Raw genomic sequence first — 101,273 nt, forward strand, 5'->3', positions numbered from 1 at the left:
CCCGGCCCCCCCCCGCCCGCCCCCTCCCCCCCCCGCGGGGCGCGTCTTTTTACTTTGGCGGGGGGGGGGCCGCCTCATCCCCCCCACCCCCCCCCCCCCGCCCGCGCGCGCAGCACCATGCTGTATGTGCTGTGGTCAGACCCCGATGACGAGCCCCCAGAGGAGCTCCGCGAAACGCAGGCGATGCTGCGGCGCGCGGGCTTTGTGCTGGCCCTGGCCATGGTCGTCATGTTCCTGATGCTGGGGACCGCGTGAGGCGGCCGGGGAATGCCCGGCGCCACCCTGGATAACCTGAGCCGCATGACTGCTCCACGCCGCCTGATCCTGGCCTCCCAGTCCCCCGCCCGCCTCGGCCTGCTGCGGCAGGCCGGGTTCGCCCCCGAGGTGATCGTCAGCGGGGTCGACGAGGACGCCGTGACGGCCCCGACGCCCGCCGAACTCGCCCTCGCGCTCGCCGAGGCCAAGTCCTCCGTGGTCGCGGCGCGGCCGGAGGCGCACGGCGCCGTCGTCATCGGCTGCGACTCCGTGCTCGACCTCGACGGCGAGGCGCTCGGCAAGCCGGCCGACGCCGAGGAGGCCACGGCCCGCTGGAAGTCGATGCGCGGCCGCGCGGGCACGCTGCAGACGGGCCACTGCGTGTACGACACGGCGAGCGGCCGGTACGCCTCGGGCACCGCCTCCACCGTCGTCCGCTTCGGCGAGCCGAGCGACGCGGAGATCGCCGCGTACGTGGCGACGGGCGAACCCCTCTACGTCGCGGGCGCGTTCACCCTGGACGGTCGCTCGGCCCCGTTCATCGACGGCATCGACGGCGACCACGGCAACGTGATCGGACTCTCGCTGCCGCTGGTGCGCCGCCTCCTCGCCGAACTGGGCATCGGCATCACGGAGTTGTGGGCGCCGGCGGAGTAGCGGGCCCGTTCTGCGCGGGGCTGTCCCCCGGCGTCTCCCGCTCCCCCTGCTCGTGCCGGTCGTACGCCACCAGCGTGAGCACGAGCAGGGCGAGCACGACCATCATGAACACGAAGCTGAACCAGCCCACCAGGCTGATCGAGAAGGCGCCGAGCAGGCCGTGCACGACGGCGACGCTGATCAGCAGGATCCGCGCGATCCCGGCCGGCGCCCGGTCGACGATCGCGGTGCGCGCGAGCACGATCCCGCACAGCACCAGGTAGAGCCCGAACAGGCCGCCCGCGATCCACGCGCCCACCGACATCGCCCGCGGGTCGAGCCCGGCGAGGGACATGTCCTGGTTGTCGACCACGAGCCCGAGGAACCAGTTCAGGAGCACGATCCCGAACGCCTCCGCGAACAACACGATCGCGGCAACCCACGCCACCGGCCTGCGAGCCACCGGCCCCCACCCACTTCCACTGACTGTTACCGCTAGTACGGCCAAGACATCCCGAACGCTACTAACGGGTAAACCTCCGTACAAGGGTTCTGCAGAAGGCAAAGAATCGTTGGGCCATTCGTAGGGACTCCACAAAGAATGCCGACGGGCCGCAGCGCGGTCTCACAGAGACCTTGGCCACAGAGGCGGGCTAGGGTTGCGGTGAGGGATCGCGCGTATCCAGGCGCGACAAGGGATTTCACCTACCAGGTGACCCCCGGGTGACAGTGCGTGTGGGCAAGCTCACGCCCGGGGACGCCTCGTGGGTCCGTGTCGGCAGTCCCTAAACTCAGCTTGTTTCAGTGAGTCAAGCTTCACGGTGACCCGCCGACCGCCCCGGCTCGGGCGACCACGGCCGGGGGTCCGGGGGATGCCCCCGGGAAGACACAGCAAGGAGGGAGCCATCGTGCGCAAGGTGCTCATCGCCAACCGTGGCGAAATCGCTGTCCGCGTGGCCCGGGCGTGCCGGGACACGGGGATCGCGAGCGTTGCCGTCTACGCCGAGCCGGACCGGGACGCTCTGCACGTCCGTGCGGCCGACGAGGCGTTCGCCCTTGGCGGGGACACCCCGGCCACCAGCTACCTGGACATCGCCAAGGTGCTCCAGGCGGCGAAGGACTCCGGCGCGGACGCCATCCACCCCGGCTACGGATTCCTGTCGGAGAACGCCGAGTTCGCCCAGGCCGTCCTCGACGCCGGGCTGATCTGGATCGGCCCGCCCCCGCACGCCATCCGCGACCTCGGTGACAAGGTCGCGGCGAGGCACATCGCGCAGCGCGCGGGCGCCCCGCTCGTCGCCGGTACGCCGGACCCGGTCGAGGGCGCCGACGAGGTCGTCGCGTTCGCCGAGGAGCACGGCCTGCCGATCGCGATCAAGGCCGCCTTCGGTGGCGGCGGCCGCGGCCTGAAGGTCGCCCGCACCCTCGAAGAGGTGCCCGAGCTGTACGAGTCCGCGGTGCGCGAGGCGGTCGCCGCCTTCGGTCGCGGCGAGTGCTTCGTGGAGCGCTACCTCGACAAGCCGCGCCACGTCGAGACGCAGTGCCTGGCCGACCAGCACGGCAACGTCGTGGTCGTCTCCACCCGTGACTGCTCGCTGCAGCGCCGCCACCAGAAGCTGGTGGAGGAGGCCCCGGCCCCGTTCCTCTCGGACGCCCAGCTGGAGCAGCTCTACTCGTCGTCGAAGGCGATCCTCAAGGAGGCCGGCTACGTCGGCGCCGGCACGGTCGAGTTCCTCGTCGGCGCGGACGGCACGATCTCCTTCCTGGAGGTCAACACCCGTCTCCAGGTCGAGCACCCGGTCACCGAGGAGGTCGCCGGCATCGACCTCGTGCGCGAGATGTTCCGCATCGCCGACGGCGAGGAGCTCGGCTACGGCGACCCCGAACTGCGCGGCCACTCCTTCGAGTTCCGCATCAACGGCGAGGACCCGGGACGGAACTTCCTGCCGGCCCCCGGCACCGTCACCAAGTTCGACCCGCCGGCCGGCCCCGGTGTCCGTCTGGACGCGGGCGTCGAGTCCGGCTCGGTCATCGGCCCGGCCTGGGACTCCCTGCTCGCGAAGCTGATCGTCACGGGCCGCACCCGCAAGGAGGCCCTGCAGCGGGCCTCGCGCGCGCTCGCCGAGTTCGAGGTCGAGGGCATGGCCACCGCCATCCCCTTCCACCGCAAGGTGGTCACCGACCCGGCGTTCGCCCCCGAACTGACCGGCAGCGAGGACCCGTTCACGGTCTTCACCCGCTGGATCGAGACCGAGTTCGTCAACGACATCGAGCCGTTCGCCGCCCCGGCGCCCGGTGACGAGGAGGACGAGGCGGGCCGCGAGAACATCGTCGTCGAGGTCGGCGGCAAGCGTCTCGAGGTCTCCCTCCCGGCGGGCATGGGCATGTCCCTGGCCCGCACCGGCCTGAACGCGGGCGCCAAGCCGAAGCGCCGCGCCGCCAAGAAGTCCGGCTCCGCCGCCTCCGGCGACACCCTCGCCTCCCCGATGCAGGGCACGATCGTCAAGGTCGCGGTCGAGGAGGGCCAAGAGGTCAAGGAGGGCGACCTCGTCGTCGTCCTGGAGGCCATGAAGATGGAACAGCCCCTGAACGCCCACAAGTCGGGCACCGTCAAGGGCCTCTCCGCCGAGATCGGCGCGTCCCTCACCTCGGGCGCCGCCATCTGCGAGATCAAGGACTGACACCGCATACGGCGTACGCCGAGGGCCCGTCAACCGGCACACCGGTCGACGGGCCCTCGGCCGTTCACTCCTGCTCAGCGGCGAACGCGTGCATCCGCTGCCACTCGGTGGAGTCGCCGCGGCCTCCGGACCGGCGGTATCGGCCTGCGGTGGCGATCCCTCCGCACCGCCGCGGTCCCGCCATCGGGCATCCTTGAAGTCCTGCGTCCGCGCACGCCCAGGGAGGCCCGATGACGACAGCCGAGCACGATCGCTCGCGCCGCATGCGCGCCGACGCGCGCCGCAATTACGAGCGGCTGCTCGCGCAGGCCCGGATCGCCTTCGCCGAGCACGGCACGGGCGCCTCCCTGGAGGAGGTGGCCCGCGGGGCCGGGGTCGGCATCGGCACGCTGTACCGGCACTTCCCCAACCGGCACGCGCTGATGAGCGCCGTCTTCGAGGAGGCGGTGAGCGAACTGCTCGCCCGCTCCCGGGCGCTGCTCGACGCTCCGCAGCCCTGTACGGCGCTCGTGACCTGGCTGCGCGAGATCATCACGCACGCGAGCGAGTACCGGGGGCTGTCCCGCGCCCTCATGTCGGCCTCGCAGGACGCGAGTTCGGCGCTGGCCCGGTGCAGCGATCCGATGCGGGAGGCCGGCCAGGCGCTGCTCTCGCGGGCGCAGCGGGCGGGGGCGGTGCGGGAGGACGTCTCCATGACGGACCTCCTTCAGCTCACGAACGCGATCGCCCTCGCGGCGGAGGAGACTCCGTCGGACCCGGCGCTGGCGGATCGGCTGCTGCGCCTCACGCTCCGCGGCATCACCGATTGACCGGCACCATGGTTGCGCTCCTGGGGCTCCGCCCCAGACCCCGCTGCTCAATCGCCGCAGGGGCTTGATTGGCACAGCCGCTCGGCAGGCCCGCGCCGGGTGGTCCTTTTAAGCCCCTCCGGCGATTGAGGAGCGGGGTCCGGGGCGGAGCCCCGTGGGCGCAACGCCGGGTGGGCGGAACATCACCGGCGGCGAAGATCGGCCACCCGGGCCGAGCGCTCGGGCGGGGCGTCCAGGGAGGCTGAGCGCAACGGGTGCCCCCCGGAGGGAATCCGCCGCTGCCCCGGCAAGGGCACATCCCGGCGTGCCTGGCGCGCCGGGACGGATTCACCGCCCCCGGTAGGGTCCTCCGCCCCGGCTCCCGCGACAGCGACCTGCACGCCCTGATCGGCCAGCGCCTGAAGCTCCGTCGCCGCCCGGTCGTCGTGCGCCGGCGGTTCGTCCGTCACGAGCCGCGTGATCACATCGGTCGGCACGGTCTGGAACATGGTGTCCGTACCGAGCTTGGAGTGGTCCGCGAGGACGACGACCTCGGACGCGGCCTGGACGAGCGCCCGGTCGACGGACGCCGACAGCATGTTGGACGTGGACAGGCCGCGCTCGGCGGTCAGGCCACTGCCGGACAGGAAGGCGCGCGAGACTCTCAGGCCCTGCAGGGACTGCTCCGCCCCGCTGCCCACCAGCGCGTAGTTGGAACCCCGCAGCGTGCCACCTGTCATGACGACCTCGACCCTGTTGGCATGGGCGAGCGCCTGTGCCACCAGGAGGGAGTTGGTGACGACGGTCAGGCCCGGCACACGCGCGAGCCGGCGGGCCAGCTCCTGCGTGGTCGTCCCCGCGCCCACCACGATGGCCTCGCCCTCTTCGACGAGACCCGCGGCGAGATCGGCGATGGCCGTCTTCTCTGCGGTCGCGAGATGTGACTTCTGCGGAAAGCCGGACTCCCGCGTGAATCCGCCCGGCAATACCGCACCGCCGTGCCGGCGGTCGAGGAGTCCTTCTGCCTCCAGTGCGCGCACGTCCCGCCGTACGGTCACTTCAGAGGTCTGGACGACGCGGGCGAGCTCACGGAGCGAAACCGCTCCGTTGGCTCGCACCATTTCGAGGATCAATTGACGACGTTCTGCAGCGAACACGAAACTGACAGTAACCCCAACGACCGTCTGCTTTCAGCAGTTTGCGCCGAATTACAGATTCTGTTCGCACAGGAACCGTGGAAGTGGTATAGGCGCGAACCAATGCCTACCCGTCCCGCCTATGCCCCCCGCATGGGCCGCAACTCACCGTGACCTGCGGCCCGTTGCCGGAAATCAGCTCTCTTCGGCGATCTTCCGCGTGTGCAGCTGGCGGGCCACCTCGGCGATCGAGCCCGACAGCGAGGGGTACACGGTGAACGTGTTCGCGATCTGCTCGACCGTCAGATTGTTGTCGACCGCGATCGAGATGGGATGGATCAGTTCCGAAGCGCGCGGCGCGACGACCACTCCGCCGACCACGATGCCCGTGCCCGGACGGCAGAAGATCTTGACGAAGCCGTCCCTGATGCCCTGCATCTTCGCGCGCGGGTTGCGCAGCAGCGGCAGCTTGACGACGCGGGCGTCGATCTTGCCCGAGTCGACGTCGGCCTGCGTGTAGCCGACGGTCGCGATCTCCGGGTCGGTGAAGACGTTCGACGAGACCGTCTTGAGGTTCAGCGGCGTCACCGCGTCGCCCAGGAAGTGGTACATCGCGATGCGGCCCTGCATGGCGGCGACGGACGCGAGGGCGAACACGCCGGTCACGTCGCCGGCCGCGTACACGCCGGGAGCGGTCGTGCGGCTGACCTTGTCGGTCCAGATGTGGCCCGACTCCTTGACCTTGACGCCCGCTTCCTCCAGGCCGAGCCCCTCGCTGTTGGGGACGGCGCCGACCGCCATCAGGCAGTGCGTGCCGGAGATGACCCGGCCGTCGGAGAGCGTGACCTCGACCCGGTCGCCGACGCGCTTGGCGGAGGCGGCGCGCGAGCGGGCCATGACGTTCATGCCGCGGCGCCGGAACACGTCCTCCAGGACGGCCGCGGCGTCCGGGTCCTCGCCCGGGAGCACGCGGTCGCGGGAGGAGACGAGGGTGACCTTGGAGCCGAGCGCCTTGTAGGCACCGGCGAACTCGGCGCCGGTGACACCGGAACCGACCACGATGAGCTCCTCGGGGAGCTCGTCCAGGTCGTACACCTGCGTCCAGTTGAGGATCCGCTCGCCGTCGGGCTGCGCGTCGGCCAGCTCGCGCGGATGCCCGCCGGTGCACAGCAGCACGGCGTCGGCGACGAGGGTCTCCTCGCTGCCGTCGGCCGCGGTGACGACCACCTTGCGGGAGCCGTCGAGCGCCTGCTGGCCGTCGAGGCGGCCCTTGCCGCGCAGCACGCGCGCGCCCGCGCGGGTGACGGAAGCGGTGATGTCGTGGGACTGGGCGAGCGCGAGGCGCTTCACACGGCGGTTGACCTTGCCGAGGTCCACGCCGACGACGCGGGCCGGGCTGTCCGGGTCGGGGGTGTCGTCCTCGACGATGATGCCGAGCTCTTCATAAGAAGAGTCGAAGGTGGTCATCACCTCGGCCGTGGCGATCAGAGTCTTCGACGGCACGCAGTCGGTGAGCACCGACGCCCCGCCGAGGCCGTCGCAGTCGACGACGGTCACCTCCGCGCCGAGGGACGCGGCCACCAACGCCGCCTCGTATCCGCCAGGTCCGCCACCGATGATCACGATCCGAGTCACATGCCCCATTGTCCCGCACGCTTCAAGCCCGCACCGAGCCGGGGCCCCCGTCCGGGCCACTCGCGCGCGCGGGCTGCGCGTATCTCCTCTTAAGAGGGGTGCTTCCGTTACTCACGAGACACCTGGGTCCACTGACGTACGCTCGGTCCCATGTCGCTCTACGCCGCGTACGCCGGCAATCTCGACGCGCGGCTCATGACGCGCCGCGCCCCGCACTCGCCGCTGCGCGCGACCGGCTGGCTGAACGGCTGGCGGCTCACGTTCGGGGGCGAGCACATGGGCTGGGAGGGCGCACTCGCCACGATCGTCGAGGCGCCGCGTTCACAGGTCTTCGTCGCGCTGTACGACATCGCTCCGATGGACGAGGAGTCGATGGACCGCTGGGAGGGTGTCGGACTCGACATCTACCGGCGGATGCGGGTCCGCGTGGACACCCTGGAGGGCGAGGAGCCCGCGTGGCTCTACGTACTGAACGGGTACGAGGGCGGTCTCCCCTCGGCGCGGTACCTGGGCGAGATCGCCGACGCGGCCGAGTCGGCGGGCGCGCCGCACGACTACGCGATGGAGCTGCGCAAGCGCCCCTGCTGACGGCGCACGGAAGCGCTTCCCGCGCCCTCGTTCGTCGGAAACGACAAAGCAACGATCACAAGGACGTGACCTCCGACATCTACGCGCGTAGGCAACGACAGGCTACCCTCGTCGGCGTGAACGCTTCTCTTACTCCGGACAACGTCCTGGCCGACCCGTACGCAGCCGCCGACGCCGCCGCCGCGCGGCTGCGCGAGCTGACGGGCGCCGAGACCCACGACGTCGCCCTCGTGATGGGCTCGGGCTGGGCACCCGCCGCCGAGGCACTGGGCGAGCCCGCCGCCGAGTTCCCCTTCACCGAGCTGCCCGGTTTCACCGGCGCCGCGGTGGCGGGCCACGGCGGCACGGTCCGCTCGTACCAGGTCGGCGAGAAGCGCGCCCTGGTCTACCTGGGCCGTACGCACTACTACGAGGGCCGTGGCGTCGCCGCGGTCGCGCACGGCGTGCGCACCGCCGCCGCCGCGGGCTGCAAGACCATCGTGCTCACCAACGGCTGCGGTGGCCTGCGCCAGGGCATGCGCCCCGGCCAGCCGGTGCTCATCTCCGACCACATCAACCTGACGGCGGCCTCCCCGATCGTCGGCGCCAACTTCGTCGACCTCACCGACCTGTACTCGCCGCGGCTGCGCGCGCTGTGCCAGGAGATCGACCCGAGCCTGGAAGAGGGCGTCTACGCCCAGTTCCCCGGCCCGCACTACGAGACCCCCGCCGAGGTCCGGATGGCCGGCATCCTCGGCGCCGACCTGGTCGGCATGTCCACCACCCTGGAGGCCATCGCGGCCCGTGAGGCGGGCGCCGAGGTCCTCGGCATCTCCCTGGTGACGAACCTGGCGGCGGGCCTGTCCGGCGAGCCCCTCAACCACGAAGAGGTCCTCCAGGCGGGCCGCGACTCCGCCACCGCCATGGGCGACCTGCTGACCAAGGTCCTCGCGAAGATCTGATCCCCGGCCCGGCTCCTGGTGGATCACCCTCGTACCCGTACGTCTGAAGGAATGCGAACCGTGACCGTATCTGGCAGCGAACTGCTCGACCGGGCGAAGACCTGGCTGGCGGAGGACCCGGACCCGGAGACCCGCGAGGAGCTGGCCAAGCTCATCGAGGCGGACGATCTGGAAGCGATCGGCGAGCGCTTCGCGGGCACGCTCCAGTTCGGCACCGCAGGGCTCCGCGGCGAGCTGGGCGCGGGCCCGATGCGGATGAACCGCGCGGTGGTCATCCGCGCGGCCGCAGGCCTCGCCGCGTATCTGAAGGCCAAGGGGCAGACGGACGGGCCGGTCGTCATCGGCTACGACGCGCGGTACAAGTCGGCGGACTTCGCACGCGACACGGCGGCGGTGATGGTGGGGGCCGGGCTGCGCGCCGCGGTCCTCCCCCGCCCGCTGCCCACCCCCGTGCTCGCCTTCGCCATACGGCACCTGGGCGCGGTCGCGGGCGTCGAGGTCACGGCCTCGCACAACCCGCCGCGCGACAACGGCTACAAGGTGTACCTCGGCGACGGCTCGCAGATCGTGCCGCCCGCCGACGCGGAGATCGCCGCCGAGATCGCCGCGGTGGCGTCGCTGCACGACGTGCCGCGCGCGGAGTCCGGCTGGCAGACGCTGGGCGAGGACGTCCTGGAGGCGTATCTCGCCCGTACGGACGCGGTCCTCGCGCCCGGCTCGGCCCGCGGCGCCCGCACCGTCTACACGGCGATGCACGGCGTCGGTAAGGACACCCTCCTCGCCGCCTTCGCCCGCGCGGGCTTCCCCGAGCCGGTGCTCGTGCCGGAACAGGCCGAGCCCGACCCGGACTTCCCCACGGTCGCGTTCCCGAACCCGGAGGAGCCCGGGGCGATGGACCTGTCCTTCGCCACGGCCCGCGCGCAGGGCGAGACCCCGGACCTGATCATCGCCAACGACCCGGACGCGGACCGCTGCGCCGTCGCCGTGCCGGACGGCGGCGACTGGCGGATGCTGCGCGGCGACGAGGTGGGCGCGCTCCTCGCGGCGCACCTGGTGAAGCGGGGCGTGAGCGGCGTACTCGCCGAGTCGATCGTGTCGTCCTCGCTGCTCGGCCGGATCGCCGAGGCGGCCGGACTGCCGTACGAGGAGACGCTGACCGGCTTCAAGTGGATCGCCCGCGTCGAGGGCCTGCGCTACGGCTACGAGGAGGCGCTCGGCTACTGCGTCGACCCCGAGGGCGTGCGCGACAAGGACGGCATCACGGCGGCGCTGCTCGTGACCGAGCTGGCGAGCGAGCTGAAGGCCCAGGGCCGTACGCTCCTCGACGCGCTCGACGACCTGGCGCTCGCGCACGGGCTGCACGCCACGGACCAGTTGAGCGTGCGGGTCGAGGACCTGTCGGTGATCGCGGACGCGATGAGCCGTCTGCGGGAGGCTCCGCCGGTGGAGCTGGCCGGGCTCGCGGTGACCCGCGCGGACGACCTCTCCGAGGGGGAGGGCGGGCTGCCGCCCACGGACGGTCTCCGGTACACCCTCGACGGGGCGCGGGTCGTGGTGCGGCCGTCGGGGACGGAGCCGAAGTTGAAGTGCTACCTGGAGGTCGTGGTGGCGGTCGCCGACCGGGCGGCGCTGCCGGCTGCGCGGGCCACTGCCGTGGAGCGGTTGGCGTCCCTGAAGCGGGACCTCTCCGTTGCGGCCGGGATCTAGTTCGGCGTAGTCCGTGGTTGCGGTCTCGGGGCTCTGCCCCGGACCCCGCGCCTCAAACGCCGGCGGGGCTTGATCGGCCCGCCCGTGTGGCTAGCCCAGTGCGATGAGGACCACAAGGAGTACGGCGCCCGCGAACGCCGGGGCGATGATTTCGTAGGCCCAGCGGGTGGTGGGCGTGCCCTGGGAGGTTTCGGCCTCTGCGCGGGTGCCGTGGAGTTCGCGGAGTTCGTCCATGATCTGGTCGCCGGGCGAGCGCGGCTCGGTCACCGGGAGGCCGCTGGCCCCCGTGGGCGTACGGCCGCCCTTGGTCGCGCGCAGCTGCTGGCGCTGCGCCTTGCGCCGGCCGCGCAGCGACACCGGGATGGACCAGAGCTGGTACTTGGTGCCCGCCTCGTCGAAGACCTCGTTCGAGTACCCGGACCTGAAGCCCGAGACCGCGGCCCACGGCAGCGTGATGTCACGGAACGGGTTGCGCACGCGCAGCCGGTCCTCGTTCCCGAAGACGGCCGGCCGGATCGTGAACGCGACGACGATCGGCACCACGAACAGCAGCACGGCGAGCACCGTCCAGGGCGTCCGCCCCTCCCCGTTGACCACCGCGTCGCCGCCCAGCCAGGCGCCCATCAGGATCAGCGCGACACCACCGGCGATACCGGCGGGAGACCGATAGATCCGGTCAGGTGCCTGCGGGGGCGTGGTCTGGCTGCTCGTCATGGCTCGATTGTGCACGACCCGTCAAGACCCGTAGCAATCAGCGGGGCCAGGTAGGCCCCGCACGGTGCCGCGAACCGTAAACCCCGACCTGTACAAGCCGCTACGCGCGTAGATATGCTCCCCTCGTGACCATGCCCAGTTCTGCACCCGCACCCGCTCTCAGCGACGTCACCGCGTCCGACAGCACGCTGCGCCGCTTCCTGCACGGGTTGCCCGGCGTCGACGCGGTCGGCCTGGAGGCGCGCGCCGCTTCGCTCGGGACCCGTTCCATCAAGACCACGGCGAAGGCGTACGCCATCGACCTGGCCATCTCGATGATCGACCTGACGACCCTGGAAGGCGCCGACACCCCGGGCAAGGTCCGGGCCCTCGGCGCGAAGGCGGTCAACCCTGACCCCACGGACCGCAGCGCGCCGCGCACGGCGGCGGTCTGCGTCTATCCCGACATGGTGGCCACCGCGAAGGCCGCCGTCGCCGGTACGGACGTGAAGGTCGCCTCGGTCGCGACCGCCTTCCCGGCCGGCCGCGCCGCCCTCGAGGTCAAGCTCGGGGACGTACGGGAGGCCGTGGCCGCGGGGGCGGACGAGATCGACATGGTCATCGATCGCGGCGCCTTCCTCGCGGGCGACTACATGAAGGTCCACGACGAGATCCGCGCGGTGAAGGAGGCCTCCGGCGCCGCCCGGCTCAAGGTCATCTTCGAGACCGGCGAGCTCTCGACGTACGACAACATCCGGCGCGCGAGCTGGATCGGCATGCTGGCAGGCGCCGACTTCATCAAGACCTCGACGGGCAAGGTCGGCGTCAACGCCACCCCCGCGAACACCCTCCTCATGCTCGAAGCCGTCCGCGACTTCCGCGCCGCGACCAGGGTACAGGTCGGTGTGAAGCCCGCGGGCGGCATCCGCACCTCCAAGGACGCCGTCAAGTTCCTGGTCATCGTGAACGAGACCGCGGGCGAGGACTGGCTCGACAACCACTGGTTCCGCTTCGGCGCCTCCAGCCTCCTGAACGACCTGCTGATGCAGCGTCAGAAGCTGGCCACAGGACGCTACTCCGGTCCCGACTACGTGACGGTGGACTGATCACCATGACCAAGGCATCTGTATTCGAGTACGCGCCCGCGCCCGAGTCGCGGTCCGTCGTCGACATCGCGCCCTCCTACGGCCTCTTCATCGACGGCGAGTTCACCGAGGCCGCCGACGGCAAGGTCTTCAAGACCGTCTCCCCCGCCACCGAAGAGGTCCTCTCCGAGGTCGCGCAGGCCGGTGAGGCCGATGTCGAGCGTGCCGTGAAGGCGGCCCGCAAGGCGTTCGAGAAGTGGTCCGCGCTGCCGGGCGCCGAGCGCGGCAAGTACCTCTTCCGCATCGCCCGCATCATCCAGGAGCGCAGCCGTGAGCTGGCCGTCCTGGAGACGCTGGACAACGGCAAGCCGATCAAGGAGACCCGCGACGCGGACCTCCCCCTGGTCGCCGCGCACTTCTTCTACTACGCGGGCTGGGCCGACAAGCTCGACCACGCCGGTTTCGGCCCGAACCCGGCGCCGCTCGGCGTCGCGGGCCAGGTCATCCCGTGGAACTTCCCGCTGCTGATGCTGGCGTGGAAGATCGCCCCGGCGCTCGCGACCGGCAACACGGTCGTGCTGAAGCCCGCCGAGACGACGCCGCTGTCCGCGCTGTTCTTCGCGGACATCTGCCGTCAGGCGGGCCTGCCGAAGGGCGTCGTCAACATCCTTCCCGGATACGGCGACGCGGGCGCGGCGCTCACCGCCCATCCCGACGTGAACAAGGTCGCCTTCACCGGCTCCACGGCCGTCGGCAAGGAGATCGCCCGCACCGTCGCCGGCACCGACAAGAAGCTGACGCTCGAACTCGGCGGCAAGGGCGCGAACATCGTCTTCGACGACGCCCCGCTCGACCAGGCCGTCGAGGGCATCGTCACCGGCATCTTCTTCAACCAGGGCCAGGTCTGCTGCGCGGGCTCCCGCCTCCTCGTCCAGGAGTCGATCCAGGACGAGTTGCTCGACAGCCTGAAGCGCCGCCTGTCGACGCTCCGCCTCGGCGACCCGCTCGACAAGAACACCGACATCGGCGCCATCAACTCGGCCGAGCAGCTCGCGCGCATCACCGCGCTCACCGAGCAGGGCGAGGCCGAGGGCGCCGAGCGCTGGTCCGCGCCCTGCGAACTCCCGTCCTCCGGCTACTGGTTCGCGCCGACGCTCTTCACGAACGTCACGCAGGCGCACACCGTCGCCCGCGACGAGATCTTCGGCCCGGTCCTGTCCGTGCTCACCTTCCGCACGCCGGACGAGGCCGTCGCCAAGGCCAACAACACGCAGTACGGCCTCTCGGCGGGCATCTGGACGGAGAAGGGCTCGCGCATCCTCGCGGTCGCGAACAAGCTCCGTGCCGGGGTCGTCTGGGCCAACACGTTCAACAAGTTCGACCCGACGTCGCCGTTCGGCGGGTACAAGGAGTCGGGCTTCGGCCGCGAGGGCGGCCGCCACGGTCTGGAGGCCTACCTCGCCCCGTCGAACGAAGTGAGCGAAAAATGAGCACAGTTGAGCGTCTTTCGGTCTTCAAGACCTACAAGCTGTACGTCGGCGGGAAGTTCCCGCGTTCCGAGAGCGGCCGGGTGTACGAAGTGACCGATGGCAAGAGCGGCGAGTGGCTGGCCAACGCACCGCTGTCCTCCCGCAAGGACGCCCGTGACGCCGTGGTCGCCGCCCGCAAGGCGTTCGGCGGCTGGCAGGGCGCGACGGCGTACAACCGCGGGCAGGTGCTGTACCGCGTCGCCGAGATGCTGGAGGGCCGCCGCGAGCAGTTCGCTCGTGAGGTCGCCGAGGCGGAGGGGCTGAGCAAGTCGAAGGCCGCGGCCGTCGTGGACGCCGCGATCGACCGCTGGGTCTGGTACGCGGGCTGGACCGACAAGATCGGCCAGGTCGTCGGCGGGGCGAACCCGGTGGCGGGGCCTTATCTCAACCTGTCCACGCCCGAGCCGACGGGTGTCGTCGCCATCGTGGCGCCGCAGCTGTCGTCGTTCCTCGGCCTGGTCTCGGTGATCGCCCCGGTCATCGCGTCCGGCAACACGGCCGTCGTGATCACCAGCGAGAAGTCCCCGCTCCCCGCGCTCTCCCTCGGCGAGGTGCTCGCGACCTCGGACGTGCCCGGCGGCGTCGTGAACATCCTGTCCGGCAAGGCGGCGGAGATCGCCCCGTCGCTCGCCGCGCACCAGGACGTGAACGGCATCGACCTGACCGGCGCCGACACGGATCTGGCCAAGGAGCTGGAGATCGCCGCCGCGGACAACCTGAAGCGCGTGCGTCGTCCACAGCCTGTGGAGGACTTCGCGGCGGACCCGGGCACGGACCGTCTGACGCACTTCCTGGAGACCAAGACGGTCTGGCACCCGACGGGTTCGCTGGGCGCGTCCGGCTCCGCGTACTAGCACTCGCACGAGGGCCGACAGCGACCCCGGCTCCTCCGCCGTCCAGGAGGAGCCGGGGCCGCTGTCATGCCGGATCAGCCCGGCAGCACGCTCGTCGCGGGGCCCACCACGGGCAGTTCCTCCAGTGACGCCCCGGAGGCGATGGGCCCGGTCACCGCGGCCGTGCTGACCGGCACGAAGTCCGCGACCTGCGTGCCGATCGAGTTGTCCAGCGGGTCGACGCCCGTATTGGCCAGCGGGTCGATGGGCAGCTTCTTCAGCGTGCCGAGGCCGTTCGCGGTCGCCGAGTTGAGCGCCGTCGAGACGCCACCGACCGCCGCGTCGACGTTCTCGTCGCCGGTCTGCGTCTGCGGCAGCGGAATCGGCGCCGCGCTCGCGGAGGCGCCCCCCGCGGCGACGACCGCGCCCGCCGCGCTCACGGTGAGCCCGACGCGCATCAGGGTGCGCCGCACGGAGGAAGTGGCTTTGTGGTCTGCGTGTCGTGCCATGGTGTTCCGCCCGAAACCTTTCGCCTGTGTAATCATGTGCGTACACAGGGTAGTTGGCGTGGTGCGTGCCACAACGGCACCACGCGGGGCGGCGCCGGGGTCGCCATGCCTCACACTGGTGTCTCGTGAGTTCGCATCCTCCGATACCGACGCGGGTCGTCCTGCTCTGTGGCCCCTCGGGCTCCGGCAAGTCGTCGTTCGCCGCCCGCTCAGGGCTGCCCGTCCTGTGCCTCGACGACTTCTACAAGGAGGCGGGGGACCCCACGCTGCCGCTGGTGGAGGGCACTTCGGACATCGACTGGGACTCTCCGCTGTCCTGGGACGCCGAGGTCGCGGTCGCCGCGATCGTGGCGCTGTGCGCGAAGGGCCGCACGAGCGTTCCCGTCTACGACATCTCCGTCAGCGCGCGGGTGGGCGAGGAGACGCTGGACATCGAGCGCACGCCGCTGTTCGTCGCGGAGGGCATCTTCGCCGCGGACATCGTGGAGCGCTGCCGGGAGTTGGGCGTGCTCGCCGACGCGCTGTGCCTGCGCGGCCGCCCGTCGACGACGTTCCGCCGCCGGCTGCTGCGCGACCTCAAGGAGGGCCGCAAGTCGGTGCCGTTCCTGCTGCGGCGCGGCTGGCGCCTGATGCGCACGGAGCGGTCCATCGTGGCCCGGCAGGTGGCCCTCGGCGCGCACGCGTGCGGCAAGGAGGAGGCGCTCGGCCGGGTGGCGGCGGCCGCGGCGGGGCGTTGCGTGAAGGCTCGCGCCACGTAACCGGGCGCCTTGGGCGTGAGAGCCCGGGGCATACGGAACGGGACCGGAAAGACCCCCCGGCCTTCCGGTCCCGCCCACTCCCCCTACTGCTCCCCCGTACTTCCCCCGTGCTGAACCCCGCTCCCCCGAACAGGGCCCCGTTCCCCCCTGCCTTCAGGCGACGAGCTCGCCGAAGGACTCCTCCTGGTCACGGCCGAAGCTCAGCACCTCGTCCTCGCGCAGTCGCCGCAGCGAGCGCCAGATGCTGGACTTCACCGTGCCCACGCTGATGTCGAGGATCTCCGCGATCTCCGGGTCCGTGCGGCCCTCGTAGTAACGAAGGACCAGCATGGTGCGCTGGAGTTCGGGCAGCCGGGCCAGCGCCTGCCACAGGACCGCGCGCAGCTCGGTGCCGCGCATCGCGTCCGTGTCGCCGGCCGTCTCCGGCAGCTCCTCGGTCGGGTACTCGTTCAGCTTGCGGCGGCGCCACGCGCTGATGTGCAGGTTCGTCATGGTGCGGCGGAGGTAGCCCCCGACCGCGGCCTTGTCACTGATCCGGTCCCAGGCCCGGTACGTCGAGAACAGCGCGCTCTGCAGCAGGTCCTCGGCCTCAAAGCGGTCCCCGGTCAGGTGGTAGGCGGTGGCGTACAGGGAGGCGCGGCGCTCCTGGACGTAAGCCGTGAACTCGGCCTCCGACAAGGACGTCCGGCGCTGCTCCCCCGAGTCCTCCCTGTACGCGGCTCCCCCGTGGCCCCCCTCGGTGATCGTTTCCCGTGCGTCAACCACCGTCATGAGCCCGGTGTGCTGACGCCCGGTGCCGCGAGCGCACCCCCGCCCGCTCACGGCACCGGACTTCTCGTGACGCTCGGAAACCACTCGGCCCATGTCGTGCAGACGCGTGACAACCGCGCTTGAGGTGGTGCTGTGCAGCGTGTTCATCTCGCGCCCCCCGTCGTGGAGTACCGAATACTTCTGCGTCGTCGTCGCGGTGCTTCTTCGCGATGACCAAAAGCTTGCCGGGCCGAGTTCATGACGGTGTCCGTCGACTGTCACAGGCCTGTCACAGCGGCTCCCGCAATAGGGAGCGGAGGTGGAGGAAGCGCCCCGGCCGGGCCTTGTCCGGGCCGCTTCCCCGCACCTGACGCGCACACTCGGTCGAACTGAAGGCCTCTGATGGGCCAGAATGGCGCTTGTGCCTTCCCTGTTGCTGATCGAGGACGACGACGCCATCCGTACGGCCCTGGAGCTGTCACTTACGCGCCAGGGCCACCGGGTCGCCACCGCTGCCACCGGAGAGGACGGTCTGAAGTCGCTGCGCGAGCAGCGGCCCGATCTGATCGTCCTCGATGTGATGCTGCCCGGCATCGACGGTTTCGAGGTGTGCCGGCGCATCCGGCGCACCGACCAACTGCCGATCATCCTGCTGACCGCGCGCAGCGACGACATCGACGTCGTGGTGGGTCTCGAGTCCGGTGCCGACGACTATGTCGTGAAGCCGGTGCAGGGGCGCGTGCTCGACGCGCGGATCCGGGCCGTGCTGCGGCGCGGCGAGCGGGAGGCCAACGACGCCGCGACGTTCGGCTCGCTGGTGATCGACCGTGCCGCAATGACGGTGACGAAGAACGGCGAGGACCTGCAACTGACGCCGACCGAGCTGCGGCTGCTGCTCGAACTGAGCCGGCGGCCCGGACAGGCGCTGTCCCGGCAGCAGTTGCTGCGCCTGGTGTGGGAGCACGACTACCTCGGTGACTCGCGGCTGGTCGACGCGTGCGTGCAGCGGCTGCGCGCGAAGGTCGAGGACGTGCCGTCGTCGCCGACCCTGATCCGTACGGTGCGCGGGGTGGGCTACCGGCTGGACACGCCTCAGTGACCAAGCCGCACGACAAGCTCCGGGGCGCCGCCGCGGCCAAGAAGACCCTCCTCGCCGGCCTGCGCTTCACGAGCCTGCGGCTGCGCCTGGTCGTCGTGTTCGCGCTCGTGGCCCTGACGGCCGCGGTGTCCGCGTCGGGGATCGCGTACTGGCTCAATCGCGAGGCCGTGCTGACGCGCACGCAGGACTCGGCGCTCAGCGACTTCAAGCAGGAGATGCAGAACCGGGCGGCGGCGCTTCCCGAGCAGCCCACGCAGGGCGAGTTGCAGCACGCGGCGAACCTGATGGCGGGCAGCAGCCAGCACTTCAGCGTGATGCTCATGGCGAAGGACGAGAACGGCCGCCGGGTCGTGGGCAATTCCGACCTGGACGCCTTCACCGTCGCCGACGTGCCGAAGTCGCTGCAGGACGCGGTCACCGAGAAGCAGCCGATCAACGGCGGCAACAAGCACGCGTACCACCTGTACTGGCAGCGCATCACGCAGGACGACACCCCGTACCTGGTCGGCGGCGCCACCGTGGACGACGGGCCGACCGGTTACATGCTCAAGTCCCTGGAGCCGGAGGCCAAGGACCTCGGCTCGCTCGCCTGGTCGCTCGGCATCGCCACCGCGCTCGCCCTCATCGGCTCCGCGCTGCTCGCGCAGGCCGCCGCGACGACGGTGCTCAAGCCCGTGCACCGGCTCGGCGTCGCCGCGCGCCGCCTCGGCGAGGGCAAGCTCGACACGCGGCTGCGCGTCTCCGGCACGGACGAACTCGCGGAGCTGTCCCGTACGTTCAACAAGACGGCGGAGAACCTGGAGAAGAAGGTCGCGGACATGAGCTCCCGCGACGAGTCCTCGCGCCGCTTCGTCGCCGACATGTCGCACGAGCTGCGCACGCCGCTGACCGCGATCACCGCGGTGACGGAGGTCCTGGAGGAGGAGCTCGACGCCGAGACCGGCTCCGTCGACCCCATGATCGAACCGGCCGTACGGCTCGTGGTCAGCGAGACCCGGCGCCTGAACGACCTCGTCGAGAACCTCATGGAGGTCACCCGCTTCGACGCGGGCAGCGCCAAGCTCGTCATCGACGACGTCGACCTCGCCGACCAGATCACCGCCTGCATCGACGCCCGCGCCTGGCTGGACGCCGTCGAGCTCGACGCCGAGCGCGGCATCCACGCCCGCCTCGACCCGCGCCGCCTCGACGTGATCCTCGCGAACCTGATCGGCAACGCGCTCAAGCACGGCGGGTCCCCCGTGCGCGTCTCGGTGCGGGTGGAGGGCGAGGACGTCGTCATCTCCGTGCGCGACCACGGTCCGGGCATCCCCGAGGACGTCCTGCCGCACGTCTTCGACCGCTTCTACAAGGCGAGCGCCTCCCGGCCCCGCTCGGAGGGCAGCGGCCTCGGCCTCTCCATCGCCATGGAGAACGCCCGGATCCACGGCGGCCGGATCGGCGCCGCCAACTCCCCCGAGGGCGGAGCCGTGTTCACGCTGCACCTGCCGCGGGACGCGGCGCCCCTCGCCTCCGCCACGGAGGAGGACGCCAAGGACGCGCGGGAAGGCGGTGCCGCGAAGTGACGCGACGGGTACGCCCCTTGGCGCTCATCGGCCTCGCCTCGCTGCTGCTCGCGGGCTGCGGAATCCGTCCCACGGAGGTGCCGACCGACTTCGGCGCCGCTCCCACGCGCGTGGGCTGCTCCCTGTCGGGCTCGGACAAGGTGGAGGCGCAGGCGGGCGGCGAGTTCCCGGTGCAGGTCTATCTGGTCTGTACGTCGCAGCTCGTCACGGTCGACCGGACGATCACGCTGGAGCGCGGCCAGTCCTCCGACCGGGTCGTGGTGGCCCGTGAGCTCCTGGCGCAGCTGGCGTCGGCCCCGTCCGCCGCGGAGAAGTCGGCGGGCTACACGACGGACGTCCGCTCCGCCCTGAAGGTCTCGGGCCCCCGCGAGGACGACCCCGCGGACGCGCTGCGCCTGAACGCGCCGCCGGACGACCTGTCGCCCTACGCCCTGGCCCAGGTCATCTGCACGTTCGCCAACAGCGAGGTCACGGCGGAGGACGACGAGCACGTGATCCTCGGCGGCCCTGACGCCGAGCCGCCCCGCGAGTACACCTGCTCGGAGGCCCTGAAGGCCCGCCCGGGCCTGATCCCGGCCCCGACGAAGACCGTGAACTGACGGACGCCCCGGGAGCCCGGAGCGAAACGGCGCGGCCTCGGTCCGACCTCGGTCCGACCTCGGTCCGACCTCGGCGGAACCGATCCTCCCGCGCCGGGCGTCTAGGGGTGCGTGCAGCGCCATCGCTCGGGCGGCCACAGGGCCGCCGTCCGTCTCCGTGCGGCAGGGATCGTCCTGCTCGCCGCGCATCTCGTCTTCGTTGCCTGGTTCACGCTGCGCCCCCTGGATGTGCCCTGGGTCAGCGCGGCGAACCTGCATCCCCTGGCGGGCATCCGCTCCGACCTCGCGCTCGGCTGGCGCGAGGCGGCGCTGCGGATCGGCGAGGGCCTGGCGCTGCTGGCCCCGCTCGGCGTGCTCCTGCCGGTCGCGGGCGGCCGCCTGTACGTGTCGTTGTGGGGTTCGCTTGTGCGCACGGTCGCCGTGGCCGCACTGATCTCGCTCGGCATCGAACTGCTGCAGACCGGGGTGCCGGGGCAGGTCGTGGACGTCGACTCGCTGCTCCTGAACACGGTGGGCGTCGCGCTCGCCCATCTCCTCGTGGTGCCCGTGCTGCGCTCCCGGCTCCGCCGCAGGGCCGACGTCGAACCCCTCCCCCCGCAGGAGCCCGCTCAGGGTCCGACCCCGACGATTCCCAGGGTCGGCATCGCCCCGTGAGCTGACGTTTTACCCGGGCTGTCGCCGGTACCTTCGAAGACGTAAGCACCACACACCGAAGACATACGGTTCGCGAAGGAGCCCACCATGACCGCCCTTGCCCGCCCCACCAACGGACGGATGATCGGCGGAGTGTGCGCAGCGCTGGCACGGCGCTTCGGCACCTCCGCGAGCACGATGCGCGTGATCTTCGTGGTCTCGTGTCTGCTGCCGGGCCCGCAGTTCCTGCTCTACATCGCGCTGTGGATCCTGTTCCCGAATGAGAACAAGGTCCGCCAGGCCTGGTGACGTGCACCGGCACCCACGCCGAAGGGGCGCGCCCGCGTGATCGCGGGTGCGCCCCTTCGGCGTGTGCGGTGGACCGGGGTCAGCTGAGGCCGCCGACCGGCAGGCCGCCGAGCAGCCCGGAGACCGGGTCGCCGTCGACCGGCAGGGCGCCCTGCGTGGCCTGGTCGACGACCGGGGCGGCGGTCTTCAGGCCGTTGTCGACCGCGGTCTGGGCGCCGCCCAGGGACTCGGCGGCGGGCAGCGTCGAGGCCACGTCCTGGATCGGGAGGGCGGAGGTCACGGATCCGACGGTGTCGGTGGCGTCGGGGGCGGCCGGGGCAGCGTTCGCGGCACCGGCGCCGGCGGCGGCGAAGGCGGCTCCGAGAGCGGCGACACCGAGGGTCTTGGCAGCAGACTGCTTCATTGTGAAATGCGTCCTCTTGAACGATGACGGGGGAATGAGCGGTCCACGACCGTAAACATTCCTTCGCTGCGCCCGCAAACAGCGAACCGCCGGGAAAAACGGCCGGGAACAAACGTTCCCGGCCGCTTCGACGCCCCCTCGAAAAGCCCTATTCGACGACAGAATCGCTGGTCGAAGCGGTCTGACGGAACAGCCATTCGGATTTCAGCTCGGCATACCCGGGCTTCACGACGTCATTGATCATCGCCAGTCGTTCATCGAAAGGAATGAATGCTGACTTCATCGCATTGACAGAAAACCACTGCATGTCGTCGAGCGTGTAACCGAATGCGTCGACCAGGTGCTCGAACTCGCGGCTCATTGAGGTCCCGGACATGAGCCGGTTGTCGGTGTTGACCGTGGCCCTGAAGTGCAGCTTTCGCAGCAGACCGATGGGGTGCTCCCCGTAGGAGCTCGCGGCGCCGGTCTGCAGGTTCGACGAGGGGCACAGCTCCAGCGGGATCCGCTTGTCGCGCACGTACGAGGCGAGGCGGCCCAGCTGTACGCCGCCGTCCGCCTCCACCTTGATGTCGTCGATGATGCGCACGCCGTGCCCGAGCCGGTCCGCGCCGCACCACTGGAGGGCCTGCCAGATGGACGGCAGGCCGAAGGCCTCGCCCGCGTGGATCGTGAAGTGGTTGTTCTCCCGCTTGAGGTACTCGAAGGCGTCGAGGTGGCGGGTGGGCGGGAAGCCGGCCTCGGCGCCCGCGATGTCGAAGCCGACGACTCCCAGGTCCCGGTAGGAGTTGGCCAGTTCGGCGATCTCCAGGGCGCGGGCCGCGTGCCGCATCGCGGTGAGCAGGGCGCCGACCCGGATGCGGTGCCCGTTCTCCTTCGCGCGCCGCTCGCCCTCCCGGAAGCCCTCGTTGACCGCCTCGACGACCTCTTCGAGGGTGAGCCCCTGTTCCAGGTGCTGCTCGGGGGCGTAGCGGATCTCGGCGTAGACGACGCCGTCCTCGGCGAGGTCCTCCGCGCACTCGGCGGCGACCCGGAACAGCGCCTCGCGCGTCTGCATGACGGCGCAGGTGTGGCTGAACGTCTCCAAGTACCGCTCCAGCGAACCGGAGTCGGCCGCTTCGCGGAACCAGACGCCGAGCTTGTCGGGGTCGGCCTCCGGCAGGTTCTCGTACCCCTGCTCGCGCGCCAGGTCGACGATCGTGCCGGGCCTGAGGCCGCCGTCGAGGTGGTCGTGCAGGAGCACCTTGGGCGCGCGGCGGATCTGCTCGGCGGTCGGCACCCGGGGGCTGTTGGGGTTCGCGGTGATCGGGCTCGTCATTTCCGCACTCTAACTCCTACGCGCGTAGATCGCTGCGGTTCGTTGTCGGTTCGTTGCACGCGGTGAACCCGGTGCGCGGGCATGATCCGTCGATACGCAACAGTGACCCGTCCACCGGCGTCGTGCGCCGGGCTTCTGGCACTGTGCTGTCATGCAGCAGCGAGCGACGCAGGGCCGCGAGGCGCGGCTTGCCAGGGCGGCCGGGCCGGTGCCGGGGGCGGTGGGCGGCGTGGTGCTGCTGCTCCCCGCGGGCGAGGAGACGTCGACCCGCAGACCCTCGCCCATGGACCGGGCGGCGCTTCGTCCGCTCGCACGCCGCCTCACGCGCGCGGGGCGCGACGAGGGCCTGGTCGCGCACATCGTGCAGTACCGGTGCCGCGGCTGGAACGAGACGCAGGCCGAACTCGCGCGCGACGCCCGGTGGGCAGCCGACGAGGTCGTGCGCCGCTACGGGGACGTACCGGTCTGTCTCGCCGGCATCGACATGGGCGGCCGGGCGGCGCTGCACGCGGCCGACCACGAGGCCGTCAACTCCGTCCTGGCGCTCGCCCCTTGGCTGCCCGAGGACGATGTGGCGGCGCCCCTGGAACCGGTCAGGCAGCTCGCGGGCCGCCGGGTCCTCATCGTGCACGGCACGGACGACAGGCGCACGGACCCGGAGTTGTCCTTCCGGCTCGCGGGCCGCGCGAAGAAGACGAACCGCGACGTGTGCCGGTTCGAGGTGCACTCGGACGGGCACGGGCTGGCGCAGCATCGTTTCGAAGTCGGTTCGCTGGCCGTGGACTTCGCGATGGGAGTGTTGTTCGGGCGGCCGTTCTCGCGGCCGCTTCGGGACGCGTTCGCGGCGCCGCCGCCGTTGGGGTTGCGGATGCCGTTGGCCTCCGGCTTCGGGCGGACGCTCTAGTGTGCGCCGGGTCTGAGTGTTGCGCCGGAACGGGGGTGCGGTCGCGGGGCTCTGCCCCGGGCCCCGCTGCTCAATCGCCGCAGGGGCTCAAAATGCGCGCCTCAATTGCCGGCGGGGCTTGAATCAGTCGCCTCCTCGGCGCCCGAAGTGGTGTGCTCCGGCAGGAGTTTGCCCCTGCGGGACAGCAGGAACTTCTTGAAGGCCGCTACGGGGGGTGTGTCCGGGTGGCCGTCCAGCCATGCGACGCCGATCTCGCGCACCGCCCGCTGGCCCGTCACCGCCAGTTCCACGACTCCCGGGCGCGGCACCGTCGGCGGTGGCAGGAGCGCGACCCCGAGCCCGGCCGCGACGAAGCCGCGCAGCGTCTCCGCCTCCTCGCCCTCGAACGCGATCCGCGGCGTGAACCCGGCCTCCGCGCACAGGTCGTCGCAGATGCGGCGCAGTCCGTAGCCCGGTTCGAGGGTGACGAAGGTTTCCTCCGCCGCCTCCGCCAGGCGGATGCGCTTGCGGGCCGCGAGGCGGTGGTGGTCGGGGACGACGAGGCGCAGGCGCTGCTCGTCGAGGCGGCGGGCGACCAGGCCCGGCGCGTCCGGGACGGGCGAGGTCAGGCACAGGTCGAGCTCGCCCGCGCGCAGCCGCTCCAGCATCGCCTCCCCGTAGTTCTGCACGAGGCTGAAGCGGATGCGGGGGTGCTCGGCGCGGAAGGCGCGGATCAGGCCGGGCACCGTCTCCGTACCCATGGTGTGCAGGAAGCCGAAGGCGACCTTGCCGGACTCGGGGTCGGCGTCGGCGCGCACCGACTCGACCGCCTTCTCGATCTCGCCGAGCGCGCGCTCCACCGAGCCGAGGAACGTACGGCCTGCCGGCGTCAGCGACACCGTGCGGCCGCGCCGGGCGAACAGGTCGACGCCCAGGTCGCGTTCGAGGCGGACCAGGGCGCGGGAGAGCGTGGACTGCGGCACGTTCATCTCCTGCGCCGCGCGCGTGACGTGCTCGGTGCGGGCGACCCCGGCGAAGTGGGCGAGGCGCGGGGCGAGGAGCGTGACGATGTCTTCCGTGTCACCAATGGGTGACAGGCGCTGCTCCGACCTCTGCTCATGCTGCATGGGAACGATTATGGCCTCTTCATGCATTGGACGCATGAATGCAGGTGAGCCTACGTTCGGGGCATGTCACCTGCCAGTAGCCAGGCGGCCGCCTCCACCGACGCGGTCGCCCGCTCCCAGCCCACCGCTGATCCCAGGCCCGCGGCCGACACCCGGCTGACGCCCGGCGGCCCCGGCTACCGCCGTATGAGCTTCGCCCTGTTCCTCGCCGGAGTCGCCACCTTCGCGCTCCTCTACTCGACGCAGGCCCTGCTCCCCCTCATCTCCGACGACTACGGCGCGAGCGCGAGCGCGGCGGCCTGGACGGTCTCCGCGTCGACCTTCGCGCTCGCGGTGTGCGTGCTGCCTCTGAGCGCGCTGTCCGAGCGGTTCGGGCGGCGCACGGTGATGACCGTCTCGCTGACGGTGGCGGTCGCGGTGGGGCTCCTGGTCCCGTTCGCGCCCTCGCTCGGCGCGCTGATCACGCTGCGCGCGCTCCAGGGCGCCGCCCTCGCGGGCCTGCCCGCGTCGGCGATGGCGTACCTCGCGGAGGAGGTACGGCCGAAGGCGCTGGTCGCGGCCATCGGACTGTTCGTCGCCGGCAACTCCATCGGCGGCATGAGCGGCCGGATCATCGGCGGCTGGCTCGCGCAGGTCTGGGGCTGGCGGGTGGCCGTCGGCGTGATCGGGCTGATCGCGGTGGCGTGCGCCGTCGCGTTCCGGATGCTGCTGCCGGCGCCGCGCCACTTCACGCCGGGCTCGCTGCGTCCGCGCGCCCTCGCCGCCACGGTCGGCAGCCACCTCGCGAACCCGCTGCTGCGCCGCCTGTACCTGATCGGCGCGCTGTTCATGATGGTGTTCGGCGGGGTCTACACGGTGATCGGCTACCGGCTGTCCGCGGCGCCCTTCTCCCTCCCCCAGGGTGTCGTCGGCTCGATCTTCATCGTCTACCTGGTGGGGACCGCCTCCTCGGCCGCGGCGGGTCGCCTGGTCACCCGGCTCGGGCGGCGCGGCACGCTGTACCTGGCGGCGGGCACGACGATGGCGGGGCTGCTCCTCGCCCTCGTGCCGAACATCGTGTCCGTGCTGCTCGGCCTGGTGCTGATCACGGCGGGCTTCTTCGCGGGCCACGCGACGGCCTCGTCCTCCGTCAGCCACACCGCCACGCACGGGCGGGCGCAGGCCTCGGCGCTCTACCAGACCATGTACTACGTCGGGTCCAGCGTCGGCTCGGCCGTCGGCGCGGTCGCCTTCCACGCCGGGGGCTGGGCGGGGACGGTGGGCCTCGGCTTCCTCGCGGTGCTCGGCGTCGTGGCGATCACGGTGTGGGGCACGTACGCGGCCCGCTCCGCGCGGCACCGTACCGGTGGCGGCCCCGTCGCGGCGCACTGACGCCTCCCCGTGGCGGCCCGCACACGCGCGGCGATCGGAACAAGCGCCTCTGGCGTTCCGGATACGGCCTCTTGACCTGGGCATTTCCCAGGTCGGGGGGCCGTTGTCAGTGGGCTGCGGTAGCTTTCGTCGTGCTGGAACTCACAGCGGCGATGGGGGCGTCAACCATGGTTGGGGGCAGGGGCGATGAGTGACACCGCGACAAAGGCAGGTCTCGACGACCTGGAGAAGCACCGGGTCGAGCTGACCGGGTACTGCTACCGGATGCTGGGCTCGGCGTTCGAGGCCGAGGACGCCGTGCAGGACACGATGGTGCGGGCCTGGCGCAGCTTCGACAAGTTCGAGGGCCGCTCATCGCTGCGCTCGTGGCTGTACCGCATCGCGACGAACGTGTGCCTGGACTCGCTGAACGCGGGGAACAAGCGGGCCCGCCCGATGGACCTGACGGCGGCGGCCCCGCTCGCCCAGGCCGCGCTGAACCCGCGCCCCGACAATGTGTGGCTGGAGCCGATCCCGGACGCGCGGGTGCTGCCGACGGTGCACGACCCGGCGGAGGCGGCCGTGGCGCGGGAGTCGGTGCGGCTGGCGTTCGTCGCCGCGCTGCAGCAGCTGCCGCCGAAGCAGCGGGCGGTGCTGATCCTGCGCGAGGTCCTGGCGTGGAAGGCCCAGGAGGTCGCGGACCTGCTGGACACGTCGGTGGCGTCGGTGAACAGCGCGCTGCAGCGGGCGCGGGCGACGCTGGCGGAGGCGCCGCCCGCCGACTCCGCGACGGCGAATCCGCTCGACGAGGAGCAGCAGAAGCTCCTGGAGCGCTACATCGCGGCGTTCGAGGGCTACGACATGAAGGCCCTCACCGAGCTGCTCGCCGAGGACGCCATCATGACGATGCCGCCGTTCGACCTGTGGCTGCGCGGCCCCGAGGACATCACGGGCTTCATGACGACGATCGGCGCGTCCTGCGCGGGCTCCCGCCTGCTGCCGGTGGTGTCGAACGGGACGCCGGCGTTCGCCCACTACAAGCCGGACCCGGACAAGGGAGGCTTCACGCCCTGGGCGATCCAGGTCATCGAGTTCTCAGCGGGGCGGATCGCGGGGTATCACTGCTTCCTCGACACGCAGCGCTGGTTCCCGCTGTTCGGCGTCCCGGACCATCTCGACGCCTGACGCACCGGCGGCGGAGGCTCCCAGCACCTCGGCCATCCCGGCGAGTTCGAGGAGCACGGCGAGTCCCGCGGGCGGGTCGCGGAGCACCATCCGTGACCCGGCGCGGCGGGCGGCGAGCTGCATCCGGGCCAGCGCGTCGAGCGTCGCGAGGTCGGCGGTGGTCACGCCGGAGACGTCGCAGGTCACCGCCGGTGCGCCGGGCAGTGCGGCGCGCAGGCGTTCGCACAGCCGGGGCGCGTCGCCGGAGCGGATGGGCCCGGCGAGCACCACGACGGGCGAGGGGTCGGGAGGGAGCGAGGAATCGGCCACGTACGAATGACCGTGCGTCGGTGCGGAATTCATCGGTCCCGTCCGGATGCGGGTACGTGGCCCGGGTCACGTTGATTCGGATAGTGGATCAACGTTGACCGGCGATCCGTCCGCGGCGGAGTCTTGACGGGTGCAGGGGGTACTCAACGGTTTCGCGGTCATCGCGATCGTCATCGCGGTCGGCTACGTCATCGGTCGGCGCGGCTATCTGGGTGCGAACGGCCGGGAGGTGCTCAACAAGCTGGCGTTCCATGTGGCGTCGCCCGCGCTGCTGTTCACCATGCTGGCCAAAGCGGACCTGGCGGTGATCCTGTCGCCGAGCCTGCTGGTCACGGCGCTCTCCACGGCGGCGATGGCCGGAATCTTCATCACGGTGGGCGTGCTGCGCCGCTGGGGAACGGGCCGCACCACGATCGGCGCGCTGTGCTCGTCGCTGGTGAACTCCGGGAACCTGGGCATCCCGATCGCGGTGTACGTCCTCGGGGACGCCTCGCTCGTCGCCCCGGTCCTCCTCTTCCAGCAGCTCGTCGTGACTCCGGTGGCGCTGACGGTGCTCGACCTGACGGAGGCGGCGTCCGGTGCGGCACGGCTGACGTGGGGGCAGCGGCTGCTCACACCGTTCCGGAATCCGGTGGCGATCGGTTCGCTGTCGGGGGTGCTGGTGTCGGCCACGGGGATCACGGTGCCCGCGCCGATCTTCGACCCGCTGGAACTCATCGCGAACATGTCCGTCCCGGCGATCCTCATCGCGTTCGGGATATCGCTGTGCGGGAGTTCGTGGCCCGGCGGCCGGGGCGCGGACCGGGTGCCGGTGCTGCTGTCGACGGTGCTGAAGGCGGTGGGCCAGCCGGTGGTGGCGTGGGCGCTCGCCTCGTTCGTCTTCGGTCTGCACGGGGCGCGGCTGCTCGACGTCGTGGTCACCTCGGCGCTTCCGGCGGCCCAGAACATCTTCACGTACGCGAGCCACTACCGGGTGGGCGAGCGGCTGGCGCGGGAGTCGATCCTGCTGTCGACGATGGCGTCGGTGCCGGCGCTGGTCGTGGTGGCGGCGCTGCTGGGGTGACCTCAGGGGGTGGGGAACTCGCCCGTGTCGATGGTCAGGTCGAAGGGTGCCGGGAGAGTGAGCGGGTCTCCGAACTTGACGACGCTCAGGGGGCGGTACACGTCCTTCTTCGGCTCGCCGTAGAGGGTCGTGGTCGGGCCTTCGGGGGCCCAGCGGTCGACGAGCAAATAGAACGGGATGCCCGCCGCCGCGTACGCCGCGCACTTGCTGATGCGGTCGTTCGAGGCGTTGGACTTCGAGGTGATCTCAACGACGAGTTCGGCGAGGGCTGCGGGGATGTGGGAGTCCGACTCCACGTCCGCGTCGCCCGGCGCCACGAGGATGTCCGGGATGAGCATCCCCATGCGGGACGGTACGGCGATGGCCAGCGTCTGAAAGACCTCCCATTCCTCGGGGATCACGAGGTTGAGGCGCCGCTGAATACGCGCGGCGATCACGTTGTGCTGGTAGGCAGGTGAAGGTGACACGGTGATGGTCCCGTCGATGATCTCCACCTTGCTGCCCTCAGGCCTCTCCATCTCCTCCCAGAACCGGACCAGTCGGTCCCAGCCCTGCTCGGGGTCATGGCGGACGGTGAGTGCGCTCATGGCGGTCTCCTATCAGTGCGTCACCGACTACAGCATGCCGAACGGGACCGGTGCCGGTCCACCGGTCCCGTTCGTCCAAAGGAGGAAACCGCAGGTCAGGCGATACGTTCCAGCAGAATGGGGCGCGCCGTGAAGTCCGTGCCTGCGGGGGCGATGTCGTACGCGCCCTCCAGTGCTTCGAGCGCGTACGAGAAGCGGTCGGGGGTGTCCGTGTGCAGCGTCATGAGCACCTGCCCGGCGAAGACGGAGTCGCCCGGCTTGGCGTGCAGTTCGACGCCCGCCGCCGCCTGCACCGGGTCCTCCTTGCGGGAGCGGCCCGCGCCGAGGCGCCAGGCGGCGAGGCCCACGCCCATCGCGTCGAGGCGGGTGAGGACGCCGGACTCCGCCGCGGTGACCGTGTGGGTCTCGCGGGCCGTCGGCAGCGCCGCGTCCGGGTCGCCGCCCTGGGCCGCGATCATCCGCCGCCAGGCGTCCATCGCGCGGCCGTCGGCGAGGGCCTTCGCCGGGTCGACGTCCTTCAGGCCCGCCGCGTCGAGCATCTCGCGGGCGAGGGCGAGGGTGAGTTCCACGACGTCGGCGGGGCCGCCGCCCGCCAACACCTCGACGGATTCCCGGACTTCGAGCGCGTTGCCCGCGGTGAGGCCGAGCGGGGTGTTCATGTCCGTCAGCAGGGCGACCGTCGGCAGGGCGTGGTCCGTGCCCAACCCGACCATCGTGCGGGCGAGTTCGCGGGCGGCGTCCAGTTCCTTCATGAAGGCGCCCGAGCCGACCTTCACGTCGAGGACCAGCGAGCCCGTGCCCTCCGCGATCTTCTTCGACATGATCGAGGAGGCGATCAGCGGGATGCACTCCACGGTCGCCGTGACATCGCGCAGCGCGTACAGCTTCTTGTCGGCCGGGGCGAGGCCGCTGCCCGGCGCGCAGACGACCGCGCCGACGTCCTCCAGGGTGCGCATCATCTCGTCGTTGGTGATGTCCGCGCGCCAGCCGGGGATCGCCTCCAGCTTGTCGAGCGTGCCGCCGGTGTGACCGAGGCCGCGCCCCGACAGCTGCGGCACGGCCGCGCCGCAGGCCGCGACGAGGGGCGCGAGCGGCAGCGTGATCTTGTCGCCGACGCCGCCGGTGGAGTGCTTGTCGGCGGTGGGGCGGGACAGCGCCGAGAAGTCCATCCGGTCACCCGAGTCGATCATCGCGGCGGTCCACCGGGCGATCTCCGCGCGGTCCATCCCGTTCAGGAAGATCGCCATGGCCAGGGCCGACATCTGCTCGTCCGCGACCTCGCCGCGCGTGTAGGCGTCGACGACCCAGTCGATCTGGGCGTCCGTGAGGCGTCCGCGATCCCGCTTCGTACGGATGACGGAGATGACGTCCATGGCAAATCCTCCAACGTTTCGGCACAGCGCGGCGCACCCCGCCACGCTCCCACGGCACGGCGACTCTACGCGCATAGACGCTCCGCGTGAAGGGTGCCGCCGGCCTCTGTGCGCCGTACCGTGTAGGCCGTGCAAACCCCGTGACGAACAGGAGACCGCCGTGCCCGAGACCGAGGCGCCCGCCACGACGGTGCGCGCACTGCTCGACGAGCTGGCCGGGCTCGAGGACCCGAGGGCCCGCGCCGTCAACGAGCGGCACGGCGACGACCACGGCGTGAACCTGGGCAAGCTGCGGGCGATCGCGAAGCGCCTCAAGACGCGGCAGGACCTCGCGGTCGAGCTGTGGGCCACCGACGACACGGCCGCGCGGCTCCTCGCGCTCCTCGTCTGCCGGCCGAAGGCCTTCGGGGAGGGCGAGCTGGACGCCATGCTGCGCCAGGCGCGGGCGCCGAAGGTGCAGGACTGGCTGATCAATTACGTGGTGAAGAAGAGTGCGTACGCCGAGGCGTTGCGGGTGGCCTGGATGGGCGACGAGGACCCGGTCGTCGCGGCCGCCGGGTGGGCGCTCACGGCGGACCGGGTGGTGAAGAAGCCGGAGGGGCTCGATCTGTCGGGGCTGCTCGATGTCGTCGAGGCGGAGATGGCGGGGGCGCCGGAGCGGTTGCAGTGGTCGATGAACACGTGCCTCGCGCAGATCGGCATCGCGCATGCGGAGCACCGTGCCCGGGCGGTTGCCGTCGGCGAGCGGCTCGGTGTGCTCAAGGATTATCCGGTGTCGGCGGGGTGTACGTCTCCGTATGCGCCGGTGTGGATCGGGGAGATGGTGCGGCGGGCCGGTCGGGATTGATCCGCCGCGCCGGTCCTACGTCTCGGGGCTCTGCCCCGGACCCCGCTGCTCAATCGCCGCAGGGGCTTGAATTGCTCACCCGGGCGCGGGGCTTGAAATGCCCACACGGCGCCGGGGCATGAAATGGTCAGCCGACGCCGGGGCGCGAAGTGCCCACCCCGCACCGGAGCCCGAATCGCCCACGCGGGCCGGGGCTTGAAATGCCCACACCCCGCGCCGGAGCCCGAATCTCCCGCCCCGGGCCGGGGCGCGAATTGCCCACCCCGCGCCAGAGCCTGAATCGCCCACGCGGGCCAGGGCTTGAAGTGTCAGCGGCATGGATGGTCTACCTCCCCAATTGCGCCTCCTCGTCGATCCGGGTCAGCTTGGACGGGTTGCGGATCACGTAGATGTGGGTGATGCGGCCTTCCGCCACCGCCACGCTCAGCGCCGACGGTTCGCCGTCGAATTCGATGCGGGCCGCGGGGGCCGCGTTGAACCAGGTCGGGGTCGCCGCCAGGGTCGACACCCTGGCCTGCGCCGTCGCGAGCAGTTTCGCCACCACGTCGGCGCCGTGCAGCGGGACCTTCGCCGCGGCCACCCGTCCGCCGCCGTCGGCGATCATCACCACGTCGGGGGCCATGACCTCCATCAGGGCTTGCAGGTTTCCCGTGCGCATGGCCGCCAGGAACCGTTCCACCACGGCCTGTTGCTCGGTGCGCGCCACCTTCACGCGTGGTCGGCGTGCCGCCACATGGTCGCGGGCGCGGCGGGCGATCTGGCGCACGGTGGCCGGGGACCTGCCGACGGCCTCGGCGATCTCCCCGTACGGGACGTCGAAGACCTCGCGGAGGACGAAGACCGCGCGTTCCGTGGGGCCGAGGGTCTCCAGGACCGTGAGGAGGGCGATCGAGACGCTCTCCGCGAGTTCGACGTCCTCCGCCACGTCGGGGCTGGTCAGGAGGGGTTCCGGGAGCCATTGGCCGACGTAGTCCTCGCGGCGGCGGGAGAGCGTGCGCAGGCGGTTGAGGGACTGGCGGGTGACGGTCCGGACGAGGTACGCGCGGGGGTCGCGCACCTCGGTCCGGTCCGCGGCGGCCCACCGCAGCCAGGACTCCTGCAGCACGTCCTCCGCGTCGGCCGCCGAGCCGAGCATCTCGTAGGCGACCGTGAAGAGCAGGCTGCGGTGGGTGACGAAGGGATCGTCCGGCGGGTTCCGCATCAAGAACGCTTCTCCAGCGGGATCTCGCACGCCTCCGAGAAGCCCTGCGAGCTGATGCCGTGGGCCGTGTTGCCGCGTGTCGAGAAGTTCACGAAGGCGATGTACGTGGTGAGTTCGACCATCGCCGCCGGGCCGAGGGCGTCCAGCAGGCCCGCGTACAGCTCGTCGGTGACCGTGGGCGGAGTGTTGGTCATGGCCTCGGCGTACTCCATGACGTCCCGCTCCAGCGGCGTGAAGACGTCGGAGGTGCGCCAGCGCGGGACCTGGCTGGCCTTCTTCAGGTCCAGCTGCTCGTTCTGGGCCTGGAAGTAGCCGACGTCGAGGCACCAGCTGCACCCGACCTGCGCCGAGACCGCCATGTGCGCGAACGACTTGAGGGTCTCGTCCGCCGCGTCCCACTGCGCGACCCGGCGGCCGAGAGCGAGACCGTCCTGGGCGACCTTCGGGTTGTGCCAGAGCACTTCGGCGGGCTCCATGACCGCGCCGAGCTGGTCGACCATGCCCTGCTTGAGTTCCTCGGGGAGTGCTGCCTTCTGGATGCGGAGTGCCATCGTGTCCACCTTCGACGCCTCTGCGGTCGGGCTGTTCCCGGCCGTTCGACATGAAGACACCGAAGGGCCCACGGGTGTGACATCCCCGCGGGCCCTTCCGTCAGTTCAGGTTCTCCGGGCCGAACGCCTCCGGGAGCATCTCCCCCAGCGTCCGCACCCCCGCCGCCGTCTCCAGCAGGAGGTCCGCGCCCCCGAACTCGTACAGGAGCTGGCGGCAGCGGCCGCACGGCATCAGCAGTTCGCCCTTGCCGTCCACGCACGTGAAGTGGGTGAGGCGGCCGCCGCCCGTGGCCACCAGCTGGGAGACGAGGCCGCACTCCGCGCACAGGCCGAGGCCGTACGAGGCGTTCTCGACGTTGCAGCCGGAGACCGTGCGGCCGTCGTCCACCAGGGCCGCCGCGCCGACCGGGAATCCCGAGTACGGGGCGTACGCGCGGGACATGGCCTCGCGCGCCGCCGCTCTCAGGTGGTCCCAGTCGACGGTCTCCGATGTCACGTGCCCTGCCCCTTCCGGTACGGCTTGCCGTTCGCCTTCGGCATCCGCAGGCGCTGTGCCGAGAGTGCCAGGACGAGCATCGTCAGGACGTACGGCATGGCCGTGGCGACCTGGCTCGGTACCGAATCGGTGGAGGAGTACCAGAAGAAGAGGAGGATGGAGACGGCCAGGGTGACGACCGCGCCCACGTACTTCTTCTTCCAGATCAGCCAGGCCACCGCGAGGAGCGCCAGGATGGCGATCAGCAGGAGCAGCGCGTGCGTGTTCTCCGTGCCGCCGCGCACCTTGAGGGTGTCGCTGTAGCCGAACAGGCCGGCGCCGAGGGCGAGTCCGCCCGGCATCCAGTTGCCGAAGATCATCGCGGCGAGGCCGATGTAGCCGCGGCCGCCGGTCTGGCCCTCCAGGTAGTAGTTGGAGGACACCATCGACAGGAACGCGCCGCCGAGGCCCGCGAGGGCGCCGGAGATGATCACGGCCACGTACTTGTACTTGATGACGTTGACGCCGAGGGACTCCGCCGCGACCGGGTTCTCGCCGCAGGACCGCAGCCGCAGGCCGAACGAGGTGCGCCACAGGATCCACCAGGACGCGGGGACCAGGAGCACCGCGATCAGCGTCAGCCAGGACACGCCCGTCATGACGCCGCCGAGCAGGCCCGCGACGTCGGATATCAGGAACCAGCCCTGCTTGTTGAGGTCGGCGAGGGCGTCCGCGAGGCCGGGGACGGTGAACTCGCCGAGCGAGGGCACGGCGGGCGACTGGCGGGACGTGGCGCCCTCCATGCCGTCGTACATGAGGACGGACAGGTAGCGGGTGGCGCCGAGGGCGAGGATGTTGATGGCCACACCGGAGACGATGTGGTTGACGTTGAACGTGACGGTGGCGAGGGCGTGCACCAGGCCGCCGAGCGCCCCGCCGATGAGCGCGGCGCACACGCCGACCCACGGGCCCCACTGGTAACCGGCCCAGGCGCCGAACCAGGTGCCGAGGATCAGCATGCCTTCGAGGCCGATGTTGACGACGCCCGCGCGCTCGGCCCACAGTCCGCCGAGGCCCGCCATGCCGATGGGTACGGCGAGTTGGAGCGCGGTCGACATCTGGCTGACGGAGGTCAGGCCGTTGGCGTCGGTGATCAGGCGGACCGCGGAGACCAGGCAGAGCAGGCCCGCGATGATCAGGAGCAGGACCGGGAGGCTGAGTTTGCGCCGCGCCGCGGGGGCGGCCGGCTTGTCGAGAACGGGAGCCGTACTCATCGGGCGGCCACCTCCGGCTTCTTGTCGTTGTTGTCGGAGGCGGTGAGGACGTGGCCCGCCGCGAGTTCGGCGCCGACGCGCTGCTGCTGGCGGCGGGTGCCCCAGACGCGGACGGCCTCGTAGGAGACGACGACGGCGATCACGATGAGGCCCTGCATGATCGTGGCGATCTCGGAGCTGTAGCCCTGCAGGTCGAGCGGGTCGGCCGCGTTGAACAGCCAGGACAGGAGGAGGGACGCGAGGGCCATGCCGACCGGGCTGTTGCGGCCGAGCAGCGCCACCGTGATCGCGTTGAAGCCGAGGGCAGCCGGGAACGAGTCGGAGAAGGTGTGCGTCGAGCCGAGCAGCGTCGGCAGACCGGCCAGGCCCGCGACGGCGCCCGACAGGAGCATCGCGGTGAGGACCATCTTCTTCGCGGAGACGCCGGAGGCGGCGGCCGCGGTGTCGGAGGCGCCGGAGGCCCGCAGGTCGAAGCCGAAGCGGGTGCGGTTCAGCATCACCCAGTAGACGATGCCGAGCGCGATCGCGACGAAGACGAAGCCGTAGATGGTGCCGACGGCGTCGCCCATGTTGATGCCGGGGAACCAGCCGGCCTTGTCCATCTCGCCGGTCGTGCGGTTGTTGCCGACGGCGACGCCGAAGGCGTCCTCCAGGGTGAGGTACGCGATGACCGAGGCCGCGATCGAGTTCAGCATGATCGTGGAGACGACCTCGCTGACGCCGCGGGTCACCTTGAGGATGCCCGCGATGCCCGACCAGATCGCGCCGGTCAGGGCCGCCGACAGGATCAGCAGCGGGATCTGGAGGAAGGCCGGGAACGCGATGTGCGCGCCGACGATGGCGGCGACACAGGCGGCGAGCCGGTACTGGCCCTCGACGCCGATGTTGAAGAGGTTCATCCGGAAGCCGATGGCCACGGCGAGCGCGCCGACGTAGAGCCCGGCGGCGTCATTGATGATGAGCACCTGGACGTCGGAGAACGTCGCCTGCTCGAACATGATCGAGAACGGCTCGATCGGGTTCTCGCCGGACGCCGCGAGCACGATCGCGGTCAGGGCGAACGCCACGACCAGCGCGATGACCGGTCCGGCCACCGCGAGCAGGATCCGCTCGGAATCCCAGCGCTTGCTGATGTTCATGGTCAGGCACCGTCTTCCGTGTGCTCCAGGTGGCCCGAGGCCGCACCGGTCATGGCGGATCCCAGCTCCTCCGGGGTGATGGCGGCCGGGTCGGCGTCGGCGACGAGGCGGCCGTCGTAGATGACCCGGAGGGTGTCGGAGAGGCCGATCAGCTCGTCGAGGTCGGCCGAGATGAGCAGCACGGCGAGCCCCTCGTGGCGGGCCGCCCGGATCTGGTCCCAGATCTGCGCCTGCGCGCCGACGTCCACACCGCGGGTGGGGTGGGCGGCGATCAGGAACTTGGGGTTGTGGCTCATCTCCCGGCCGACGATCAGCTTCTGCTGGTTGCCGCCGGACAGCGAGTCCGCGGTGACGTCGATGCCGGGGGTGCGGACGTCGTACTCCTTGACGATCCGCTCGGTGTCGGCCTGCGCGCCCTTCGGGTCGAGCCAGAAGCCCTTGCTGTTGGGCCGCTCCGTGACGTGGCCGAGCATCCGGTTCTCCCAGAGCGGGGCGCTCAGGACGAGGCCGTGGCGGTGCCGGTCCTCGGGGATGTAGCCGATGCCGGACTCGCGGCGCCTGCGGGTGGCCCAGGAGGTGATCTCCTCGCCGAGCAGCTTGATGGTGCCGCTGTCCGCGTGCTCCAGGCCGATGAGCGCCTCGATCAGCTCGGTCTGCCCGTTGCCCTCGACGCCCGCGAGGCCGAGCACTTCACCGGCGTGGATGGTGAACGTGATGCCGTCGAGGAGCGGCTTGCCGCCGTGCGGGGCCGCGAGGCGCAGCTCGTCGACCTCGACGACGGGGCGGTCGGTGACGGTGGACTCCGCCGTCTCCGGGGTGGGCAGTTCGCTGCCGACCATCAGCTCGGCGAGCTGCTTCGACGTGGTCTCGGCGGGGACGGCGGTGCCGACCGTCGTTCCGCGCCGGATGACGGTGATCTCGTCGGCCACGGAGAGGACTTCGCCGAGCTTGTGCGAGATGAAGATGACGGACAGGCCCTCGGCCTTGAGCCCGCGCAGGTTGTCGAAGAGCGCGTCGACCTCCTGCGGGACGAGCACGGCGGTCGGCTCGTCGAGGATCAGGGTGGTGGCGCCGCGGTAGAGGACCTTGAGGATCTCCACGCGCTGCCGGTCGGCGACGCCGAGGTCCTCGACGAGGACGTCGGGGCGCACCCCGAGCCCGTAGCGCTCGGATATCTCCAGGATCTTGCGGCGGGCCTTGCCGCCGATCCCGTACAGCTTCTCGCTGCCGAGGACGACGTTCTCCAGGACGGTGAGGTTGTCCGCGAGCATGAAGTGCTGGTGGACCATGCCGATGCCGCGGGCGATGGCGTCGGCGGGCGAGGAGTAGCTGACCTCCTCACCGGCGATGGTGATGGTGCCCTCGTCCGGCTTCTGCATGCCGTAGAGGATCTTCATCAGGGTCGACTTGCCCGCCCCGTTCTCCCCCACCAGGGCGTGCACGGTGCCCTTGTGGACGGTGAGGCGGATGTCGTGGTTGGCGACCACACCGGGGAACCGCTTGGTGATGCCCTCGAGTTCTACGGCGACGGTGGTGGGAGGGGAGCTTGACGTGGCGATGGCGCACTCTCCTGGGGAAGGGGGTCGCCTACACGCGTAGCGCCCCAACAGCGGTGTGCGAGAAGTGAGTTCGAGCAGGATCGCAGATGAAGGGCGCGGGGAAGAAGGCTCCTCCCGGAGGGTTCCCGCAGGAATCCCGAAGGAGGGCCGCTCGCCCCGCGCCCTGTTTTCCCTCGTGTTACTTCTGGGGCTTCTCCGGCACCTTGACGGAGCCGTCGACGATGCCCTGCTCGGCCTTCTTCAGGGCCGCCTGGAGCTTGGAGTCGCTCTTGAACTCGGGGTTGGAGTCGGCGAGCGAGACCTCGCCGGACTTCAGGTCGCCGGTGACGACACCGGTCTCCGGCTTGCCGTCCTGCACCGACTGCGCCAGGTTGAAGATCGCCTTGGCGACGTCCTTGGTGGCGGAGGTGATGATGTACTTCTTGTACTTCTTCAGCGGGGCCTGCGCGTACTGGTCGGAGTCGACGCCGATCGCGTACGCCTTCTCCGCGGCGGCCGCCTCGATGACGCCCTGACCGGACAGGCCGGCCGCGTGGTAGACGACGTCGGCGCCGTCCTCCAGCTGCTTCTCGGCGGCGGCCTTGCCGAGGTCCGGCGAGGCGAAGCCCTTGGCGGGGTCCTCGTCGAGATACTGGACCTCGACCTTGACGCCCTTCTTGGTGTCCTCGACGCCCTTCTCGAAGCCCGCCTGGAACTTGTTGATCAGCGCGTTGTCGACGCCGCCGACGAAGCCGACCGTGTTCGACTTCGTCTTCAGGGCGGCCGTGACACCGGCGAGGTAGGACACCTCGTTCTCCTGGAAGACCAGGTCGGCGATGTTGTCGCCCTTGGCGGTCGCGTCGTCGACGATGCCGAAGGTGGTCTTCGGGTACTTCGCCGCGGCCTCCTTGACGGCGGGGGCGTACGCGTAGCCGATGCCGACGACCGGGTTGTAGCCCATCTTCGCCAGCTGCACGAGGCGCTGGGTCTTGTCGTCGTCGGACTCGCCGTCCTTCGGCTCCTGGTCGGCGACCTGGTAGCCGAACTCCTTCTTGGCCTGCTGGAGGCCGTCGTAGGCGGCGTCGTTGAACGACTGGTCGCCCTTGCCGCCGACGTCGTAGGCGATGGCGAGGCCCTTGTCCTTGTCCCCGCCGGAGGCCGACTGGGCGTCCGACGAGGTGCCGCCGCAGGCGGAGAGGGCGAGGGCGAGCGAGGCGGTCGCGGTGCCTGCGACCGCTATACGGGAAACCCGGCGCATGAGAAGTGCTCCTTCGTACAAGCGCCGGAACAGCAGGGGGCCGACGCTGAGTTCGCCGCAGAGTAACGCGCGTAGACCTGACAGAGAACCCTGGTTGTCCAGACTGTTATCGACGGGGAACGAGGCGGATACGGGGGCGGATACCGGACCGCCCACCGGGCCGTATACGAAGGGGTGCGCGGCGCCGCCGGTGGGACTCACCGGAGGCGCCGCGCGGCACGGGGCCGGCGGGCCGGGGTCAGCCCTTCTTCGGCTTCGTCTGCACCTTGATGGAGCCGCCGACGATGCCCTCCTTGGCCTTGGCGACCGCGTCGGCCAGGCCGGCGATCTCCTTGAACTTCGGGTTGGCCTCCGAGGCGCCCACGCCGTCGACCTTGAGGTCGAAGGTCTGCACTCCGCTCAGCGGCTTCTTGTCCTCGACGGACTTGGCCAGCGAGTAGACGGACCCGCCGACCTCCTTGAGCGCCGAGGTGAGGATGTACTCCTTGTACTTGGCGAGGGTCTTCTGCTCGTACTGGTCGGAGTCGACGCCGATGACCCACTTCTTCTGCTCGGCGGCCGCCTTGATGACGCCCTGCCCTGACAGGCCCGCCGCGTGGTAGATCACGTCGGCGCCGTCCTCCAGCTGCTTGTTGGCCGCGGCCTCGCCGAGGTCGGGGCTGGCGAAGCCCTTGGCGGGGTCCTCGTCGAGGTACTGGACCTCGATGTCGACGCCCTTCTTGGTGTCGTTGACGCCCTGCTCGAAGCCGGCCTCGAACTTGTTGATCAGTTCGTTGTCGACGCCGCCGACGAAGCCGACGTGGTCGGACTTGGTGGCCTTGGCCGCGGCGACGCCCGCCAGGTAGGAGGACTCGTTCTCGGCGAAGACGAGGGAGGCGACGTTCTTGCCCTCGACGACCGAGTCGACGATGCCGAAGGTCGTCTTCGGGTACTTCTTCGAGGCTTCCTTCATCGCCGGGCCGTAGGCGTAGCCGATGCCGACGACCGGGTTGTAGCCGGCCTTCGCGAGGTTCGCGAGCCGCTGCACCTTGTCGTCGTCGGACTCGCCGTCCTTCGGCTCCTGGTCGGCGGTCTTGTAGCCGAACTCCTTCTTGGCCTTGAGCATGCCCTCGTAGGCGGAGTCGTTGAACGACTGGTCGCCCTTGCCGCCGACGTCGTACGCGATGGCGAGGCCGAGCTTCTCGCCGCTCTCGTCGCCGCCTCCGCCCTTCTCGCTGCTGGTGCCGCCACAGGCGGTCGCGGCGAGCGCCAGCCCTGTGATGCCTACGGCCATCTTTGTGAGCCGCGGTATTCGACGCATCAGGAGTCCCCATTCGTCCAACACGCCTTGTATGGCGCCCAGTTCGGCGCACCATAACGCGCGTAGAAAGTCCGAGGAATGGGGTTGACGGCGGCGTTACCGATTCGTGCCGGTCTCCCGTTACGTCGCGGTTAATCGCCGCAGGGGCTCGCACCGTCCAGCAGCGCCGCCGCCGTGAAGAGCTCCACGCCGACCGTGATCGCGGCCTCGTCCACGTCGAAGTCGCCCTGGTGGAGGTCGCGGGAGCCCCGGTCGCCCGGCGGCTTCACGCCGAGCCGGGCCATCGCGCCGGGAACCTGCTCCAGGTACCAGGAGAAGTCCTCGCCGCCGAGGCTCTGCTGGGTGTCCTCGACCGAGTCGGGGCCGCGGCGGGCCGCCATCGCGTCGCGCAACAGGTCGGTGACCACCGGGTCGTTGACCACCGGCGGGACCCCGCGGATGTAGTTGACCACCGGCTTCGCGCGGTACAGGTCCGCGATCTCCTGGATCGCGCCGTGGACGAGGTCGGGTGCCTGCCGCCACGCGTCCAGGTCGAGGCAGCGCACCGTGCCGGACAGTTCGGCGTGCTGCGGGATCACGTTGCACGCGTGGCCCGTCTCCAATCGGCCCCACGTGACGGCGAGGCCCGAGCGCGCGTCGACGCGGCGGGCGACGAGCGCCGGGACCTCGGTTGCGACCTTGGCCGCGGCCGTCACCAGGTCCGTGGTGAGGTGCGGGCGCGCCGTGTGACCGCCGGGGCCGTCGAGGGTGACCTCCAGGCGGTCGCAGGCGGAGGTGATGGGGCCGGGGCGGATCCCGATGCGGCCCGCGTCGACCTTCGGGTCGCAGTGCACGCCGATGATGCCGCGCACGCCGTCGAGCACCCCGCAGTCGATCGCGTCGGGCGCGCCGCCGGGCAGCACCTCCTCCGCCGGCTGGAACAGCAGCCGTACGGGGTGCGGCAGTTGGCCCTTGCTGTGCAGGTCGGCCAGGACGAGGCCCGCGCCGAGCACGACCGTGGTGTGCACGTCGTGCCCGCACGCGTGCGCCCGGTCCGGCACCGTCGAACGGTAGGCGCAGTCCGTCTTGGTGTCCGGGATCGGCAGGGCGTCGATGTCCGCGCGCAGCGCGAGCATGCCGCGCCCGCCGCGCCACTCGCCGTCCTCGGTGCCGATGTCACAGATGAGGCCGGTCCCCATGCCGAGCAGGCGGGGCGTGAGCCCGGCCCTTTCGAGGCGGGTCTTGAGTGCCGCGGTGGTGCGGAACTCCTGATTGCCCAGCTCGGGGTGCATGTGCAGATCGCGCCTGAAGGCGACGAGTTCGGCGCGGAGCGCCTCGGGCAGCGCACCGGGAAGTGCGGCGCCCGGCACGGATTCCCCGGGGTTGTCGGCCTCTGACTCACGGGACTTCAACTGGTTCACCCTCTGAAGGGTAGGGCGATGCAGGGGCCAACCAACCCGCGATCAACAAAAGTTCAGCCGGATTGGGGTAAGAAACATGGCCGCGATGCGCATGTCGATCGCACAGGAGGGGTATGAAGTCTCTTTTCAACCTGCGCCTCGACCTGCGCCTCGACCTGCGCCTCAGTCGGCGAGGACGGTCTCGCCCCCGACCCTCCCGCGCACCACTCGTGCGACACACGTCACAACGACCGCGAGCGCCACGAGCAACGCGCTCACCAGCGGCACGCCCCGGTACCCGAGCCCACTCCCGATCGCGAGCCCGCCGGCCCACGGGCCGAGGGCCGCGCCGACGTTGAGGGCGGCCGTCGCCAGGCCGCCCGCGAGGGTGGGCGCGCCCGACGCCGCATAGAGGGCCCGCGCGATCAGGGTCGAGCCGACCGCGAAGGACAGGCCGCCCTGGACGAAGGCGAGGACGAGCACCGCCGCGGTGTTTCCCGCGAGGAGGGCCAGGAGGACCCAGCCGAGCAGGAGCGCCGCCCCGCCGATGCCGAGGACCCGCTTCGGATACGTGTCCGAGAACCGGCCCGCCGTGCTGACCCCGGCGTAGGAACCGAGCCCGAAGAGCGCGAGCAGCGCCGGAATCCAGTCCTTACCGATCCCGGTGACCTCCGTGGCGACCGGCGCCAGGTAGGTGAACGTGCAGAACGTGGCGGCGTTGACCAGCGCGCCGAGCAGCAGCGTCGTGAGCAGGCGCGGGCCGCGCAGGGCCCGCAGCTCCGTGCGTACGCCGCCGCGCTCCCCCGCACCGGGCTCCGCCGGCACCGACCGCAGCACGGCGAACATCGCGGGTACGCAGATCAGCGCGACGGCCCAGAACGCGGCCCGCCAGCCGAGGAGCCCGCCGAGCAGCGCCCCGCCGGGCACGCCCGCGACGCAGGCCAGGGTGGTGCCGCCGAGCAGGACCGAGGTGGCGCGGCCCTTGGCGTCGGGGGCGACCATGGTCACCGCCGTGGCGAGGGCGACGGCGAGGAACCCGGCGTTGGCGAGCGCCGCGACGACACGCGTGCCGAGCAGCACGGGAAAGCTCGTCGTCAGCGCGCCGACGACGTGCACGAGGGCGAAGACGAGGAGGAAACCGAACAGGGCCGGGCGGCGCGGCCAGCGCACCGCGAGGACCGCCGTGAGCGGCGCCCCGACGATCATGCCGAGCGCGAAGGCGGAGGTGAGCGCGCCGGCGGCGGGGATGGAGACGCCCAGGTCATGGGCGATGTCGGGGCCGAGCCCCGAGAGCATGAACTCGGATGTTCCCTGCGCGAAGACGGCGAGGGCGAGCAGGTGGAGAGCGAAGGGCACGACGGACTCCGGGACCGTGGAGAAGGGGTGTGGTCGCGGTTCCGGCGGCGCGTGCGGTGGCTGCGGTATGCGGCGGCGGAGGCCTGGTCCGGGAAGGGACGGGCCTCAGCGGGGCGCGGAAGAAGGCCACCGGACGGCTGCCGGTGGCCGGAGTCTGTCGGACTCGGGGCTGGTCACGGGGTGAGCGTAGGGCCTTCGGGGCCGGGGCGGCCAGCGGGTTTCGCGCGGCCCGGACCTACACCGCCCGCACCGCGCCCCGCGCCGAGCCGGAGATCCCCGCGAGGAAGCCCTGCGCGTGGTCGGAGACGCCCTGCCGCAGCCACGTCGGGTCGATCTCGCACACGGCGACCTTCACGCCCGTGCCGGCGAGGGCGATGGGCAGGGTGTGCACGACGGTCGACGGGAAGCTGAGGATGGTCCGGCCTATCGGGCCGCGCCGGGCGATCAGTTCGAGGGGGAGGTCGGGGCGGACGATCTCCAGGCCGGTCCCGGCGGCGAGGCGGTGCAGCTTGTCGGCGCTCTCGCGGCGGTGCGCGAAGTAGCGGGTGGCGCCGTGCGCGCGGGCCAGTTCGCGGACCGCGGCGAGGTACTGCTCCAGGTCGACGACGCCCGTCTCGACGAGGGAGGTGCCGACCATGTCGGCGCCGCGCGTGATGCGGGGCGGGCCGAACCGGGCGCGGGTCCACGCGTAGTCGTTGGAGCTGACCGTGACGCCTTCGGGGACCTCGTCCACCGGCATCGACGTGAACACGGACACCGAGTCGCGGCGGGCGTGCGCGGTGAGCCTGCGGCGTGCGGCGGCGGCGACGGGGCCGAAGACGAGGTCGCGCGGGCCCGTCCGGCCGCCGCGCCGGTGCCAGCGCACGAGCCGTTCGCCGCGCACCAGTTGGGCGACGAACTCCATGGTGGCGGTGCCGTCGTCGACGACGACGAGCTCGCGGGCGCGGGTGATCGTGAGCAGCAGCTGTACGTAGCGGGAGAACGGGTCGCCGAGGACGATCCGGTCGGCCCTGCGCAGCGAGGTGGCGAGCCCGCCGATGGTCTGGAAGGGCGCGGCCGCGCCGCCGCGGGCCTCCTCCCAGCGCACCGTGTGGCCCTCGGTGCGGGCGAGTTCGGCCATGCGGCGCAGCTGGCCGCGGGTCATCGGGTCGGTGGGCGAGAGCACCACGACGGTCGCGAGGACCTCCTGGTGGTGTGCCCACTCCAGGACGTTGAGGAGCTGTACCGGGCTCTCGACGAAGCACAACGTACTGCCGGACATGCTGCCCTCCCGAGGGCGCCGAGAGCGGCCCGGCGCGCGGTCAACCGCGCCGGGCCGCTCAGGGGTTGAGGTCACACACCCACCGGCTCGCCGGCGGCGACGGCGATCTCCGACTCGGCGACGACACCGGGCACGCGGCGCAGCTTCTTCATCGGGCCGAGCTCGGACTCGTAGACCTTCTTGACGCCGTCACCGAGGGCGGTCTCGATGACGCGGATGTCGCGCACCAGGCGCTCCAGGCCCTGCGGCTCCACGGAGGCGGCCTGGTCGGAGCCCCACATGGTGCGGTCGAGGGTGATGTGGCGCTCGACGAAGGTGGCGCCGAGGGCGACGGCGGCGAGCGTGGTCTGGAGGCCGGGCTCGTGGCCGGAGTAGCCGATCGGGACGTTCGGGTACTCGTCCTGGAGCGTGTTGATGACGCGCAGGTTGAGCTCCTCGGCCTTGGCCGGGTACGTCGACGTGGCGTGGCACATCAGGATGTTGTCGGATCCGAGGACCTCGACCGCGTGGCGGATCTGCTTCGGCGTCGACATGCCGGTGGACAGGATGACCGTCTTGCCGGTGGCGCGCAGGGCGCGGAGCAGCTCGTCGTCGGTGAGGGACGCGGAGGCCACCTTGTGGGCGGGGACGTCGAACTTCTCCAGGAAGGCGACGGCCTCGGTGTCCCACGGGGAGGCGAACCAGTCGATGCCGCGCTTCTTGCAGTACTCGTCGATGGCCCGGTACTCGTCCTCGCCGAACTCGACGCGGTGCCGGTAGTCGATGTACGTCATGCGGCCCCAGGGGGTGTCCCGCTCGATGTCCCACTGGTCGCGCGGCGTGCAGATCTCCGGGGTGCGCTTCTGGAACTTGACGGCGTCGCAGCCGGCGTCGGCGGCGGCGTCGATCAGGCGGAACGCGTTCTCCAGGTCGCCGTTGTGGTTGATGCCGATCTCGCCGGTGACGTAGACGGGGCGGCCGGGGCCGGCCTCGCGCGAACCGAACTTGCGGATGCGGGAGTTGGAAGCGTTGGACATGGTGGGTACGTTCCTTACTTTTCGAGGGAGTCGAGAGAAGGGCCGAGGATCCAGCTGGCGATCTCTCGGATCGCGCCTTCGCCTCCGGGGACGGTGGTGACGGCGCGTGCGGCGCCGCGCACGACGTCATGGGCACTGGCGACCGCCACGGGCCAGCCCGCGAGGGCGAAGCACGGGAGGTCGTTGACGTCGTTGCCGACGTAGAGCACGCGCTCGGGCGCGATGCCCTGCTCCTCGCACCACTGCTTGAGTGCGAGGTCCTTGCGGTCGATGCCGTGCAGGACCGGGATCTTGAGCTTCCGGGCCCGGGCGGCGACGACCGGGTTCACCTCCGTGGACAGGATCAGCAGTTCGAGGCCGCTCCTGCGGAGGGCCGCGATGCCGAGTCCGTCACCGCGGTGCACGGTGACGGACTCCCGTCCGTCGGAGTCGATCAGCACCTTGTCGTCGGTCTGGGTGCCGTCGAAGTCGAGGACGACCGCGTCGACGTCCTCCCTGGACGGGAGGACGGACTGCTGGTCGAAGAGGGGGGCCAGCGCGCGGGCGCGGGCCAGGTCGTGCGGGTCGTCGATCTCCAGGACCCGCGCGGGGTCGGTGCGCACGAGTTCCGTGCGGCCGAAGAAGCGGTGCTCGTGGCGGCGGAACCCGCCGGTCTCCATGCCGTAGACGGCGCCGGTCTCCAGGAGGTCCTGGGGGCGGTCCTGGCGCATCTGGCGCTGCGACTTGTCGTGGTTGACGCCGTAGCCGCCGCCGGTCGTGGTCTGCCGGTCGGCGAGGACGGCGACGCCGCCCGCCTCGGCGGCCGCGGTGTGCACGGTGGCCGGGCGCGGCTCATCGTCCTCGTGGCGCCACACGAACCCGTGGAAGGGCGCCACCGTCAGCGCGCTGTCGGCCCCCTTGTCGAGGATCGCGCCGACCACCGCGTCGATGTCCTCCCGTACGAGGAAGGGGCTCGTGCACTGGACGAGCAGCACCACGTCGACGGCCGCGCCGTGCAGCGCCTCGTGCGCGTCCATGGCGTGCAGCACGGCGGCCTCGGAGCTGGACTTGTCGCCCGCGATGGCGACGGGCCGGGTCACGACCTCGGCGCCCGCGTCCCGCGCCGCGGCGGCGATGGCCGCGTCGTCGGTGGAGACCACGACGTCGGTGACCTGCCGGGTGGCGAGGCACTCGCGCACGGCGCGGGCCACCAGCGGCACGCCGCCGACCGGGGCCAGGTTCTTCGCCGGGACGCCCTTGGAGCCGCCGCGGGCGGGGATCACGGCGAGGACGCGTCGGACGGGGGCTGCGAGGCCCGCCTCCGGAGCGGCCGGGACCGTCTCGAGGTCGGTCATGTGCGCTTCTCCTTCAGGGAGTCGGTCATTCCTCAGAGGCGGGGTCACAGCTCCCCCATCCGCCGGATCACGGGGGCGACGCGCTGCACCCCGTGCCGGTAGGCGCCGCGGGCGGCCCGGCGCACGACCTGCCGCACCGGGCCCGGCTCCCGGTCGCCGGCGGGCGCGCCGGGCAGCGGGGAGCCGTCGGGCGCGAGGTGGTGGCGGGCGAGGATGCGCGGCAGGTAGCCGGGGGCGGTGGTGCGGTTGTAGTAGGGCGCCAGCGGGGCCCGGTCCTTGGCGAGCAGCTCGGCGACCCTGGCCCGCGCGCCGTCGAAGGCGCTCTCGTACGCCCCGTCCGCGGCGACGCCCTGGCGGGCCAGCCAGCCGGGTTCCGGTTCGGGCCGCAGTCCCGCGTCGAGCTGGTCCCAGGAGGCGAGGCAGCCGGAGCCGGTGAAGTGGTGGTTGCCGAGTGCCTCGCGCACGCCCAGGTCGGTGAGGAGCGCGGTCGGGATGCGCCGGTGCAGGGACTCGAGGGCGGCGGTGGAGCTGACCGTGACGAGCAGGTCGGTGCGGTCGAGGACCTCGCCCATGTTCCCGTACACGAGCCGGAAGTTGGCCGGCAGCTCGCGGCGCTGCGCGAGCTTCTGGTACGGGATCTCCTCGATGTGCGTGGTGTGCTCGCCGGGCTTGCTGCGCAGCTTGAGCAGCACCTCGCGCTCGGGGTGCGACGCGGCGTGCCGGACGAGGCGGTCGAGCAGGTAGCCGCGGTCGGCCGCCGTGTCCGGCACGGAGGGCTGCGCCGCGAAGGTCACCGTGTACGGCTCGCGTTCACCGGCGTAGGGCTCGCCGCCGAGGAACGGCAGCGCGCACTCGGTGACCGCGGAGGCGTCCGCGCCCACCCCCTCGTACACGGCGCGGAAACGCTCCGCGTCGTAGCCGGAGTTGGCGAGCACCACGTCGGCGCCGTGCCGCAGCAGGAGGCCGTCGGCGAGCTTCTCGTAGACGACGCCGACGTAGCCGGTGACGACGACGGGGCGGCGCTCCGCGTCCCGCCAGGCGTGGGCGAGGCCGTGCAGGACGGCCTGGACGCCCCCGCCGACGAGGGCGAGCAGCACCACGTCGTAGGCTGCGGACTTCATCTCCCGCAGGAACTCGACGGCCGTGACCTCGCGCAGGCTGTCGGCGCGGACGCCGATCTCGCGGAGCTGGCGCGGGGTCGGGGTGGCTCGGCCGCGCAGCAGATAACCGTCGAGGGCGACGCCTTCGGGGGCGATGCGGGAGGCGGTGAGCGACCCCCATTTCCACCGGGTGTCGGAGTCCGCGAGCACGGCGACCCTGAGCTGCTTTTCGTTCCTTACTGGCACGATGGAAAACTTAGGAAGCAATTCCGAGCCGCGGCCCAACCAGAATGCAACAAACGGTTAACAGCACACCGACGAATGGCGAATCGGCCCCGGAAAAAGCCTGCGCCAGGGCCGGTTCACGGTCCCGCCACGCTTCGTTCACCTGACATCAAGCCACCGGTCAAGACGAATGCCGGGCCGCGCCCTAACGTCACCGTCGTGGTCAAGCTCTCCGTCATCGTGCCGTTCTACAACGTGCAGCAATACGCGCCCGACACCCTCAGAAGTCTGCGAGCGAACGCACGCGACGACTTCGAATTCATTCTCGTCGACGACTGCTCCAAGGACGAGACACCGGACATTCTCGCGCGCGCCGAGCGCGAGCTGCCCGGCGCGGTCGTCGTGCGACACGAACGGAACGGAGGACTCGCGACCGCCCGCAACACCGGACTCGACAGGGCCCGCGGCGAATACCTCGCCTTCCTGGACGGCGACGACTGGCTCGCCCCGGGTTACTACAGCAAGCTGCTCGCCGCCATAGAGGGCCTGGGATGCGACTTCGTGCGCACGGACCACGTCCAGTGCACGGCGCGGGCCCGCTCGGTGCACCGTTTCCCGCACGGCCTGCGCGACGTCGTCATGGACCCGCGCGCGGCGATCCTGCCCGCCGACCGCTCGACCGCCGTCGACTACGCCTTCGCGTGGGCCGGCATGTACCACCGGCGGCTCGCCGACGAAGGCCTGCTGCACTTCACCGACGGCCTTCGCACGGCGGAGGACAGGCCGTGGGTCTGGCGGCTGCACCGCGAGGCGAAATCCTTTGCGGCGGTCAGCACCCTGGGCGTTTTCTATCGCCGCGGCGTCTCGTCCTCGCTCACCCAGATCGGCGACGTACGGCAGCTCGATTTCATCCGGGCTTTCGACCAGGTCGTCCGGGAAACGGCCCAGGACCGGGATGCGGAGCTGCTTCTCCCGAAGGCCGTGCGCACGTACTGCGCCATCATTTCCCACCACTTGGGATCCATCGAAAGGTTCGAACCACCCGTGGCCCGCACATTGAAGTCGCTCAGCGCGGCCGCGCTCAAGCGCATGCCGCAGGGCGTGCTCGACGACGCGCTCGACTCGATGGACACCCAGCGGGCGACGCGCCTGCGCCGGCTCCGCCGCCGCCCGGTCAGCGCGGAGGTCACGGCATGACGACCCGCATCCTGCTGGCCTCGACCCTGTACGGCGCCGCGACCCTCGCGGCGGCCCTCGACGCGGACCGGTTCGCCCCGGTGGACCGCACGCTGCTGCTGATCGCCAACAACGCGGCGACGCCCGAGACCACCCCCGCCGTCGACGAGATGCCCGGCTTCGAACAGCTGCGGGACCGCTTCGACGGCGTCCTGTCGTGGAACGAGGCGATCGCCCCCTTCCATCCCGGCAGCTGGTCGCCGCGCGCCGACGACATCCCGCTGTGGGAACGCTACTTGCGGCTCACGTGGGGCCTCGGCGACGACAACGTCGAGCTGGCCGTGGAGTCCATCCAGGTCAACCCGGCGATGGCCGTCGCGCAGATCTTCACGGGCGCCCCGGTCGACGTGTACGCGGACGGCCTGATGAGCTACGGCCCGACCCGCAACAAGATCGACCCGCTGATCGGCACCCGGGTGCGCCGGCTGCTCCACCTCGACCTGGTGCCGGGCCTGAAGCCGCTGCTGCTCACGGAGTTCGGCGTCGAGCCCGAGGTCGTCCCCACCGAGGTCTTCCTCAAGGTGCTCGCCGACCTGTGCGACGCGGCGGGCGAACTGCCGCGCCTGCCCGGCGAACCGGCGCTCCTCCTCGGCCAGTACCTCTCCGCCCTCAACATCCTCAGCGCCGAGGAGGAGGAGGACCTGCACGTCCGGATGATGCGCGGCGCCGCCCAACTCGGCCACAAGCACGTGGTGTTCAAGCCGCACCCCACCGCCCCGGCCCGCTGGTCGCGCGTCCTGGAGAAGGAGGCGGAACGCCTCGGCGTCGAGCTGACCGTCCTGGAGACGCCCGTCCTCGCCGAGGTCCTCTACCAGCGGATGCGCCCGGTCCTCGTCGTCGGCTGCTTCTCCACGGCGCTGCTCACCGCGAGCGCCCTGTACGGCATCCCGGTGGCCCGCATCGGCACGGCGACGCTCCTGGACCGCCTCACGCCGTACCAGAACAGCAACCGGGTGCCGGTCACCATCGTCGACGCGCTGCTGCCCGACCTGACCGACCGCACGGCCGTCGAGGCGCAGGAACAGCCGCTGCCCGTCGGCGAGCTGGACGAGCTGCTGCGCGCGGTCGGCTACGCCATGCAGGCCAAGATCTACCCGGAGCTCCGTCGCCCCGCCGAGCGCTATCTCGCGACGCGCCTCGACGACCGCACCTGGCGCTACTTCAAGCGGCGCCGGCTGACCTCCCTCGCCCTGCCCGGCGCGCTCCCCGCCCAGTTCGCCTTCATCCCGCGCAACGCGACGGTGCGCAGGGTCGCCAAGCGCGCCCGCTCCCTGAAGCGGGCCCTCGGATGACGGCTCCCGGCACGACGCTGCCCCCGCTCCCCGCGCCACAGACCGGACAGCAGCCGAAGGCGGCGCCCACGCGCCACCCGGCCCGCCTGTACGCCCTGGACGGGCTGCGGCTGGTCGCCGCGCTGATGGTCGCGGCGTACCACTACGGAGGCCGGGACGGCGAGATCTCGCAGGCCTGGGGGTCGTCGCCGCAGGACCAGTTCCCCACGCTGCACGGCTGGTTCGCGTACGGCTGTCTCGGCGTGCAGATCTTCTTCGTGATCAGCGGCTTCGTGATCTGCATGAGCGGCTGGGGCAGACCCCTGCGCTCGTTCTTCGCCTCGCGCGCCGCACGTCTCCTCCCCTCGTACTGGGTGGCGATCGTCCTGGTGACGGCCGTCTTCGCGCTGCCGGTCGTGGCGTACAAGGCGGTGTCGCCGAGCGACGCGCTCGTGAACCTGACCATGCTGCAGCAGCCGCTCGGCGTCGACCGGGTCCTCGGCGTGTGCTGGACGCTCTGGGCGGAGCTGCGCTTCTACGCTCTGTTCGCGCTCTGCGTCGTGCTGCCGGGCGCGACGCGGCACCGGGTGGTGCTGTTCTGCGCGGTGTGGACGCTGGCGGCGGTCCTCGCGGAGGGCTCCGGAGAGCCGCTCGCGACGCTCGTCCTGATGCCGGAGTACGCGCCGTTCTTCATCGGCGGCATCGGCCTGTACCTGGTGCACCGCAACCGCCACGACGTCACGGCGTGGGGCATCGTCGCGGTGAGCTGGCTGATCGGGCAGCACTTCGCGGTCGACCGGACGTGGCACGCGCCGAACCCGGACTTCTTCTCCTACCGCTCGTCGTTCGGGATCGTCGTGGTGATCACGCTCGGCTTCGCGGCGGTGGCGGCGATCGCGCTCGGCTGGACGAGCTGGGCGAAGTGGCGCTGGCTGACGGTCGCCGGCGCCCTCACCTACCCGTTCTACCTGGTCCACGAGCACCTGGGCTGGGTGGCCGTCGCGGCCCTGCACCGTCGCGTGGGCCTGCCGTCGTGGGCCACCTTCGGGACGACGATCGCCCTGATGCTGGTGCTCGCCTGGCTGCTGAACCGTTACGTCGAGAAGTGGGCGACGCCGCTGCTGCGCAGGTCTCTGAACCAGCGCCCGCACGCGACGTAGGGCGCCGCCCGCCGGGGTGCTACACGCTGGACAGCGAGAGCTTCACCGCGAAGCCGAGGAACAGCACCCCGGCCGCCGAGGTCGCACCCGCGGACAGGCGCCTGCGGCGGCGGAAGGCGGCGGACAGCTTCATGCCGCTGAAGATCAGCGCGGAGAGGTAGAGCACGCTGGCCGCCTGCGCGAAGGCGCCGAGCACCACGAAGGACAGGGCGGGGTACGCGTAGGTCGGGTCGACGAACTGCACGAAGAAGGCGATGAAGAACAGGATCGCCTTCGGGTTGAGCAGGCTGATCACGAAGGCGCGGCGGAACGGCCGCTCCTGCGCGGGCTCCTCCTCCGCGGCGCCGCTCTCCGCCGCGAGCCGCTCCTTGCGGGTGCGCCACATGCTCCACGCGGCGCGCATCATGCCGATGGCGAGCCAGGTCAGATAGCCGGCGCCCGCGTACTTCACGATCCCGAAGATCAGCGCGTTGGCCTGGAGCAGGGAGGCGACCCCGGCGGCCGAGAGGGTCATCAGGACGGTGTCGCCGCACCACACGCCCGCGGCCGCCTTGTAGCCGGTGCGTATGCCGCGGCGGGCGCCGACGGAGAGCACGTACAGCGAGTTCGGCCCCGGCAGGAGGATGATGAGGGCGAGGCCCGCGAGATAGGTCGGAAGATCGATGACACCCAGCATGTCGGGAGTGTCGCACGGCCCTCCGGCGGGCCGTGCGTGGGTCCCGGATACCGGACACTCAGCGTCGGACGATCCCCCGCCACGGGGCTCTGCCCCGGACCCCGCGCCTCAATCGCCGGCGGGGCTTGATTTGTCGAGACTTCGGCGGCGGGCGCCGGTAATTCAAGCCCCTGCGGCGATTGAGCAGCGGGGTCCGGGGCGGAGCCCCGAGAGCTCAGCCCCGTCGCAGCGAAACCGTCAGAACGTCTCCGACGGAACGTACGCCCCCCACACCCCGCGGAGCGCGTCGCACACCTCGCCCACCGTCGCCCGCGCCCGCAGCGCGTCCTTCATCGGGTAGAGGACGTTGTCCTCGCCCTCCGCCGCCTTCTTCAGCTCGGCGAGCGCCGCGTCCACCGCCGCCTGGTCCCGCCCGGCCCGCAGCTTCGCGAGCCGCTCGGCCTGCTGGGCCTCGATGGCCGGGTCGACGCGGTGCGGCTCGTAGGGCTCCTCGCCGTCGAGCTGGTAGCGGTTGACGCCGACCACGACGCGCTCACCGGAGTCGGTCTCCTGCGCGATGCTGTAGGCGGAGCGCTCGATCTCGCTCTTCTGGAAGCCGTGCTCGATCGCGTTGACCGCGCCGCCCAACTCCTCGACCTTGTCCATGAGTTCGAGGGCCGCGGCCTCCACGTCGTCCGTCATGCTCTCGACGACGTACGACCCGGCGAACGGGTCGACGGTGGCCGTCACATCCGTCTCGTACGCGAGGACCTGCTGCGTACGCAGGGCGAGCCGCGCCGACTTGTCGGTCGGGAGCGCGATGGCCTCGTCGAAGGAGTTCGTGTGCAGCGACTGCGTGCCGCCGAGGACCGCGCCGAGGCCCTGGACCGCGACGCGCACCAGGTTCACCTCGGGCTGCTGGGCCGTGAGCTGCACACCCGCCGTCTGCGTGTGGAAGCGGAGCATCAGCGACTTGGGGTTCTTGGCGCCGAACTCCTCCTTCATCACCTTCGCCCAGATCCTGCGCGCCGCACGGAACTTGGCGACCTCCTCCAGGATCGTCGTACGGGCGACGAAGAAGAACGACAGGCGCGGCGCGAAGTCGTCGACGTCCATGCCGGCCGCGACGGCCGTGCGGACGTACTCGATGCCGTCGGCGAGCGTGAACGCGATCTCCTGCGCGGGCGAGGCCCCGGCCTCGGCCATGTGGTAGCCGGAGATCGAGATGGTGTTCCACTTCGGGATCTCGGCCTTGCAGTACTTGAAGATGTCCGCGATCAGACGCAGCGAGGGCTTGGGCGGGAAGATGTACGTGCCACGGGCGATGTACTCCTTGAGCACGTCGTTCTGGATGGTGCCGGTGAGCTTGTCCGCCGGCACCCCCTGCTCCTCGCCCACGAGTTGGTACATGAGGAGCAGCAGCGCGGCCGGGGCGTTGATCGTCATCGACGTGGAGACCTTCTCCAGCGGGATGCCGTCGAACAGGACGCGCATGTCGTCGATGGAGTCGATCGCGACGCCGACCTTGCCGACCTCGCCGGAGGCGATCGGGGCGTCGGAGTCGTGGCCCATCTGGGTCGGCAGGTCGAAGGCGACGGACAGGCCCATCGTGCCGTTCTCGATGAGCTGCTTGTAGCGGGCGTTCGACTCGGTGGCCGTGCCGAACCCGGCGTACTGCCGCATCGTCCACGGGCGGCCCGTGTACATCGTCGGGTAGACACCGCGCGTGAAGGGGTATGCGCCCGGTTCGCCCAGCTTCTGATCCGGGTCCCAGCCCTCCAGAGCCGCCGGGCCGTAGACCGGCTCGATGGGCAGTCCGGACTCGGATTCGCGCGCCATGGTTGTGCCTCCAGCGATGACTTGCCGATGCTTGCCGTGAATTGCTGTTACTTGCCAGTAGTGAACGACCCTCGCGACGGACTGTAGCGGCGGGCGTGCGGCCAGTGGAGAGCCCCGCGCTGGGACCTTGCTCACAGACTTTCCCGCGTTTGCCCCTCGTCATCACGTTGGGGGCACACCGAGTTCGAGCCCGTCGGGACGCGGGCAGCATCTGTCGTGACACGAGAGAGCGGCGCGGCAGGCGGGGGGACGTCATGCGGACAGCTGTCCTACGTTCATCGATCGCGGTCACCGGGGTGCTGGCCCTGGTCGGCGGGTGCACGGCCCAGGCGGTGGAGCACGGCACCTCCGCGCGGTCCTCGCCGTCGTCGACCGCGCCGACGCCTTCCGGGGACGACAAGCCGGCCGGGGGCGACAAGCCCGCCGCCTCCGCCTCCCCGAGCCCCTCCCCCAAGGTCCTCCTCGCCCCCGGCGACAGCTCCAAGGACGTGCGGGAGCTCCAGGCCCGGCTGCGCCAGGTGGCGTGGCTCTACAACGGGCCCACGGGCACTTACGACGACCTGACCGCCGACGCGGTCAAGGGGTTCCAGGGCAAGCGCGGCCTTCCGCGCACGGGTGAGACGGACACCGTGACGTGGCGGCGCCTGCTGAACATGACGCACGAGCCGGGCAAGTGGGAGCTGTACCAGTTCGGCGGGCAGACCCCGGCGGAGCCGGATCCGCGCTGCATGAAGGGGCGGGTGCTGTGCATCAGCAAGACCAGCCGCACGCTGTCGTGGATGGTGGACGGCAGGCGCGTCCTGACGACGGAGGTGCGGTTCGGCTCCCAGTACACGCCGACCCGCGAGGGCGTCTTCCACGTCGACTTCAAGTCCCGGCACCACGTCTCGACGCTCTACGACACCCCGATGCCGTACGCGATGTTCTTCAGCGGCGGCCAGGCGGTGCACTACTCGACGGACTTCGCGGCGCGCGGCTATGCCGGGGCCTCGCACGGCTGTGTGAACGTCAAGGACGAGCGGACGATCGCGCGGCTGTTCGCGCAGGTGCGCAACGGCGACAAGGTCGTCGTCCACTGGTGAGGGCGCGCGGGTGAGGTGTGAAGGGCGCGGGTGGGACCGGGGGAACGTGTCCCACCCGCGCCGGTGGCACTGAGCACCAGGTACGGGGGGAACCCGGGCTCGTGCACGGCCGATGACCAGTCGGCTCACTCATTACTGCGCCGCGGTGTCCAGAAACGTCACACCTGGAGAGCAACCTTTTTGACCCGTTACGTTTCCGCAGGTCACGGCGTCGGAGTCGCGGTCACGCCGTTGTCGAGGGTCGCGCTCGGGGCGGCGTCGGGGCTGAGACTCGCACTGGGGCTCACGCTGGGACTCGCACTGGGGCTCGCACCGGCGGCCCGGTCCCCGTCCTCGTCGTCGTTCTCGGCGTCGCCCTTGCCGTCGCCCTTGCCGCCCGAGCCGCCGCCGTCGTCCGACGACGCGGTCTTGCTTCCCGAACCGCTCTTGTCGCCCGTGTCGTGCGAGGCGGTCCTGTCGGCCGACGAGGTGGGTGCGCCGGACCGGGCGAGGACGCGGTCGCAGAAGCGGCCGAGGCTCCGCGTGTCCTGCCCGAGGGCCTTCGCGGACGCCTCCAGGCGCTGTACGTCCGCGGCGCCGGACTCCCCGCCCCGGTACTTGCGGCAGGTCTCGACGAGCTTGCGGGCCTGCGCCTTCGCGCCTTCGGCCGCGCTCGCGTCCGGCCTGGGGTGCTGGGAGGTGCGGCCGTCGGGCGGTTCGCCCGCGCTGCGGTCGCGGGGCGGGGGGCCCGAGGCGGAGCCGCCGCCGGGCGGGCCGGACGACTCCGTCGGCTTCGGCACGGCGTGGCCGTCCTCAGTGACCCCCGCGGAGGCAGAGGCCAGCGGCCTGTCGGGGCTCGCGGCGGCGGACACGGACGCGGCGGGCGCCGGATCGTCGGACCCGCGGAACGGCGAGGGCAGCACCCCGGTCCCCGCGGCGACCGCGACCCCGCCGACCATGCAGGCGGCGAACGCGGCGACCGCTCCCAGCCGCGCGGGACGCCCCCAGCGCGGCCGCCGTGCGGCCTTCGGGGCGGGCCGGGCGGCACGCCGGGCGCGGCCGGGGCGCACCGGGCCGCTCGCGGCCTCGTTCACAGCGCCGTTCACAGCTGTGACGGCGCGCGTCTCGCGGAACGCCTTCAACGCGGCGTCCTCGCCCGGAAGTTCACCTTCGGGACCGGCCGGCACCTCGGCCAGCGCGTACAGCGCGGAGGACAGCCGATCGGCCCGCCGGGCGTCGTCTCCGGAGACGGCCGGGGCCTCTCCGCGCAGCAGGCGGTCCGCCGCGTCGCGGTTAAGCCACTTGTCGTGCTCGTCGGCCATCACATGTCCTTCTGCGTCCGCGAACGCGAATGCGTCACACCTGCGGACGTCGCCGTGCGGGTGCGGTCACGCCGTGGAGTCGGTACCGCTTCGAGGGAGTCGGCGGAGCTCCCGGCCGCCTGAGAATCGGCGGCGCCGAGCAGTTCGGCCAGCCGCTTCAGGCCGCGGTGCGCGGCGGTGCGGACCGCGCCGGGCCGTTTGCCGAGGGTCTGCGCGGCACTCTTCGCGTCGAGCCCGACGACGACGCGCAGCACGACGGCCTCGGCCTGGTCCTGCGGGAGCTTGGAGATGAGCGCCATGGCGCTGCCGGTGGCCAGGGACTCCATGGCCTCGTCGGCGGTGTCGGAGAGGGCGGGCCTGCCGGTGAGCTCGGTCTCGTCGCCGCCGACGGCCGGCCGGCGTCCCCGCATGCGTATGTGGTCGAGCGCGCGGTTGCGGGCGATCCGGGCGGCCCAGCCGCGGAACCGGTCGGCATCGCCCTCGAAGCGCTCGAGGTCGCGGGCTATCTGCAGCCAGGCCTCCGACGCGACGTCCTCCGCGTCCGGGTCGCCGACCAGCGTGCGCACGTATCCGAGCAGCCGGGGGTGCACGGCGCGGTACACGGTCCGGAAAGCGGCCTCGCTCCCGTCCCGCGCCGCAAGCACCGCGGCGGTCAGCTCCGCGTCGTCCCCCAGCACTCCCTGCCCCTGCCCTGCCCTGGCCGTGAAGCCGTGTGCGCCGTCGATACGGGTGCGCGCTCGGCGCGAATCCGAACGCTACGGCCTGAAACGTCCTCGCGTCCATGTTCGTACAACCGGCAACCAACGGTGCCACAGGGCGGTGTGACAGAAAACGCACCGGCGGCGCTGAGATAAATACGGGCCGCTCGCGACCCGTGACGCGCGGCGGCCGGGGTCTCTCCTGTGGGGGGTGGCGACCTCGGCCGTCCCGCTTTTCCGGACCGGTTCGCTAGGGCCTGTCGCCCTGCTCCCGCGTGGTGTGGGCCGCCGCCCGCACCGGCCACCCCGTCCACCGCCTGCCCGGGCGCCAGTCGTCGCGGCGGCGGGGCGCCGCGGTGAGCGCCCCCGCGTCGCGGGCCTCCCGGTACGCGGCGAGCGCCCGCCGCTCGTCCTCGGCCCCCGGGGGCCGCCCGCCACCGCGCACGGCGTCGGCGAGCAGCGCGCCGGCCGAGGGCCGGCCGGCGGCGCGGCCCGCTCCGTCGGCTTCGTCGCCGGGTTCGACCGGCGGCGAGGAATTCGCAGTCATCTCGCCTCCCCCAGCGTGCGCGCCCGCCGATCCGTCACACCGGACGCCCGCCCGCTTCACCGCCCCCGAGCCGCCGGGCGAGCCGCCTCAGGCCCCGGTACGCGGCCGTGCGCACGGCTCCCGGCCGCTTACCGAGGACCCGCGCGGCGGCGGGCGCGTCGAGCCCCACGACGACCCGCAACAGCACGGCCTCCCGCTGGTCGGGCGGCAGCTGGTCGAGCAGCGCCAGCGCCCGCTCGGTGGAGAGCGCCTCCAGGGCCTGCTCCTCGGTGTCCTGCCGGCCGGGCAGTTCCAGCACGTCCTGCTCCAGGGCGGACTGCCTCGGCCGCACCTTCTGACGGCGCAGCAGATCCAGCGCGCGGTGCCGGGCGATGGTCGCGGTCCAGCCGCGGAACCCGGCCCCGTCGCCCCGGAACCTGCCGAGGTCCCTGGCGATCTCCAGCCACGCGTCGGAGGCGACGTCCTCCGCCTCGTCGCCCACGAGCCCGCGCAGATAGCCGAGCAGCCCCGGCTGTACGAGCCGGTAGGCGACGGCGAAGGCGGCCTCGTCGCCCTCCTGGGCCCGCGCGACGGCCGCGCCCAGCTCCCCGTCGTGCGCCTGCGCACGCCGGGACTCCCCTCCCTGGCCCAACCGGTCACCCCCTGACCGGATCAGCGCCGCCCTCCACGAAAACGTCACAGGAGCCGACTCGGTGACGTACGACACACCTGTGCAACCCGTGACGCTTTTCGACAGTCGTTCGCTGGATAGAGCATCTACCCGCGTGTCACGCGGGGTCCATGTGAACTTCATCAAGGGGTGGGGCAATTGAGCCCGCGACATTCGCGAGAACAAGCGGCGGACGCGCGCAGATCGCACGCGTACAAGCCGCTGAGTCTCAAGCGGAGAGCGTGGATCACGATGGGGGCGGTCGTGGTCGGCGGCGCCGGAGTCGTGTCGTACGCGATGGCCGATCCCGGCACCGACGCGGCCCCGGCCGCCGCGTACCGGGCGGCTGCCGTGCACACGTTGGCTCTGGAGACGAAGGCGGACCGCAAGGTCGTTCCGCAGAAGTCGACGAAGCCGTTCAGCGCCGTGTCCGTGACGTGGCAGAACCCGAAGGACGGGATCGACGGCACCGCCCAGTTCCGGGCGCGGGACGCGGCGTCCGGCGCCTGGGGCTCCTGGACCACCCTGCCGAAGGAGACCAACGACGCGGACGGCGCCGAGCGCGAGGGCACCGACATCCGCGGCGGCACCGCGTCCGTGTCGACCCAGAACGCCTCGAACGGCGTCGAGGTACGGGTCGTCGACGCCGACGGCAAGGCCGCCGACCTGCCGTCCGGGATGGACGTCAAGCTGATCGACCCGGGCACCGGCACCCGCGAGGGCGCCACCGAGCCCGCCGCGTTCACCTCCGACGAGACGCCGCCCGAGGCCCGCCCCTCCACGGTCGTGAAGCCGTCGATCATCCCGCAGTCGGTGTGGGGCCCCGGCCTCCCGCACGACGGAACTCCCGTGTACGACACGGACATCAAGGCCGCCGTCGTGCACCACACCGGCGTCGACTCGGACAACCAGGTGCCCTGCGCGCAGAGCGCCCAGCGGCTCCGCGAGATCCAGCAGGACCACGTCGGCAAGGGCTACTACGACATCGGCTACAACTTCGTGGTCGACCGCTGCGGCCAGATATTCGAGGGCCGCACCGGTGGCATGGACCTGCCGGTGCACGGGGCCCACAACTACGGCTTCAACACGGACACCGTCGGCATCTCGTACATCGGCAACTTCGAGTCGGCGAAGCCCACGAAGGCCGCGCTCGACTCCATCTCCCGCGTCGTCGCCTGGAAGTTCGGCCAGTACGGCCTCACGGCGACCGACAAGGTGACGCTGACGTCCAACGGCGACCTCGGCACCGACGGCAACAAGGTCCCCAAGGACTCCGCCGTCACGCTCCCCCGCGTCTTCGGCCACAAGGACACCAACGCCACCGCGTGCCCCGGCGCGAACCTGTACCCGAAGCTGAGCCGCGTCGCGACGCAGGCCGCCGCGCCCGGCGTCTCGCACGCCCTGGCGTCCCAGAACGTGATCGGCGACGCCACCGACGACATCGTCGCGGGCCTGCCGAAGGGGTCGAGCGGCGGCCAGATCGCCCTCGTGCCCGGCAGCATCGACGGCCCCACGACCACCGGCAAGAAGCTGATCTCGCAGTCGACCGGTGACGTGCCCGGCGCGGCCGAGAGCGGCGACGAGTTCGGCGCCGCCACGGCCACCGGCGACATCAACGGCGACGGCCACACCGACATCGTCGTCGGCCAGCCCGGCGAGGACGACACGGCCGGCCACTCCAACCGGGGCGCGTACACGATCCTGAACGGCCCGGACTTCACCACCGGCACCGGCGTCAACATGGACGGCAGCTACGAGCTGACCAACGCCAAGTTCGGCTCGGCGGTGGCCGTCGGCGACTTCGACGCGGACGGCAAGGCCGACGTGTTCGCCGCCTCCACCGGCACCGGCGGCACCTGGAGCGCCCGCTACGGCGACGACTGGGACACCGACTCCGCGATCACCACCTCCGAGGACAACCTGTCCAACGCGGACGCCGCGTCCGGCGACTTCAACCGGGACGGCTACGCGGACGTCGCGCTCAACTACCGCGACGGCGCGGGCATCGGCAAGGTCGTCTGGTACAAGGGCGGCTCCGGCGGCCTGCGCAAGGCCGCGACGCTGTCCCTCAAGGGCGGCCGCTCCATCGGCGCGGGCGACATCAACGGCGACGGCATCGACGACATCGCCATCGGCCAGCCGTACACCGCCGAGTCCGGCGCGGCGGCGGGCGGCCAGGTCACCTTCGTCAAGGGCTCGCTGCCCACGTCCACGACCGCGGGCGGGCTGACCACCACGGGCGTCAAGACCGTCCACCAGAACACGTCGGGCGTCCCCGGCGCCGCCGAGTCCGGCGACGCGATGGGCGCCTCGGTCGCGGTCGGCGACTACAACCTCGACGGCTACGCGGACGTGCTCGCGGGCGCCCCGAACGAGGACATCACCCGCACCTCGAACCGCTCCAACGCGGGCAACTCGATCCTGCTGAAGGGGACTTCGACCGGGATCACCGGAACCGGCGCACTCTCCGTCACACAGGACACGGCCGGCGTCCCCGGCTCCACCGAGTCGAACGACAACCTGGGCTCGGCGGTCGCCCTGACCGACCTCTCCGGGTACGGGCGGGCCGACCTGGTGCTCGGCACGGCGGGCGAGAACGCGGGCGAGGGCAACCTGACGTACGTACCGAGCAACTCCAGCGGTCTGGGTCTGACCTCGACCAAGACCTTCACGAAGACCACGCTCGGCACCTCTGCGACCGCGCGCATCGGGACCAACCTGGCTCCGTAGGACGCCAGTTGTACCGGTGAGGGCCGTGGGGGCCGTTCAGTCCCCCACGGCCTTTTCCGTTGCGCCGTCGGACACCGGCGCCGCGTCAGCCGCGGCCCCGCGCGCGCCGCGAGACGACCGCCCGCAGCACCCTGCGCCCCTCCGTCGAGACGACCAGGGCCTGCCGGAGGCCGCCCGCGCCGCCGCCCGCGAGCAGCTCCAGGATCTGGGTCTGGCGGCGCAGTTCGGCCGCGACCAACGGTGACATCCCCTCGGTGCGGCCCTCCCGGCGGACGCTCACGCTGGCCGCCCGGTCCTGAGCCACATCGAGCATCCGGTGCACCTGGAGCGCGGCCACCGAGCAGGCGTCCGCCCACTCCCGCCACGCGTCGGCCACCGCCCGCTCCGGCGCGGCCCCCAGCATCCGCCGCACCAGCTCCGCCGCCTCGCCCTCGCCCGCGGCACCGCTCAGCGCGTCGCGCGCCGCGACGAGCCGCGCGCCCCAGTCCGCGCCGTCCTCCGCGAGGCTCGCCCACAGCGGGCGCAGCACGTCCTCCTCCGGATCGCCGGGCCCGCCGACGCCGAGCAGCGGCACACACCGGTCGAGGCAGCCGAGCCCGCTCGTGGCCAGGCCTCGTTCATCGGCCTGCGCGATCAGTTCCACCAGGCTCATGGACGTAACGCTCCTCCGGACGCGGACCCAGGAATTCCCCTTGGCACCTACGCAAGCAACTGCGCCCGCGCAGCACAGAACGTCACTGTCCCTGTACGCCGAGACGGTCGAGGAAGCGGAAGAACAGCTCCTCCGCCGAGGGCTCGGCGGCCGCGCGCAGCACCTCGTCGAGCGGCGCCAGGGGCACCTCGCGGCCGCACTCGGCGGCCCAGCCGACGGCCCGCTCGGCGGCGTCGCCGGGCGGCAGGAAGTAGTCCTCCAGGGCGCGTTCGTCCCCGCCTATGTACCCGGTCATCGCGGACCGCCCCAGGCACGCCGTCCAGGCGCCGCTCCCGGGGCCCGCCGCCTCGACGACCGCGCAGGCCGAGTCCATGACGTAGCCGAACAGGGCGGGCGCCCCGGTCTCCGCCGCCAGCGCGTTCATGCTGCCCACGTCCCGGGCCTGCTCGCCGCCGCCGGGGCACTCCCACACCTGCCAGCCGCCGGACCGCTCCTCCAGGAGCGTCAGCTCCTCGCGCACCCCGACCAGGGCCTCGCACTTGTCCAGCGGCCGATCGCTTCTGGCGACCACGTAGTAGCCCCAGTAACCCATGCCCGTTCCCCCCGTCCCGGTGTACGTCACAAACTTCGTACCTGCGGCCGAATAGACCACAGGCACAAGGGAGTTCGCCACCAGAACGGCGGATCGCGGCGCTCAGCCGTCCAGCTTGTCGGCCAGGTCGACGAACTTCGGCCAGCTCAGCTCCGGCTCCTTCGGGTCCCACAGCTTCTGCACGGTCGCCCGCAGCGGCATCCGGATGCCCTTGGCGACCTGCTCCGGCGTCTGCGCCCCGGAGAGGTCGCACCACACGGCGAACGAGCCGCCGAGGATCTGGTCGTCGTACTTCGCGGGCACCGGGCTCGTCTTGCGCAGCACGCGCGGCGTCCAGCTCTCGTAGATCCGCTCACCGGTCGGATAGACGAAGGTGTTGGGCTGCCCGAGGACGTAGTACAGGTACTCGTCGTTGTAGTTCGTCACCTTCCGGCCCTCGTCCAGATACTCGAGCGGCTCGCGCGCCCCGATCTCCTTGCCGGTCCAGTACGCGACCTCGATGCCCTTGTCGGCGTCGACGACCCCGCCCTTGTAGAAACCGTCGTTCCAGGCCTTCAGGTTCCGGTCATAGGGCGCCATGGTCTTTGCCCGGTCGTTGAGCCAGCCCTGCGCGAGGTCCTGGACCTTCGCGTTCGCCCCGTACTTCTCACGGGCCGCGGCGGCGAGCTGCGGGTAGGAGGCCTCGGGGTTCTCGCTCATCAGCGCCCGGTACTCGTCGGCGCCCAGATGCCAGTACGCACCCTTGAACAGCTTCGCGTACTCCTTCAGCAGATCGTCGACGATCCGCGCGGCACCCGGCTTCGAGATGTCGACGGCGCCGCGCGCCGCCACCCCGCTCGCGTCGCGCAGCTGGAGGTCGGGGTGCGCGGCGATCACCGCGCCCAGGTGCCCCGGCGAGTCGATCTCCGGCACGACCGTGATGTGCCGCTCGGCGGCGAGCTTCAGGATGTCCTTCACCTGCGCCTTGCTCAGGTGCTCGTCGGAGACGACCTCCGGGTGCGAGTCGGAGGCGATCCGGAAGGACTGGTCGTCGGAGAAGTGCAGCCCCAGCTGGTTGTACTTGAGGTCGCCGATGTCCCGGATCCGGTCCTTGATCCAGTCGGCCGTGAAGTGCTTGCGCGCGATGTCCAGGTTGAATCCGCGCTGCGCCTTGGCGGGCTCGTCGGCGGTGACGCCCTCCGGCGCCTTCGCCCCGTCGTGCACCTCCTGCTTGAGGGTGCGCGTCCCGTAGTAGACGCCGGTGTCGCTCGGCCCGGTGATCCGCACGGTGCCGCCCTCGACGGCCATCCGGTACGACTCCGGGTTCGCGCCGCGCTTCCCGCCGATCGCCAGCTCGACGTCGCCGGGCCCCGCGTCGCCCGACCCCGCGTACTTCAGGTCCAGCTCTTCGGCGAGGAGGCGCCCCTCTTCGGCCAGTTCGCCGTCCTTCACGACGACCTTGCCGCCGTCCGGCTTCCAGCCGGGCCCGTGCGCGGGCGTGAAGTCGCGCACCTCGGGGATCGTGTGCGCGGGCTTGGACAGCGGGTACGAACGGGTCGGCGAGGGCGCCGAGGTCGTCGCCGACTTCCCGTCGGACGGAGCCGACCCGCCACCGCTCGAACACCCCACGACCGCGACCAGCGCGACCCCGACGGCGACGACCACAAGAGCTTTCCGCTCCTTCTCCACGAAGTACCTCGCTGAACCAAGTCGACCGGACACGTACGTTGCCGACGGTAACGGTGTCCCTCCAGGGGCGCGGGGAACTGCGCAAACGCAACGACGACGAGTCGGACAGCCGCACAGCGAACAGCACAAACACCGGCACTGGTGCGCACCGTCACCCACCACACGCAAACACGCCGTCCGAGTGAATTTCACACATCCACCGGACACTCACGACAAGCTCTGGCTAACGTTTGCGCCACACCCACCCCACCCGCCCCTGCCGGAGGCCCCCGCTGAGCCCCCTCCAGACTCCCGGCCGCCTGCCCATACCGGCCCAGGCCACGGCACCCGGGGACCCCGCTTTCCTGGCGCAACTGAACGTGCTGCCGCAGGAGGCCGCCGAGCGGACCCTGCTGACGTGCTGCCGCAGCCGGGCCTGGGCGCACCGGGTGGCCGCGCACCGCCCCTACCCGGACGTGGAGGCGCTGCTCGCCGCGGCGGACGAGGCGGCGTACGACCTCGCCCCCGCCGATGTCACCGAGGCGCTGACCGGCGAGGACCTGGTGCTGCCGCGGGACCCCGCCGCCTACTCGGGGCACTCGGGCTACTCGGCGTACGCCGCCGCGAACACCGCGCTCGTCGCGGCCCACGGCGCGTACCAGACCCGCTTCGGCCACCCCTTCGTGATCTGCCTGGACGGCATCGCGCCCGACGAGGCCCTCGACCACCTGCTCGCGGGCCTGCGCACCCGGCTCGGCCACGACCCTGTGCACGAGCGGGAACTGGCCGCCGAGGAGCTGCGCCGGCTCGCCCGCGGCCGGCTCGCCCGGCTGGCCCGCACGGAAACCGCCCGCGAAACCGGCCGGGAAACCGGCACCAATAGCCCGTACGTGCCTGTTTGATTGCCTGTTTGATCACACATAAGGCCCCCGTGCGAGTGTTCCGACAACTCGTCGATACGATGACGAGCGGCCGGTGGACCGTACCCGGCCGGGCCCGCCCGACACTGAAGCCGGCGCGGCTCTAGTCCCCGCTCCCGGAGGGTTCTTCCGTGCCGGCTGGAACGCTGTACCGCGGCCGGGAAGGCATGTGGTCGTGGGTGGCTCATCGAGTCACCGGTGTCCTCATTTTCTTCTTCCTGTTCGTGCACGTCCTCGACACCGCTCTCGTCCGCGTCTCGCCCGAGGCGTACGACGACGTCGTGGCCACCTATAAGACGCCGCTCGTCGCGCTTCTGGAATACGGCCTCGTGGCCGCGATCCTGTTCCACGCGCTCAACGGCCTGCGTGTGATCGCCGTCGACTTCTGGTCGAAGGGCCCGCGCTACCAGAAGCAGATGCTCTGGACCGTCATGGGCATCTGGATCGTCCTCATGGTCGGGGCCCTGTACCCCGTCCTCGGCCACGCCGTCCGCGCAGTCTTCGGGAGCTGAGGCCAGACATGTCTGCTGACACCACCCCCGCACAGTCCGGCGTCGGTCCCGTCGAGGGCGTCTCGCTCTACGACGTCGACAACCCGGCCCCGTACATCGAGCCCCCGCGCAAGCGCACCTCGAAGACCCCGCGCACCACGCGCGGCAACTTCGAGATGGCCGCATGGCTGTTCATGCGCCTGTCGGGTGTCGTCCTCGTCGTCCTGGTCCTCGGCCACCTGCTGATCCAGCTCGTCCTCGACGGCGGCGTCTCCAAGATCGGCTTCGCGTTCGTCGCGGGCCGCTGGGCGTCCCCGTTCTGGCAGGGCTGGGACCTGCTGATGCTGTGGCTCGCGATGCTGCACGGCGCCAACGGCCTGCGTACCGTCATCAACGACTACGCCGAGCGCCCCAACACCCGTATGTGGCTGAAGGGCCTGCTGTACGCCGCGACGGTCTTCACCGTCCTGCTGGGCACGCTGGTGATCTTCACCTTCGACCCCAACATCCGTTAAAGCCGAGGCGAGCGAAACCGTGAAGATTCACAAGTACGACACCGTCATCGTCGGCGCCGGCGGCGCCGGCATGCGCGCGGCCATCGAGTCGACGAAGCGCAGCCGCACCGCCGTGCTGACCAAGCTCTACCCCACCAGGTCCCACACGGGCGCCGCGCAGGGCGGCATGGCCGCCGCGCTGGCGAACGTGGAGGAGGACAACTGGGAGTGGCACACCTTCGACACGATCAAGGGCGGCGACTACCTGGTCGACCAGGACGCCGCGGAGATCCTGGCGAAGGAGGCCATCGACTCGGTCCTCGACCTGGAGAAGATGGGCCTGCCGTTCAACCGCACCCCGAACGGCACCATCGACCAGCGCCGCTTCGGCGGCCACTCCCGCAACCACGGCGAGGCCCCGGTCCGCCGGTCCTGCTACGCCGCGGACCGCACGGGCCACATGATCCTTCAGACGCTGTACCAGAACTGCGTGAAGGAGGGCGTGGAGTTCTTCAACGAGTTCTACGTCCTGGACCAGCTGATCGTCGAGGAAGACGGCGTCAAGAAGTCCGCCGGTGTGGTCGCCTACGAGCTGGCCACCGGCGAGATCCACGTCTTCCAGGCGAAGTCGGTCATCTACGCGTCGGGCGGCACCGGCAAGTTCTTCAAGGTGACGTCGAACGCACACACCCTGACCGGTGACGGCCAGGCGGCGTGCTACCGGCGCGGGATCCCGCTGGAGGACATGGAGTTCTTCCAGTTCCACCCGACCGGCATCTGGCGCATGGGCATCCTTCTCACGGAGGGCGCCCGCGGTGAGGGCGGCATCCTCCGCAACAAGGACGGCGAGCGCTTCATGGAGAAGTACGCGCCGGTCATGAAGGACCTCGCGTCCCGTGACGTCGTCTCGCGCTCCATCTACACGGAGATCCGTGAGGGCCGCGGCTGCGGTCCCGCCGGTGACCACGTGTACCTGGACCTCACGCACCTGCCGCCGGAGCAGCTCGACGCGAAGCTCCCGGACATCACCGAGTTCGCGCGCACGTACCTCGGCATCGAGCCCTACACGGACCCGATCCCGATCCAGCCGACCGCGCACTACGCCATGGGCGGCATCCCGACGAACGTCGAGGGTGAGGTCCTGGCGGACAACACCACCGTCGTCCCGGGCCTGTACGCCGCCGGTGAGGTCGCCTGCGTCTCGGTGCACGGCGCCAACCGCCTGGGCACCAACTCGCTGCTCGACATCAACGTCTTCGGGCGTCGTGCGGGCATCGCGGCCGCCGAGTACGCGCACAAGACCGAGTTCGTCGAGCTGCCGGAGGACCCGGCCACGATGGTCGAGGAGCTCGTCGAGCGGCTGCGCGACTCGCAGGGCACCGAGAGCGTCGCGGTGATCCGGGGCGAGCTGCAGGAGTGCATGGACGCCAACGTGATGGTGTTCCGCACCGAGCAGACGATCAAGACGGCCGTCGAGAAGATCGCCGAACTGCGCGCCCGCTACAAGAACGTGTCCGTCCAGGACAAGGGCAAGCGGTTCAACACGGACCTCCTTGAGGCCATCGAGCTGGGCAACCTGCTCGACCTGGCCGAGGTCATGGCGACCTCCGCCCTGGCCCGCAAGGAGTCCCGCGGCGGTCACTACCGCGAGGACTTCCCCACCCGCGACGACGTCAACTTCATGCGCCACACCATGGCGTACCGCGAGGTCGGCGACGACGGCAGCGAGTCCATCCGTCTCGACTACAAGCCGGTCGTCCAGACCCGCTACCAGCCGATGGAGCGTAAGTACTGATGGCTACCCCGACCATGGACAAGGCGGAAGCGGCGGGCGCGCCCGAGGCCGGCTTCGCCGACACCCCGAACATCACGATCACGCTGCGCGTGCGGCGGTTCAACTCCGAGGTCTCCGACGAGGCCAACTGGCAGGACTTCCAGCTGGAGATGGACCCCAAGGAGCGTGTCCTCGACGCGCTGCACAAGATCAAGTGGGAGCAGGACGGCACGCTGACGTTCCGTCGTTCCTGCGCGCACGGCATCTGCGGGTCCGACGCGATGCGGATCAACGGCAAGAACCGTCTGGCCTGCAAGACGCTGCTGAAGGACATCAACCCGGAGAAGCCGATCACGGTCGAGGCCATCAAGGGCCTCACGGTCCTCAAGGACCTCGTGGTCGACATGGACCCGTTCTTCCAGGCGTACCGCGACGTCATGCCGTTCCTCGTCACCAAGGGCAACGAGCCGACGCGTGAGCGCCACCAGTCCGACGAGGACCGGGCCCGCTTCGACGACACCACCAAGTGCATCCTGTGCGCGGCGTGCACGTCGTCCTGCCCGGTGTTCTGGAACGACGGCCAGTACTTCGGTCCTGCCGCCATCGTGAACGCCCACCGCTTCATCTTCGACTCGCGCGACGAGGCCGGGGAGCAGCGCCTGGAGATCCTCAACGACCGTGACGGTGTGTGGCGTTGCCGCACGACCTTCAACTGCACGGACGCCTGCCCGCGTGGCATCGAGGTCACCAAGGCGATCCAGGAAGTGAAGCGGGCGCTGATCACGCGCCGCTTCTGACCTTCCCGGCGTTTTCGCCGCAGGGCTCCGAAGGCCCCGTTCCCGGATTCGTTCCGGGAGCGGGGCCTTCGCTGTTTTTGCCCGGTTGCTCGCTAATCTGCCGCCATGTCACCACATGAGCTGGAGATCCTCGGGTTCGACAACGCCCTCTTCCCCGTCGGGGACCTGGCCGAGGCCGTCGCCTTCTACGAACGTGTCGGGTTCCCCGTGAAGGTCCGCATCGACGAGGCCGGGATCGCGCTGCTCGCGGCCGGCAAGGAGACGCCCGGCCTGCTGCTGCGGGCCGAGGAGGGCTTCGGCCACCGGCCGCCCGCCTGGCCCGCCGCGCGGCTCTGGCTTGAGGTGCGGGACGCGCGGGCGGTCGCCGACGAACTGCGCGCCGCCGGCATCGAGCTGCTCGACGCGCCGTTCTCCACCTCCACCGGCCACGTCGTGGAGTTCGCCGACCCGTGGGGCAACGTCGTCGGCTTCACGGACTACCTCAAGAGGCCGGAGCTGGCGCGGAACTGAAGCCTCCGTTTGAGGCCCTGGTCACGTTCCCGATCCCACCGGCAACTCTCGCTTGAACATGTTCAAAAACGGGTCTACATTCATGACCGTCAGCGTTTTTGAACGCGTTCAAGGAGGGTGGGGCATGGACCTCACAGTCGTCGCATACGTCGTCTACCTCGTCGTCAGCATCGGGCTGACCATCTGGGTGGCCCGCACCCTGAGCCGCAACGGCCGGGTCTTCCTGGCCGACGTGCTGCACGGGAACGAGAAGCTCGCCGAGGCCGTCAACCACCTGCTGGTGGTCGGCTTCTACCTGGTCAACCTCGGCTTCGTCGCCCTGTACCTGAGCGGTGACGACACGATCGCCAGCACCCGCGAGGTGTTCGAGGCACTGTCCACGAAGCTCGGCGTCGTCCTGCTGGTGCTCGGCGTGATGCACCTGGCCAACGTCTTCGTCCTCAACAAGATCCGGCGGCGCGGCATCATGGAGAACGAGCAGCAGCCGCCGGTCCAGCCGCAGGGCTGGGCCGCTCCGGTGGCCGGAGCGTGACTGCCGTGACGGCGGCCCCGCAGTCGGCGGCCCGGGGCGCCACGGGGGTGGTCCCGGTCCGCCGGCTCACGGTCCTCTACGACACCGAGTGCCCGCTGTGCACGTTCGCGCGCAACTGGCTGGCCAAGCAGCGCCAGCTCGTGCCCCTGGAGTTCGTACCGGCGGGCTCGCAGGAGGCGCGGCGGCGCTACCCGCACCTCGACCACGCCGCGACCCTCACCGACATCACCGTGATCGGGGACGGCGGCCAGCTCTACCGGGACTCCGCCGCCTGGGTCGTGTGCATGTGGGCGCTGCGCGAGTACCGGGCCACCGCGCACCGGATGGCGACGCCCATGGGGATGCGGTTCGCCAAGCAGGCGGTGCTCGGTGCCGCCAAATACCGGGAGACGCACCAGGCCCGGCAGGCCGGGGGCGGGGCGTACCGGCGGCAGGACGGCTGGAGGTACGACCCGAACGGCGGCTGGTTCTACGAGGCGTACGGCTACGCTACCGAGCCGCCCGCCTGCGACAGCGGCTGCCGCACGGCCGATTAGGCTCGGGGCCGTGGCAACAGAGAAGGCCGAAGGCAAAGGCGCGAAGAGCGAGCAGACGCGGGCGCTCATCCTGGAGACCGCGATGCGGCTGTTCCGGGAGCGGGGCTACGACAAGACCACCATGCGGGCCATCGCCCAGGAGGCCGGGGTCTCGGTCGGCAACGCGTACTACTACTTCGGGGGCAAGGAACACCTGATCCAGGGGTTCTACGACCGGATCACCGCCGAACACCAGGCGGCGGTCCGGTCCGTGCTCGACACGGAGACCGATCTCCAGGCACGGCTCGCGGGCGTGCTGCGGGCCTGGCTGGAGATCGCCGAGCCGTACCACGAGTTCGCGGCCCAGTTCTTCAAGAACGCGGCCGACCCGGACTCCCCGCTCAGCCCGTTCTCCGCCGAGTCGCAGCACGCCCGGGAGACCGCGATCGAGCTCCACCGGGAGGTGCTGGCCGGGTCGAAGGCCAAGGTGCCCGCCGAACTGGCGGAGATCCTCCCGGAGTTGATGTGGCTGTCCCAGATGGGGCTCGTCCTGTACTGGGTGTTCGACAGCTCCGAGGGGCGCGAGCGCAGCCGGCGGCTCGCCGACCGGGGCGCCCGCCTCACGACGCGGGGCGTGGCGCTCGCCCGGTTCCGGGTCCTGCGGCCGCTCGTTCTGGAGGTGCACGAGCTGTTCATCGACTTCCTGCCGGGGATGACGCGGCCCCTGAGCCGATGAGGACCCGCCGGTCTTTACCCGCCCTTTGGCCTGTACCTTCACGGAATGCCCGGCACCACCCCTTCCGCTTCTCCCGCACGCGTCACCCGCCGCACCGCCCTCGGTATCGGGGCGGGCGCGGCAACGGCCCTCGCCCTGCCCGCGCCGTCCGCCTCGGCGGCCTCCGGCGTCCAGGTCCGGTACCGGGCAGGGGCGCCCAGGCTGCCGAGGCTCGCCGCGAAGGCCTGGCTGGTCGCCGACAACGACAGCGGTGAGGTGCTCGCCTCGTACAACGGGCACCGGCGGCTGCCGCCCGCCTCCACGCTGAAGATGCTGTTCGCGGACACGGTGCTGCCGAAGTTCGACCGCGCGCTGAAGCACAAGGTGACGGCCGAGGACCTCGCGGACATACCGTTCGGCTCCAGCCTCGTCGGCGTCCAGGCCGGGACGACGTACAGCGTGCACCAGCTGTGGCAGGGCGTGTTCCTTCGCTCCGGCAACGACGCGGTGCACGTCCTGGCGAACATGAACGGCGGCGTGGCGAAGACCGTCGCGCAGATGCAGGCCCGCGCGAAGGACCTCCAGGCGAACGACACGCACGTCGTCAGCCCGGACGGCTTCGACCACAAGGGCCAGGTGTCGTCCGCGTACGACCTGACGCTGTTCGCACGGTCCGGGCTGAAGAACGACGACTTCCGCGGCTACTGCGCCACCAAGGTCGCCGACTTCCCCGCGGGCGGCTCCAAGACCTTCCAGATCCAGAACACCGACCGCCTGCTCACCGGGCAGGGCGTCGCCCCGTACGAGGGCCTCATCGGCGTCAAGAACGGCTTCACGACGCACGCGGGCAACACCTTCACCGGCGCCGCGACCCGCGGCGGCCGTACCCTCCTGGTCACCGTCATGCACCCGAAGTCCGGCTACGAGGCGGTGTACGAGGAGACGGCCGCGCTGCTCGACTGGGGCTTCGCGGCCGCGAACAAGGTGCGCCCCGTCGGCGAGTTGGCGACGCCGCTGAGCGAGCGGCCGAAGCCGACGCCCACCCCGCGGGCGGCGGTCGGCACGGGCCCGAGCGCGGGCGCCCCCACGAACTCGCACAGGGACGACTGGGCGCTCGGCGGCTCCGCGGCCCTCGCCGCGCTCGCGGGCGGCGGACTGCTGGCCCTGCGCCGCCGCGCGAAGCCGACGGGGCGGCGCAGGAAGTCCTGACGCCCCCGACCGGGCTCAGGCCTGCTTGGACGCCAGCTGCACCACGGTGATGTCGGACGGCGCGCCCACCCGCACCGGCGGCCCCCACGCGCCCGCGCCCCGGCTGACGTACAGCTGGGTGTCGCCGTACCGGTCGAGGCCCGCGAGGGTCGGATTGCTCGCGCCCGCGACGAAGTTGCCCGGCCACAGCTGGCCACCGTGGGTGTGCCCGGAGAGCTGCAGGTCGACGCCGTGCTTCACCGCCTCGTGGATCATCACGGGCTGGTGGGCCATGAGCACGGAGGCCCGCGAGGTGTCGCGGTCGCCGAGCGCCCGCGCGTAGTCGGGGCCCTCGCCGTAGTTCTCGCCCGCGATGTCGTTGACGCCCGCGAGGTCGAAGGCGCCGATGTCGGCGCGCGCGTTCTCAAGCGGGCGCAGGCCGAGCTCGCGCACGTGCTCCACCCACGGGTCGGCGCCCGAGAAGTACTCGTGGTTGCCGGTGACGAAGTACGTGCCGTGCCGGGCGCTGAGCCGGGCGAGCGGGGCGACGGCGGGCGCGAGGTCCTCGACGGTCCCGTCGACGAGGTCGCCGACGACGGCGATCAGGTCGGGCTGCGTCGCGTTGATCGTGTCGACGACGCGCTCCGCGAAGCCCCGGCCGAGGACGGGCCCGAGGTGGACGTCACTGACCACGGCGATCCTGAACCCGTGGGCGGCGCGCGGCAGTTTGGCCAGCGGCACGGTGACCCGCTTCACCGTCGGCCCGCGCAGCACCCCGTACGCGCCACCGGCCACGACGCCCGCGGCGGCCAGGGTCGCGGCGGCGCCGACGGTCCTGGCGAGGACGAGGCGGCGGGTGGGCGCGGGCGCGGCGGGCGCGAGCCCCGGGACCGGCTCCAGCTCCCGCAGCTCCGGCACCGGGACGCGCACCGGGGCCGCCTCCGGGGCGACGGCGGCGGCAGCGGGCGCCCGGCGGTCGAGGAGCCGCCGCAGCACGGGCCGTACGACCTCCCCGACGAGCAGCGCGAGCAGCAGGTACAACGCGAACGCCAGCCACAGGAACCCGGGCCAGGCCAGCACCTGCTGCAGCAGGAACGGCGCCCCGCCCCGCTCGGCCCCGAGCGCCGCGAACACCAGCAAGGGACCGGCCACGAAGACCAGCGTGCCGATCCGCCTGGGCCACCCGCCCTTGGCGGTCGTCTCGCGCACGAGACGGCGCCACGCGTAGTAGTGCAGGGCCGCGAAGGCCGCGAGGACGGCGGCGGCGATGAGGACGAAGACGACGACCATCTGCCCGGACGCCCTATGAGGTCCGACGCAGTGTGCGCACGGAACGCAACCCGATGCCCCCGACAACCGTCCCCAATACGAAGGAGACGACGGCGAGCGTCAGATGCACCCAGAAGTACGCGGTCGGATCCCCGGCGTCGTCGAAGGCGAGGCCGCTGCCGTCCTTGACGAGGTTTTTGACGAAAGTGATCCAGATGACCCAGCTCCACACCCCGAAGGCGAGCAGGAACCAGGACACGGGGCGGCTGAGCTTCATGCCCTCAGTATCGCCGCGCGGCATCGGGCACCGCCGCCGGGGTGGGTCGGGGCGAACACAGGACGCAGCGGTGGAGACTTACGGGGCGGGTACAGGTACCTTCACCAGCGTGCCCGACTCCCACGCTGCGCGACCGACGTCGCACTTCAAGAAGGCCGCGGTGCTGATCGCCGCCTCCGCCCTGACGTTCGCCGGAGCGCTGCCGGCGGCCGCCGCGGACAAGGACAAGAAGGACAAGAACGACAAGCCGCCCGCGTCGATGTCCCGGGTGGGCGGCGCCCAGTTGGGGAAGCCGGGGACGCAGGTGAACCTCAAGGGCGGCGCGCCCGTCCTGCCGAAGGATCTGACGGCGAAGTCCTGGCTCGTCGCGGACGCCGAGTCGGGCGAGGTGCTCGCCGCGCACAACGCGCACTGGGAGCTGCCGCCGGCCTCCACGCTGAAGATGCTGTTCGCGGACACCGTGCTGCCGAAGTTCCCCAAGACGACGACGCACAAGGTGGTGCCCTCCGACCTGGCCGGGATGGGCGCAGGTTCGAGCCTCGTCGGCATAAAGGAGGGCTTCACGTACTCGGTGCACGATCTGTGGCTGGGCGTCTTCCTGCGGTCCGGCAACGACGCGGTGCACGTGCTGTCCGCCATGAACCAGGGCATCGCGCAGACCGTCAAGGACATGCAGGCGCACGCCGACGAGCTGCAGGCGAACGACACCCACGTCGTCAGCCCCGACGGCTACGACATGCCGGAGCAGCACTCGTCCGCGTACGACCTGACGCTGTTCGCCCGGTCCGGGCTGCACAAGAAGGACTTCCGGGAGTACGCCGCCACGCCCACCGCCCAGTTCCCCATGAAGCAGAAGAAGGGGAAGACCACCGAGCGCTTCGGCATCCAGAACACCAACCGCCTGCTCACCGGCTCCCTGGGGCTGCCCGCGTACAAGGGCATCGCGGGTGTGAAGAACGGCAACACGACGAACGCGGGATCCACGTTCACCGGGGTCGCCGAGCGCGGGAACCGGGTGCTGCTGGTGACCGTGATGAACCCGAAGTCCAAGGAGAGCCAGGCCGTCTACAAGGAGACCGCGCGGCTCCTCGACTGGGGGTTCCAGGCCGACGGCAAGGTCACCCCCGTCGGCCATCTCGTCGGGCCGAAGAGCGAGACGCCCGCGGGCGCGGCGTCCCCCGGCTCCGGTGACGCGGGCCCCGCCAAGCCGGCCGCGCACGCCGCCGTCACGTCCGGCGGGTCCAGCGGGGTCGGGGTGGCGCTCGCGATCATGGGCGGGCTGCTCGTGGTGCTCGCGGGTGCGGTGGTCGTGGTGCGGAAGAAGTGGCCGCTGAAGGTCACGAAGGGCTGATGCCCTTCGCGTTCTTCTCGGCCTTGGCCTCCGCCTCGGCTTCCTCCTCGGCCTCCTCCTCCGCCTTGGCCTCGGCTTCCGCCTCCGCTTCCTCCGTCTTGCGCAGGCCCTCCCGGCCCGTCGCCGTCCACGCGGCGCAGAACAGCAGCAGTTTCGCGGTGAAGTTGATCCACAGGAGCAGGGCCACCGGCGTGCCGAAGGCCCCGTACATGCTCTTCGCCGCCACGTCCTTCATATAGCCGCTGAGCACCAGCTTCAGCAGCTCGAAGCCGGCCGCCCCGATCAGCGCCGCGGTGACCAGATCGCGGCGGCCGGGCTGCACTCCGGGCAGCAGGGCGAGGACGTACAGCAGGATCAGGAAGTCCGCGAGGACCGCGATGCCGAAGGCGGCGGCCTGGAGCAGTATTCCGCCCCAGCCCCCCTTGTCGATGCCGATCTGGTCGGCCGTCCAGTCGACGGCCGTGTTCGCCAGCGTGGACGCCGCGATCGACACGATGCCGGCGAGGCCGAGCCCGACGAGGACCCCGGCGTCCCTGAGCTTGCGCATGACGGGGTTCTCGTCGAGGTCGGGCAGCTCCCACACGTCCCGCAGGCACTGCCGCATCGAACCGACCCAGCCCACACCCGTGAACAGCAGCAGGGCTCCGGCGACGAGCCCGATCGTGCCCGCGTTGTCGACCAGCGCCCCGATGTCCAACTGCTCCGAGATGCCCGGCACTTGATCGCTGAGCGTCTGCTCCAGCTTCTTCTGCTGATCGGGACCCATCGTGCCCGCGGCGACCGCGGCGGCCACGGTGAGCAGCGGAAACAGCGCGAGGAAGCTGATGAACGTCATCGCCGCGGCGAGCTGGGACCAGCGGACCGCGTCGAGCCGTTCATAGGCGTGCCAGACGTGCGTCCGCATCAGCCGGGCGAACAGCGGCCCGACGACGGGGAGTTTCTTCAGCCAATCCATGATCCCAGCCTGCCCTCCATATCCGCTTCGATCACCCGTTCCGGTGAGGGGCCGCTAGGTTTACGACAAACTTCGCACCTTCGGGCGATACGGTCACGGTCATGGTTGCCGACCCCGCTACCGATCCCGTATCCACTCTCCCCGCTCCCCCGCACTCCGTACCGGTCAGCGGCTGGGGCCGCACCGCCCCCACCTCGGCCCGCGTGATCCGCCCCCGCTCCTACGAGGACGCGGTCCTCGCGGTCCGGGACTGCGCCGCCACGGGGCGCAGGGGCGGCATCGCGCGCGGGCTCGGCCGGGCCTACGGGGACGCGGCGCAGAACGCGGGCGGAGCCGTCCTCGACATGACGGGGCTCGACCGCATCCACGCCATCGACGCCTCCGGCGGCACCGTGCTGTGCGACGCGGGCGTGTCGCTGCACCGCCTGATGGAGGTGCTGCTCCCCCTCGGCTGGTTCGTGCCGGTCACCCCCGCCACCCGCTACGTCACGGTCGGCGGTGCCATCGGCGCCGACATCCACGGCACGAACCACCAGGCCCACGGCTCCTTCGCCCGGCACGTCCCCATGCTCGAACTCCTCACCGCCGACGGCGGAGTACGCGTCGTGGAGCGCGGCAGTGAACTGTTCGACGCGACGGCCGGCGGCATGGGCCTGACCGGGATCATCCTCACCGCGACCGTCCAACTGCGGCGCGTCGACACGTCGCTGATGTCGGTCGACACCGAACGGGCCGACGACTTCGACGACTTGCTGGCCCGCCTCGCCGCCACGGAACACCGCGACCGCTACTGCGCCGCCTGGGTCGACGTGCTCGCACGCGGCGCCGCGACCGGCCGCGGAGTGCTCACGCGCGCCGAGCACGCGCCGCTCGACGCGCTGCCCGCACGGTCCCGCAGGACCCCGCTGGAGTTCCGCCCCGCCCGCCTGCCCGCCGCCCCGGACCTCCTCCCCGACGGGCTGCTCGGCACCACGAGCGTCGGCCTGTTCAACGAACTCCGGTACCGCAGCGCGCCCCGGGCCCGCACCGGCGAACTGCGCAAGCTCTCCGCCTTCTTCCACCCGCTCGACGGCGTGCCGCACTGGAACCGCCTCTACGGGCGCGGCGGCTTCGTGCAGTACCAGTTCGCCGTCGGACACGGCCAGGAGGAGGCGCTGCGCCGCATCGTGCGCCGCGTGTCCGAGCGCCGCTGCCCGTCCCTCCTCGCCACCCTCAAGCGCTTCGGCGAAGCGGACCCGGGCTGGCTGTCGTTCCCGGTGCCCGGCTGGACCCTCGCGCTCGACATTCCCGCGAGCCTGCCCGAACTGGGCGCGTTCCTCGACGAGTTGGACGAGGAGGTGGCCGCCGCGGGCGGGCGCGTCCACCTCGCCAAGGACTCCCGGCTGCGGCCCGAGCTGCTCGCCGCGATGTATCCGCGCCTCGACGACTTCCGCTCGCTGCGGGCGCGCTGGGACCCGCAGGCGGTGTTCCGCTCGGACCTGTCACGGCGCCTGGCCCTGTGACCCGACGCCCGCCCGCCCCGCGCCCCTGGAGCCCCCGTTGAAAGACGCCTTCGGCACCCCCCAGTCCCTGCTCGTCCTCGGCGGCACCTCCGAGATCGCCCTTGCGACCGCCCGCCGCCTCGTCGCCCGGCGCACCCGCACCGTATGGCTGGCGGGCCGCCCCTCCCCCGCGCTCGACGAGGCCGCCGCCGGACTGCGCGCCCTCGGCGCCGACACCCGTACGGTCCCCTTCGACGCGCTGGAGCCGGCCACCCACGAGGAGACCCTCGGCAAGCTCTTCGCCGAGGGCGACATCGACATGGTGCTGCTCGCATTCGGGATCCTCGGCGACCAGGCCCACGACGAGGACGACCCGATGTCCGCGGTCCGCGTCGCCCAGACCAACTACACGGGCGCCGTCTCCGCGAGCCTCGTCTGCGCGCGTGCCCTGCAGTCCCAGGGCCACGGCTCGCTCGTCGTCCTCTCGTCGACCGCGGGCGAACGGGCCCGCCGCGCCGACTTCATCTACGGCTCCAGCAAGGCGGGCCTCGACGCGTTCACCCAGGGCCTCGGGGACGCGCTGCACGGGACGGGCGTGCACGTCATGATCGTCCGCCCCGGCTTCGTACGGTCCAAGATGACCGCCGGGCTGGTGGAGGCGCCCCTGGCCACGACGCCGGAGGCGGTGGCCGTGGCCATCGAGACGGGGCTGCGGCGCAGGTCGGAGACGGTGTGGGTGCCGGGGACGCTGCGCGTGGTGATGTCGGCGCTGCGGCATGTGCCGCGGCCGGTGTTCCGGCGGCTGCCGGTCTGACGGGCCCTTCTGACGGATCAGGCTGGATGCGGGAGGCCGCGCCGTTCGGCTCCGCGAGTGGGGTCTGGTGTGTGCAGCTGCAAGGCGGAGGAGGGCGTCAACGCGAATGGGGCCTCCCCTGCTCGAGCGGAGCCGAGAGCTTGGGGAAGTTGGCAACCGACTACAACGCGGCAGATGTGCGTGCCAGGGCCCACGACCCCAGCAAGATCCGTCAGAAGGGCCCTACCGGGCGGGCAGCCGGGGGCCGCGTGTCGTGCGGCCCGAGGTCTGCGCGGGCAGCGACGACGTACCGAAGGCGAAGTCCCGCAGCTTGCGCCACACCGCGTCGGCGCCCTGCTCGTAGAGCGCGAAGCCGGTGCACGCCCAGGCCGCCTCGTACTCGGCGAGCTCCGCGTACGCGCGGTCCATCAGGTCCTCGTCGATGCCGTGCGCCACCGTCACGTGCGGGTGGTACGGGAACTGCAGCTCGCGGGAGACCGGGCCCGAGGCGTCCCGCACCTGCTTCTGCAGCCAGGTGCAGGCCTCGGCGCCCTCGACGACCTGCACGAACACGACGGGTGACAGCGGACGGAACGTGCCCGTGCCCGACAGCCGCATCGCGAACGGGCGCCCGCCGGAGGCCACTTCCTCCAGATGCGCCTCGATCGCCGTGAGGTCGCCGCCGTCCACCTCCGTCGGCGGGAGCAGGGTGATGTGCGTGGGAATACCGTGCGCCGCGGCGTCGCCGAAGCCCGCGCGCCGCTCCTGGAGCAGGCTGCCGTGAGGCTCCGGGACCGCGATCGAGACACCGATCGTTACGGTCCCCACGTCATACTCCTGTCGTCGTGTGGCGGGCGGGTCGCGGCGCTTGAGGTTTCAGTGCTTGTGGTTTCAGTGCTTGGCGGGCAGGAAGCCGACCTTGTCGTAGGCCTGGGAAAGCGTCTCCGCGGCGACGGTCCGCGCCTTCTCCGCGCCCTTGGCCAGGATCGAGTCAAGCGTCTCCGGGTCGTCCAGATATTCCTGGGTGCGGGTCCGGAACGGTGTCACGAAGTCCACCATGACCTCGGCCAGGTCCGTCTTCAGCGCACCGTACATCTTGCCCTCGTACTTCTCCTCCAGTTCCGGGATTGTGGCCCCGGTGAGGGTGGAGTAGATGGAGAGCAGGTTGCTGACGCCCGGCTTGTTCTCCGCGTCGTAGCGGATCACCGTGTCGGTGTCGGTGACGGCGCTCTTGACCTTCTTGGCGGTCGCCTTCGGCTCGTCGAGCAGGTTGATGAGGCCCTTCGGCGTCGACGCCGACTTGCTCATCTTGATCGACGGGTCCTGAAGGTCGTAGATCTTCGCCGTCTCCTTGAGGATGTACGGCGCCGGGAGCGTGAACGTGTCACCGAAGCGGCCGTTGAAGCGCGTGGCGAGGTCACGGGTCAGCTCGATGTGCTGCCGCTGGTCCTCACCGACCGGCACCTGATCAGCCTGATACAGCAGAATGTCGGCGACCTGCAGCACCGGATACGTGAACAACCCCACGCTCGCCCGGTCGGCACCCTGCTTCGCGGACTTGTCCTTGAACTGCGTCATCCGGCTGGCCTCGCCGAAGCCGGTCAGGCAGTTCATCACCCAGGCCAGCTGGGCGTGCTCCGGGACGTGGCTCTGCACGAACAGCGTGCAGCGCTCCGGGTCGAGCCCCGCGGCGAGCAGCTGCGCGGCGGCGAGCCGGGTGTTCGCCCGCAGCTCCTTCGGGTCCTGCGGCACGGTGATCGCGTGCAGGTCCACGACCATGTAGAAGGCGTCGTGGGACTCCTGCAGCGCCACCCACTGGCGGACCGCGCCGAGGTAGTTGCCGAGGTGGAACGAGCCGGCGGTGGGCTGGATCCCGGAGAGCACACGAGGGCGAACATCAGAGGCCATGTGCCTCATTGTCTCAGGTGCGCCACACAGCTCCGCAGCGGCCAAAGGTCCTTTACCGGGTGAAGTGCGGCCTGGTCGTTGTCAGTGGGCGCCGGTAGCTTGACGATGTGGCGGGAGTCACGCGGGGGCGCGTCGACGGGGGTGGCGATGCAGGGCGTACGTGGGGGTGGGCTCCGGTGGGGCTCGGTGCTGCTTTTGGTGGCGGCGTTGGTGTGCGCGGCGACGGCTGTGGTGTGGGGGCGGGTGGGCGGTTCGGGGGGCGGGGTGGGCGTGCCGGTCGCGGCGACGCCGGGGGCGTGGGGGCGTGCGAGTGATCCGCGTGTCGGGACGGGCGTACTGGTCGCTACGACGCAGGTGGCGTGGGCGCGGCCGACCGATCCGCGTGCCGGGATGGATGTGCCGGATCTGGCGGTGGTGATCGCGCCGGGTGCCGCGGCGGGGCCCTCGGTGGCTGTCCACTACGAGGACCGGGACTTCGCCCGTCTTGAGCGCCTGACGACGGGGTTCGACACGGTGACCGAGCGGGTGCCGGAGGCCTGGCAGGAGGGGCGCTTCCCACCCGTGGTGGCCACGGTCGTGTGGGGCCTGACCGGCGTGGGCGGCTGGCCGCAGACCCACCGGGCGCCGGGCACCGACACCGTCATCGAGCGCCAGGACCAGCTGATCGTCGCGGAGGACGGCACGCCGTGGATCCGCACGGACCCGATGGTCGACGTCGACGACGACGACCTCCGGTGGCACCAGGCGTCCCGCCCCCTGGTCGACCAGCTGACCCGGTCGGGCGTGTTCCCGACGTCCCCCGTCGAGCCGACCGGCCCGTCCCCGTGGTGGTGGGGCGCGGCCGGCCTCGCCGTCGGCCTCACCGCGGCGGGCGCGGTGTGGCGGTTCCGCGTACGGGACCGGGGGCCACGCCAGGAACTGGTCGAGCTGTAGGCCACGGTTTCCGTTGCGCGGGGCGGTGGGGGTTGCCGGGGGCGGCGTTGCGCGCCGTGGGCTTTACCGGTGACGGCGTCACGCCGAACCACGAGCCTCGCCCGAAGCGGCGTCACGTGATCGGTACGCCAAGAGGAGTCCCACCGGCCGCACCAGGCGGGGAACCCGGCCAGGCAACGGTTCGCCCCACGCGGTAGCGGCATCCCGTGAGGCCGACGCCCCGGAGGGGGCCGGTGGGTGGGAGATAGGTGGCGGAGACAGGCGAGGCGAGGGCAGGGCCAGGGCAGGCCCGTCGACTGCGGGTGGGCGGGCCGATCAAGCCCCTGCGGCGATTGAGCAGCGGGGTACGGGGCAGAGCCCCGAGACCGTAACGCCGGTTCGGCGATTGAGGCGCGGGGGCCGGGGCGGGGCCCCGAGGCCGGGACCACGGTGCCGCAAACCAGCCCCGACAGGGCGGAGCCCCGAGACCGCAACCGCCGTGCCGCGAGCCAGCCCCGCCAGGGCAGCGCCCCGAAACCGGAGGACGGCCGCCCGACACGAACGGACGGGTCACGCCCACCGTGGCCGGCCCCCACCCGCCCCCGCCCCGGAGGGGCTCAGCCCAGGTCGATCTGGCCGTACAGCGGGAACCCGGAAAGCAGGTCCGCCGCCCGGTGGGCGACCTCGTCCGCGACCTTGGGCTCCAGCACGTGGCTCGCCTTCGACACCGCCCCGGACTTCGTGGTCCCCGGCTCGGAGGCCGCCAGCACACGGTCCATCAGCCCCGCGATCTCGTCCATCTCACCCGTACCGAGCCCCCGCGTGGTCAACGCCGGCGTACCGATCCGGATGCCGGACGTGTACCAGGCCCCGTTCGGGTCCGCCGGAATCGCGTTGCGGTTGGTGACGATGCCGGAGTCGAGCAGCGCGGACTCGGCCTGGCGCCCCGTGAGCCCGTAGGAGGACGCCACGTCGATGAGGTTGAGGTGGTTGTCCGTGCCTCCGGTGACCAGCGTCGCGCCCCGCCGCATGAGCCCCTCGGCCAGCGCCCGCGCGTTGTCCACGATGCGCTGCGCGTAGTCCTGGAAGGCGGGCTGCCGCGCCTCCGCGAGCGCGACCGCCTTCGCCGCCATGACGTGCGGCAGCGGCCCGCCGAGCACCATCGGGCAGCCCCGGTCGACCTGGTCCTTCAGCGAGTCGTCGCACAGCACCATGCCGCCGCGCGGCCCGCGCAGCGACTTGTGCGTGGTCGTGGTGACGATCTGCGCGTGCGGCACCGGGTCGAAGTCACCCGTGAGCACCTTTCCGGCGACGAGCCCCGCGAAGTGCGCCATGTCGACCATGAGCGTGGCGCCCACCTCGTCGGCGATCTCCCGCATGATCCGGAAGTTCACGAGCCGCGGGTACGCCGAGTACCCGGCGACGATGATCATCGGCTTGAACTCACGGGCCTGCACACGCAGCGCCTCGTAGTCGATGAGGCCGGTGGCGGGGTCGGTCCCGTACGAACGCTGATCGAACATTTTTCCGCTGATGTTGGGCCTGAACCCGTGCGTGAGGTGGCCACCCGCGTCCAGCGACATGCCGAGCATCCGCTGGTTGCCGAAGGCGCGCCGCAGCTCCGCCCAGTCCTCCTCGGTGAGGTCGTTGATCTGCCGGACCCCGGTCTTCGCCAGGAACGGCGCCTCGACGCGATCGGCCAGCACCGCCCAGAAAGCGACCAGGTTCGCGTCGATCCCGGAGTGCGGCTGGACGTACGCGTGCCGCGCGCCGAACAGCTCACGCGCGTGCTCGGCGGCGAGGGACTCGACGGTGTCGACGTTGCGGCAGCCGGCGTAGAAGCGGCGGCCGACGGTGCCCTCGGCGTACTTGTCGCTGAACCAGTTGCCCATGGTCAGCAGCGTCGCCGGGGACGCGTAGTTCTCCGAGGCGATCAGCTTGAGCATCTCGCGCTGGTCGGTGAGCTCCTGCCCGATGGCGTCGGCGACGCGCGGCTCCACGGCGCGCACGACGTCGAGCGCGGCGCGGTACGCGGTGGATTCGGGGGTGAGCGGGGTTTCGGTCATGGGGCAGCCTCCGGACACGGTCGGTTCACGGTTCGGCCCAGGCGCACGGCACACACTGCTCGGGCCGCTCCCTGATGGTCGATCCCATCCCAGCGCGCCAGTCACGGCCTTGCCCTCACAGTACCGGGCGCGTCGCGCGGCGAGGTTTCCACGTCCACATCGCGAGCGACGATAGGAAGGGGCCACAAGCCCCGCTCACCACCCTCGGCCCGCTCACCGCAGAGCCGCGACGATCGGAGATCCCGTGAGTGCCACCGACTCAGCAATCGCCCTCGCCGAAGACCACGGCGCGCACAACTACCACCCGCTCCCCGTCGTCGTCGCCACCGCCGATGGCGCGTGGATGACGGACGTCGAGGGGCGGCGCTATCTCGACATGCTCGCCGGGTACTCGGCGCTGAACTTCGGGCACGGCAACCGCCGGCTGATCGATGCCGCGAAGGCCCAGCTGGAGCGGGTGACGCTGACGTCCCGGGCGTTCCACCACGACCGGTTCGCCGCGTTCTGTACGCAGCTCGCCGAGCTGTGCGGCATGGAGATGGTGCTGCCGATGAACACGGGCGCGGAGGCCGTCGAGACGGCCGTGAAGACCGCCCGGAAGTGGGGCTACCGGGTCAAGGGCGTGCCGGACGGCCGGGCCAGGATCGTGGTCGCGGGCGACAACTTCCACGGTCGTACGACGACCATCGTCAGCTTCTCCACCGACCAGGAGGCGCGCGCCGACTTCGGCCCGTACACGCCGGGCTTCGACATCGTCCCGTACGGGGATCTGGAGGCGCTGCGCGCGGCGGTCACGGACGAGACGGTGGCGGTACTGCTCGAGCCGATCCAGGGGGAGGCGGGCGTGCTCGTCCCGCCGCCCGGATACCTGGCAGGCGTACGGGAGTTGACCCGCGAGCGGAACGTGCTGTTCGTCGCCGACGAGATCCAGTCGGGGCTCGGGCGCACGGGTCGTACGTTCGCGTGCGAGCACGAGGGTGTCGTCCCGGACATGTACGTGCTGGGCAAGGCGCTCGGCGGCGGCGTCGTGCCGGTGTCGGCGGTGGTGTCGAGCAAGGCGGTGCTCGGGGTGTTCCGGCCGGGCGAGCACGGGTCGACGTTCGGCGGGAACCCGCTGGCCTGCGCCGTTGCCCTTGAGGTGATCGCGATGCTGCGCACCGGGGAGTTCCAGGAGCGGGCGGCGGAGCTGGGTGAGCATCTGCACGCCGAGCTGGGCCTGTTGACGGGGACGGGGAAGGTCACCGGGGTGCGAGGGCGCGGCCTTTGGGCGGGCGTCGACATCGACCCGTCGTTCGGGACGGGCCGGGAGATCTCGGAGAAGCTGATGGACCGCGGGGTCCTGGTGAAGGACACCCACGGTTCCACCATCCGGATCGCCCCGCCGCTGGTGATCAGCAAGGACGATCTGGACTGGGGTCTCGATCAGCTGCGGGCGGTGCTGGGGGCGTAAGCCTTCCTGAAAGGTCAGCGGCTCACAGGATGACGTGGGGCAGGAAGCGGGCGTACTCGTCCGTGACGAGCCCCGCCGATTCCCTGATGCCCAGGCCGGCCGCCTCGTCCTCGACGACCCATGCGCCGAGGACGACGCGGTTGCCGTCGAAGTCGGGCAGTTCGCTCAACTGCTGGTAGCAGCAGGGTTCTTCGGCCGTCTCCGGGGCGGGCTCCCCCGGCGCGTGGATCGTGACGCCGGCGCCCTCGCGGCCGAGCAGCGGCTTGGCCACGTAGCCGGGGCCTGTCGTGTCCGTCGCGAGTTCGCGCGGGCCGTCGAGGTAGGCGGGGAGCAGGTTCGGGTGGTCCGGGTACAGCTCCCACAACACGGCGAGCAGCGCCTTGTTGCTGAGCAGCATCTTCCAGGCGGGCTCGATCCACATCGTCGTACCCGTGCCGCCGCCGTTGTCGAGGCCGCCGAGGACGTGTTCGGCGAACGCGTCGGTGGTCAGCCATTCCCACGGGTACAGCTTGAAGCAGCTGCGGATGTACCGGAGTTGGTTGTCGACGAACCGTTCGGAGATGCTGTCCCAGCCGATCTCCTCCATGGAGATCCAGTCGGTGTCCAGGCCCGCCTGTTCGGCGGTCTCCTTGAGGTAGCCGACGGTCATCAGGTCCTCGCCGAGTTCGTCGGCCGAGGAGTGCGCGAAGTAGAGCGGGCTGCCCGGCGGGAGCAGCGCGGCCTGCTTCTTCCAGGCGTCGATGAGCCGCTCGTGGAGCGAGTTCCACTGGTCGGCGCCGGGGAACCGCTCCTCCATCCAGAACCACTGGGGGCTCGCGGCCTCCACCAGGGAGGTGGGGGTGTCGGCGTTGTACTCCAGGAGCTTCGCGGGCCCCGTGCCGTCGTAGCGCAGGTCGAACCGCCCGTAGATGGCGGGGAGTTCGGCGCGTCGCTCCCAGGCCTCGGCGACCGCGGCGGCGATTCGCGGGTCGGTGATGCCGAGGTCGGCGAAGCGGTCGTTGCGGACGATGTGTTCGGCCGCGGCGAGGCACATGCGGTGCAGTTCCTCGACGACCTCTTCGAGCGCCTCGACCTCCGGGAGGGAGAACTCGTAGTAGGCGCTCTCGTCCCAGTAGGGGCGCAGGGAGTCGTCGGGGTAGCGGGTGAGCGGGTAGATGAGCCCTTGTTCCTCGACGGTCTGCTGCCAGCCGGGGCGTGGGGTGATGGTGTGTCGCTTCATCGGTGTCTCCGGCCGGCTCAGCCGCCGGAGCTTCCGCCCTTGCCGCCGCTGCCGAAGCCGCCGCGGGTGACGCCGCCGCCGGAGGGCTTGCTGAAGGAGCCGCCGCCGACGCGGGCGCCGCTCTTCTTCGAACCGCCGTAGTACCAGCCGCCGTTGACGGAGGACTTGCCGGTCGAGCCGGACGAGGACTTGCAGTGCTTGTCGGAGACGATCTTGTAGCCCTTGCCCGCGTTGTAGCTGTTGCGGTCGATGCAGCGCTTGTCGACGTCCGAGCCCGAGGAGCAGGCGGTGAGCGCGGCGGCCAGCAGGCCGACGCCGCCGAGCGCGACGGTGCCGGAGCGCAGCCGTCGTTGCGTGGTGTTGTCCGTCATGAAGTTCTCCCCCGTTGCGTGCGTGTACGTATGCGTGGCCCGCCCTAGGGCAGGACGCGGCACAGCGTATCCAACGCGCCCGGCCACGCGTGATCGGGCGGGGTGCCGTAGCCGACGACCAGGGCGTCCGGCGCCTTTGCTGTCGCGTCGGTGTGCCGGAAGGCGGCGAGGCCGTTGACGCCGAGGCGCTGCCAGGCGGCGGCCTGCACGACGGACCGTTCGGTGCCGGGCGGGAGTTCCAGTACGGCGTGCAGTCCGGCGGCGATGCCGCTGACGCGGACGTCCGGGGCGCGCTCGGCGAGGGCGGCGACGAGCTGGTCGCGGCGGCGCCGGTAGCGCAGCCGCGCGGCGCGCACATGGCGGTCGTACGCGCCCGATTCCAGGAACTCGGCGAGGGTGAGCTGGTCGAGGACGCCGCAGGACCAGTCGGTGTAGCCCTTGGCGGCGACGACCTCGTCGAGGAGCGGCGCGGGCAGCACCATCCAGCCGAGCCGGAGCCCGGGGGCGAGGGACTTGCTGGCGGTGCCGAGGTAGACGACGCGGTCCGGGTCGAGGCCCTGGAGGGCGCCGACGGGCTGGCGGTCGTAGCGGAATTCGCCGTCGTAGTCGTCCTCCAGGATCAGCCCGCCGGTGCGGCGGGCCCAGTCGACGGCGGCGGCGCGGCGGCGGGCGTGCAGGGCGACGCCGAGGGGGAACTGGTGGGCGGGGGTGAGCAGGGCGGCACCCTCGCCCGCCCCCAACTCCCGTACGTCCGCGCCCTCTTCGTCGAAGGGGAGCGGTCGGGTGCGGAGTCCGGGCCGGGTCAGATACCCCCAGTGGAGGTCGAGCCCGTACGACTCGACGGCGACGTCGCGCACGCCGCGTCGGTGCAGGACCTCGCCGAGCAGGATCATCGCCTGCACGAATCCGGCGCAGACGACGATCCGTTCCGGCGAGGCCTGTACGCCCCGGGCGCGGGCGAGGTAGCCGGCGAGGGCGGCGCGCAGTTCGGGGCGGCCGCGCGGGTCGCCGTAGCCGAGGGCGTCGTTCGGGGCGGCGGTCAGGGCGCGGCGTGCGGCCTTCAGCCATTCGGCGCGGGGGAACGAGGCCAGGTCGGGGCGGCCGGGCTGGAGGTCGTAGCGGTACCCGGCGAAGGGGACACGGTTCGTGGGGCGGGCCGGGGTGGGCGCCCGTCCCGGCCGCTCGGCGACCCGGGTGCCGGAGCCCTGCCGGGCGGTGAGCCAGCCCTCGGCGACGAGGTCGGCGTAGGCGTCGGCGACGGTGTTGCGGGCGAGGCCGAGGTCGGCGGCGAGGGTGCGGGAGGCGGGCAGCCGGGTGCCGGGGGCGAGCCGCCCGCCGCGTACGGCCTCGCGGAGCGCGTCGGTGAGCCCGCGACGGACGCCTCCGGAGGGGCCCGGTTCGAGGTGCAGATCGATGCCGAGCGCTCGCCCGGACGCCGAATTGGCCCAAGATTCTTCCATGTAAATGGACCATACTCCTGGGCCGCTTCCTCCGTAGGCTCACAGCATGACGAATACGAACCACGCCCCGAACGCGAACACGAACCAGGACACGAACCCCACGTACATGCACGAGCACACCCCCCGCCTCGACTGGCACCAGCACGCGCCCGAGGTCTTCAAGGCGATGATCAGGCTCGACGCGGCCGCCCGCGCCGGCGTCGACCCGAAGATCGGCGAGCTGGTGAAGATCCGGGCCTCGCAGCTCAACCGCTGCGCGCTCTGCCTCGACATGCACACGAAGGACGCCCTCGCGGCGGGCGAGAGCGTCGAGCGGATCATCCAGCTCAACGCGTGGGAGGAGTCGAAGCACTTCTACACGGAGAAGGAGGTCGCGGCCCTCGAACTGACCGAGGCGATCACCGTCCTCACCGACGGCTTCGTGCCGGACGAGGTGTACGAGAAGGCGGCGAAGGTCTTCGAGGAGAAGGAGCTGGCCCAGCTGATCGCCGCGATCACGGTCATCAACGCCTGGAACCGCTTCGGCGTCTCGACCCGCCAGTCGCCGGGCCACTACACGCCGGGCGACTACAAGTGACGGTTCGTACGCGGGAGTTGGACGCCGGGGTCCGTACGGCGATGCAGTCGCTGAGCGCGGCGGCGAAAAGGGGCCTCGGCGACCCGGTGCTCGCGGAACTGGTGTCGATCCGCGCCTCGCAGTTGAACGAGTGCGCGTTCTGCCTGGACATGCACGTGGACATCGCGGTCGACACGTACGGCGAGAGCCCGAAGCGCGTCGTGATGCTGGGCGCGTGGCGGGAGGCGGGTGACGTGTTCGATGACCGGGAAAAGGCTGCCCTGGCCCTCACGGAGGCGATTACGCTCCTGCCGCACGATGGTGTCCGGGACGAGGTGTACGAGTCGGCGGCCAAGCACTTCACGCCCCCCGAACTGGCCCACTTGATCGCCTCAATCACCGTCATCAACACCTGGAACCGGCTGATGGTGAGCCGCCGCATCGAACCAGGAGGCCCCGCATGGTGAGTCCGAGCGCAGCCGATACGCTCCGCGCCCTGCACCACGACCGCTCCCCCGGCGACCCGCTGGTCCTGCCGGGACCGTGGGACGCGGCGAGCGCCCGCGTCTTCGAGGAGACCGGCTTCCCGGCCCTCGCGACACCGTCCGCCGGGGTCGCGGCATCCCTCGGCTACGAGGACGGGCGGACGCCGGCGGACGAGATGTTCGCGGCGGTGCGGCGGATCGTTCGCGCGGTGTCGGTGCCGGTGTCGGCGGACATCGAGGCCGGCTACGGCCTCCCGCCGAAGGAACTGGTGGAACGCCTCCTGGAAACGGGCGCGGTGGGCTGCAACCTGGAGGACTCGTCCCCCGACGGCACCCTCAACTCCCCGCAACAGCACGCCTCCTGGCTGTCGGAGGTCCGCGCGGTGGCAGGCAACGCCGTGGTCCTCAACGCCCGCATCGACGTCTTCATCCGCGGCGCGGCGGACCCGATCACCGAGGCGATCGAACGGGCCCGCCTGTACGTCGCCGCGGGCGCGGACTGCGTCTACCCGATCGGCGCCCCACCGGACGCGGTCCCGGCCCTGCGCGCCGCCATCGAGGGCCCGATCAACGTGGGCGCACCTCCGGGCGGCCCGTCCCCGCGCGAGTGGGGCGAACTGGGCGCGACGCGGGTCACGTTCGGGCCGGGGTTGCAGCGGAGGGCGATGGGGGCGGTGCGGGAGATGGCGGAGGGGTTGCGCTGAGAACCGGGAACGCCCTGGAAGAGTTGGAGGGCGTGCAATGGGGCCCGCCCGCCCCACAGGCCACCGCCCTGGAGCGGAGCGTCGCCGAACTCAGAAAGCGCCCCGTGAGCGAACTCACCGGATGGGAACTGGCAAGGTTGATCGGCCAGCATGTCGGGCTGCCCTTCCTGGTCCCGCATTCGGTGAACCGTCTCATCGCCGAAAGAGACCAGGGCCTCACATTCCTGGACGACGACCTGCTCACGGCCCTGCTGAGCTGCGGCGACCATTTCCGCGACAGCGACCCTGCCCTGGCCCGCCGACTGCTTTCCTTCATCGAATCCCTGGACGAGAAAGGGCCATACCTCCCACCGTTGGTCGAACGATTCCAGGAAGTGGTGAAACGCTGAAACAGTGGCTAGCGACGAACTGCGCATGAAGGTCCAGCGCTACGCGGAAGAAATCTCAGCGCCCAAGCTTCCGGCCCTACTATCTGGGTTCCGTTGCGAAAATGAGTTCCGGAAACTGAGGCAACCATGTGGCGTGAGCTGATCGGGTCGCGGGGCGTGGCCGTCGCCTTCAGCCGTCCGGCGCCGTCGGCCGAGGTCGTTCGGGTTGAGTCGTCTCTTTCGCAGGCCCTCCCTCCCGAATTACGAACTTTGCTGCTTGAGGCCAACGGCCTTCAGGACCAGTACGGGACCGACGTGATCTGGAGTGCTGCGCAGGTTCTCGAAGAGAACCTGGTCGCGCGAAGCGATGAAGCGTTCGCCCAGCTGTACGCGCCATTCGATCCCTTCGTGTTCTTCGGCGACAACGGCGGCGGGGATCGGTTCGCTTTTCTTGCCGAGGCGCCGCAGGACGGCGTGTGGGTCTGGGATCACGAGACCGACGAGCGCACGCGGGTCGCCGGCTCCTTGCAGGAGTATCTGCGTCGATCCCTTGAGGCGGACGGAGAGGATTGGTACCGGGTGGAGTAACTGTGACGGCTCAGAGCCGCCCACGCGTTCTCACGCGTCACAGTTGCCCGCCCGGACTGTCTAATTGAATGGGATGTTGAGCCAGGGGCTGGCCGGGTCCGTCATCAGGACCCGGTGGGCTGTGAGCATTTGCTTGTACCAGTGGCCGAAGCGTTCCTCGTCGAAGTGGAGGCAGCGGCCCAGGATGTAGCCGCTGGAGAAGTCCTCCCAGGAGTTGTACGTCACCGCGGACTGTTCGCCCGCCTCGATCACCGCGCGTTCGGCCTCGTCGACCGTGCCGTAGCGCGCGCCGACGCCCCAGCACGCCATGCTCGCGCCGCGCCCCAGGTCCCACGCGTCCACCGAGCGGACGTAACGGCCCTCCGGGAGGATGCCGTCGGCGCGCATTCGGGCCTCGTAGCGGGTGATCCGGCCGATGAGGTGCTGGACGCCCGCGATCTGCGCACGGACCTCGGACTCGGGGCGGGGGTCGGTGCGGGTGACGCCGTCCGGGGTGAGGACCGTGGCGCCCTCGGACCGTGCGCGCAGGACGTTCGCCGCCGCCTCGCGCCAGTACTCCGTCTCCACGTGTCCGCCGAAGTCCCGGGCGATGCTGTGGCGCAGGGCGAGCGCGAACTCCCAGACCGGGCTGAGGTTTTCGCGGGCCAGCAGGCTCCGCAGCGTGTCCTGCCATTCGGCGCGCGAGGTCACTCCCCACCAGCGTTGGAGCTGCTCGCGCTCGGTTTCGTAGCCGTTGCCGTGGAAGCCCAGGGCGTTCCACAGGTGGCCGTTCTTGACGCTCATGAGGGCCCCGCACGCGAGGCCGTGCGCGACCGGTCCGTGCAGCGGGCCACCGATGCGCAGGGCGCGTACCGTACCGGAGAAGTCGGGGTTGCTCGACCGCCGGGCGATCGCCAGCCAGGGTGCGTTGTGCGGAGGCGCCGTGTACAGCACCGCCTCGCAGGGGCTGCCCGCGTCCACGACGAGGGTGAGCGGAACATCACTCCAGTCCTTGAACGCCTTCAGCGACGCGAGCGTGAAGAGCTGGTCCGCCGACGGCACGGGGAGCATGCCGTCCGTGGAGAGGTACAGCACGGGTGCTCCCGTCCGCGGGTCCTCGCGGATGTCGGGCACCAGCTCGCCCCTCTCGTCCGGGACCACCCGGAAGAACAGGTCGGCGCCTGCCAGTACTTCGTAGTACGCCGCCCAGTTCCCCCGCACCTTCGCGCGGGGGCGGGCCGAAGGTCATGGCCAGAGCTTATGCAGTGCGGCCTGCCCTCAGGACGTGGACCCCAGTTCGAACCACACCGTCTTGCCCACGCCGGCCTCGCGCGCTTCGGCGCCCCACGCGTCCGCGAGCAGCACCACCAGGGCCAGCCCCCGGCCCGACTCCTCCTCCGGGGCCGCCGTGCGCGGCACCGGGAGGGTGGTGCTCGCGTCCGTGACCTGGACCCGGAGGAGCTTCCCCTCGGAGAGGGTCGCGCGGGCCCAGATCTGGCGGTCGGCAGGGGCCTTCGCGTGGCGGTACGCGTTCGTCATCAGTTCGCTCAGGAGGAGTTCCGCGGTGTCCGTGACTTCTCGCGGCAGAGCCCACGAAACGGCCTGCTCCCGGAACAACGTTCGCGCCCTCCCCACACTCCGCGCATGACGCGGCAGGCGCCACTCGATGTCTTGGGGAAGCGCCGTCGGGCGGGGAGTGGTTCGCATGCCCACACGCTCCCGGCCGGCGGGCCGCGGCGGGAGTAACGGCCGGGGTACAGAGAGCAGTTGTACCCGTCGTGCCTCCGAGCGAAGGTCTCGCTGAGTGGCTTTTGAAAGGGGGTCTTGACCTGGTGCGCGCTCCAGGTTCGAGGATCGGCGGCATGGAGACCACTGACTCTCATGTCACCCCCGCCCCTCAGATCGTCCTCGGCACGATGGACTTCGGTACCCGCGTCGAACCCGACCGGGCCTTCGCGATCCTCGACGCGTTCGTCGCGGGCGGCGGCGTCTGGCTCGACACCGCGAACTGCTACTCCTTCTGGTCCGACCCCAGCGGCGTCGGCGGCGCCAGCGAACGCGTCATCGGCGCGTGGCTCCGGGCCCGCCCCGGCGCGCGTGACACGGTGCGGATCGCGACAAAGGTCCGGCAGAACCCGCTCGTGGCCCACTCCTGGCCGGACAGCGCCGAAGGGCTCTCCGCGCCCGCCGTCCGCACCGGCACGGAGGAGAGCCTGGGGCGTCTGGGGGTCGATCACGTCGATCTGCTGTGGGCGCACGCCGAGGACCGTTCCGTGCCGCTGGAGGAGACGGTCGACGCCTTCGGTGAGCTGGTCGCGAAGGGAGTGGCCCTGCGGGTCGGGGCGGCCAACCACGCCGCCTGGCGCGTCGAACGCGCCCGGTCGCTGGCGCGCGAGCAGCACGTCGAGCCGTGGACGGCCCTGCAACTGCGCCACTCGCTCCTCCAACCGCGCCCGCTCACCGTCCTCCCGGAGGCCGGCCACCGACTGCTCGCTGACGAGGACTTGGACCTCGCACGGTCGGAAGGGCTCGCCGTGTGGTCGTACAGCTCGCTGATCTGGGGTTCCTACGAGCGTACGGACAAGCCGCTGCCTGCGGCCTACGATCACCCTGGAACCACCCGGGTCCTCACGGTCCTGGCCGACGTCGCACGCGAGCTCTCCGCCACCAAGAACCAGGTCGTTCTCGCGTGGCTGATGCGGCTCGGCATCGATCCCATCGTCGGCGCGAGCCAGGTGGCCCAGATCGAGCAGGCTCTCGCGGCACTCCGCGTATGTGCACGGCTCAGTGACGATCACATGGCGCGCTTCGCCGAAGCGCGGTAAGCCCAGTAGGCCCGGTAACCGGCGTCGCCGCCAAAGGAGTTCCATGAACGTACTCGCCCCAGCAGCGGCCGCCGACCGCACCGGCGTCTCCATCGACACCCTGCGCTACTACGAACGCGAAGGCCTCATCGGCCCCATTCGACGTTCCCCCGGCGGGCGCAGGGAGTACACGGAGGACGACGTCTTCTGGATCGGCCTCGTCACCTGCTTCCGCGAGGCCGGCCTCGGCATCACGGACCTGCGCGGGTTCGTCGCCATCCTGCGCGCCGACCACCCTCCACAGGAACGAGTGGCCTTCCTCCGAGAACGCCGTGCCGCCCTTCAGGAGCGAGCCGAAGCCCTGGGCCGGGCCATGAAGGTCCTCGACGAGAAGATCAACTACTACAGCTGAGCGCCTCCTGCGCGTAACCTCGGGAGTAACGGCCCGGGTACAACGGGTAGTTGTACCCTCCGTGACCCCGGTTGAGGAGTGCGTGCGCATGGCGACGTCGACGGAGACCAATCTCGCGTGGCGGTACTGCGGCAGCCAGATCAAGATGTGGCGCACGGAAGCGGGGGTCGACCGCGAAATACTCGCCAAGGAGGCCGGTTACGGCTGCGAGTACGTGAAGTCCATGGAGAACGGCCGCCGCAAGCCGACCCTGCGGCTGCTCCAGATCGCCGATCAACTGTGCGGTGCGGGTGGGAAGATCGTGGCGGCGCAGGAGTATCTGAGGCCGGAGGCGCACCCGCAGCGCTCCCAGGAGTACATGGCGCTGGAGAAGGACGCGATTGCCGTCGGCGTGTACCAACCTCTGCTCATCCCCGGCCTGTTGCAGGCTTCGGATTACGCGAAGGCTCTCATCGGCGCCAGTTCGCCGCCCCTCGACGACGAGACCGTCGAGGAACGTGTCGCCGGGCGCCTCAAGCGGCAGGAGGCACTGACCGCTCGGCCAGGCGTCATGTTCAGCTTCGTGGTGTTCGAAGCAGCGCTGCGCACGGAGGTGGGCGGGCCTGCCGTCATGCAACGGCAGCTGCAACACCTGCTCAACGTAGGCGAGTTGCGGAACGTGTCGATTCAAGCGCTGCCGTTCGGACGGGCCTACGGTGTCGCTCTCAACGGGGCGATCGCACTGCTTGAGACGGCCGACCACGAGCACTACGCGTACGTGGAGGGGCCGGAGACCAGCACCCTGTACGCGGACCCGGACAAAGTCAGTGCGCTCACACGTTCCCATGACATGATCCGCATGCACGCTCTGAGCCCCGAGGAGTCGGCCGAGTTCATCAGAAAGGTGGCGGAGGCACGGTGAACGCCCGCCTGACGTGGTTCAAGTCCAGCTACAGCGACAGCCAGGGCGGCGAATGCCTCGAAGCCGCCCGCACCCCCGCCCGTATCCACGTCCGCGACTCGAAGCTCGGCCGCCAAAGCCCGAGCTTCAGCGCCGGACCGGGCGCCTGGAACCGCTTCCTGGACCGCGTGCGCAGCGCCTGAGCTTCGAGCTCCGGCGGTCGAGATCCGAGCTTTGCTTTAAGGGAATGGGTGGCTGGGTCTCAACCCACCCTCCCGCCCTTCCGTCCCCAACTTCCGCCGCGACCAGTCGACATGACTTTCCGCGACCAGGTTGCGACGCAGGGTTGCGAACCTCTAGCGTTCGCCGCAACAAACAACCCCGGTCGGGTGCTACCAACACCCGCCGGGGTCTGACCGACTCGATCGAACCCTAGGCGATCTCGTGGCTACCGAAAACCCTATCTCCGCCCTGCCCTCCCCCGCACACCCCATGGCCAACCCCGGCTACGGAAAACGCGGAACCCCGGACCAAGGCCCCCTCCGGCGCGACACGTTCGCCCACCTCCCCCTCCGCGCCCGCTACCTCGCCGGGTTCGTCGACGCGCTCCCCGAGAACGCCGCCATGGACGCGAAGACACTCGCCAAGGTCCAGCCCCTCTACGGGCAGGCAGCCGTACGGTCCGCGCTCAACGAGCTGTCCGTCGCCGGGCATCTGCGCCGCGTACGGCGGCTGTCCGACGTCGGCACCGAGAGCGGTACGACCCGCTGGGTGTTCCACACGTACTGGTCCCGCATCGCGCGCAGCGACGAGTGGTGGGCCCGGTTCCTCGACGGCGACGTACCGGAGCCGGAACGCGAACAGGAGCGGCCCACCCGGACCGATGCCTACCGGCGTCTCGCCCAATTGGGCCTCCGAGACCCCCGGTTGACGCTCTCCGCAGCGGACTGCACGGCCCTGGAGGCGGCCGCCGCCGAGTGGCTGGGCCGCGAACCCGACCCGCAGCTCTTCACTCAGGCCATGACGGCCGGCCTGCCCGGCATCGTCCACTCACCCCGCGACTTCGTCGCTCGCCGCCTCCGCGACAAGCTGCCCCCGCGCCGGGTACGGCTCACCCCCACCCCGGCACCCGTGCGCCGGGGCCTCATGGAGTGCACGGAATGCGGCCGGCCGGGACGGCCGGAGGCGTTGCCGGGTGGGCTGTGCCGGGGGTGCCGTGCGGGCACCGGAGGGACGTGACATCGACACCGTGCTGGAAGAAGAGAGACGGCGCCGTCGTCGACGAGCCGCCTACGCCCGGCTCGCCGAGCGTGGCGCGCGCGGCGGGCTCGATCGCTTGAGCAGCGACCGGGAGGCGCGCAAAGCTGCGCTACAGCGTGGACTGTGACGGCTGACGCCAAGCATTTCGTCGTTACGCGTCACAGTCCCCCTCACGAACGACGCCGAGGCCCCGGCCGCGGGGTGCGGTCGGGGCCTCGGGCGGGGGCAGGTGTGACTACTTCTTCGGGAGCCACTGCTTCCACGTCGACTCGTGGGTCTCGACCCACTTCTTCGCCGCCGCCTCCGGCGTGAGCTTCTTGTCGGCGATCAGGAGCGAGACCTCGTTCTGGTCGTCCGTCGTCCACTTGAAGTTCTTCAGGAGCTGCGCGGCCTCGCCGCCGTTCTTGGAGAAGTCCGTGTTCAGGTACTTCTGGAGCGGCGTCGTCGGGTACGCACAGGTGATCTTCTCCGGGTCGGCGTCGCAGCCCTCCTTGTACTTGGGCAGCTTCACCTCCGTCATCGGCACCTGCTTCGAGAGCCACTGCGGCGTGTACCAGTACGAGAGGAAGGGCTTCTTCGCCTTGGCGAACTGCTTCATCTGCGTGATCTGGGCGGCCTCGGAGCCCGCGAAGACGACCTGGTAGTTCAGCTTCAGGTTCTTGACCAGCGCCTTGTCGTTCGTGACGTAGGACGGGGAACCGTCGATGAGCTGGCCCTTGCCGCCGCTCTCCGCCGTCTTGAACTCGTCGGCGTACTTGTTGAGGTTCTTCCAGTTGGTGACGTCCGGGTGCTTCTTCGCGAAGTACGTCGGGACGAACCAGCCGATGTGGCCGGTGACGCCGAGGTCGCCGCCGGGCTGGATCGTCTTCTTGTCCTTGACGTAGCGCTGCACCTGGTCGGGGTGGCCCCAGTCCTCCAGGATCGCGTCGACGCGGCCCTGGCTGAGGGCGTCCCAGGCCGGGACCTCGTCCACCTGGACCGTGTCCACGCGGTAGCCGAGTTCGTGCTCCAGGAGGTACTGGGCGACCGCCACGTTGGCCTGCGCGCCGACCCAGGACTGGACCGAGAGGGTCACCGTCTTGGCGCCCTGCGCGTTGGCGTACGGGGAGGCCTGCTTGGTCATGTCGGCCGCTCCGCAGCCGGTGGCCGTCAGGAGGAGCAGCGCACCCGTGACCGCCGTCATCGTCTTACGAGTTCGGCGCATGTCACGCCCCCTTTCCGGTGGTCTCGCGGCGTTGCGTCGGCTGCGTCACCCGGTCCAGCATCAGGCCCAGGCAGACGATGGCGGCGCCCGCGACGAGGCCCGTGGCGAGGTCGCCCTGGGCGAGGCCGAAGACGACGTCGTAGCCGAGCGCGCCACCGCCGACCAGGCCGCCGATGATGACGACGGCGAGGACCAGGACGACGCCCTGGTTGACGGCGAGGAGCAACGCCGGGCGGGCGAGCGGGAGCTGGACCTGGCGCAGCTGCTGCCACGTGGTCGCGCCCATCGAGCGGGACGACTCCATCGCCGCCGGGTCCACCTGCCGCAGGCCTTGTGTGGTGATGCGTACGACGGCGGGGAGCGCGTAGACGACCGCCGCCGCCACCGCCGGGGCGCGGCCGACGCCGAAGAGGGCGACGACCGGGATCAGGTACACGAACTGCGGCATGGTCTGGAAGACGTCCAGGACCGGGCGGAGCAGTCGTTCGAGGCGCTCGCTGCGGGCCGCGGCGATGCCGATCGCCACGCCGAGCACCAGCGTGACCAGGACCGCCGCGATGACCTGCGACAGCGTGTCGAGGGACGGCTTCCACACGCCCAGTACGCCGATGGCGGCCATGGCGAGGACCGCGGTGAGCGCGGTGCGCCAGGTGCCGATCAGCCAGGCGAGCGCGGCGACGATCAGCAGCACCGCCCACCAGGGCAGCCAGGTGAGGCCGTCGCGCACCGGGTTGAGGATGCCGGTGGTGAAGTGCGCGGCCCAGTCGGCGGTGCCGCCGATGTACGGGACACCGGAGTACAGGTGGTCCGTCATCCAGTCGACCGCGTCGTTGACGGGCGTCGCGATGTTCAGGGTCCAGGCGTCGGGCCAGTCGAGGCGGTCCATGAAACGGGCCGCCAGGGCGACCGCCACGGTGCCGAGCGCGACCACGCCCCACTTCCAGGGGGCCGGGGCCGTGTCGTGCGCGCCCATCCGCTCCCCTGCCGCGCCGGTGACGCGGTCGAGGATGACTGCGAGCAGCACGATCGGGATGCCGGCCGCGAGCGCGGCGCCGACGTCGACCGAGGCGAGCGCCTGGTAGACGCGGTCGCCGAGGCCGCCCGCGCCGATCACGGAGGCGATGACGGCCATGGAGAGCGCCATCATGATCGTCTGGTTGAGGCCGAGGAGGAGTTCCTTGCGGGCCAGCGGCAGGCGCGCCGAGAAGAGGCGCTGGCGGGCCGTCGCGCCGAGCGACGTGACGGCTTCCATGACCCCGCCGTCCGCCGAGCGCAGGCCGAGCGCCGTGAGGCGGGCCATCGGCGGGGCGGCGTAGACGACCGTGGCGAGCACGGCGGCCGGGACGCCCATGCCGAAGACGAGGACGACCGGGAGCAGGTACGCGTACGCGGGCAGCACCTGCATGGTGTCGAGTACGGGGCGCAGGGCCCGGTACATGGTGTCGCTCAGGCCCGCGGCGAGGCCGAGGACGGCGCCGAGCAGCACGGAGACGAGCACGGCGATCACCATCAGCGCGAGCGTCTGCATCGTCGGCACCCACATGCCGAGGACGCCGCAGGCGAGGAACGCGACGACGGCGGACGCGGCGAGGCGCCAGCCGGCCACGCGCCAGGCGATGAGCCCGGCCGCGGCCGTGACGCCGGCCCAGCCCGCGGCGAGCAGGACCAGGTAGACGCCGCGCACGGAGAGGACGACCGCGTTGCTGATGTAGCCGAAGAAGTACAGGAACAGCGGGTGGCTGTCCCGGTTGTCGATCACCCAGTCCGTGGCGTTGCCGAGGGGTTCGGTGAGGTCGACGGTGAGGGCGTGCGGCCAGGTGCCGCTGGACCACTTGGCGTGGGCCAGCGGGATCAGGACCGCCGCGACGACGGCGAGCAGCACGATCTTGCCCAGGGCGCGGTTGCGCCAGAACGGACGGGCCTGCTCAGCGGTACTGGTGGCCGGAGCGGCCGTTACGGCGGTAGCCATCAACCCGCCTCCGTGCCCTTGTCGGCCGTGTCGCCTTCGGCGCTCTCGTCGGCCTTCTTGCCTTCGGCGGCGGTGGGCAAATCAAGCCCGCTCTGTGGACGAGAGCCCGCGGGGTCCGGGGCAGAGCCCCGAGGCGTAGGGACGGTGCCCGCGTCAGGGCTCACGCCGGCCACCACACCCAGCAGGCGCTCGTGGTCGACCACGCCGACACACTCACCCCGGTCCACCACCCGCACCGCGAACCCGCTGGAAGCAACCGCCTCGATCGCCTCGGACACCGTCGCGTCCGCCTCGATCGAAGGGCCCCGGTCCGCCTCGTCCGCGTCGGCGGGCCGCATGGCCCTGCGGACCGTCATGACCTGCTCGCGCGGCACGTCGCGGACGAACTCGCGGACGTAGTCGTCGGCGGGCGCGCCCACGATCTCCTCGGGCGTGCCGAGCTGGACGACCTTGCCGTCGCGCATGAGCGCGATGCGGTCGCCGAGGCGCAGCGCCTCCTGGAGGTCGTGGGTGATGAAGACCATCGTGCGGCCCTCCTCGCGGTGCAGGCGCACGACCTCCTCCTGCATGTCCCGCCGGATCAGCGGGTCGAGCGCGCTGAACGGCTCGTCGAAGAGGAGGACCTCCGGGTCGACGGCCAGCGCACGCGCCAGGCCGACGCGCTGCTGCTGGCCGCCGGAGAGCTGGCCGGGGCGGCGCTGCTCAAGCCCGTCGAGGCCGACCTTCGCGACGACCTCCATGGCCTTCGCGCGGCGCTCGGCGCGGCCGACGCCCTGGATCTCCAGGCCGTACGCGACGTTGTCGAGGACCGTGCGGTGCGGGAGCAGGCCGAAGTGCTGGAAGACCATGGCCGCGCGGTGGCGGCGCAGTTCGCGCAGGCGGGACCTGTCCATGCCGAGGACGTCCTCGCCGTCGATCTCCAGCTTGCCGGAGGTCGGCTCGATGAGCCTGGTCAGGCAGCGGACGAGGGTCGACTTGCCGGAGCCCGACAGGCCCATGACAACGAAGACCTCGCCCCTCTTCACGTCGAACGAGACGTCGCGCACGGCGGCCGTGCAGCCGGTCTTCGCGCGCAGTTCGGCGGCGCTCAGGTCGGCCAGTTCGGCCTGGTCCGGCACGCGTTCGGCCTTCGGTCCGAAGACCTTCCACAGATTGCGTACGGCGAACACGGACTCGGACGCGGACCCGGTTTCGGTCCGCTTCTCGGCGCCCGCGGAGGAAGCGGAGGACATGGAGGACACGGTCGCGTTCATCACGCATCACCACCCAGCAGCTCGGCGCACTTCTCCCCGACCATGAGCACCCCGATCATCGGGTTCACCGCGGGCATCGTCGGGAAGACGGACGCGTCGGCGATACGGATGGAATTCAGCCCGCGGACCTTCAACTGGGGGTCTACCACGGCGAGTTCGTCGTCCGCAGCACCCATGCGGCAAGTACCGGCGGGGTGGTAGACGGTGTGCGCGACCTTGCGCGCGTACTCGCTGAGCGCCTCGTCGTCCGTGACGTCGGGGCCGGGGCAGACCTCGCGCTTGAGCCAGCCGGCCAGCGGCTCGGTCTTGGCGATCTCGCGGGCGATCTTGATGCCGTCGACGAGGGTCTTGCCGTCGTAGTCGTCCTCGTCCGTGAAGTAACGGAAGTCGAGGGCGGGCTTGACCTCGGGGTCCGCGCTGGTCAGGTAGACGCGGCCGCGGCTCTTCGGCTTGGGGATGTTCGGCGTCATGGACACCCCGTGCTCCGGCTGCTCGTAGCCGAGGCGCTCCGGGTTGTCCGTGAACGGGATTTGGTAGAAGTGGAACATCAGGTCCGGGCCGGCCGCTTCCGGGTCCCGCTGGATGAACAGGCCCGCGTCGGAGTCCATGGCGCTGTTCTCGGGGATCGGCCCGTTCGTCTCCCAGACGATGACCGACTCCGGGTGGTCGAGCAGGTTCTCGCCGACGCCCGGCAGGTCGTGCAGGACCGGGATGCCCAGGGCCTCCAGGTCGGCCTTCGGGCCGATGCCGGAGTGCATGAGCAGGCGCGGGGTGTCGACGGCGCCGGCGCACACGAGGACCTCGGTGCGCGCGGATATGAGCTTCTCGACGCCGTCCTTGCCGCGCACGTGCACGCCACGCGCGGTCAGGCCCGCGTCCGTGGCGTCGAACTCCAGCTTGTGCGCCCAGGTCTCGAGCAGCAGCGTCAGGTTGGGGCGGTCGCCCGCCTCCATGTGCGGGTGCAGGTACGCCACCGACGCGCTGGAGCGCTTGTTGTTCTCGGGGTGGTACGCCAGGTCGAAGAAGCCGACGCCGTCCTTGAACGGGCCCTTGTTGAAGCCCTCGACGCGCGGCACGCCCGTCGCGGCCTGCGCGGCCTCGACGAAGTCGCTCGCGATCGCGTTCCGGTCCTTGGCGTCGACCGGCACGATGTTGTTGCGCAGCTTGCCGAAGTACGGGTCCATCGCCTTGTGGTCCCAGCCCTCGGCGCCCGCGGCCGCCCACTCGTCCCAGTCGCCGGGCAGCGGCTTGAACGAGATGAGCGTGTTGTGCGACGAGCAGCCGCCCAGCACCTTGGCGCGGCTGTGCAGGATGTGCGAGTTGCCGCGCGGCTGCTCGGTGGTGGTGTAGCCGTAGTCCAGGTCGCCGCCGAGCAGGCCGAGCCAGCGGCGCAGCGTCAGCACGTCGTCGCGGTCGATGTCGCTGGGTCCGCCTTCGATGACGGCGACGGTGACGTCCGGGTTCTCGGTGAGCCGTGAGGCGATCACCGATCCCGCGGTGCCGCCACCGACGATGACGTAGTCGTAGGTGTTTTCAGACATTGCTCTGCTCAACTCCAAGGCGTTGCAAGGTGCTTCGCGTAATGGGGGGCGTACGAGGACGGGTGGGGGCGGGGGGGGCCCCCGGGGCCCCCCCCCCGGGTGAGCCCCCCCCACACCCGCCCCCCGGGGGGGCCCCGGTGTGTTTGTAGTGGATTGTCGAGACGGGAAAGGCGACGGCCCCCCGG

The 101,273-nt window shown here is 71.1% G+C and carries 100 protein-coding genes and 1 pseudogene; 51 read left to right on the forward strand and 50 right to left on the reverse strand.

The genetic code is table 11. The features are described 5' to 3' along the window. Positions 1-126: 126 nt before the first annotated feature. Both mmpB and ACFV9W_RS24725 read left to right on the forward strand, forming a co-directional pair. Positions 127-255, forward strand: coding sequence for a morphogenic membrane protein MmpB (gene mmpB / locus ACFV9W_RS24720; protein WP_385764471.1), 129 nt, complete (start codon positions 127-129; stop codon positions 253-255). 45 nt (positions 256-300) lie between these two features. Beyond that, entirely contained in the window at positions 301-912 is a 612-nt protein-coding gene (locus tag ACFV9W_RS24725; RefSeq protein ID WP_385764473.1) for a Maf family protein, read from the forward strand. Here the strand turns inward: ACFV9W_RS24725 and ACFV9W_RS24730 are convergent. After that, positions 884-1,354: a hypothetical protein gene (locus tag ACFV9W_RS24730; protein ID WP_385764475.1), complete on the reverse strand. Its 471-nt coding sequence runs from the start codon at positions 1,352-1,354 to the stop codon at positions 884-886. The genes ACFV9W_RS24725 and ACFV9W_RS24730 overlap by 29 nt on opposite strands. A 445-nt stretch (positions 1,355-1,799) precedes the next feature. Between ACFV9W_RS24730 and ACFV9W_RS24735 the strand changes: the two genes are divergently transcribed. Next, entirely contained in the window at positions 1,800-3,572 is a 1,773-nt protein-coding gene (locus ACFV9W_RS24735; protein WP_385764477.1) for a biotin carboxylase N-terminal domain-containing protein, read from the forward strand. A gap of 230 nt (positions 3,573-3,802) precedes the next feature. Further along, positions 3,803-4,381: a TetR/AcrR family transcriptional regulator gene (locus ACFV9W_RS24740; protein WP_385764479.1), complete on the forward strand. Its 579-nt coding sequence runs from the start codon at positions 3,803-3,805 to the stop codon at positions 4,379-4,381. A gap of 182 nt (positions 4,382-4,563) precedes the next feature. On the opposite strand, the gene ACFV9W_RS24745 is transcribed toward ACFV9W_RS24740, so the two are convergent. Continuing rightward, positions 4,564-5,517, reverse strand: coding sequence for a DeoR/GlpR family DNA-binding transcription regulator (locus ACFV9W_RS24745; RefSeq protein WP_385764481.1), 954 nt, complete (start codon positions 5,515-5,517; stop codon positions 4,564-4,566). Between the two features lie 174 nt (positions 5,518-5,691). After that, positions 5,692-7,140, reverse strand: a complete 1,449-nt coding sequence (locus ACFV9W_RS24750) for an NAD(P)H-quinone dehydrogenase (protein ID WP_385764482.1) — start codon at positions 7,138-7,140, stop codon at positions 5,692-5,694. Positions 7,141-7,281: 141 nt separating this feature from the next. Between ACFV9W_RS24750 and ACFV9W_RS24755 the strand changes: the two genes are divergently transcribed. From ACFV9W_RS24755 to ACFV9W_RS24765, 3 genes are all read left to right on the forward strand, one after another. Further along, positions 7,282-7,719 carry a gamma-glutamylcyclotransferase gene (locus ACFV9W_RS24755; RefSeq protein WP_385764484.1) on the forward strand — a complete coding sequence of 146 codons (438 nt, stop codon included), beginning with the start codon at positions 7,282-7,284 and terminating at the stop codon, positions 7,717-7,719. A gap of 116 nt (positions 7,720-7,835) precedes the next feature. Further along, complete coding sequence (locus ACFV9W_RS24760; RefSeq protein WP_385764486.1) at positions 7,836-8,660, forward strand: purine-nucleoside phosphorylase; 825 nt, start codon at positions 7,836-7,838, stop codon at positions 8,658-8,660. A gap of 51 nt (positions 8,661-8,711) precedes the next feature. Further along, on the forward strand, positions 8,712-10,367 hold the full coding sequence (locus ACFV9W_RS24765) for a phospho-sugar mutase (RefSeq protein WP_385764488.1): 1,656 nt from the start codon (positions 8,712-8,714) through the stop codon (positions 10,365-10,367). 90 nt (positions 10,368-10,457) lie between these two features. On the opposite strand, the gene ACFV9W_RS24770 is transcribed toward ACFV9W_RS24765, so the two are convergent. Then, positions 10,458-11,081: a PH domain-containing protein gene (locus tag ACFV9W_RS24770; protein WP_385764490.1), complete on the reverse strand. Its 624-nt coding sequence runs from the start codon at positions 11,079-11,081 to the stop codon at positions 10,458-10,460. A gap of 131 nt (positions 11,082-11,212) precedes the next feature. Here ACFV9W_RS24770 and deoC point away from each other — a divergent pair, with 131 nt between their 5' ends. Genes deoC through ACFV9W_RS24785 form a run of 3 tightly spaced genes read left to right on the forward strand, consistent with a single transcriptional unit; the run spans position 11,213 to position 14,528 of the window. After that, on the forward strand, positions 11,213-12,166 hold the full coding sequence (gene deoC / locus ACFV9W_RS24775; protein WP_385764492.1) for a deoxyribose-phosphate aldolase: 954 nt from the start codon (positions 11,213-11,215) through the stop codon (positions 12,164-12,166). Between the two features lie 5 nt (positions 12,167-12,171). After that, the gene (locus ACFV9W_RS24780; RefSeq protein WP_385764494.1) at positions 12,172-13,635 is read left to right on the forward strand and encodes an aldehyde dehydrogenase family protein; all 1,464 of its coding nucleotides are present in this window, start codon (positions 12,172-12,174) and stop codon (positions 13,633-13,635) included. Beyond that, on the forward strand, positions 13,632-14,528 hold the full coding sequence (locus ACFV9W_RS24785) for an aldehyde dehydrogenase family protein (protein ID WP_385764496.1): 897 nt from the start codon (positions 13,632-13,634) through the stop codon (positions 14,526-14,528). Before ACFV9W_RS24780 ends, ACFV9W_RS24785 begins: the two co-directional genes overlap by 4 nt. A gap of 74 nt (positions 14,529-14,602) precedes the next feature. On the opposite strand, the gene ACFV9W_RS24790 is transcribed toward ACFV9W_RS24785, so the two are convergent. Further along, complete coding sequence (locus ACFV9W_RS24790; RefSeq protein ID WP_385764498.1) at positions 14,603-15,016, reverse strand: hypothetical protein; 414 nt, start codon at positions 15,014-15,016, stop codon at positions 14,603-14,605. Between the two features lie 125 nt (positions 15,017-15,141). On the opposite strand from ACFV9W_RS24790, the gene ACFV9W_RS24795 reads away from it, so the two are divergent. After that, positions 15,142-15,774: a uridine kinase gene (locus ACFV9W_RS24795; RefSeq protein ID WP_385764500.1), complete on the forward strand. Its 633-nt coding sequence runs from the start codon at positions 15,142-15,144 to the stop codon at positions 15,772-15,774. A gap of 153 nt (positions 15,775-15,927) precedes the next feature. Here the strand turns inward: ACFV9W_RS24795 and ACFV9W_RS24800 are convergent, their stop codons facing one another. Then, positions 15,928-16,692, reverse strand: a complete 765-nt coding sequence (locus tag ACFV9W_RS24800; RefSeq protein WP_385764502.1) for a SigE family RNA polymerase sigma factor — start codon at positions 16,690-16,692, stop codon at positions 15,928-15,930. Positions 16,693-16,945: 253 nt separating this feature from the next. On the opposite strand from ACFV9W_RS24800, the gene afsQ1 reads away from it, so the two are divergent. The 5 genes from afsQ1 (at position 16,946) to ACFV9W_RS24825 (ending at position 20,729) form a co-directional block, all read left to right on the forward strand. Further along, a complete protein-coding gene (afsQ1, locus tag ACFV9W_RS24805) occupies positions 16,946-17,623 on the forward strand; it encodes a two-component system response regulator AfsQ1 (protein WP_385764504.1) in 678 nt (225 codons plus the stop codon). Further along, entirely contained in the window at positions 17,620-19,188 is a 1,569-nt protein-coding gene (locus ACFV9W_RS24810) for an ATP-binding protein (RefSeq protein ID WP_385764506.1), read from the forward strand. Before afsQ1 ends, ACFV9W_RS24810 begins: the two co-directional genes overlap by 4 nt. Then, positions 19,185-19,787, forward strand: coding sequence for a hypothetical protein (locus ACFV9W_RS24815; RefSeq protein ID WP_385764508.1), 603 nt, complete (start codon positions 19,185-19,187; stop codon positions 19,785-19,787). Before ACFV9W_RS24810 ends, ACFV9W_RS24815 begins: the two co-directional genes overlap by 4 nt. Positions 19,788-19,898: 111 nt before the next feature. Beyond that, positions 19,899-20,441, forward strand: coding sequence for a VanZ family protein (locus ACFV9W_RS24820; protein ID WP_385764510.1), 543 nt, complete (start codon positions 19,899-19,901; stop codon positions 20,439-20,441). A gap of 87 nt (positions 20,442-20,528) precedes the next feature. Continuing rightward, the gene (locus ACFV9W_RS24825; protein WP_385764512.1) at positions 20,529-20,729 is read left to right on the forward strand and encodes a PspC domain-containing protein; all 201 of its coding nucleotides are present in this window, start codon (positions 20,529-20,531) and stop codon (positions 20,727-20,729) included. Between the two features lie 79 nt (positions 20,730-20,808). On the opposite strand, the gene ACFV9W_RS24830 is transcribed toward ACFV9W_RS24825, so the two are convergent. Both ACFV9W_RS24830 and ACFV9W_RS24835 read right to left on the reverse strand, forming a co-directional pair. Further along, positions 20,809-21,132 carry an ATP-binding protein gene (locus ACFV9W_RS24830; protein ID WP_385764514.1) on the reverse strand — a complete coding sequence of 108 codons (324 nt, stop codon included), beginning with the start codon at positions 21,130-21,132 and terminating at the stop codon, positions 20,809-20,811. A 148-nt stretch (positions 21,133-21,280) separates the two neighbouring features. Next, entirely contained in the window at positions 21,281-22,447 is a 1,167-nt protein-coding gene (locus ACFV9W_RS24835) for an adenosine deaminase (RefSeq protein ID WP_385764516.1), read from the reverse strand. Positions 22,448-22,598: 151 nt separating this feature from the next. Between ACFV9W_RS24835 and ACFV9W_RS24840 the strand changes: the two genes are divergently transcribed. After that, positions 22,599-23,351 carry an alpha/beta hydrolase gene (locus ACFV9W_RS24840; RefSeq protein ID WP_385764518.1) on the forward strand — a complete coding sequence of 251 codons (753 nt, stop codon included), beginning with the start codon at positions 22,599-22,601 and terminating at the stop codon, positions 23,349-23,351. Between the two features lie 101 nt (positions 23,352-23,452). Here the strand turns inward: ACFV9W_RS24840 and ACFV9W_RS24845 are convergent, their stop codons facing one another. Then, positions 23,453-24,457: a LysR substrate-binding domain-containing protein gene (locus ACFV9W_RS24845; protein WP_385764520.1), complete on the reverse strand. Its 1,005-nt coding sequence runs from the start codon at positions 24,455-24,457 to the stop codon at positions 23,453-23,455. 63 nt (positions 24,458-24,520) lie between these two features. Between ACFV9W_RS24845 and ACFV9W_RS24850 the strand changes: the two genes are divergently transcribed. Together ACFV9W_RS24850 and ACFV9W_RS24855 are read left to right on the forward strand one after the other, a co-directional pair. Beyond that, a complete protein-coding gene (locus tag ACFV9W_RS24850; RefSeq protein ID WP_385764522.1) occupies positions 24,521-25,828 on the forward strand; it encodes an MFS transporter in 1,308 nt (435 codons plus the stop codon). A 186-nt stretch (positions 25,829-26,014) separates the two neighbouring features. After that, entirely contained in the window at positions 26,015-26,992 is a 978-nt protein-coding gene (locus tag ACFV9W_RS24855; RefSeq protein WP_385764524.1) for a sigma-70 family RNA polymerase sigma factor, read from the forward strand. Here the strand turns inward: ACFV9W_RS24855 and ACFV9W_RS24860 are convergent. After that, positions 26,903-27,334, reverse strand: coding sequence for a lipid asymmetry maintenance protein MlaB (locus ACFV9W_RS24860; RefSeq protein ID WP_385764527.1), 432 nt, complete (start codon positions 27,332-27,334; stop codon positions 26,903-26,905). The two genes, ACFV9W_RS24855 and ACFV9W_RS24860, sit on opposite strands and share 90 nt — an antisense overlap. Positions 27,335-27,431: 97 nt before the next feature. Here ACFV9W_RS24860 and ACFV9W_RS24865 point away from each other — a divergent pair, with 97 nt between their 5' ends. After that, on the forward strand, positions 27,432-28,364 hold the full coding sequence (locus tag ACFV9W_RS24865) for an AEC family transporter (protein WP_385764529.1): 933 nt from the start codon (positions 27,432-27,434) through the stop codon (positions 28,362-28,364). A gap of 2 nt (positions 28,365-28,366) precedes the next feature. Here ACFV9W_RS24865 and ACFV9W_RS24870 read toward each other — a convergent pair whose 3' ends face one another. Together ACFV9W_RS24870 and ACFV9W_RS24875 are read right to left on the reverse strand one after the other, a co-directional pair. After that, positions 28,367-28,951, reverse strand: a complete 585-nt coding sequence (locus ACFV9W_RS24870; protein WP_385764531.1) for a Uma2 family endonuclease — start codon at positions 28,949-28,951, stop codon at positions 28,367-28,369. Positions 28,952-29,046: 95 nt separating this feature from the next. Continuing rightward, positions 29,047-30,324, reverse strand: coding sequence for a thymidine phosphorylase (locus ACFV9W_RS24875; RefSeq protein ID WP_385764533.1), 1,278 nt, complete (start codon positions 30,322-30,324; stop codon positions 29,047-29,049). A gap of 160 nt (positions 30,325-30,484) precedes the next feature. On the opposite strand from ACFV9W_RS24875, the gene ACFV9W_RS24880 reads away from it, so the two are divergent. Beyond that, a complete protein-coding gene (locus ACFV9W_RS24880; RefSeq protein ID WP_385764535.1) occupies positions 30,485-31,171 on the forward strand; it encodes a DNA alkylation repair protein in 687 nt (228 codons plus the stop codon). A gap of 325 nt (positions 31,172-31,496) precedes the next feature. Here ACFV9W_RS24880 and ACFV9W_RS24885 read toward each other — a convergent pair whose 3' ends face one another. The 14 genes from ACFV9W_RS24885 to ACFV9W_RS24950 form a co-directional block, all read right to left on the reverse strand. Continuing rightward, complete coding sequence (locus ACFV9W_RS24885; RefSeq protein ID WP_385764537.1) at positions 31,497-32,372, reverse strand: RNA polymerase sigma-70 factor; 876 nt, start codon at positions 32,370-32,372, stop codon at positions 31,497-31,499. Then, complete coding sequence (locus ACFV9W_RS24890; RefSeq protein WP_385764539.1) at positions 32,372-32,923, reverse strand: carboxymuconolactone decarboxylase family protein; 552 nt, start codon at positions 32,921-32,923, stop codon at positions 32,372-32,374. Before ACFV9W_RS24890 ends, ACFV9W_RS24885 begins: the two co-directional genes overlap by 1 nt. Before the next feature lie 100 nt (positions 32,924-33,023). After that, entirely contained in the window at positions 33,024-33,419 is a 396-nt protein-coding gene (locus ACFV9W_RS24895; protein WP_385764541.1) for a cytidine deaminase, read from the reverse strand. Beyond that, positions 33,416-34,672: an ABC transporter permease gene (locus tag ACFV9W_RS24900; protein WP_385764543.1), complete on the reverse strand. Its 1,257-nt coding sequence runs from the start codon at positions 34,670-34,672 to the stop codon at positions 33,416-33,418. The genes ACFV9W_RS24895 and ACFV9W_RS24900 overlap by 4 nt, the downstream gene beginning before the upstream one ends. Next, a complete protein-coding gene (locus tag ACFV9W_RS24905) occupies positions 34,669-35,811 on the reverse strand; it encodes an ABC transporter permease (RefSeq protein ID WP_385764545.1) in 1,143 nt (380 codons plus the stop codon). The genes ACFV9W_RS24900 and ACFV9W_RS24905 overlap by 4 nt, the downstream gene beginning before the upstream one ends. 2 nt (positions 35,812-35,813) lie before the next feature. Next, a complete protein-coding gene (locus ACFV9W_RS24910) occupies positions 35,814-37,370 on the reverse strand; it encodes an ABC transporter ATP-binding protein (RefSeq protein ID WP_385764685.1) in 1,557 nt (518 codons plus the stop codon). 178 nt (positions 37,371-37,548) lie between these two features. Beyond that, entirely contained in the window at positions 37,549-38,607 is a 1,059-nt protein-coding gene (locus ACFV9W_RS24915; RefSeq protein ID WP_385764547.1) for a BMP family protein, read from the reverse strand. A 238-nt stretch (positions 38,608-38,845) separates the two neighbouring features. Next, positions 38,846-39,907 carry a BMP family protein gene (locus ACFV9W_RS24920; protein ID WP_385764548.1) on the reverse strand — a complete coding sequence of 354 codons (1,062 nt, stop codon included), beginning with the start codon at positions 39,905-39,907 and terminating at the stop codon, positions 38,846-38,848. A gap of 131 nt (positions 39,908-40,038) precedes the next feature. Beyond that, positions 40,039-41,307, reverse strand: coding sequence for an amidohydrolase (locus ACFV9W_RS24925; RefSeq protein ID WP_385764550.1), 1,269 nt, complete (start codon positions 41,305-41,307; stop codon positions 40,039-40,041). A gap of 162 nt (positions 41,308-41,469) precedes the next feature. Then, positions 41,470-42,642, reverse strand: coding sequence for a Cmx/CmrA family chloramphenicol efflux MFS transporter (locus tag ACFV9W_RS24930; RefSeq protein WP_385764552.1), 1,173 nt, complete (start codon positions 42,640-42,642; stop codon positions 41,470-41,472). A gap of 235 nt (positions 42,643-42,877) precedes the next feature. Next, on the reverse strand, positions 42,878-43,903 hold the full coding sequence (locus ACFV9W_RS24935; protein ID WP_385764554.1) for a hypothetical protein: 1,026 nt from the start codon (positions 43,901-43,903) through the stop codon (positions 42,878-42,880). A gap of 71 nt (positions 43,904-43,974) precedes the next feature. Then, a complete protein-coding gene (locus tag ACFV9W_RS24940; protein ID WP_385764556.1) occupies positions 43,975-44,919 on the reverse strand; it encodes an N-acetylneuraminate synthase family protein in 945 nt (314 codons plus the stop codon). A gap of 14 nt (positions 44,920-44,933) precedes the next feature. Continuing rightward, positions 44,934-46,253: a cytidylyltransferase domain-containing protein gene (locus ACFV9W_RS24945; RefSeq protein WP_385764559.1), complete on the reverse strand. Its 1,320-nt coding sequence runs from the start codon at positions 46,251-46,253 to the stop codon at positions 44,934-44,936. Between the two features lie 44 nt (positions 46,254-46,297). Continuing rightward, entirely contained in the window at positions 46,298-47,599 is a 1,302-nt protein-coding gene (locus ACFV9W_RS24950) for a DUF6716 putative glycosyltransferase (protein WP_385764561.1), read from the reverse strand. Positions 47,600-47,797: 198 nt separating this feature from the next. Here ACFV9W_RS24950 and ACFV9W_RS24955 point away from each other — a divergent pair, with 198 nt between their 5' ends. The 3 genes from ACFV9W_RS24955 to ACFV9W_RS24965 are packed head-to-tail and all read left to right on the forward strand — an operon-like array spanning position 47,798 to position 51,245. Continuing rightward, the gene (locus tag ACFV9W_RS24955) at positions 47,798-48,775 is read left to right on the forward strand and encodes a glycosyltransferase family 2 protein (protein WP_385764563.1); all 978 of its coding nucleotides are present in this window, start codon (positions 47,798-47,800) and stop codon (positions 48,773-48,775) included. Then, positions 48,772-50,106 (forward strand): polysialyltransferase family glycosyltransferase, encoded by a 1,335-nt coding sequence (locus tag ACFV9W_RS24960; RefSeq protein ID WP_385764565.1) that lies wholly within the window; start codon positions 48,772-48,774, stop codon positions 50,104-50,106. The genes ACFV9W_RS24955 and ACFV9W_RS24960 overlap by 4 nt, the downstream gene beginning before the upstream one ends. After that, positions 50,103-51,245, forward strand: a complete 1,143-nt coding sequence (locus ACFV9W_RS24965) for an acyltransferase family protein (RefSeq protein WP_385764567.1) — start codon at positions 50,103-50,105, stop codon at positions 51,243-51,245. The genes ACFV9W_RS24960 and ACFV9W_RS24965 overlap by 4 nt, the downstream gene beginning before the upstream one ends. A gap of 19 nt (positions 51,246-51,264) precedes the next feature. On the opposite strand, the gene leuE is transcribed toward ACFV9W_RS24965, so the two are convergent. Then, entirely contained in the window at positions 51,265-51,921 is a 657-nt protein-coding gene (leuE, locus tag ACFV9W_RS24970; RefSeq protein ID WP_385764569.1) for a leucine efflux protein LeuE, read from the reverse strand. 237 nt (positions 51,922-52,158) lie between these two features. Further along, complete coding sequence (locus tag ACFV9W_RS24975; RefSeq protein ID WP_385764571.1) at positions 52,159-53,739, reverse strand: methylmalonyl-CoA mutase; 1,581 nt, start codon at positions 53,737-53,739, stop codon at positions 52,159-52,161. Positions 53,740-53,993: 254 nt separating this feature from the next. Between ACFV9W_RS24975 and ACFV9W_RS24980 the strand changes: the two genes are divergently transcribed. After that, positions 53,994-54,821 carry a L,D-transpeptidase family protein gene (locus tag ACFV9W_RS24980; protein WP_385764573.1) on the forward strand — a complete coding sequence of 276 codons (828 nt, stop codon included), beginning with the start codon at positions 53,994-53,996 and terminating at the stop codon, positions 54,819-54,821. Positions 54,822-55,024: 203 nt separating this feature from the next. On the opposite strand, the gene ACFV9W_RS24985 is transcribed toward ACFV9W_RS24980, so the two are convergent. The 4 genes and pseudogenes from ACFV9W_RS24985 to ACFV9W_RS25000 form a co-directional block, all read right to left on the reverse strand. Next, a complete protein-coding gene (locus ACFV9W_RS24985) occupies positions 55,025-56,122 on the reverse strand; it encodes a hypothetical protein (RefSeq protein WP_385764575.1) in 1,098 nt (365 codons plus the stop codon). Continuing rightward, the gene (locus tag ACFV9W_RS24990; protein ID WP_385764577.1) at positions 56,122-56,799 is read right to left on the reverse strand and encodes an RNA polymerase sigma factor; all 678 of its coding nucleotides are present in this window, start codon (positions 56,797-56,799) and stop codon (positions 56,122-56,124) included. The genes ACFV9W_RS24985 and ACFV9W_RS24990 overlap by 1 nt, the downstream gene beginning before the upstream one ends. A 271-nt stretch (positions 56,800-57,070) precedes the next feature. Beyond that, the gene (locus ACFV9W_RS24995; protein ID WP_385764579.1) at positions 57,071-57,367 is read right to left on the reverse strand and encodes a hypothetical protein; all 297 of its coding nucleotides are present in this window, start codon (positions 57,365-57,367) and stop codon (positions 57,071-57,073) included. Then, a pseudogene (locus ACFV9W_RS25000) lies at positions 57,364-57,998 on the reverse strand (RNA polymerase sigma factor). The gene ACFV9W_RS24995 and the pseudogene ACFV9W_RS25000 overlap by 4 nt, the downstream one beginning before the upstream one ends. Before the next feature lie 270 nt (positions 57,999-58,268). Between ACFV9W_RS25000 and ACFV9W_RS25005 the strand changes: the two are divergent. Further along, complete coding sequence (locus ACFV9W_RS25005; protein ID WP_385764581.1) at positions 58,269-60,746, forward strand: N-acetylmuramoyl-L-alanine amidase; 2,478 nt, start codon at positions 58,269-58,271, stop codon at positions 60,744-60,746. An 85-nt stretch (positions 60,747-60,831) separates the two neighbouring features. Here the strand turns inward: ACFV9W_RS25005 and ACFV9W_RS25010 are convergent, their stop codons facing one another. From ACFV9W_RS25010 to ACFV9W_RS25020, 3 genes are all read right to left on the reverse strand, one after another. Continuing rightward, positions 60,832-61,398, reverse strand: coding sequence for a hypothetical protein (locus tag ACFV9W_RS25010; protein ID WP_385764583.1), 567 nt, complete (start codon positions 61,396-61,398; stop codon positions 60,832-60,834). An 82-nt stretch (positions 61,399-61,480) separates the two neighbouring features. Further along, entirely contained in the window at positions 61,481-61,990 is a 510-nt protein-coding gene (locus ACFV9W_RS25015; RefSeq protein ID WP_385764585.1) for a hypothetical protein, read from the reverse strand. A 102-nt stretch (positions 61,991-62,092) separates the two neighbouring features. Beyond that, positions 62,093-63,634: a glycoside hydrolase family 20 protein gene (locus tag ACFV9W_RS25020; protein ID WP_385764587.1), complete on the reverse strand. Its 1,542-nt coding sequence runs from the start codon at positions 63,632-63,634 to the stop codon at positions 62,093-62,095. Positions 63,635-63,930: 296 nt separating this feature from the next. Between ACFV9W_RS25020 and ACFV9W_RS25025 the strand changes: the two genes are divergently transcribed. From ACFV9W_RS25025 to ACFV9W_RS25070, 10 genes are all read left to right on the forward strand, one after another. Then, entirely contained in the window at positions 63,931-64,539 is a 609-nt protein-coding gene (locus ACFV9W_RS25025; protein ID WP_385764687.1) for a 2-oxo-4-hydroxy-4-carboxy-5-ureidoimidazoline decarboxylase, read from the forward strand. A gap of 149 nt (positions 64,540-64,688) precedes the next feature. Continuing rightward, entirely contained in the window at positions 64,689-65,069 is a 381-nt protein-coding gene (gene sdhC, locus ACFV9W_RS25030; RefSeq protein ID WP_385764589.1) for a succinate dehydrogenase, cytochrome b556 subunit, read from the forward strand. 8 nt (positions 65,070-65,077) lie between these two features. Further along, positions 65,078-65,563, forward strand: coding sequence for a succinate dehydrogenase hydrophobic membrane anchor subunit (locus ACFV9W_RS25035; RefSeq protein WP_385764591.1), 486 nt, complete (start codon positions 65,078-65,080; stop codon positions 65,561-65,563). A gap of 19 nt (positions 65,564-65,582) precedes the next feature. Then, the gene (sdhA, locus tag ACFV9W_RS25040; RefSeq protein WP_385764593.1) at positions 65,583-67,337 is read left to right on the forward strand and encodes a succinate dehydrogenase flavoprotein subunit; all 1,755 of its coding nucleotides are present in this window, start codon (positions 65,583-65,585) and stop codon (positions 67,335-67,337) included. Then, entirely contained in the window at positions 67,337-68,113 is a 777-nt protein-coding gene (locus ACFV9W_RS25045) for a succinate dehydrogenase iron-sulfur subunit (RefSeq protein WP_385764595.1), read from the forward strand. Before sdhA ends, ACFV9W_RS25045 begins: the two co-directional genes overlap by 1 nt. 105 nt (positions 68,114-68,218) lie before the next feature. Beyond that, complete coding sequence (locus ACFV9W_RS25050) at positions 68,219-68,623, forward strand: VOC family protein (protein WP_385764597.1); 405 nt, start codon at positions 68,219-68,221, stop codon at positions 68,621-68,623. Between the two features lie 124 nt (positions 68,624-68,747). Beyond that, complete coding sequence (locus tag ACFV9W_RS25055; RefSeq protein WP_385764599.1) at positions 68,748-69,155, forward strand: hypothetical protein; 408 nt, start codon at positions 68,748-68,750, stop codon at positions 69,153-69,155. Continuing rightward, a complete protein-coding gene (locus ACFV9W_RS25060) occupies positions 69,152-69,691 on the forward strand; it encodes a thiol-disulfide oxidoreductase DCC family protein (protein ID WP_385764601.1) in 540 nt (179 codons plus the stop codon). Before ACFV9W_RS25055 ends, ACFV9W_RS25060 begins: the two co-directional genes overlap by 4 nt. 10 nt (positions 69,692-69,701) lie before the next feature. Further along, a complete protein-coding gene (locus ACFV9W_RS25065; RefSeq protein WP_385764603.1) occupies positions 69,702-70,406 on the forward strand; it encodes a TetR family transcriptional regulator in 705 nt (234 codons plus the stop codon). A gap of 45 nt (positions 70,407-70,451) precedes the next feature. Next, positions 70,452-71,594 (forward strand): D-alanyl-D-alanine carboxypeptidase family protein, encoded by a 1,143-nt coding sequence (locus tag ACFV9W_RS25070; protein WP_385764605.1) that lies wholly within the window; start codon positions 70,452-70,454, stop codon positions 71,592-71,594. Between the two features lie 15 nt (positions 71,595-71,609). Here the strand turns inward: ACFV9W_RS25070 and ACFV9W_RS25075 are convergent, their stop codons facing one another. Then, positions 71,610-72,863: a metallophosphoesterase gene (locus tag ACFV9W_RS25075; protein ID WP_385764607.1), complete on the reverse strand. Its 1,254-nt coding sequence runs from the start codon at positions 72,861-72,863 to the stop codon at positions 71,610-71,612. Positions 72,864-72,876: 13 nt separating this feature from the next. Then, positions 72,877-73,119 (reverse strand): SCO4848 family membrane protein, encoded by a 243-nt coding sequence (locus ACFV9W_RS25080; protein ID WP_385764609.1) that lies wholly within the window; start codon positions 73,117-73,119, stop codon positions 72,877-72,879. A gap of 109 nt (positions 73,120-73,228) precedes the next feature. Here ACFV9W_RS25080 and ACFV9W_RS25085 point away from each other — a divergent pair, with 109 nt between their 5' ends. Continuing rightward, on the forward strand, positions 73,229-74,470 hold the full coding sequence (locus ACFV9W_RS25085) for a D-alanyl-D-alanine carboxypeptidase family protein (RefSeq protein ID WP_385764611.1): 1,242 nt from the start codon (positions 73,229-73,231) through the stop codon (positions 74,468-74,470). On the opposite strand, the gene ACFV9W_RS25090 is transcribed toward ACFV9W_RS25085, so the two are convergent. Beyond that, a complete protein-coding gene (locus ACFV9W_RS25090) occupies positions 74,457-75,425 on the reverse strand; it encodes a YihY/virulence factor BrkB family protein (protein ID WP_385764613.1) in 969 nt (322 codons plus the stop codon). The two genes, ACFV9W_RS25085 and ACFV9W_RS25090, sit on opposite strands and share 14 nt — an antisense overlap. A 101-nt stretch (positions 75,426-75,526) precedes the next feature. Between ACFV9W_RS25090 and ACFV9W_RS25095 the strand changes: the two genes are divergently transcribed. Both ACFV9W_RS25095 and ACFV9W_RS25100 read left to right on the forward strand, forming a co-directional pair. After that, positions 75,527-76,927, forward strand: coding sequence for an FAD-binding protein (locus ACFV9W_RS25095; protein WP_385764615.1), 1,401 nt, complete (start codon positions 75,527-75,529; stop codon positions 76,925-76,927). 37 nt (positions 76,928-76,964) lie between these two features. Beyond that, the gene (locus ACFV9W_RS25100; RefSeq protein WP_385764617.1) at positions 76,965-77,720 is read left to right on the forward strand and encodes a decaprenylphospho-beta-D-erythro-pentofuranosid-2-ulose 2-reductase; all 756 of its coding nucleotides are present in this window, start codon (positions 76,965-76,967) and stop codon (positions 77,718-77,720) included. Between the two features lie 222 nt (positions 77,721-77,942). Here ACFV9W_RS25100 and ACFV9W_RS25105 read toward each other — a convergent pair whose 3' ends face one another. Both ACFV9W_RS25105 and trpS read right to left on the reverse strand, forming a co-directional pair. Further along, complete coding sequence (locus ACFV9W_RS25105) at positions 77,943-78,527, reverse strand: 2'-5' RNA ligase family protein (RefSeq protein ID WP_385764619.1); 585 nt, start codon at positions 78,525-78,527, stop codon at positions 77,943-77,945. 63 nt (positions 78,528-78,590) lie between these two features. Next, a complete protein-coding gene (gene trpS / locus ACFV9W_RS25110; protein WP_385764621.1) occupies positions 78,591-79,607 on the reverse strand; it encodes a tryptophan--tRNA ligase in 1,017 nt (338 codons plus the stop codon). A 147-nt stretch (positions 79,608-79,754) separates the two neighbouring features. Between trpS and ACFV9W_RS25115 the strand changes: the two genes are divergently transcribed. Continuing rightward, positions 79,755-80,540, forward strand: coding sequence for a hypothetical protein (locus tag ACFV9W_RS25115; RefSeq protein ID WP_385764623.1), 786 nt, complete (start codon positions 79,755-79,757; stop codon positions 80,538-80,540). Positions 80,541-81,136: 596 nt separating this feature from the next. Here ACFV9W_RS25115 and ACFV9W_RS25120 read toward each other — a convergent pair. Then, a complete protein-coding gene (locus ACFV9W_RS25120; RefSeq protein WP_385764625.1) occupies positions 81,137-82,585 on the reverse strand; it encodes a glycine hydroxymethyltransferase in 1,449 nt (482 codons plus the stop codon). Positions 82,586-82,829: 244 nt separating this feature from the next. On the opposite strand from ACFV9W_RS25120, the gene rocD reads away from it, so the two are divergent. Next, positions 82,830-84,035, forward strand: a complete 1,206-nt coding sequence (rocD, locus tag ACFV9W_RS25125) for an ornithine--oxo-acid transaminase (protein WP_385764627.1) — start codon at positions 82,830-82,832, stop codon at positions 84,033-84,035. A gap of 22 nt (positions 84,036-84,057) precedes the next feature. On the opposite strand, the gene ACFV9W_RS25130 is transcribed toward rocD, so the two are convergent. Genes ACFV9W_RS25130 through ACFV9W_RS25140 form a run of 3 tightly spaced genes read right to left on the reverse strand, consistent with a single transcriptional unit; the run spans position 84,058 to position 87,085 of the window. Beyond that, positions 84,058-85,254 carry a glutathionylspermidine synthase family protein gene (locus ACFV9W_RS25130; RefSeq protein ID WP_385764629.1) on the reverse strand — a complete coding sequence of 399 codons (1,197 nt, stop codon included), beginning with the start codon at positions 85,252-85,254 and terminating at the stop codon, positions 84,058-84,060. 17 nt (positions 85,255-85,271) lie between these two features. Next, the gene (locus tag ACFV9W_RS25135) at positions 85,272-85,625 is read right to left on the reverse strand and encodes a hypothetical protein (protein WP_385764631.1); all 354 of its coding nucleotides are present in this window, start codon (positions 85,623-85,625) and stop codon (positions 85,272-85,274) included. A gap of 44 nt (positions 85,626-85,669) precedes the next feature. Next, a complete protein-coding gene (locus tag ACFV9W_RS25140; RefSeq protein ID WP_385764633.1) occupies positions 85,670-87,085 on the reverse strand; it encodes a PLP-dependent aminotransferase family protein in 1,416 nt (471 codons plus the stop codon). Positions 87,086-87,131: 46 nt separating this feature from the next. On the opposite strand from ACFV9W_RS25140, the gene ACFV9W_RS25145 reads away from it, so the two are divergent. The 5 genes from ACFV9W_RS25145 (at position 87,132) to ACFV9W_RS25165 (ending at position 89,786) form a co-directional block, all read left to right on the forward strand. Then, a complete protein-coding gene (locus ACFV9W_RS25145) occupies positions 87,132-87,662 on the forward strand; it encodes a carboxymuconolactone decarboxylase family protein (protein WP_385764635.1) in 531 nt (176 codons plus the stop codon). Next, positions 87,659-88,108 (forward strand): carboxymuconolactone decarboxylase family protein, encoded by a 450-nt coding sequence (locus tag ACFV9W_RS25150; protein ID WP_385764637.1) that lies wholly within the window; start codon positions 87,659-87,661, stop codon positions 88,106-88,108. Before ACFV9W_RS25145 ends, ACFV9W_RS25150 begins: the two co-directional genes overlap by 4 nt. Further along, positions 88,102-88,830: an isocitrate lyase/phosphoenolpyruvate mutase family protein gene (locus ACFV9W_RS25155; protein WP_385764639.1), complete on the forward strand. Its 729-nt coding sequence runs from the start codon at positions 88,102-88,104 to the stop codon at positions 88,828-88,830. The genes ACFV9W_RS25150 and ACFV9W_RS25155 overlap by 7 nt, the downstream gene beginning before the upstream one ends. Positions 88,831-88,862: 32 nt before the next feature. Beyond that, the gene (locus tag ACFV9W_RS25160; protein ID WP_385764689.1) at positions 88,863-89,219 is read left to right on the forward strand and encodes a contact-dependent growth inhibition system immunity protein; all 357 of its coding nucleotides are present in this window, start codon (positions 88,863-88,865) and stop codon (positions 89,217-89,219) included. Between the two features lie 126 nt (positions 89,220-89,345). Next, positions 89,346-89,786 carry an SMI1/KNR4 family protein gene (locus ACFV9W_RS25165; RefSeq protein ID WP_385764641.1) on the forward strand — a complete coding sequence of 147 codons (441 nt, stop codon included), beginning with the start codon at positions 89,346-89,348 and terminating at the stop codon, positions 89,784-89,786. Positions 89,787-89,846: 60 nt separating this feature from the next. Here the strand turns inward: ACFV9W_RS25165 and ACFV9W_RS25170 are convergent, their stop codons facing one another. Both ACFV9W_RS25170 and ACFV9W_RS25175 read right to left on the reverse strand, forming a co-directional pair. Continuing rightward, a complete protein-coding gene (locus tag ACFV9W_RS25170; protein ID WP_385764643.1) occupies positions 89,847-90,986 on the reverse strand; it encodes a DUF1266 domain-containing protein in 1,140 nt (379 codons plus the stop codon). 57 nt (positions 90,987-91,043) lie between these two features. Next, on the reverse strand, positions 91,044-91,382 hold the full coding sequence (locus ACFV9W_RS25175) for an ATP-binding protein (RefSeq protein WP_385764645.1): 339 nt from the start codon (positions 91,380-91,382) through the stop codon (positions 91,044-91,046). A gap of 245 nt (positions 91,383-91,627) precedes the next feature. Here ACFV9W_RS25175 and ACFV9W_RS25180 point away from each other — a divergent pair, with 245 nt between their 5' ends. The 5 genes from ACFV9W_RS25180 to ACFV9W_RS25200 all read left to right on the forward strand — a co-directional run bounded on the left by ACFV9W_RS25180 (position 91,628) and on the right by ACFV9W_RS25200 (position 95,100). Further along, complete coding sequence (locus tag ACFV9W_RS25180) at positions 91,628-92,590, forward strand: aldo/keto reductase (RefSeq protein ID WP_385764647.1); 963 nt, start codon at positions 91,628-91,630, stop codon at positions 92,588-92,590. Positions 92,591-92,633: 43 nt separating this feature from the next. Then, positions 92,634-92,981, forward strand: coding sequence for a MerR family transcriptional regulator (locus ACFV9W_RS25185; protein ID WP_385764649.1), 348 nt, complete (start codon positions 92,634-92,636; stop codon positions 92,979-92,981). Between the two features lie 88 nt (positions 92,982-93,069). Further along, entirely contained in the window at positions 93,070-93,882 is an 813-nt protein-coding gene (locus ACFV9W_RS25190; protein WP_385764651.1) for a helix-turn-helix domain-containing protein, read from the forward strand. Next, entirely contained in the window at positions 93,879-94,064 is a 186-nt protein-coding gene (locus tag ACFV9W_RS25195) for a DUF397 domain-containing protein (protein WP_385764653.1), read from the forward strand. The genes ACFV9W_RS25190 and ACFV9W_RS25195 overlap by 4 nt, the downstream gene beginning before the upstream one ends. Before the next feature lie 241 nt (positions 94,065-94,305). Then, the gene (locus tag ACFV9W_RS25200) at positions 94,306-95,100 is read left to right on the forward strand and encodes a hypothetical protein (RefSeq protein WP_385764655.1); all 795 of its coding nucleotides are present in this window, start codon (positions 94,306-94,308) and stop codon (positions 95,098-95,100) included. Between the two features lie 256 nt (positions 95,101-95,356). On the opposite strand, the gene ACFV9W_RS25205 is transcribed toward ACFV9W_RS25200, so the two are convergent. The 4 genes from ACFV9W_RS25205 to ACFV9W_RS25220 are packed head-to-tail and all read right to left on the reverse strand — an operon-like array spanning position 95,357 to position 101,088. Further along, a complete protein-coding gene (locus ACFV9W_RS25205) occupies positions 95,357-96,325 on the reverse strand; it encodes an ABC transporter substrate-binding protein (RefSeq protein WP_385764657.1) in 969 nt (322 codons plus the stop codon). Between the two features lies 1 nt (position 96,326). Beyond that, on the reverse strand, positions 96,327-98,294 hold the full coding sequence (locus ACFV9W_RS25210) for an ABC transporter permease (protein WP_385764659.1): 1,968 nt from the start codon (positions 98,292-98,294) through the stop codon (positions 96,327-96,329). Beyond that, positions 98,294-99,526, reverse strand: coding sequence for a glycine betaine/L-proline ABC transporter ATP-binding protein (locus tag ACFV9W_RS25215; RefSeq protein WP_385764661.1), 1,233 nt, complete (start codon positions 99,524-99,526; stop codon positions 98,294-98,296). The genes ACFV9W_RS25210 and ACFV9W_RS25215 overlap by 1 nt, the downstream gene beginning before the upstream one ends. Positions 99,527-99,546: 20 nt before the next feature. Then, positions 99,547-101,088 carry a GMC family oxidoreductase gene (locus tag ACFV9W_RS25220; RefSeq protein WP_385764663.1) on the reverse strand — a complete coding sequence of 514 codons (1,542 nt, stop codon included), beginning with the start codon at positions 101,086-101,088 and terminating at the stop codon, positions 99,547-99,549. Positions 101,089-101,273: the final 185 nt, after the last annotated feature.

The organism is Streptomyces sp. NPDC059897 (assembly GCF_042730865.1).
Classification (GTDB): domain Bacteria; phylum Actinomycetota; class Actinomycetes; order Streptomycetales; family Streptomycetaceae; genus Streptomyces.

What these genes read in the sequence shown, in the direction of transcription:
- ACFV9W_RS24725 (WP_385764473.1), top strand. Translation starts at nt 301, where the DNA reads ATGACTGCTCCACGCCGCCTGATCCTGGCCTCCCAGTCCCCCGCCCGC.
- ACFV9W_RS24740 (WP_385764479.1), top strand. Translation starts at nt 3,803, where the DNA reads ATGACGACAGCCGAGCACGATCGCTCGCGCCGCATGCGCGCCGACGCG.
- ACFV9W_RS24750 (WP_385764482.1), bottom strand. Translation starts at nt 7,140, where the DNA reads ATGGGGCATGTGACTCGGATCGTGATCATCGGTGGCGGACCTGGCGGA.
- ACFV9W_RS24755 (WP_385764484.1), top strand. Translation starts at nt 7,282, where the DNA reads ATGTCGCTCTACGCCGCGTACGCCGGCAATCTCGACGCGCGGCTCATG.
- ACFV9W_RS24765 (WP_385764488.1), top strand. Translation starts at nt 8,712, where the DNA reads ATGCGAACCGTGACCGTATCTGGCAGCGAACTGCTCGACCGGGCGAAG.
- ACFV9W_RS24770 (WP_385764490.1), bottom strand. Translation starts at nt 11,081, where the DNA reads ATGACGAGCAGCCAGACCACGCCCCCGCAGGCACCTGACCGGATCTAT.
- deoC (WP_385764492.1), top strand. Translation starts at nt 11,213, where the DNA reads ATGCCCAGTTCTGCACCCGCACCCGCTCTCAGCGACGTCACCGCGTCC.
- ACFV9W_RS24780 (WP_385764494.1), top strand. Translation starts at nt 12,172, where the DNA reads ATGACCAAGGCATCTGTATTCGAGTACGCGCCCGCGCCCGAGTCGCGG.
- ACFV9W_RS24785 (WP_385764496.1), top strand. Translation starts at nt 13,632, where the DNA reads ATGAGCACAGTTGAGCGTCTTTCGGTCTTCAAGACCTACAAGCTGTAC.
- ACFV9W_RS24790 (WP_385764498.1), bottom strand. Translation starts at nt 15,016, where the DNA reads ATGGCACGACACGCAGACCACAAAGCCACTTCCTCCGTGCGGCGCACC.
- ACFV9W_RS24800 (WP_385764502.1), bottom strand. Translation starts at nt 16,692, where the DNA reads ATGAACACGCTGCACAGCACCACCTCAAGCGCGGTTGTCACGCGTCTG.
- ACFV9W_RS24825 (WP_385764512.1), top strand. Translation starts at nt 20,529, where the DNA reads ATGACCGCCCTTGCCCGCCCCACCAACGGACGGATGATCGGCGGAGTG.
- ACFV9W_RS24830 (WP_385764514.1), bottom strand. Translation starts at nt 21,132, where the DNA reads ATGAAGCAGTCTGCTGCCAAGACCCTCGGTGTCGCCGCTCTCGGAGCC.
- ACFV9W_RS24835 (WP_385764516.1), bottom strand. Translation starts at nt 22,447, where the DNA reads ATGACGAGCCCGATCACCGCGAACCCCAACAGCCCCCGGGTGCCGACC.
- ACFV9W_RS24840 (WP_385764518.1), top strand. Translation starts at nt 22,599, where the DNA reads ATGCAGCAGCGAGCGACGCAGGGCCGCGAGGCGCGGCTTGCCAGGGCG.
- ACFV9W_RS24845 (WP_385764520.1), bottom strand. Translation starts at nt 24,457, where the DNA reads ATGCAGCATGAGCAGAGGTCGGAGCAGCGCCTGTCACCCATTGGTGAC.
- ACFV9W_RS24850 (WP_385764522.1), top strand. Translation starts at nt 24,521, where the DNA reads ATGTCACCTGCCAGTAGCCAGGCGGCCGCCTCCACCGACGCGGTCGCC.
- ACFV9W_RS24855 (WP_385764524.1), top strand. Translation starts at nt 26,015, where the DNA reads ATGAGTGACACCGCGACAAAGGCAGGTCTCGACGACCTGGAGAAGCAC.
- ACFV9W_RS24860 (WP_385764527.1), bottom strand. Translation starts at nt 27,334, where the DNA reads ATGAATTCCGCACCGACGCACGGTCATTCGTACGTGGCCGATTCCTCG.
- ACFV9W_RS24870 (WP_385764531.1), bottom strand. Translation starts at nt 28,951, where the DNA reads ATGAGCGCACTCACCGTCCGCCATGACCCCGAGCAGGGCTGGGACCGA.
- ACFV9W_RS24875 (WP_385764533.1), bottom strand. Translation starts at nt 30,324, where the DNA reads ATGGACGTCATCTCCGTCATCCGTACGAAGCGGGATCGCGGACGCCTC.
- ACFV9W_RS24885 (WP_385764537.1), bottom strand. Translation starts at nt 32,372, where the DNA reads ATGCGGAACCCGCCGGACGATCCCTTCGTCACCCACCGCAGCCTGCTC.
- ACFV9W_RS24890 (WP_385764539.1), bottom strand. Translation starts at nt 32,923, where the DNA reads ATGGCACTCCGCATCCAGAAGGCAGCACTCCCCGAGGAACTCAAGCAG.
- ACFV9W_RS24900 (WP_385764543.1), bottom strand. Translation starts at nt 34,672, where the DNA reads ATGAGTACGGCTCCCGTTCTCGACAAGCCGGCCGCCCCCGCGGCGCGG.
- ACFV9W_RS24905 (WP_385764545.1), bottom strand. Translation starts at nt 35,811, where the DNA reads ATGAACATCAGCAAGCGCTGGGATTCCGAGCGGATCCTGCTCGCGGTG.
- ACFV9W_RS24915 (WP_385764547.1), bottom strand. Translation starts at nt 38,607, where the DNA reads ATGCGCCGGGTTTCCCGTATAGCGGTCGCAGGCACCGCGACCGCCTCG.
- ACFV9W_RS24920 (WP_385764548.1), bottom strand. Translation starts at nt 39,907, where the DNA reads ATGCGTCGAATACCGCGGCTCACAAAGATGGCCGTAGGCATCACAGGG.
- ACFV9W_RS24935 (WP_385764554.1), bottom strand. Translation starts at nt 43,903, where the DNA reads ATGTCCGGCAGTACGTTGTGCTTCGTCGAGAGCCCGGTACAGCTCCTC.
- ACFV9W_RS24940 (WP_385764556.1), bottom strand. Translation starts at nt 44,919, where the DNA reads ATGTCCAACGCTTCCAACTCCCGCATCCGCAAGTTCGGTTCGCGCGAG.
- ACFV9W_RS24945 (WP_385764559.1), bottom strand. Translation starts at nt 46,253, where the DNA reads ATGACCGACCTCGAGACGGTCCCGGCCGCTCCGGAGGCGGGCCTCGCA.
- ACFV9W_RS24960 (WP_385764565.1), top strand. Translation starts at nt 48,772, where the DNA reads ATGACGACCCGCATCCTGCTGGCCTCGACCCTGTACGGCGCCGCGACC.
- ACFV9W_RS24965 (WP_385764567.1), top strand. Translation starts at nt 50,103, where the DNA reads ATGACGGCTCCCGGCACGACGCTGCCCCCGCTCCCCGCGCCACAGACC.
- leuE (WP_385764569.1), bottom strand. Translation starts at nt 51,921, where the DNA reads ATGCTGGGTGTCATCGATCTTCCGACCTATCTCGCGGGCCTCGCCCTC.
- ACFV9W_RS24975 (WP_385764571.1), bottom strand. Translation starts at nt 53,739, where the DNA reads ATGGCGCGCGAATCCGAGTCCGGACTGCCCATCGAGCCGGTCTACGGC.
- ACFV9W_RS24980 (WP_385764573.1), top strand. Translation starts at nt 53,994, where the DNA reads ATGCGGACAGCTGTCCTACGTTCATCGATCGCGGTCACCGGGGTGCTG.
- ACFV9W_RS24985 (WP_385764575.1), bottom strand. Translation starts at nt 56,122, where the DNA reads ATGGCCGACGAGCACGACAAGTGGCTTAACCGCGACGCGGCGGACCGC.
- ACFV9W_RS24995 (WP_385764579.1), bottom strand. Translation starts at nt 57,367, where the DNA reads ATGACTGCGAATTCCTCGCCGCCGGTCGAACCCGGCGACGAAGCCGAC.
- ACFV9W_RS25005 (WP_385764581.1), top strand. Translation starts at nt 58,269, where the DNA reads ATGGGGGCGGTCGTGGTCGGCGGCGCCGGAGTCGTGTCGTACGCGATG.
- ACFV9W_RS25010 (WP_385764583.1), bottom strand. Translation starts at nt 61,398, where the DNA reads ATGAGCCTGGTGGAACTGATCGCGCAGGCCGATGAACGAGGCCTGGCC.
- ACFV9W_RS25015 (WP_385764585.1), bottom strand. Translation starts at nt 61,990, where the DNA reads ATGGGTTACTGGGGCTACTACGTGGTCGCCAGAAGCGATCGGCCGCTG.
- ACFV9W_RS25035 (WP_385764591.1), top strand. Translation starts at nt 65,078, where the DNA reads ATGTCTGCTGACACCACCCCCGCACAGTCCGGCGTCGGTCCCGTCGAG.
- ACFV9W_RS25045 (WP_385764595.1), top strand. Translation starts at nt 67,337, where the DNA reads ATGGCTACCCCGACCATGGACAAGGCGGAAGCGGCGGGCGCGCCCGAG.
- ACFV9W_RS25050 (WP_385764597.1), top strand. Translation starts at nt 68,219, where the DNA reads ATGTCACCACATGAGCTGGAGATCCTCGGGTTCGACAACGCCCTCTTC.
- ACFV9W_RS25055 (WP_385764599.1), top strand. Translation starts at nt 68,748, where the DNA reads ATGGACCTCACAGTCGTCGCATACGTCGTCTACCTCGTCGTCAGCATC.
- ACFV9W_RS25070 (WP_385764605.1), top strand. Translation starts at nt 70,452, where the DNA reads ATGCCCGGCACCACCCCTTCCGCTTCTCCCGCACGCGTCACCCGCCGC.
- ACFV9W_RS25075 (WP_385764607.1), bottom strand. Translation starts at nt 72,863, where the DNA reads ATGGTCGTCGTCTTCGTCCTCATCGCCGCCGCCGTCCTCGCGGCCTTC.
- ACFV9W_RS25080 (WP_385764609.1), bottom strand. Translation starts at nt 73,119, where the DNA reads ATGAAGCTCAGCCGCCCCGTGTCCTGGTTCCTGCTCGCCTTCGGGGTG.
- ACFV9W_RS25090 (WP_385764613.1), bottom strand. Translation starts at nt 75,425, where the DNA reads ATGGATTGGCTGAAGAAACTCCCCGTCGTCGGGCCGCTGTTCGCCCGG.
- ACFV9W_RS25095 (WP_385764615.1), top strand. Translation starts at nt 75,527, where the DNA reads ATGGTTGCCGACCCCGCTACCGATCCCGTATCCACTCTCCCCGCTCCC.
- trpS (WP_385764621.1), bottom strand. Translation starts at nt 79,607, where the DNA reads ATGGCCTCTGATGTTCGCCCTCGTGTGCTCTCCGGGATCCAGCCCACC.
- ACFV9W_RS25115 (WP_385764623.1), top strand. Translation starts at nt 79,755, where the DNA reads ATGCAGGGCGTACGTGGGGGTGGGCTCCGGTGGGGCTCGGTGCTGCTT.
- ACFV9W_RS25120 (WP_385764625.1), bottom strand. Translation starts at nt 82,585, where the DNA reads ATGACCGAAACCCCGCTCACCCCCGAATCCACCGCGTACCGCGCCGCG.
- ACFV9W_RS25130 (WP_385764629.1), bottom strand. Translation starts at nt 85,254, where the DNA reads ATGAAGCGACACACCATCACCCCACGCCCCGGCTGGCAGCAGACCGTC.
- ACFV9W_RS25135 (WP_385764631.1), bottom strand. Translation starts at nt 85,625, where the DNA reads ATGACGGACAACACCACGCAACGACGGCTGCGCTCCGGCACCGTCGCG.
- ACFV9W_RS25140 (WP_385764633.1), bottom strand. Translation starts at nt 87,085, where the DNA reads ATGGAAGAATCTTGGGCCAATTCGGCGTCCGGGCGAGCGCTCGGCATC.
- ACFV9W_RS25145 (WP_385764635.1), top strand. Translation starts at nt 87,132, where the DNA reads ATGACGAATACGAACCACGCCCCGAACGCGAACACGAACCAGGACACG.
- ACFV9W_RS25155 (WP_385764639.1), top strand. Translation starts at nt 88,102, where the DNA reads ATGGTGAGTCCGAGCGCAGCCGATACGCTCCGCGCCCTGCACCACGAC.
- ACFV9W_RS25165 (WP_385764641.1), top strand. Translation starts at nt 89,346, where the DNA reads ATGTGGCGTGAGCTGATCGGGTCGCGGGGCGTGGCCGTCGCCTTCAGC.
- ACFV9W_RS25180 (WP_385764647.1), top strand. Translation starts at nt 91,628, where the DNA reads ATGGAGACCACTGACTCTCATGTCACCCCCGCCCCTCAGATCGTCCTC.
- ACFV9W_RS25185 (WP_385764649.1), top strand. Translation starts at nt 92,634, where the DNA reads ATGAACGTACTCGCCCCAGCAGCGGCCGCCGACCGCACCGGCGTCTCC.
- ACFV9W_RS25190 (WP_385764651.1), top strand. Translation starts at nt 93,070, where the DNA reads ATGGCGACGTCGACGGAGACCAATCTCGCGTGGCGGTACTGCGGCAGC.
- ACFV9W_RS25205 (WP_385764657.1), bottom strand. Translation starts at nt 96,325, where the DNA reads ATGCGCCGAACTCGTAAGACGATGACGGCGGTCACGGGTGCGCTGCTC.
- ACFV9W_RS25210 (WP_385764659.1), bottom strand. Translation starts at nt 98,294, where the DNA reads ATGGCTACCGCCGTAACGGCCGCTCCGGCCACCAGTACCGCTGAGCAG.
- ACFV9W_RS25215 (WP_385764661.1), bottom strand. Translation starts at nt 99,526, where the DNA reads ATGTCCTCCGCTTCCTCCGCGGGCGCCGAGAAGCGGACCGAAACCGGG.
- ACFV9W_RS25220 (WP_385764663.1), bottom strand. Translation starts at nt 101,088, where the DNA reads ATGTCTGAAAACACCTACGACTACGTCATCGTCGGTGGCGGCACCGCG.